Genomic DNA, 90676 nt, shown 5'->3' on the forward strand with positions numbered 1-90676 from the left:
GGCCAGCCTGCCGTGTCCGGGGCCGGATGCCTGTGCGTTCGGCAAAGACGTCTGCAAGGCCTATGCACGCCTCAACGTGGTGGTCGGCGAAGGCGAAGGTGACGCGTTGGGCAGCTTCGTGCTGCGCACCACGTCGTACAACACCATTCGCACGCTCACGGCTCGGCTGGAGTATTTCCACGCCGTATCCGGTGGACGGTTGGCCTGCCTGCCGTTGGAATTGAAGCTGCGCGGAAAGTCGACCACGATGAGCTACGGCACGCCGATCTACTACGTGGATCTCGTGGTGCGCTCCGGCCTCACGTTGGAGCAGGCTATCACGCAAGCACGGGAGCTGGACGAGCAGCGGCACGCCAGTGGCTTCGACCAGTCTGCTTTGGACGAGGCGGCGCGGAAGGGCTTCGCCAATGGGGCGTTCGAGGACCTGGCCGAGGACGTACCGGCGTTGGTTGAGGAGTCTTATCCGGAGGCAGAAGCGGAGCCGGCCCTGCGCGCCGATGGAGCCAAAGTAGGGGCCTCCAGCTTGCGGAGCCGGCTGGAGGCGCGCGTGGCGTCCGCTGGCGCAGGTTGAGACAAAAAAGTAAGGAGACGACGATGTTCAAGGTCATAGGTGGCACGGTGGTCTACGGCTTTGCGCTGTACGGACTGATGCGGTGGTTGTGCGACCGGGACAACGACCCCAGTGCATAGGCAAGTTGTCGGCATGCAAGGGAGGGGGCGAAAGCTCCCTCCCGCTGGGAATAGTCTTTTTTTGCCCACCTCGATGGTGTGCAACTTCAAGTAGGCCACGACTGCGTAGGCCAACCAAGGCGGTCCAAGTGCCCGCTGGAACTGTTCCTGCGCGTCATCACGGTGAGTCTTGAAACCATGAAGATCGTTCGCGCCTTACCGAAGCTGGATATCTGAGTCGTCTCGATGGCCGACACGTCAGACACGGGTCTAAGCACCTCTGAGTTGCTGCAGATCTGGATTCCCTATCGACTGGAGGCCTTGAAGACGATGCTCTGGGCCTATGACAGATCGCACGACTACGAGCAGCCCAGGGATTTGCAGGTGTTCGTAGAGGGGCACCTACTGTTCAACGGAAACACCGCTGCAATCTTGAATCCCATGATCGAAGTTGGATTCATCCATGCGCGGAGCCTGTTGGAGTTCATGGGGCAGCGTGTTGAGAAGGGCCATCTGGCGTCGATTGCGTCGCGCCGTCCAGATGCTATGGGTATCGAGCACCTCCGCGGGCATCCGCATGCTCATCCAGAACAACCTGTACACGCCACTTGGCATCCCCATGCCTGACGCGACTCGTCTCTGTTTGGCAGATGCTTCGTCCGCGCAGTAGGAATCACCGTTGTGCGGTTGCTTACCTTCGTTCCAATAGGAAGCTTTGATTGCCCTCACAAACTCCTTTGCCATTCTAGAGTTACTCGATCTGTAATTATTTACATATGACTACTAATATTCTGAAGAGGTATTTCAGTGTTGGTAGTTGTCAGTAGTGTTCTTCTCTGTCTATTATCTATCTCTTGTATAGAGGGGGATTGAGGATGCGCACTTACCGTTTCCCCGTCTGACAAGCAAAATAATGCTGAATACACCCTTCAAAGCGACCGACGAGCCATGACTCGTCGTTTTTTTGATCTGCTGAAAAAGGGTAGTGCGCAAATGGCCAGTTATCACTTTGAAATCAAGAGCGGGAAGAAAGGCGTGGCAGTAGAACATGCGAGGTACATTCTCCGTGAAGGGAAATACTCCACTAAAGAGGATCTACTCGCTACGGGTTACGGCAACATGCCAAGTTGGGCAGAGACTGATCCGATCGCGTTTTGGAGGGCGGCTGACAAGTTTGAACGCGCCAACGGAGCAGCCTATCGAGAAATGGTCATCGCGTTGCCAAACGAGCTCAACACAGAGCAAAACGTGGCGCTCACCAAAAAGTTGATAGAAGGCTTGGTCAGTAACAAACCGTATCAATTCGCACTGCACGCACCTGATGCCAAGTTGGGGGATGGCGCAAATACGCATCTGCACCTGATGACGTCGGATAGGTTACCCGATGAGATCGCGCGGCCACCTGAGCTGACCTTTAAGCGAAACAATTCCACGTATCCAGAACGTGGCGGCTGCAAAAAGGACAGTGGAGGAAAGACATCCATGCAACTTCGAGATGATGTCATCGCCAAGCGCAAAATGGTGGCAGACATCCAGAATGCGATGCTTGAAGAGATCGGGGCTGTAACGCGAGTCGATCACAGAAGTCACCGAGCGCGCGGCATTGCAGGCGAACCCGAACGTCACCTGGGGCAGGCGCGCATCAAGGGTATGTCAGCCGAAGATCGAACGAAGTACGTGGCGGGTCGCATAAAGGGCTGAGCGAGTGGCGTGCGACCTGCAGTTCGTACGGGGGCACATGCCGGCAGCATTACGAATTTGTGTTGACCACCGATAGTAAAAAGGCGCCGTTTCGTGACGGCTGATGCTTGAACAAAAGGCCTTTACTATCAATGGATATGAACTAACTTTTTGCCGTCATCTTTCGTTGCGAAGTCACTTTGCTTGACTGACTTGATCATGCGGATGCTTCGCGCCGATCCTGCCGCTCGACTGCCAGATAGCGCCCGTTGGCAAGAACGCGGCGAGGTGACCCCGCAAAGGACTGGCGTCGTTTGACGGCGCCGTGTCCTGTAGCGCCTAGGCATGCCGGAAACCGATGCGATCTGTCTTTTGTGGCGCAGTACGGCGTGCGGCTTCCCCCAGGGCTGACGCCGAACGTGGTCCGCGGCAGTGATCAATGGATGCGAACGGCAAAATTACTTTTGACCCCGGAAGGCGCGCTGTAGCGCGATTTTCGACCGGCATAGACGTGTTTTGACCAGAGGGGGTCGTAAAGTTTCGAGTGGTTTTGGACTGGGCGTCGACCGATTCCTGGGCTCAGGCTATCGGCTCTTGTTACGCAACTTTTGGGAGCCCCAGTGAAACCTTTCACGAAATTCTCGCAGGAACCGACCCCCCGGATCGCCCGGATGGCTGAGACTTGCCGGGTCGTCGGGCTTTCGCCTTCGTCGGTCCGCAACCGCCTGCAGCAAGACGGTCGCTGGCACGATCCGAAATTTCCGAAGCCGATTCGCCTTGGGTCGAGCCAACGCTGTGCTATCGGTTGGCGCGTCGACGAGCTGTTGGCGTATCTCGAAGGTCAGCGCCAGGCGTGAAGCACGACATCAAGAGATTCTGGTCGAGTTACGCGCTGGGCCACTGGGACGGGAGAGTCATGTGGGTCGACTATGCTAGTCAAATTCCCCACATTGTCGTGACAACGGAGCAGCTCGCAGTAGATATTGCTCGATCCACTGGTGACCAATTTCGCGCGCAAAAAGATCGCCATGGTCGCGAGATCGTGAAGGCTACTGTATTGGCTCAGCGAATCCTCGACTGGGCGCAGCGAGTCGACGTCGCGATGGTGAGCGGACACCTGAAGCGCAACTCCTTTTCACCACGTTTCGAGTTGTTGTTATCTTTTCGAGATGAATCCGGCCTGTTTTCGTTCGGCATGCCGCCGCCGTCATTAGTGCAGCCGGCCAACCAATGGGTGGACTCCGTTCGTGCACAGGCGCGTGATCCTTTGTTCAAGAAGGCCGTCGAATTCCGAGAGGCCGGCGCCAAGAAAAATGAAAAAAACGCGCGCCAGTATGTGGGCGCTTTGCTCCGGCGATTCTCGACGTTGCTGGTGCTCCAACTAAAACTGGGATACCACCATGAGCCCCAGTGCGCTGGTCCGAATTGGCCCCTTTTTTCTGATGCTGAGGTCTACGGTCACCTAAAACAGGTGCGCAATTTTGTTCGCGGAAAGCTGCCAGGTGTTGTCGGGTTGATCTGGCGATTGGAATACAGTGCTGTCAGGGGGCATTCCTGCCACCTCATGCTGTTTTTTGACGGCTGCCTAGCTTTCGACCGTACCGCGACTGGTCGTTTGGTGGCCGAGCGATGGTCAGCACTCACTCGCGCGTACGGCACGTGCTGGAACTGGGCCATCGAACCGTCACGCCAACGCCACGCCAGTGGAATTGTGAGCGTTTACGATGAAGATGCGTGTCGTCGTTTGATCAAAGAGGCCATGTTCCTCGCCCGCCTCGACTATTACGCGAGCTTCGAGTCGACCACCTTAAAACGCACTTTCGGAAAAGGTGAAATAACGGACAAATTGGTACTGCGAGCGCGTCCGCGTAATGCGACCAAGCTTCGCATCGCCCGTGCAATGGCCTCCGTATGAGTTTCACGTCAAGCCACGTGGTTGGCGGGCGCTCTCGGCTCGCCGGTGGCCCAGCGCAAGCGACCTCCGACAACGGGCAGGGAAGAGCATTTTGGGGCAGCGGAAAAAGCCCGACGATGTGAAGCTCGGTGCCCGCCGGAAATCGGGGCACGAATTGTTGACTGTGCTTAAGACTTTGGGGCCGACAGGAACGTGACGCCGTCAAATGTAATGACTGGGAAAAGGGTCGCACGTTCCTGCGCGCCAGTAAGGCCATGCTTAGCGAGCCAACCGTCCAGCGCAGACGGTTTGGTTTCGCCTTCTGGCGGTGACGCCTTCCACGCAAGCCATTTTTCGGCGGCATGGATCACCAGTTCCAACGTCGGGTACACGAACGACTGTCGCCGCTCGTCCGCCTGCAATAAGAGATTTTGGGCGGCTGCTGTTGGCCATTCGCGTGGCTGATCCGCCGGCAACCCGGCGTTCGGGTCGCGCTCTGGATCGATGAGTTTGGTTGCGTAGTTGCGCCGTACATCGCGGAACACATCCATGAGCTTGGGGTTTTCCTCAGCGATACCATTGAGCGTTTCGTTCGCTATCCGTTTGCGCTGAGATATCTTTTTTGGCCCCCGCAAGTAATCAGGGTTCTGGCTACACATTTCGGCGGCTCGATAGAGAGCGTAGACGGCCGGCGCACGGACTTTCAGGTCGTACGGATCGTACGGATCGTTTGTGACTATGGCGTCTGCCACCGGGCCCACGGGCGCTGTCGTCGATGGCGTGTCGTTGACGGTCGAAACGGCGGCGGATACCTCATGCCCTTCGTCGCGCGGCGAGGCCGAAGCCGGGCTGCATTGTTTTCCGTCTACGTCGATGGTGACGTTGGGCGCGTCTTTGAGCAGTGGCAGAATATGGTCATACACGCCGTCGCCGATGACCACTTGTGTGGGATCAATTTCCATGCTCTCCCATCTGTTCGCCGCCTCCAGGCTTGCTGATGCGATACGCAATTCGACAGAGACCGGTAGTTCTTCGTAGGAGCCAAGCGAATCGCTACCATGCTTCGGCATGGACAAGCCCCCCAGAAAGCGGTCATCTCGTATGGGCGACTGCTGGAACATGCTCTTGCTGGCTGCCTGCCGCGCGACTGTCTCGGCGATCCGTGGGGACAGGCGGACAAACTTGACCTCCAAAAGTGGCATCCCGAGCTCGGGTAACGGCGGTCTAGCTGCGTGACGAGTCGATGCGCCAAGGCCAGAGTAAAAGTAAAAGTGATGGTGGAAGCAGCGAACGAAATGCCCCTTTGGAACCGGCAGATACATCTGGTACTGCCCGCTGCCAGCGTGATTGAAGAACCATTCACACAGTTCATTCCAATCCTTCGCTCGGTTGAGCATGTCCCACCACCGCGTCACGCGGACGATAGGCCAGTGCATTGCGTCCGTGGCCTGCGCGCCGGTGTTCATGCTGTTTTCCTTGGGGGTGAAGGCATCACGAAGTCCGCCCAAGCCTGCATCAACGGTCGTCGTTGCTCAAGTAGGTCAGTGCGGTGGTAAGCCGCCTCCACCTTGTTCGCCACAGTGTGCGCTAGGGCTCGTTCCGCCAGGTCGCGGGGGAAGCCATTCTCGCTGCACCAGTCGCGAAAACTTGACCGGAAACCATGAGCGGTCGCCGTGCGCCCCGGAACGTCGCTGACAGCCTTCACGCGCCGCAGGAGGGCCGTAAGAGTCATGTCCGACAGCGAGGTGCGGTCACGAACGGACGGGAACACAAACGTGTCGTGCTGGCTCTGCTGGTGCTTCAGGATGGACACGGCCTGTTTCGACAATGGCACTCGGTGAATCATCTTGGCCTTCATGCGTTCCGCTGGCACCGTCCACAGCTTGGCGTGCAGATCCACCTCATCCCAGGTCATGAGCCGCACTTCGCCGGAGCGTGCGGCCGTGAGGATCAGGAAGGCCAGCACCGGACTGGTCACATCCAAAGTCTCGGATAGTCGCAGATGCTTACTGACAAAGTGAGGGAGTAGAGCCCACGGCATCGCTGGCTGGTGCTGTGTGCGAACGGTCTTGCCCGGCTGTATCGGAAGCAGATGCCCCACCACGTCGACAGGGTTGGACTGACAGTAGCCATGCGCCCAGCCCCACGCCATCACCGCGTGCAGTCGCTGCTTGACCCGTCCTGCGGTCTCCGGCTTCTCCAGCCAGATGGGGCGCAAAACGTCGGCGATGTGGCGTGGCTGGATCTGGTCGAGTGGCAAGCTGCCAATCAGGGGAAAGGCATACTCGGTCAGGGTGTTGATCCACTGCTGGGCATGCTTGACGTTCTTCCAGCCCGGCTTCAGCTCTTCGTGCAGAGTAGTGGCAGCCTCTCTCAACAGTGGCATGCGGGGTTTGGTCGCTTCGTTGGCTTTGACCTCCAACGGGTCTTGCCCGTGGGCGATCTGCTCACGCATGGAGCGAGCCTGGTTGGCGGCTTCAGCGACGCTGGTATCGGGGTAGCTGCCTAGCCCGGCGTTGCGACGTTTCTTGGTGACGGGGCTGACATAGCGGAGCACCCACTTGCCTTGGCCCTTGTGACTGGGAGAGGGATGAAGCGCCAACCCAGTGACTCCGCCGTGCGCAAGCGGGGTGCCTCCAGGTTTGACGCTACGTGCTTTGGTGTCGGTTAGGAGAGACATAGTCGGAGGCTCCGGATTGATCGACGGTATGCCAGCCAGTATGCCATCTCGACTTAAATATGGTTGCGCCTACTTGTTGCTAGTTGGGCGAATATGTCTAGAAAGTGGCTTTAGATAGCCATTTTGCTTAGTCTACGTTGGTGTGCCTTGACTCTCGTTGCTTACTTTGCAGGCGGTCTCTCTCTCCGCCAGATACGCAAAGCGCCCCGCAAGGGGCGTTTTGCGTATCTGGCGGAGAGAGGTGGTGGACCAACCTTTCTAGGTTCGACAATTTTGCCGGGAGCAAAATTGGACAGCCGCAGGCTGGCCCCGGAGCGCGTCAGCGCGCAGGGGTTTGGCCCCTGGATGGGCCAAACAATCCCCGCGACTCACAAGATGCGGCGTACCCCGCAAGGGGCGTTTTGCGTATCTGGCGGAGAGAGGTGGTGGACCAACCTTTCTAGGTTCGACAATTTTGCCGGGAGCAAAATTGTACAGCCGCAGGCTGGCCCCGGAGCGCGTCAGCGCGCAGGGGTTTGGCCCATGGATGGGCCAAACAATCCCCGCGACTCACAAGATGCGGCGTACCCCGCAAGGGGCGTTTTGCGTATCTGGCGGAGAGAGGTGGTGGACGAACCTTTCTAGGTTCGACAATTTTGCCGGGAGCAAAATTGGACAGCCACAGGCTGGCCCCGGAGCGCGTCAGCGCGCAGGGATTTGGCCCATGGATGGGCCAAACAATCCCCGCGACTCACAAGATGCGGCGTACCCCGCAAGGGGCGTTTTGCGTATCTGGCGGAGAGAGGTGGTGGACGAACCCTTCTAGGTTCGACAATTGCCGGGAGCAAAATTGGACAGCCGCAGGCTGGCCCCGGAGCGCGTCAGCGCGCAGGGGTTTGGCCCCTGGATGGGCCAAACAATCCCCGCGACTCACATCCCAAGATGCGGCGCCCTGCGCAAGGGGCGTTTTGCGTATCTGGCAGAAAGCAGGCAGGGACCGTCGCACACTGACCCATAGCACCAATGCGGAAGGGGGCTTCCGTAAGGTCGTGTGTCGCTCGCAGAGTTCAAGCTCATGCGCATTCGATGACGCGGCCACTCGGCACTCGATCTGAGCTCCGTGCACAAATGCGAAGCTTGTCTCCGCGGAACTTCAGGTCAAGAGCGCCCCCTCCCCAACCCTCCCCTGCAGCAGGGGCGGGAGTACTGCGTCGCGCTCTCAGCCCACTGCCAGCCCGCGAAGCTCCACCTCGGCCTGGTCATTCACTCGCAACACGGAGCCGTGTTCATACCAGTCGCCCAGCACGATGCGTTCGGCGGGTTCTCCATCCAGTTCCAGTGCATGCACCGTCGGGCGGTGCGTGTGGCCATGGATCAGCCGGGTCACGCCGGCCTTGCGCAATGCATCGGTCACGGCGTCCGCGTTGACGTCCATGATGCTTTCCATCGTGCTGCCGGTATGGGCCTTGCTGTCCGCGCGTGCCTTGGCGGCGAAGGCGCGGCGTGCTTCAAGCGGCATCGAGAGAATCTGTGCGCGCCATTCGGGCGTGCGTACCTGGCGGCGCACGGCCTGGTAGGCCGTGTCGTCGGTGCACAGCAGGTCGCCGTGCATCAGCAGGGTGGCGCGCCCCTGGATTTCGTGCACGACGCCGTCGTCGAGCAGGGTCAGGCCGGCGCGTTCGGCGAAGGCTTCGCCGAGCAGGAAGTCGCGGTTGCCGACCATGAAGTACACCGGTACGCCGGCATCGCGAACGGCACGCGTGGCAGCGGCGATGCGCGTGGGCAGTTCGGCGTCGTCGTCGTCGCCGATCCAGGCTTCCACCAGGTCACCCAGGATGTACAAGGCCTCGGCGCGGCGGACCTCGTCACTGGCCAGGTACTGCTCGAACAGTCGGGTGATCTGCGGCCGGCTGGCATCCAGGTGCAGGTCGGCGATGAACAGGGTGGTCATCGCGAGCCTCAACCCTTGCTGGCGGGCTTGGCGGCTTTCTTGCCCGGCCTGGTTGCCGCGGGTCGGGAAGGTGCCGGGGCGGCCTTGGCCGGGCTGGCGGCACTGGCCGCCGATGCGGGGGCCTGCTCGCCCAGCACGTGGGCGCTCTCAATCAGCACCAGCGGATTGGGCACGTCGCCGGCGAACGGTCCCAGCGCGCGGGTGGGCAGCGCGGCAATCTTGTCGACCACGTCCATGCCCTTGATGACCTTGCCGAATACGGTGTAGCCCCAGGTGAGCCCGCTCTGGTTGCCGGCGAAATCCAGTCGGCGGTTGTCGACCAGGTTGAAGAAGAACTGCGCGGTGCCGGAGTTCGGGTCCGCACCGCGGGCGACGGCGACGGTGCCGCGCAGGTTGGACAGGCCATTGTCGGCTTCGCTGGCGATCGCCGAGCGCGTGCGCTTGGGCTGCAGGTCGCGCGTATACAGGCCGCCCTGCACCAGGTAGCCGGGAATGGCACGGTGCAGCAGGGTGCCGTCGTAGAAACCGTCGCGAACGTATTGCAGGAAATTCGCCACGCTCTTCGGTGACTTGTCCGGATACAGCTCCAGCGTGATGTCACCTTGCGACGTGGTCAGCACCACTTGTGGTGGCGGCGGTGCCGTCGCCGCGGCCGGTGCCGGCTTGGCGGTCTGCGCGGGCAGGGTCAGCGGCAGGAAAAGAAGCAGCGTGGCGAACAGGGATTTCAACATGGGCATCAAAGGTGGTCAGGGCCTCGGGACATCATACGCGGCGACGTTGTGGCGTGGGTTCGGCTCAGTTGCCGTTGAGTTCCAGTCGCAGGCCCAGTTCAGCCATCGGTGCCTGTTCCTGCTCCAGGTCGGCTGCGCTGAGCGGGTGTTGTTCGAACCACGCCTGGGGCAGGCCAAGCCGCAGTGATCGGCTGCTGGCCTGCAGCCGCATCTGCGGCAGCGATTCGGCCCGGCGCGCGCGCCGGAACAGCACAGCCAGGCGCAGCAGGGCCGTGGTATAGCGAGCCAGCACGCGATAGCGCTGCGGCAGGGCGGAGATCACCGACTTGTCGGGCTTGCGTCGATGCATGTCGACCACCGCTGCCAGCAGTTGCTGTTCCTGCCGCGAGAAGCCGGCAAGGTCGGCATGCCGCAGGATGTAGGCGCCGTGATGGTGGTGCTGGCTGTGCGCGATGGCCAGGCCGATTTCATGCACGCGTGCGGCCCAGGAAAGCCATTCGCGGGCATCGGCGTCCAGTTTCCAGCTGCGTGCGACCTGATCGAACAGCATCAGCGCGGTCGACTCGACCCGGCGTGCCTGGGCGCGGTCCACGCCGTAGCGGCTGGCCAGCGCGTCGATGCTGCCGGTGCGCGGATCGCTGCCGCCGGCGCGGCCCAGCAGGTCCCACAGCAGGCCTTCACGCATCGAGCTTTCACACACGCGCAGACGCTCGATGCCCAGAGCGGCAAAGGCGGCTTCCATGATCACCACGCCACCGGCGAGCACCGGCGCGCGGTCCTCGACCAGGCCCGGCAGCTTGAGCGTGCCGATCTGGCCCTGCTCGATCAGGGCCTCGCGCAACGAGACCAGTGCGGCGGCCGTGATGCCGTCATCCGAGAAGCCCCTCGCCTGCACCACCGAGCCGATCGACTTGGCGGTGCCGGAAGAACCGAAGGCGTCCTGCCAGCCGGACTCCCGGTAGTCCTCGGCGAACTGCTGCAGCAACACGCCGATCTCGCTGCCGGCGCGCTGCCAGCGTTTGCGGTTGATCTTGCCGCCCGGAAAGAAGCGCAGCGTGGAGGCGATGCAGCCTGCTTGCACGCTTTCGGTGTGCAGCGGCGCCAGCCCACGGCCGATGATGAATTCCGTGCTGCCGCCGCCGATGTCGATCACCAGACGCGGCTCGCGCGAAGCGGGCAGGTCATGCGCCGCGCCGAGGAAGATCAGGCGGCCTTCCTCGCGACCGGAAACCACTTCGATGGGATGGCCGAGCGCGGCCTCGGCCGCGGTCAGGAAGGTCTGCGGCGAGGCCAGTCGGCGCACGGTATTGGTCGCCACGGCACGCACACGCATCGACGGCAGGCCGGCGAGGCGCTGGCCGAAGCGGGCCAGGCAGGCCATCGCGCGGGCGCGCCGTTCGGCGTCGAGGCTGCCGTCGGCGCGTAGGCCGGCGGCCATCCGCACGGTGTCGCGCAGGCGGTCGATCACGCGTGGCTCGCCGTGTTCCATGCGCGCGACCACCATGTGGAAGCTGTTGGAGCCCATGTCGATCGCGGCGATCAGTTCGCCGTCGCGGATCGGTGTCTGTTCGGCTGCACTCACGCCGGGGCTCCCGCGATGGCAAAGAACGGATTCTCGCATGCATGCGTGAATGGGATGAAACGATGCGTCATCGCGGAAAGCTCACCTGCAGTAGCGCTCAAGCAGACCTTGCTGGGCGCTGTAGGGTGGATGCCCGCCGGCCTCGGCACGCACGTAGCGGCCGTCGCTGCCCAGCAGCCAGGCGTGGGTGTTGTCGGCAAGGCTGTTGGCCAGGGTCTCCTCGAACACGCGCGCGGCGAGGTCCGGGTCGAGGATCGGGAAGGCCACCTCGATCCGTCGCATCAGGTTGCGCTCCATCCAGTCGGCACTGGCGCAATAGATTTCGGCGTCACCATCGTTGGCGAACCAGTACACCCGGCTGTGCTCGAGGAAGCGCCCCACGATCGATCGCACACGGATGTTGTCGGAGATGCCGGGCAGGCCGGGACGCAGGGTGCACGCGCCGCGCACGATCAGGTCGATCTCCACGCCTGCCTGCGAGGCACGATAGAGTGCCGAGATCACCCGGGCCTCATTGAGCGCATTGAGCTTGGCGACGATGCGGGCGGGGCGCCCGGCCAACGCGTGGGCGGTTTCCCGTTCGATCTTCTCCAGCACCTTCGGATACAGCGTGAAGGGTGAATGCAGCAGGTGTTTCAGGTCGATGATCGGACCCAGCCCCGAGAGCTGCTGGAAGACCTTGTGCATGTCTTCGCCGATTTCCGGATTGGCCGTCATCAGGCCGATGTCGGTGTACGTCCGGCTGTTGGCCTGGTGATAGTTGCCGGTGGAAAGGTGCGCGTAGCGGCGCAATACGTCGCCCTCGCGACGCACGATCAGCATCATCTTGGCATGTGTCTTGTAGCCGACCACGCCGTAGACCACCTGCACGCCGGCCTCCTGCAGGCGCGTGGCCAGGCGGATGTTGGCCTCCTCGTCGAAACGGGCGCGCAGCTCGATCACCACGGTGACGTCCTTGCCGTGGCGCGCCGCTTCCACCAGCAGGTCGACCAGCGGGGTGTCCTCGCCGGCGCGGTACAGGGTCTGCTTGATCGCCAGCACCTGGGGGTCGGCGATCGCCTGGCGCAGCAGGTCGATCACCGCCGCAAAGCTCTGATACGGATGGTGCAGCAGCACGTCGTGCTGGCCGATCAGGTCGAACTTGTTGCGACCGCTTTCCAGCGCCGGCGGAAGCTGCGGGTTGAAACGCGGGAATTTCAGTTCCGGTCGATCCAGCCAGTCGTAGATCAGTCCGGCGCGGATGATGTTGACCGGGCCGTCGCAGCGGTAGACATCGCTTTCCTCAAGCTGGAAATTCTGCACCAGCATCGCGGTGATGGCCTTCGGGCAATCGTTGGCGATCTCCAGCCGCACCGGTCGCGCATAGCCGCGGCCGACCAGTTCCTCGCTGAGCGCCAGCGCGAGGTTCTCCACCTCGGCCTCCTCGACGATCAGCTCGCTGTTGCGGGTCACCCGGAACTGGTACGAACCGACCACCTTGAGGCCGGGGAACATCAGGTCGACGAAGGCCTGCAGCAGCTCGGCCAGAAACACGAAATGCTCGCCCGGGCCGCTGACCTCGGCCGGCACGCGGATGATCCGCGGCAGCGAGCGCGGCGCGCGCACCAGCGCCATGTGGCCCTCGTGGCCGAAGGCGTCGCGCCCCTTCAGCACCACGGCGATGTTCAGCGTCTTGTTGAGGATGCGCGGAAACGGGTGCGCCGGATCCAGCCCCAGTGGCGACAGCACCGGCAACACCTCGTGCTCGAAATAGCCCTGCAGCCAGCGCTGCTGGCGCGGATTCCAGCGCTTGCGGGTGAGGATGTGGATCTGCTCGGCATCCAGTTGCGGGCGAACCTGTTCCTGCCAGGTGGCGTACTGCTCGGCGACGAGGTCGAGCACGCGGCTGCGGATCCGCGCCAGCAGCTCGCCGGAACCCACGCCATCGGGCCCCGGCGCGGCCGAGCCGTAGGCGTGATGGTGCTTGAGCATGGCTACCCGCACCTCGAAGAACTCGTCGAGGTTGCTGGCCACGATGCTCAGGTAGCGCAGCCGCTCCAGCAGCGGCACGCTGGCGTCGCGGGCCATCGCCAGCACACGGAAGTTGAATTCCAGCGCGGCAAGTTCGCGGCTGAGGTACAGCTCGGGTGCACCGAGATCGACGTCGGGCGATGGGCGGGAGGGCGGTGTGGGCATGGCTCATTCTGGCCCATGGCGCGCACCAAATACATGGCGTGCGGGGCAGCAGCTTCAGTCGCTGGTGTCGGGAGCCAGCAGCCGGGCGTCGCCGAAATGGCAGGAAAAGGTGGAGCCCACGCCTGCTTCGCTTTCGATCTGCAGTTGAGCCTGGTGCAGGTTCAGCACATGCTTGACGATCGAAAGGCCCAGCCCGGTGCCGCCGCTGTCGCGTGAACGGCTGGAAGAGATGCGGTAGAACCGTTCGGTGAGCCGGGCCAGGTGATTGGCGGGAATGCCGAAGCCGGTGTCGCTGACCGAGTACACCGCGCCGCCCGGTTCGCGCTGCCAGCGGATCGTGATGCTGCCGCCGCTCGGGGTGTAGCGCACCGCATTGCTGACCAGGTTGGACAGCGCGCTGTGCAGGTCCTTCGGCGAGCCGAGCAGGTCGGCTTCCGCGGTGGACTCCAGGCTGACCTGGTGGCGGCCCTGGCTGAGCGCCTCGGCTTCCTTGCGCACGGTGGCCAGCAGCGCCGCCATGGGCACGCGCTCTTCGATCACCTCGTGCTGGGTTTCCAGACGCGACAGGGTCAGCAGGTCTTCGACGATCTGCCCCATCCGTTTCGACTGCGCGCGCATCTCGCCCAGCACCGGCGCCAGTTCGGGCACGTCTTCGGGGTCCAGCAGTTCGAGGTAGCCGTGGATCACCGTCAGCGGCGTGCGCAACTCGTGGGAAACGTTGGAGACGAAATCCCGGCGCACCTGTTCCAGCCGTTTCATCGGCGTGATGTCATGCGCCAGCAGCAACTGCTGATGTTCGCCGAACGGCAGCAGGGTGACGTTGAGCTGGTTGTTCGTGTTGCCGGGGGCGGCGACATCGTCGAGCCGACCTTGTGCGCCATCGCGCAGCCAGCTGGCCAGTTCCGAGTCGGCCAGTCGCTGCGGCAGTGACGCGGCCTGGTCCTGCGTCGGGCTCAGCCCGAGCAGGTTGCCGGCGGCCTGGTTGAACCAGCGCACATGCTGCTGTCGATCGAGCAGCACCACGGCATCGGGCAAACGGTCGGCTGCCTCGCGCAGATGGCGCAGGTTCGAGGCGAGCAGGTGCGCGCGTGTCATGAAACGGTCATGGGTCACAGGGCCGGCAGGGGCGTGGGCGCTCATCATGGTCTGCGGCTGATGACGGACAAGTGTCAGTAGAAAGACGACTTCGGCGCAGGCGGCCAGCGCCAGGCCCGCCCAGGCATAGCTGCCGACCAGCCAGCCAACGCCGACGCCCGCGCCCAGGATCGCCACCAGGGTGACGGGGAGTTTCCAGTCGTGCATGCGGGGCAAGGTCATCCGGAAGCCGCCATGTGCAGGACCGTCAGCATCGGCAAAAGGCGCGGGTGACGCAAGCCGCGTTGATGCTGGTCAGATGCTGATGGAAAAGCGGTAGCCGGTGCCGCGCACGGTTTGCACCAGTTCGTCCAGCTTCCAGGGTTCGAGCGTCTTGCGCAGCCGGCGGATATGCACGTCGACAGTACGCTCTTCCACGTACACGCTGCCGCCCCAGACATGGTCGAGCAATTGCGCGCGCGAATAGACCCGCTCGGCATGGGTCATGAAGAAATACAGCAGGCGATACTCGGTGGGGCCGATCGGCACCGGCTCGTCGCCGGCGAATACCCGGTGCGCCGCGCCGTCGATGCGCAGCCCGCCGAGCTCGATCACGCCGGAGCCGTCATCGCCCTGGCTGCGTCGCAGTACGGCCTTGATGCGGGCGATCAGTTCACGCGTGGAAAATGGCTTCACCACGTAGTCGTCGACACCCGCCTCCAGCCCGTTGACGCGATCCATTTCTTCGCCGCGCGCGGTCAGCATGATGATCGGGATCTCGCGGCTGAGCTCTTCCTTGCGCAGGCGTCGGGCCAGTTCCAGCCCGCTCATGCCCGGCAGCATCCAGTCCAGCAGGATCAGGTCCGGCACCTGTTCGGAGAGGGCCAGCTGCGCGGCGCGCGCGTCGGCCGCCTGTATCGCTTCCATGCCGGCCTTGCGCAGCGCAAAGGCAATCATCTCGCGAATCGAGGTCTCGTCTTCAACGATGAGAATGCGTTTGTGCACGCGTTGGTCTGCCGTGGCGGATGACGGAAGTATTGCAGCGAATCGATGTTACGTGTGGATGACAGCGCGGCCGCTACTGCCGCGAACCATCGCCCGGGCTGTCTTCGGTCTTGATCCTGCGCTTGTGCAGTTCCATCACCAGTGGCGTCAGCTCGGCGATGCGCGCCTGGATGCGCACCCGCGCGTAGTAGTCCAGATCGTCACGCTTGAGCAATCGCTTGAGCTGCTCCATCGCATCGTATGGACGGCCGGAATAGTAGCTGGCGTCGGCGTAGGCCTCGCCGGCGCGCACACTGTCGCCCGCTTTGTCGCTGGCGCGGGCATAGCTGCTGTAGATCGCGGGCTCGCTGGCGTTGTCCAGCAGCGGGCGCAGCAGGTTGGCGCCAAGCCGGGCCTGCTCCTTGTCGCCGCCGGCGGCCAGTGCATTGGCGTAAGCCACCGCCACTGCGCGATTGCGTGGGGACTGGGCGTTGAGTTCGGCATAAAGTGCCAGTGCTGCTGCACGTTGGCCGGCTTGCAGGCGGGCGTCGGCCAGGGCCAGTTTCAGCACCAGACTTTCCGGGTGGCTTTTCAGCAACGGCTGCAATTGCTCGATGGCCGCCGCGCCGCGCCCGCTGCGGGTCAGTGCCAGGGCGAAACCGTAATGATTTGCCGGGGTGTCGAAGTCGCGCCGTGACTGCAGACTGGAGCCGTAGTAGGTGGCCAGCCGCGTGGCGTCGCCAGCCAGCACGTTGACGCGCTCGCGCATCAGCGCGTAGGTGTCCAGCTCGCCCTGATGACGCGGGGCCAGCAGCCTGGTGGGATCTTTGACGAAGGCGATCGGCGCGGTGCTTTTCTCCCACAGCTGCCGATCCATCTCGGTGGCGCTGACGCGCTGCTTCTGCGCGGCGATCAGCGCAGCAGCGCGCGCCTTGGCGTCGCTGATCCGGCTGGTGGTCACCGGGTGGGTCTGCAACAGCGCGGGCACATCCTCGCCGCCTGCGCCGGCGCTCATCGCATCCTGCATGCGCTGGAAGAAACCGGCCATCGCATTCGGATCGAAGCCGGCCCTGGCCAGGGTCTGGATGCCGACACGGTCGGCTTCGATCTCGTCCTTGCGGGTGAAGTTGATCGACTTCTGCGCGATCAGGCCCTGGCCGCCGGCGAGCACGGCGATCGGCGCGTCGCCGCTGTGGCTGCTGGCGCCGGCGGCGATCGCGCCGAGCAGCACCAGCGCCATCAGCGGGGCGTCCTTCTTCGAATCCTCGAACGCCCGCTGCAGGTGGTTCTGCGTGATGTGGCCGATTTCATGGGCGATCACGCCAGCCAGCTCGCTTTCGTCGCGGGTGATCGTCATCAGCCCCGAGTTCACCGCGATATAGCCGCCCGGTGCGGCAAAGGCGTTGATTTCCGGATCCTTGACGATGAGGAACGAGAAGTGTTCTTTCGGCTTGTCGCTGCTGGCGACCAGCCGGTAGCCAAGGTCGTTGATGTAATCGTCCAGCAGCGGGTCGTCGACCACCATGTCCAGCGCGCGCATCTGGCGCAGCATGGAAGCACCGTAGTCCTGCGCTTCGCCGGGCGAAATCAGCGCATTGGCCGAACTGCCGAGGTCCGGCAGGCGCACATCCTGCTGGGCACTGGCTGCGCTCGCCAGCGCGGCGCAGAGCAGGGAGGTCAGCAGGCGCGGGATGGGGCGTGGTGCCATGATCATAGGTTCGGCGACAATAGCACTGTGACCGTGCTTCGCCGCGTCGGTTCACCGCAGCTGGCTGGCTTGAGCTGGCGGCGCGCGGCCCCATCTGGTGGCGGTCTTTCTTTCAAACTGTGGAGTGTGGTGAATGTCCAAGATCGAGGTCTATTCGACGGCCGTGTGTCCGTACTGCGTGTCGGCCAAGAATCTGCTCAAGTCCAAGGGGCTGCACTGGACCGAGGTGCGCGTGGACACCGATCCGGTGCAGCGCGAGGCCATGCTGGCGCGCAGCGGCGGGCATCGCACGGTGCCGCAGATCTTCATCAACGATCAGTTCGTGGGTGGCTATGACGAACTGGTGGCGGCCGACCGCAGCGGCAAGCTGGCGCAACTGCTGGAGCAAGACGCATGAGCGACAAGCTTGCCGAATTCAGTGCATTCCGCCAGCGCATGAACGAGCGCATCCTGGCCGAGGACAACCAGGTCGTGCGGCGATTCTTCGCCCTGGATACGCAGACCTACAAGGCCGGTGCACTGGACGTGAAGACCAAGGAGATGCTGGGTCTGGTTGCCTCGATGGTGCTGCGCTGCGATGACTGCATCAGCTACCACGTGGCCCAGTGCAAGGAAGCGGGCGTGCAGCGCGACGAATTCTTCGAGGTGTTCAGCGTCGGCCTGGTGGTGGGCGGTTCGATCGTGATTCCGCACCTGCGTCGGGCGGTCGACCTGCTCGATCAGCTCGAATCCGGTGCCGCTGACGAAAGCGCAGCCTGCGCCGATCACGCGTAAACCGCAGATGCGGGTTTTTGCAACGCTGCGTGCGAGTATTTTCAACGTCTTGCGCGGCGTGGCCCTGTTCGCATGAGGCCGCATGGGCGATAATTGAACGGTTTCAGCGCGTGCTTCCCCCTCGGTGCGCGGGCTGCTCGATAGTTCCGTTTCAAGGAGTTTCCCCATGAGCAAGACGATTGCCGTGATCCCGGGCGATGGCATCGGCCCGGAGATCATGACCGCCACGCTGCGCGTGCTCGACGCGCTGGATTGCGGCCTGACCTACGACTTCATCGATGCCGGCATGATCGCGCTGGAAAAGCACGGCGAACTGCTGCCCAAGGCCACGCTGGACAAGATTGCCGAGCACAAGGTGGCGCTGAAGGGCCCGCTGACCACGCCGATCGGCGATGGCTTCACCTCGGTCAACGTGACCTTGCGCCGCCACTTCGACCTGTACGCGAACGTGCGCCCGGCGCTGAGCTTCCCCGGCACCAAGTCGCGCTACGAGAACATCGACATCATCACGGTGCGCGAGAACACTGAAGGGGCGTATCGCTCCGAAGGGCAGACGCTGTCCGCGGACGGCGAAATCGCCGAGTCGGTGGCGCGCAATACGCGCAAGGGCAGCACGCGGATCGTGCGCTACGCGTTCGAGCTGGCGGTGAAGAAAGGCCGCAAGAAAGTCACCGCGGTGCACAAGGCGAACATCCTGAAGACCAGCTCGGGCCTGTTCCTCAACGTGGCGCGCGAGATCGCCAAGGAATACCCGCAGATCGAGTTCAACGAGATGATCGTGGACAACACCTGCATGCAGTTGGTGATGCGTCCGGAACAGTTCGACGTGATCGTCACCACCAACCTGTTCGGCGACATCCTGTCCGACCTGTGCGCGGGTCTGGTCGGCGGTCTCGGCCTGGCGCCGGGCGACAATATCGGCGAGCACGCGGCGATCTTCGAGGCGGTGCACGGTTCGGCGCCGGACATCGCCGGCAAGGGCATCGCCAACCCCTGCGCGCTGCTGCTGGCGGCGGCCGACATGCTCGACTACCTGGACATGGTGGCCAAGGGCGACCAGCTGCGCCAGGCGATCCGCGATACCATGACCAACGACCGCGACAGCGTGACGCCGGATATCGGCGGCAAGGGCAGCACCAGCAGCTTCGCCGATGCATTGGTGAAGCGCATCAAGGGCTGAACATCCGGTCGTGAGGCGAGAAAGAAAGCCGCGGCAGGCAGCCGCGGCTTTCTTGTTGGATCGACCCTGGCCGAGCGGTTAGGCTGCCGGCCAGAATTGTGTGACCGCCGGAACCCAACGATGCCCTTGCATGCCGTCCCCAGCAGTGCCTATGCGCCATGGGAATTCGTCTACATCGCCGCGGCCGTGCAGGCGGCGCTGTTGGCGCTGGCGCTATGGCGGCGAGCGGTCAATCCCGAGGCGAACCGGGTGCTGGCAGTCTGGGTCGCGCTGACCGGCGCGGACTTGCTGGTCAAGGCGGTGTACTGGAATTCGCTGTCGCCGGAATGGTTCAGGGCGTACCGCTTCGTCGCCCTGCTTCCGTTTCTCTATGGCAGCCTGTTCTACCTGTACGTGCGCACGCTGATCCAGGCGCGCGGCTTGCGGCTGCGCGACGGCGTGCACCTGCTCGGTTTCGGCGTGATGCTGGCGCTGAATGCGCATGTGCTGCTGCTGAGCGACCCGCAGATGCAGGCACTGTCTGCGCGCTGGGTGTCCGGCGAAAAGACCATCGGCTCGTGGTTCGACATCGCCCTGTTTCTCTACAGCCTTTCGTACGTGGCGGCAGCCCTGATTCGCGTGCATCACTACCGCACCCGGCTGCGCCAGCAACGCGCGGACGCCGACCGGACCGCGCTGCGCTGGATCGACGTGATGGCGGTTTGCCAGATCATCATCTGGATCATCGCCACCACCCAGTGGGTGGCGACCGTACCGGGGATCGACTACCGCCTGCTGTTCGGCGCGATTGCCGCATGGGTTTGCGTGATGGGCTGGCTCAGCCTGAACCAGTCGCCGGTGACCAGCGAACCGGTGGCGATGGCGAGGGAGGATGCGATGCCCGGCGAGGGAGATGCCGACGATGCGCGCTTTCCCGCCGTGGAAGCGCGCCTGTCGCAACTGATGGAGGGCGACGATGCGCTTTATCGCGAGCCGGCGCTCACCATCGGGCAGGTGGCGAAACGCAGCGGCTACCCCGAATACCTGGTGTCGGCGGTGATCAACCGGCGCTTCGGCGGCACGTTCTGGGATTACATCAACCGCCTGCGGGTCGAGGCGGTGCGCACGCGTCTGGCCGATCGCGGCGACGCACGCACCATCCTCGACATCGCCTACGACTGCGGCTTCACCTCGAAGTCCACCTTCAACGCCGCGTTCAAGCGCCAGGTGGGCGAGACGCCTAGCAGTTACCGCAAGACGGCGGGAGCGGCGGGACATGATGCCGCAACTTGACGATGCAAGGCGGTGATGATCGCGGCAACCGTGTCGCCGATACCGGTGCCATAGTTGATCGAGATGCCCATGCGGACCACCACCAGGCGCTCCGACGGCACGATCACCACGTACTGGCCCAGCGCGCCGCGGGCGTAATACATGTCCTTGGGCAGCTGCGGCATGCCCCAGGAGGCGTGCCACACCGGGACTTCGCCATCCACCAGGTTGGTCCAGAAGCCGGCACCGTAGCCGGTCTTCAGCGTCTGCGAATGGCTGTAGGCGACCCAGCCCTCGGGCAGGATGCGCTTGCCGTCGATCACCCCGTCGTCGAGATAGAGCTGACCGAAGCGGGCGAAGTCGCGGGCCGACGCATATACATTGCTCGATCCTATCGGGGTGCCGGTGGCATCGGTTTCGATCAGCGCGTTGCGCATGCCCAGCGGTGCGAACAGCTCGCGCCTGGCGAAGTACTCGGTGTCGACTGCACTTCCGCCGGCCGCGTGGCGGATCGCCCGCGACAGCAGAACATAACTCAGGTTGCTGTAACCCCAGGCCGTGCCGGGGGCGTGGGTGAGTGGCATCTGCGTCGCGTAACCGGCCATGTCGCGCTCCAGGAACAGCATGCGCGTCATCGGGCTGATCGCACCATCGGTTTCATCGAACGGCAGGCCGCTGTCCATCCGCAGCAACTGGTCGACGGTAACGGTGTGGTGCAGGTCCGCCGGTGAACGCCAGGCGGTGATCGGCGCCGGTTGGTCCAACTGCAGCTTGCCTTGGCGAACCAGAATGCCGATCAGGGCGTTGATGATCGACTTCGTCAGCGAATGGCCCCAGATCGGCGTTTCCGGCCCGTAGCCCGGGGCATAGCGCTCGGCGATCAACTTGCCGTCGTGCAGCACCACCACCGCCTTGGTCAACCTGGGGTGGGTGGGGTCGGGTTCGGCGAAGGCGCGGTCGAGTGCATCGCGGATGGCCGGATCGGTCGCTTCGATGGTGGTTGCCGGCCAGCTGTTGGCGATCGGTGCCGGCTGGAAGCCGGCTGCCTCCGGCACCGGGCCGTTGCCATGCATCAGCAGACAGCCGAGCCCGTCGCGGTAGACCGCCCGCGCCGTGAAGTCGCCAAACACCGAGGTGCGCACTTCACGCCTCGAACGATCCACCTCGTAGTGAACCGCCCAGCCGATGCTTCGCATCAGCGGCAGCTGTTCCTGCCGGAACATTCGTTCCGGATTGACCCGCGAAACGAAGGCTGCCGCGCAGAGCGAGTGGCTGACCGAGCCCGTGGCGGTCCGGAACAGATCCTTGCCGAGGGTGCCGATCCAGATGGCGGCGGCGAGCAGGAGAATGAGCAGGGCGACGAGGGTGATCTTGAACAAGCGCAATGCCATGAGCTCCACCAGTTTCGACTGTCAGGGCGGCCAATTTGCATGGTGAAGGCCTCGCCGATCGTCCGATCCGGCGGAATCGTACGGTGGGCAGCGCCGCACGAGTACGACCCGCCCGGTCCGCACGTTGACGGTCTCAGTCGCGCGAGGTGCAGCTGGCATTGGTGACCCTCGTGCGAGAAAGCCGCAGTGATCAGCTGCGGCTTTCTGTTGGAGCGGAACTTCAGTGCGACGCGGGCTTGTAGCTGCCGGGCACGCTCTGGAACGGGATCGCGATACGGTTCCAGGCATTGATCAGGATCACCGCCATGTTGAGGTCGCCCAGTTCCTTCTCGCTGAATTGGGCGCGCGCTTGTGCGTAGACCTCGTCGGCCACGCCGTGGATCGGGTCCAGCCGGGTGACGGCCTCGCACCAGGCCAGCGCGGCGCGTTCGCGATCGCTGTAGAACGGCGCCTCGCGCCAAGCCGGCAACACGTACAGGCGCTGCTCGGTTTCGCCTGCGGCGCGGGCGTCCTTGCTGTGCATGTCCATGCAGTAGGCGCAGCCATTGAGCTGGGAAGCGCGCATCAGCACCAGCTCGATCAGGGCCGGTTCGAGCGTGCTGGAATGCACATATTTGTGCAGCGCGAAAAGGGGTTTGATGGCTTCGGAAGCCGGGGCCGATGATTGACGGGATGACATGGGAATCTCCTTGCATGGCTGCGGCCGGATTGGCCGTTCAATGCAAGGACGCAGAGCCTGCCGATTTCGTGACAGCCGCCAGCCGGGCCAGCTTCTCCGGGTGGCGCAGGGCGTGGATCGCACTGATGCCGGCACCGTCCTCGTCGATCCAGCTGGCCGAGATCAGGGTATCGCCCTGCCAGCTGAGCAGGGCCGGAGCGCCATTGAGCGAATGGATTTCGTGGCGTATCTCGCGCCCTTGCTGATGCAGGGCGATCTGCAGGTACAGTCGGGCAAGTCGTTCTGCTCCGTGCAGCGGATGCAGGGTGGCGGTGACCAGGCCGCCGCCGTCGGAGATGTGTACGGCGTCCTCGGCGAACAGCGCACGCAAGGTGTCCATGTCCGGTTGGCGCAAGGCGTCGGCGAAACGCTCCAGCAGGCGGTATTGCCGGCCGGCGTCGGGCGCGCGTTGGCGTGGCCGCTCCTCGCGCAGGCGCTGCTTGGCCCGGTGCACGCGCTGGCGACAGGCGTCCTCGCCGATCCCGAGCATGGCCGCCGTCTCGGCGTGGCTGTAGTCGAACACTTCGCGCAACAGGAAGGCCGCACGCTCCTCGGCACTGAGCCGTTCCAGCAGCAACAGGAAGCTGAGGGTCAGGCTTTCGGCGCGTTCCAGTTGCGCTTCGGGCTGCTCGGCTTCAGCCAGCAGCGGCTCGGGCAGCCACGGCCCCGGATACTGCGCGCGCTCGGTCCTGGCACGGCGCAGGCGGTCCAGCGCCAACCGGGTGGTGACGGTCACCAACCAGGCTTCGGGGTCATCCAGTGCGACGGTGTCCTGCGCATGCCAGCGCAGCCAGGCATCATGCAATATGTCCTCGGCATCCACGGGCGTGCCGAGCATGCGGTAGGCCAGCCCGAACAATCGCGAGCGATGCTGCTGGAACAGGGCGGTTTGCGGATCCATGCTGTTCTCCGTGGGAGCGTCCGGATCAAGGACGCGCGGCGCTCACCGGATGTGACAAGTCAGCGAAACAGCGGCCATGGCGCCAGGAAGATCAGCCACATCAGCAGCACGATGCCGGCGTACTTGACCGCCTTGTACAGCTTCCGGTGGCGGCGCTTGAACTCCGCCTTCCAGCGATGCGTGGCGCCCTTGCGCTGGCTCATTGCATACAGACGATTCACGAAGCCGGTTTTCTCCGCGCCGCCATCGTCGTTCGGCGAGGCGGTGATCCGGCCCATGAACGCGCCGACGCGATGGTTGATCGCACTCATCCAGCGCGTGCGCAGCGGCCGCTCGACGTCGGCGAACAGGATCACCCGGGTCTGGTCGGTCTTGTTTTCCACCCAGTGCACGAAGGTCTCGTCGAACACCACGTCCTTGCCGTCGCCCCAGGCATGTTCCTCGCCGTCGACGAAGATGCGGCAGTCGCGCGAGTTCGGCGTGATCAGGCCCAGGTGGTAGCGCAGCGAGCCGGCGAACGGGTCGCGGTGGGGATTGAGCTTGCTGTTCGGCGCCAGCGTGGCGAACATCGCCGCCTTGATGCCGGGAATCGCATTGAGCAGCTCGACGGTCTTCGGGCACAGCGCCTCGGCCGAGGCCAGCGGTTCGCCGTACCACTTCAGATAGAAACGCTTCCAGCCCTGCTTGAAGAAGCTGTTGAAACTGGCATCGTCATGCCTCGCCGCGGCACGGATGTAACCCTCGTCGAACAGGTGCATCGCCTCGTCGCGAATGGTCTGCCAGTTCGCCTGCAGCAGATCCAGCTGCGGGAAGCCGCGACGGTCCAGGATGGGTCGCGCCGGTACCGCCGAGAAGGCATACATCAGCAGGTTGTACGGCGCGAAGATCGCCGAGTGGTCGACCAGCTGGCGGTCGAAGCGCAGCCGCACGCGGCCGCGCAGGTGCACCAGCAGCACGCACAGCGCGAAGAAAACGAACACGGCGAGAAGTATGAGGCGTGGGGTGAGGATCATGTCGATCGGCACAACCATGGCAAAGCGGGGACTGCCGCCATTCTACGCGCTTGCCGCGGAGCTGCCCGGTCCGGTGGCGTGGCGCCCGGGCCGGCCCGCAAGGCCCTCCATCCATCGGGAGAGCCTTGCGGGTGGCTGTTTCTCAGAGCGACTCGGCGGCGAAGTCGGCCAGCCGCGACCGTTCGCCGCGGCGCAGGGTGATGTGTGCCGAGTGGTCCCAGTCCTTGAAGCGGTCCACCGCATAGGTGAGGCCGGAGGTGGTTTCGGTGAGGTAGGGCGTGTCGATTTGCTCGACGTTGCCAAGACACACGATCTTGGTACCGGGGCCGGCGCGGGTGATCAGGGTCTTCATCTGTTTCGGGGTGAGGTTCTGCGCCTCGTCGATGATCAGGTAGCGGCTCAGGAAAGTGCGGCCGCGCATGAAGTTCAGCGAGCGGATCTTGATCCGCGAGGCGAGCAGGTCATTGGTGGCCTGCCGCCCCCAGCTGCCGCCGTCCTCGGGGTTGGTCAGCACTTCGAGGTTGTCGGTGAGCGCGCCCATCCACGGCGTCATCTTTTCCTCTTCGGTGCCGGGCAGGAAGCCGATGTCCTCGCCCACCGAGACGGTGGCGCGGGTCATGATGATCTCGCGGTAGCGCTGCTGGTCCATCACCTGGGCCAGGCCGGCGGCCAGCGCCAGCAGGGTCTTGCCGGTGCCGGCATTGCCGAGCAGGGTGACGAAGTCGATATCCGGATCCATCAGCGCATTGAGTGCGAAGTTCTGCTCGCGGTTGCGCGCGCCAATGCCCCAGACGTGGTGGTTCGCATGCGAGTGGTCGTCCAGCAGGACCAGGGTGGCGCTGGCGTCGTCCAGATGCAGCACGCGCAGTTCGACCGCATTTTCGCCGGGGAGATACAGGCACTGGTTGGGGTGCCAGTCGTCTTCCTCGCGTCGGTTCACTTCATAGAAGGTGCGGCCGCGCTCGGTCCACGAGCGCACCTCCGGGTGCAGGTTCCAGAAGTCTTCGGTCAGTTCGGCCGAGCCGGTGTACAGCAGCGAGAAATCGTCCAACGCGCGGTCGTTCTCGTAGTCCTCGGCGACGACGCCGTTGATGCTGGCCTTGATCCGGAGGTTGATGTCCTTGGTGACCAGGATGACGTCCCGATCGGGATTCTGGTCGCGCAGTTCGAGCACCGCCGCCAGGATCTGGTTGTCCGCCTTGGCGTGCCCGTTGCTGCTGGTGCGATGCTGGAAGTACAGGCGCCCGACGGAGCCGCCGCGCTTGAGCTTGATGCCCTGCGGATTGCTCAGCTCCAGGCCGTCGCCCAGGTCATGCTGCTTGCCCAGTTCGATCAGTTCGTTGAGGAACCGGCTGACCTGACGTCCGTTGCGTGAGACCTCCGAGGAGCCCTTCTTTTTTTCGTCCAGTTCCTCCAGCACGGTCATCGGGATGAAGACATCGTGTTCCTCGAAGCGGAACAGCGAAGTGGGGTCATGCAGCAGGACGTTGGTGTCGAGAGCGTAAATGCGCTTGCTTCCGGTCATGCGGAAGTGTCCTCACTGGTGGGTTGAAGGAACTTGCTGACGAGGGCGTTCAAGGTCAGGCGGCGGGAATGGCGTCGAGCACGGCCTGCGCGTGGCCGGGGACTTTCACGCCGCGCCACTCGGCCGCCAGCTTGCCTTCGGGGTCGATCAGGAAGGTACTGCGGACGATCCCCATGAAGCGCTTGCCGTAGAGCACCTTCTCGTGAATCACGTCGAAGGCACGGCACCAGGTTTCATCCGGATCGGAGACCAAGGGGAACGGCAAGTCCTGTTTGGCGGCGAAATTGGCGTGCGATTTTTGCGAATCGCGCGAGACACCGACAACCTGTGCGTTGCGCTGGCGGAAAGCCGGGTACAGATCCCGGAAATCCTTCGCCTCGTTGGTGCAGCCGGGGGTCGAGTCCTTCGGATAGAAATACACCGCTACCCAGTGTCCCTTGAGGCTGGCCAGTTTCAGTTCGCTGCCATTGCCGGTGACGCCTTTCAGCGCCGGCAGTTTCTTTCCGATATCGGGCATGACGGATCCTGCGCGGCGATGCGACGCCGCGACATGTGGGAGAAGGAAGGGATGGAGTTTCGGAAGCCGTTGCCGGGTCCGCGGCGGGAACCATCCGGCGCGCCGGGAATGATCGTGGTGAATCGACACGCTGGCTGCAATGCAACGGTCCTCCGGGCAAGCTCACGGCCACAGACTAGCGCGGGTGGCTTGGCGCAGGACAGTCCTTGTCAGGACGACGCGATCGCGCGATGCTCGGCGGATGTCGCGGCGTCAGAATTTGACCGGATCCATGATCGCGTCGAGGTTCATTCCGTCGCACAACTCAAGGAAGTCATCGCGCAATGCGGCGATGTGGATCTCCGCCGGAATGCCGATGGTGAACTGGGCCTGGAACATCTCCGCGCCGGTCTGCATGGCCTGGTAGCGGGTGGAGTTGAGCTGTTCCACGCTGATCCCGTGCTGGCTGAAGAAGTCCACGATTCGCGCCACGATGCCCGCGCGGTCGGCCGCCACCACCTCGACCAGATACGGCAGCAGGTGCGAGCTGTTCTCGCGCGGGCCGGTGCGGTAGTACACCAGCCGGATGCTCGCGTCGCGGGTCAGCTTGGCCAGCGCCGTTTCCAGCTTGGCCAGGGCATCCCACGCGCCGCTGGCCAGCAGCATCAACGAGGTTTCCGTGCCGATGGTGGCCACACGCGATTCGGACAGGTTGCAGCCGGCATCGGCGATCCGCCTGGCCAGCGCCAGCAGCGGCGACTGGGTGGCGGTGGTGAGCGCGTGGATCAGCAACTGATTGTCGTTGCCCGAGCGTGCGGAGCCGGAAGATGATTTCAAGGAGGCCTGCCTGCGGAACGTCGAGCGCGTGATGCGGAACGGTGAGACTACTCCGGTCGAGCTTACTTGCCCGGCTCGCGAGGCGGCAAGTAACATGCAGGGCTTGCCTTGCAGTGGAATCGAGTCTTGAACATTCGCGGAAGCATCTGCGCGCTGGCCACCCCGTTCGCGGCTGACGGGGCGCTCGATCTGGCGGCGTTCGGTCGATTGCTCGACTACCAGATCGCCGGCGGTACCCAGGCACTGGTGGTCGCCGGTTCCACCGGCGAAGCCCACATGCTGGAACACGACGAGTTCGATCGCCTGCTGGCGTTCGCGCTTGAGCGGGTGCATGGCCGGGTGCCGGTGATCGCGGGTACCGGCGAGGCTGGCACCGCCAAGACGGTGGCGCTGACCCGGCGCGCGCGCGCGCTTGGCGCCGACGCCGCGCTGGTGGTGGCGCCGTATTACGTAAGGCCGACCCAGGAAGGCCTGCGTCGTCACTTCCTGGAAGTGGCCGAGCACGGCGAGCTGCCCGTGCTGCTCTACAACGTGCCGGTCCGCACCGGTTGCGACATCCTGCCGGAGACGGTGGCGACCCTGCGCGAGCATCCGGCGATCGTGGGCATCAAGGAAGCGCGCGCTGATCGCGAGCGGATTTCGGCGCTGGCGGAACTTGTGCGCCCGGATTTCGTCTATCTGTCCGGTGATGACGGTACGGCCGGGCAGGCCATGCTTGCAGGAGCTGCCGGAACCATCTCGGTGGTGGCCAATCTGGTGCCACGGGCGTTTCGCGACTTGTGCGACGCGGCCACGAGCGGGGATCAGGCGGCTACGGCGCGCTGTCATGCCGCGCTGGGCCCGCTGATCGAGGCGCTCAATTGCGCGCCGAACCCGATCGCGGTGAAGGCGGGTTTGCCCGTGCTGAGGCTTGGACTGGCCCTGCCGAGGTTGCCGCTGGTGGAACTGAACGACGGTCCGGATCGCGCCCGATTGCACCAAGCGCTGTCCAGTCTGGCATCCTTGGCGACTGCGGCCGGTTGACGGTTGCCTGACTTACTCACGGAATCCGATTACATGAAGAAAACTTCGCTCCTCGTGGCCTTGCCGGCCGTGGTTCTCAGTGGCCTGCTGCTCTCCGGCTGCGGCGCGTTCCGTTCGCACAAGGCCTGGGACACCGCGCTGCAGGAAGCCCCGCTGGAGATTCCGCCCACGCTCGACCGGCCCTCGACCACCGAAGCGCTGGTGATTCCGCCGCCGGGTGCCAACCAGCCGACCGCCAGTGGCGCAACGGCTCGGGTCGGTTCGGCGAATGGCCAGATCAGCGACGGCTTCGTGGTCGCCGACAATGCCGACAATGTCTATCGGCGTGTGGGACAGGCGCTGGAAGGCGGCAATCTGGGTGAGCTGGTTGCCCATGACGATGCGGCGCACAGCTATACGCTGAACGTTTCGGACGCCGTCGCGCAGCAGAAAAAGAAGGGTTTCTTCGGTCGCATGTTCGGCCGCGACAAGAGTGGCTCGGTGCGGGCGCCCGGCGCCGGTGCGCACCAGGTGCAGGTGAGCATCAACACCAGCGGGGCCACTGGCAGTGAAGTGCGTGCCACCGGAAACCCGGCCGCGGTGGGCAAGGTGGTGGATACTCTGAAGTCTCGCTTGGGCGGCTGAGTCTGCAGCCCGGCCTGCGACAGCAAAACGCCGCCTGAAAGGCGGCGTTTTCGCGTCGGGCATCAGCGTGGCGAGAGATCAGCGCTGCAGCAGTTCCAGCTTGCCAGGCTTGTCTTCCCAGTCCTTCGCGTCGGCCGGTGCATCCTTGCGCTCGGTGATCACCGGCCAGCCCTTGGCCAGTTCGGCATTCAGTGCCACCAGCGCTTCCTGGCCGGCCGGCACGTCGTCTTCGGGATAGATCGCGTTGATCGGACATTCCGGTTCGCACAAGGTGCAGTCGATGCACTCGTCCGGATCGATTACCAGGAAATTGGGGCCTTCGTGGAAGGCGTCGACCGGGCAGACCTCGACGCAATCGGTGTACTTGCACTTGATGCAGTTGTCGATGACGACGAAGGTCATGGGCGGCTTTGGCCTGCTTGTGAGAGGTGTGCCGGGCGGCCCGGTAAATCAGCGCGTCGGCTCTTGTGAAGAGTGCGGCCGTGGATGGCCGCTCCCGATCCAGCCAATGGTGCCGAGCTGCGCGTTGGCGCTGGCCGGCCCGATTGGAGCAATCACGGAAGATTGCACAAAAAAATGGTGCTCCCTACGAGACTCGAACTCGTGTTCCCGCCTTGAGAGGGCAGTGTCCTGGGCCACTAGACGAAGGGAGCGTTATACAGCGAGGCGCGCTAGTATAGCGGAATTGTTCCGCCCGGCAATGCTTGCCGTGCATCGGCCTGATACTGCCCGAAACGGGGTCCGTCGGTGCACATGCCCTGCGCCACGCGGGACGGTCCGCGGCGCGTCGCGTCGCGATATATTGCAACCGACGGGCAGCTTCGCCCCGCAAAGGATTCCGACCGCTTGAATCTCCAATCAAGGACCGACGCCACGCCGACGCTGCGGATCATTCCGCGCGACCAGCACATCATTTCGCGCAAGAACATCAGCAAGGCGGCCTTGCGCGTGCTGTATCGCCTGAACGAGGCCGGGCATACCGCCTACCTGGTCGGCGGCGCGGTACGCGACCTGCTGCTGGGGCTGCAGCCGAAGGATTTCGACGTGGCTACCGATGCCACGCCCGACGAAGTGAAGAGGCTGTTTCGCAACTGCCGCCTGATTGGTCGCCGCTTCCGCCTGGCGCACGTGGTTTTCGGTCCGGAGATCATCGAGGTCGCCACGTTCCGCGGCACCGGTGAGGAAGGTGGCGAGGGCGATCGTCATATCGTCGATGGCCGCATCGTGCGCGACAACATCTGGGGCACGATCGAGGAAGACGCGATCCGTCGCGACTTTCGCGTCAACGCGATGTACTACGACATCAGCGATTTCTCGGTGCGCGATTACGTCGGCGGCATGCAGGACCTGGACGACCGGATGTTGCGCCTGATCGGCGACCCGGACATCCGTTACCACGAAGATCCGGTGCGCATGCTGCGCGCAGCGCGCTTGGCGGCAAAACTGGACATGCAGATCGACGCCGCCGCCATGGCACCGTTCGAGACGCTGGGGCCGCTGCTGGCAGATGCCGCGCCGGCGCGCCTGTTCGACGAGTCGCTGAAGATGTTCCTGTCCGGCAACGGCCTGAAGAGCTTCCGCATGCTGGAACATAGCGGTCTGCTCAAGTTCCTTTTCCCGGCCACCGCCCGCGCGCTTCGTCGCGGCGATGAGGCGTTGCGCGCCCTGGTCGAGAATGGCCTGGCCAATACCGATGCGCGCATCGATGAGGGCAAGTCGGTGACCCCGGCGTTCCTGTTCGCGGTGCTGCTGTGGGGCGAAGTGCGCGATGTGGCGCAGCAGATGATCGGCCGCGGCGTCGAGGGCAACGAGGCGTGGGCGCAGGCCGCCGCGCGGGTGGTGGGCGAACAGTGCCAGCGGGTGGCGATCCCGCGCCGGTTCACCTTCACCATGGAAGAGATCTGGTCGCTGCAGCCGCGTTTCGAGCAGATCCAGCGCAAGCGCGTATTCCGCCTGATGGCCCATCCGCGCTTCCGTGCCGCGTTCGACTTCCTGCTGCTGCGGGCGGATGAATCGCCGGCCATGCGCGAGCTGGGCAAATGGTGGGCGCATGCCCAGCAATTGCCGCAGGATGTGCTGGCGGCGGCGTTGCCGGCCGGTGGCGGTGGCAACGATTACATTCCGGCGCCGGTCGCTGCCAAGCCGCCGCGCCCGCGCCGGCGTCGGCGCAAACCGGGCAACAAGTCGGGCTCTGCATGACCCTGGCTTATGTGGCGCTGGGCAGCAATCTCGGCGATCCGCGGCAGCAGGTGCTTGACGCGATGGAGGCGCTGGCGCAATTGCCGGCGACGCGCCTCGTGCAGCGTTCGCACTTGTACCGCACGCCACCATGGGGCGTGCTGGAGCAACCACCCTTCATCAATGCCGTGGTGGAACTCGACACCGAGCTTTCGCCGCGGCTCCTGCTTGACGCCCTGCTGGCGATCGAGCTGCGCGCGGGCCGGGTGCGCGCCGAACGCAACGGGCCGCGCACACTGGATCTGGACCTGCTACACGTCGATGGCGTGGTGCTGGACGACCCGCAGCTGAGCCTGCCGCATCCACGCCTGGCCGAGCGCGCTTTCGTGCTGTTGCCCTTGTGCGACATTGCGCCCACGCTGCGCCCGTCCGGACAGGATACCGTGGCCGGGCAGCTCGCCCGGCTTGACGCCTCAGGTTGTGAACGTGTGGCTTGAGCCATCAACGTGCCAGCCCGGATAATCGACAGCCAAGCATCTTTCAGGAATTGCCGTGTACGTGCAGAACGCCAGTGTCCCCGACCGCAAGCCGGTGACCGTGCCAGGCCTGCTTGCGATGAAGGCAGAAGGTCGGCGCATCGTGATGCTCACCGCCTACGACGCGAGCTTCGCCTGGCAACTGGAATCCGCGGGCGTGGACGTTGCGCTGGTCGGCGATTCGCTGGGCATGGTGGTGCAGGGGCATCGCAGTACCTTGCCGGTGACGCTTGAGCACATGATCTATCACACCGCCGCGGTGGCGCGCGGGTTGTCGGCCACAATGCTGGTGGCCGACCTTCCGTTCATGGCCGATCGCGACGTCTCCCACGTGCTCGACGCCGGCGCTCGGCTGGTCGGCGAAGCGGGCGCGGCGATGGTCAAGATCGAAGGCGCGGCGCCGCACGTGCTGGACGCCATCGCCGCGCTCAGTGCGCGCGCGATTCCGGTCTGTGCGCACCTGGGGCTCACCCCGCAGTCGGTGCACAAGTTCGGTGGCTTCCGCATCCAGGGCCGCGAGCAGGCGGCCGCCGATCGCGTGCTGGACGAGGCGCTGGCGGTGCAGGAGGCCGGTGCGAACCTTCTGGTGATGGAAGGCGTGCCGGTGGAGCTGGGTCGGCGGGTGACCGCGGCGGTATCCATTCCGGTGGTCGGCATCGGTGCCGGGCCGCATTGCGATGGCCAGGTGCTGGTGATCCACGACATGCTCGGCATCACGCCGGGCAAGCGGCCGAAGTTCAGCAAGGATTTCCTGGCCGGGCGCGACTCGGTGGCAGCGGCCATCGCCGCCTATGCCGCGGATGTGCGCAGCGGCGTGTTTCCGGCGCCCGAGCATTGTTTCAACTGATCCCGTTTCCCTTGAGCTGGCGAGTCGAACTCTGATGCAGACCGTACAAGACATCCCGGCACTGCGCGCCGCGATCCGCGGCTGGCGCACGCAGGGCCAGACGGTGGGTTTCGTGCCGACCATGGGCAACCTGCATGCAGGTCACCAGTCGCTGATCAAGCTGGCGCGCGCCCGCACCGAGCGGGTCATCGCCAGCGTGTTCGTCAACCCGACCCAGTTCGGTCCGAACGAGGACTACGACCGCTATCCGCGCACCCTGGTGCAGGACCAGGCCGCGCTGGCCGAGCATGATTGCGACCTGCTGTTCGCGCCGGAAGTGGCCACGATCTATCCGTTCGGCCCGGAGCAGAGTGTCAGCATACGGGTGCCGCGGATCACCGAGATGCTGGAGGGCGCCCATCGCCCGGGCCACTTCGACGGCATGGCGACCGTGGTGTGCAAACTGTTCAACCTGGTACAGCCGGATGTGGCGGTGTTCGGCCAGAAGGATTTCCAGCAGCTGAAGGTCGTCGAGCGGATGGTCCGCGACCTGGGCCTGCCGGTGAAGGTGATGGCGGCCCCGATCCTGCGTGCCGAGGATGGCCTGGCGCTCAGTTCGCGCAACCAGTACCTGAACGCCGAAGAACGCGTGCGCGCTCCGTTGATTCACGACACCTTGCGGAAAATGCGCGGGCTGCTGGCCCAGGGGCACCCGTGGCAGGCTATCGAGCAGACCGCGGCGGCGCGCTTGCAGCGTGCGGGTTTCGTTCCCGACTACGTGGCGATCCGTCGCGCCGAAGACCTGACCAAGCCGGCCAACGGCGAAACCGATGGACTGATTGCCTTGGTGGCTGCGCGACTGGGCAAGACCCGGCTGATCGACAACTTGCTGTTCGACTGAGGCGCCCGCATCTACGGGATTCCGGAGCTGATGTTGCGATGCAGCGTCAGCAGTTCGATAATGCCCGACTTTGCAGGCCGATCCTGCTGGAACAAAGATTCCCATGCACCTGAACATGCTCAAGGCCAAGATCCACCGTGCCACGGTGACCCACGCCGAGTTGCACTATGAAGGCTCGATCGCGATCGACGGGCTCCTGCTGGATGCCTCCGGCATCCGCGAGTACGAACAGATCCATGCCTGGAACGTGAACAGCGGCCAGCGCTTCGTGACCTATGCGCTGCGTGCCGAGGAAGGTTCCGGGATCATCTCGGTCAATGGCAGTGCCGCGCGCAGTGCCCAGGCCGGCGACATCATCATCATCGCCGCGTTCGTGCAGCTGAGCGAGGCGGAGCTGAAGGACTACCAGCCGACCTGCGTCTACGTCGCCGCCGGCCCGGGCAATCGCATCAGCCACACCAATCACTCGATCCCCAAGCAGATGGCCGACGCCTGAGCGTCAGCGGCGCTGCTTCGCCAGCGCCCATGCCACGTGTTCGCGCACCACTGCCGACGGATGGTCGGCGCGGGCGTTCAGTGATTCGATGGCCACCGCGGAGGGCGGCGCATTGCCCAGCGCCACCGCGATATTGCGCAGCCAGCCTTCGTAGCCGGTGCGCCGGATCGCCATGCCTTCGGTGCGTTTGAGAAATTCGTCTTCGCTCCATGCGAACAGTTCGACCAGTTTGGCGCCGTCCAGGCTGTGTCGCGGCGCGAAGTCCGCTTCCGTGGTGGTCTGCGCGAACTTGTTCCAGGGGCACACCAACTGGCAGTCGTCGCAGCCGAAGATGCGGTTGCCCATCGGTGCGCGCAGCTCTTCGGGAATGCTGCCTTTCAGCTCGATCGTCAGGTAGGAAATGCAGCGCCTGGCGTCCAGCCGGTACGGACCGAGGATCGCCTGGGTCGGGCACACCTCGATGCAACGCGCACACGTGCCGCAGTGCGCGCTGGCGGGTTGGTCCAGCGGCAAGGGCAGGTCGGTGTACAGCTCGCCGAGGAAGAAGTACGACCCGGCGCTGCGGTTGATCAGCACGGTATGCTTGCCGATCCAGCCCAGTCCCGCATTGCGCGCCAACGCTTTTTCCAGCACCGGTGCGGAATCCACGTAGGCGCGGTAACCGAAGTCGCCGACCGCGCCGTGGATGCGCTCGGCCAGCTTCTGCAGGCGGCTGCGCATCAGCTTGTGGTAATCGCGCCCCAGCGCGTAGCGCGACACATAGCCGGCCTCGGCGTCATTCAGCACCGCCCAGGCGTTGGCCGTGCCGGGGGGTATGTAATCCATGCGTACCGAGATGACCCGCTGGGTGCCCGGTTCCAGTTCGGCCGGCCGCGTGCGCTTGGTGCCATGGCGCGCCATGTATTCCATGTCGCCGTGGTGGCCGTGATCCAGCCAGCTCAGCAGATGCGGCTCGTCGTTGCCCAGTTCGGTGCCACTGATGCCGGTGTCGGCGAAGCCCAGTTCGTGCGCCCAGCGTTTGATGTCGCGGGCGAGGGCGGCGTAGTCGGGCGCAGTGGCAATGTCGGTGCTGGACATCTGCCTATTGTAGATGCCGCCCATGCCTATAATTCGCGCATGTCCGCCCATCCTTACAGCCGCAATCTGCATACCGTCGAACAGCTGCGCGCGATCGAGCGCACGGCGTTGTCGACGCTGGGCATTTCCGGGCCGGAGCTGATGCGTCGCGCTGCCAGCGCGGCACTCTGCAGCCTTCGGCGCCATTGGCCGCAAGTGCAGCGCGTATGCATTCATTGCGGCCCCGGCAACAACGGCGGCGACGGCTTCCTGCTCGGCGTGCTGGCGCGCGAGGCCGGTTTGCAGGTGGAGCTGGTGGCGCTGACCGCCACTTCGCATGGCGACGCCACCACCGCACGTGCGGCGTGGGAGTGCGCGGGCGGTCAGGTGCTGCAGTGGGATGCGCAAGCGACCTTGCCCGAGGCGGAGCTGCACGTGGACGCGCTCTACGGCATCGGCCTCAATCGTGCACCCGATGCGATCTCGGCGCGCTTGATCGAGGCGATCAACTGCAGCGGTTGCCCGGTCTTGGCACTGGATGTCCCCAGCGGCCTGGATACCGACACGGGAAGCTGCGCCGGTGCGGCGATCCGCGCCGATGTCACGATCACCTTCATCGCCGGCAAGCGCGGCCTGCATAGCGGACGTGCCGTCGACCAGGTCGGCATGCTCGAGCTGGCCACCTTGGGCGTGCCTGACAGCGTCTACGCCGCTGCAGCGCCAGACGCGCGGTTGCTGCTGGCCGAATCGCTGCCGCCCCGGCACCGCTACGCCAACAAGGGCAACTACGGCCACGTGCTGGTGATCGGCGGCGACCACGGCATGGCCGGAGCGGTACATCTGGCCGGCGAATCGGCGCTGCGCGCCGGTGCCGGCCTGGTCAGCGTGGCCACCCGCGCGGCCCATGTATTTGCGTTGAATGCGGCACGGCCGGAATTGATGGCGCACGGTGTCGACGGACCCCAGGCGCTGGACGCACAGCTTGAACATGCCAGCGTGCTGGCGCTCGGCCCGGGGCTGGGACAAGCCGCCTGGGGACACGCCTTGTGGCTGACCGCGCTGGATGCGAACAAGCCGCTGGTGCTCGATGCCGACGGCCTGAACCTGCTGGCGCGCGAACCGCGCCGGTTCAGTGCGCCGACCGTGCTGACGCCGCACCCGGGCGAGGCGGGGCGGTTGCTCGGCATAGCGACCGCGACGGTCGAGCAGGACCGTTTCGCGGCGGTACGCGAACTGGCGCGTCGTCATCACGCGGTCGTGGTCTTGAAGGGTGCTGGCAGCCTGATCGCCGATCCGGATGGACGTCTGGACGTCTGTCCGTGGGGCAACCCGGGCATGGCCAGCGGCGGCATGGGCGACTTGCTCACCGGCATCGTGGCGGCACTCCTGGCACAAGGTTGCTGTGCGTGGCAGGCCGCGCGCATCGGCGTGGGCCTGCATGCGCGGGCCGGTGATCGCGCAGCGCGGCAGGGCGAGCGTGGTTTGCTGGCCAGTGATCTGCTGGCTCCGCTGCGGGCGATCGGCAATGGCATGACGGACTACGAACGTGAGCATGATTGAGCAGGCGGAATGGGCAGTGGACTGGGCGCTTCCCGACGAGGCCGCCACCGCTGCGCTGGGCGCCAGGGTGGCGAGCGCTCTGGATGATGGTCTGGTCATCTACCTGCACGGCCCGCTCGGCGCTGGCAAGACCAGCTTTGCCCGCGCGCTGCTGACCACTCTTGGCGTGGGCGAGCGGGTCAAGAGCCCCACCTACAGCCTGGTCGAGGGCTATGCGGCGGGGGATCGTCCGGCCTGGCACCTGGACCTGTACCGGATCGCCGACCCGGGCGAACTGGAGTGGTTGGGTCTGGACGCGCTGGCCGACCCGGCTGCCGTGGTGCTGGTCGAATGGCCCGAGCGCGGCGTCGGCGCGCTGCCGCACGCGGACGTCGAATTGAGCCTGGATTACGCCGGGTCGGGGCGCCAGGCAGCCCTGAGCGCGCGCAGCGCACGGGGCGAGCGACTGCTGCGCAGAATCGCCAAGTAACTATTTCTGCTGGGGAAACTGTCTGGGTCAGCCGGTCAGGCAAGGACTCGTGCGGAAAGCGCAGGTTGCGCCCGATAACTTGAGGTCACCTGACGAATAGTCTGCAGGTTATGGATATTCAAAGGAAAAGAGCTTGCAATACGCGATTGGCTGCGTTTCAATGCGGGGCATGAAGGCGTACCTGAACAAGCGAGTGAGCTGGGTGGTCGTCGCGGTCGCGGCGATCTTCCCCGTGTGCGCGACCAGCGCCGCGCAGTTGAAGAACGCCCGGGTCTGGGCCGGCCCCCAGTACACCCGCGTGGTGCTCGATGCTTCCGGTCCGCTGCAGTACCAGATCAGCCAGAAGAACGGCCAGATCGTCGTGCAGCTGCCGGACAGCACTCCGGGTCACGATTTCTCCGATCCCTCCGCGGAAGGCCTGTTGCAAGGCATGAGCCACTCGCGCCTGGGCAGCGGCATGCAGGTGACCGCCAGGGTCGATCCGGCCAGCCGGCTGAAAAGCTTTCTTCTGAAGCCGACCGACGACGGCAACTATCGCCTGGTGCTCGACCTCTATCCGGGCAGCGGGCGCGCCGATGTGGCTGCAGCCCCGTCCGCCAACGCGACGATGGCGGCGCCGTCTGTCGCGCCGGCGGCGGCCAGGTCCATGCCCGTCGAGTCTTACAGCAACCCTACGCACAGCCGCCGCGTCGCCGCCGAGCAGGCCGCTGCCATGCTCGATGGCCAGCGTCAGGTGGTGGTGGCGATCGATGCCGGCCATGGCGGCAAGGACCCGGGTTCGCATGGTCCGGGCGGCACGCTGGAGAAGAACGTCACCCTGGCGGTGGCGCGCGAATTGGCGGCGCAGATCAATCGCCAGCCGGGCATGAAAGCGGTGCTGACGCGCGACAGCGACTATTTCATTCCGCTCACCCAGCGCTACAAGATTGCCCGCGAGAACAATGCCGACCTGTTCGTGTCGATTCACGCCGATGCCTTCACCAGCGGCGACGCCAGGGGCTCCTCGGTGTGGGTGCTGTCGCCGCGCGGCAAGACCAGCGAGGCAGCGCGCTGGCTGGCCGACCGCGAGAACCGCGCCGACCTGATCGGTGGCACCTCGCTGGACGACAAGGACGACAGCCTGGCCAAGGTCCTGCTGGATCTGCAGCAGGGTTGGGCGATGCAGGCCAGCGACGTGGTCGCCGGCAATGTACTCAAGGCGCTTGGCGGACTGGGTCCGACCCATCGTGGCTATGTCGAGCGCGCGAATTTCGTGGTGCTGCGTTCGCCCGACGTGCCGTCGATCCTGGTCGAGACTGCCTTCATCAGCAATCCCGCCGAAGAGCGTCGGTTGCGCGATCCGGCGCACCAGAAGAAGCTCGCCGAAGCCGTGATGGGCGGCGTGAAGAACTATTTTGAATCCACCCCGCCCCCGGGTACCTGGTTCGCTGCCGAGGCGGCGCGCCGCAATGGCGTCCAGGTGGCCTCCAGCAACGGTTCGAGCACCAGGAACAAGGCAAGCCGGGCGGCCGCGTCCACGCATGACGTGCACAAGGTCGGTCGCGGTGAAAGCCTCAGCAGCATCGCGCGGCAATATGGTGTCAGTGTCGGTGCGCTGAAGAACGCCAACCGGATCGACAGCAACACGGTCCGCGCCGGCACCACGCTGACCATTCCCGCAGGCTGACTTTCGCGGCGGCAGCAGCGGCGTTCGCTGCTAAAGTTGGCGGATGACCGTCATTCGCCTGCTGCCCCCCGAACTCATCAACCAGATCGCCGCCGGCGAGGTCATCGAGCGACCGTCTTCGGTAGTCAAGGAACTGGTCGAGAACAGCCTCGATGCCGGTGCCAGCCGCGTCGAAGTGGACATCGAGGCGGGCGGGGCGCGGCTGATCCGCGTGCGTGACGACGGCGGCGGCATCCATGTCGACGAACTGCCGCTGGCGGTGGCGTCGCATGCGACCAGCAAGATCGGCAGTTTCGACGATCTGGAACACGTTGCCAGCATGGGTTTTCGCGGCGAGGCGCTGGCTTCGGTGTCGTCGGTGTCGCGCTTCGCGCTGACCTCGCGCGTGCACGACCAGCACACCGCGTTCCGCATCGAGGTCGACGGCGGCAAACTGCAGGCGGCACGCCCCGCGCAGCATCCGCCCGGCACCAGCGTCGAAGTGCGCGACTTGTTCTACAACGTGCCGGCGCGACGAAAATTCATGCGTGCCGAGCGCACCGAGTTCGCCCACATCGACGACCTGCTGAAGTCGCTGGCGCTGGCTCGCGGCTCGGTGGAATTCCGGCTCAGCCACAACGGCAAGCCGGTGCGTATCTGGAAGGCCGCGCGCGATCAGCAGTCGCAACTGCAACGGGTGGCCGAAGTGCTCGGTGACGAGTTTCCCGCGCAGAGCCTGCGCATCGATCACGCCGCGGCGGGCCTGCATCTTTCCGGCTGGGTCGGCTTGCCGACCGCCTCGCGCGCGCAGGCGGATTCGCAATACTTCTATGTCAACGGCCGGCTGGTGCGCGATCGCATCGTTGCGCACGCGGTGCGCCAGGCCTATGCCGACGTGCTGTTCCACGGCCGTCATGCGGTGTTCGTGCTGTATCTGGAACTGGACCCCGCCGGTGTCGACGTGAACGTGCATCCGGCCAAGCACGAAGTGCGCTTTCGCGAGCAACGGCTGGTCCACGACTTCCTGTTTCGCACCCTGCACGAGGCGCTGGCGCAGACGCGCGCGGGACTGGGCACATTGCCCGCAACGGCGTCGATGCCGGCGTCGGCCTATGCTTATGCAGGGTCCCCGGCGGCTTCGCATGCTGCGGCGTGGCCCGTCGCGTCCAGCCAGAGTCGCCTCGGTCTGGGCACACGCGAAGAACCGCTGGCCGACTATGCGGCGCTGCTCGGCTCTGCGTCATTCGCGCCGGCTGCGCCCGCACCGCCACTGCCCGCGTCGGCCGATGGCGAAGCGCCACCGCTGGGGTTCGCCATCGCGCAACTGAAGAGCATCTTCGTACTGGCCGAGAATGCGCATGGCATGGTGCTGGTGGACATGCACGCGGCGCATGAACGGATCACCTACGAGAAGCTGAAATCCGGTCGCGTCGGCAGCAACCTGCGTTCGCAGATGTTGCTGGTGCCATTGAGTCTGGCGGTCAGCGCGAAGGAAGCCGCCGCCGCCGAGGAACATGCCGAGGCGCTGGCCGAATGGGGGCTGGAACTTTCCCGCAGCGGTCCGTCGACAATCGTGGTGCGGCGCATTCCGGCACTGCTCGAAGGTGCCGACGTGGCCCAGCTCAGTCGCGACGTGCTGTCCGAGTTGGCCCAGCACGGCAGTTCGCGGCGGCTGCAGGAATTCGAGAACGAGCTGCTTTCCACCATGGCCTGCCATGGCTCGGTGCGCGCCGGCCGGCGCCTGACCATTCCCGAGATGAACGCGTTGCTGCGGGAGATGGAGGCGACCGAGCGCTCCGGACAATGCAATCATGGGCGTCCGACCTGGGTCCAGCTGAGCCTGGCCGAGCTCGACAGGTTGTTCATGCGCGGTCGTTGAGGCGCCTTCAAGTGTTCTGTCGGAGATCGTGGATGATACGTATCAGTCTTTTCGTTGCCGCCGCCATTCTGGGAGTCGCTACCGTGCAAGCCACCGACATCGATAGTTACAAGCAGGGGGTCGAGCAGTGGCACGCCGGTCGGGTGGAGCGACTCACCGCGCCCGATGGCTGGCTCAGCCTGATCGGCCTGGAGTGGCTGAAGGAGGGGGCCAATCGCGTCGGCAGCGCCGCCGACAACGACATCGTGCTGAGCGCGGGGCCGGCGCATCTGGGTGTGGTCACGCTGGCGGCGGATGGCAAGATGCGGATCGCACTGGATCCGGCCAGCCACGCCACCATCGACGGCAAGATGGTCAGTGAGGCGGTGCTGGTGGACGATGCGCATGCCGCTGCGGAGGCGGCACCGACCAAGGTGGCGTTCGGCACGGCCAGCTTCTACGTGATTGATCGCGACGGCCGCAAGGGCCTGCGCGTGAAGGACAGCGAGGCGCCCACGCGCAAGCATTTCCTCGGCATCGACTCGTTCCCGATCGATCCGTCATGGCGGATCGAGGCGACCTGGGTGCCGGCACAGCCGGGCGAGACGCTGGAGATGGCTTCGGTGATCGGCACCATCGACAAGTCGCCAGTGCCGGGCAAGCTGGAGTTCACCCGCGACGGCAAGCACTTCGAGCTGCTGCCGATCATCGAGGAGCCGGGTGACACGCAGTACTTCATCGTGTTCGCCGACCGCACCAGCGGCAAGGAAACCTACGGCGCCGCGCGCTTCCTCTACATCGACCCGCCAAAGGACGGCAAGGTCGTGCTGGATTTCAACAAGGCCTACAACCCGCCGTGCGCCTTCACCGGTTTTGCCACCTGCCCGCTGGCGCCGCCGGAAAACCGACTAGACCTGCGCGTGACCGCTGGCGAGAAGAACTATCGTGGCTCGCATCACTGAGCAGGGTCGTGGTCGCACCGGGCTTGATCAATCCCGGGTGGCATCACCTGCGAATGGTGGCGATCAGCGTCCCTTGAACTCCGCCTTGCGCTTCTCCAGGAATGCCGTGGTGCCCTCGCGCATGTCCTCGGTGGAGAACGCCAGCGCGAAGCCCTGCGTCTCGAACTCGAGGCCTTGATCGATGCCGGTCTCGCCACCTTGCAGCACGGCATCGAGGATGCCGGCGGCGGCCAGGGGCGCGGCGGCGGCCAACTGGCCGGCCAGTGCGTTCACTGCCTCGTCCAGCGCCTCGGGCGCCACCACGCGGTTGACGATGCCCAGCTCGAAGGCACGCTGGGCATTGATCACTGCGCCAGTCAGGCAAAGTTCCAATGCGGCGCCGCGGCCGGCCAGGCGCAGCAGGCGCTGGGTGCCGCCGAAACCGGGGATCAGGCCGAGGTTGATTTCCGGCTGGCCGAACTTCGCCTTCTCGCTGGCCACGCGCAGGTGGCAAGCCATCGCCAGCTCCATGCCGCCGCCCAGCGCGAAACCCTGGATGCGGGCGACCACCGGCTTGCCGAGTCGTTCGATCGACGTCATCAGGCGCTGGCCGGTGCGCGAGAAGCCCTGCGCCTGGGTTGGCGTATAGCCGTTCATCTCGGCAATGTCGGCACCGGCGACGAAGGCCTTCTCGCCCGCACCCGTCAGCACCACCGCGCGCACGGCGTCGTCCTGCGCGGCCTGGGCGAAGGCGATGGTGAGTTCGTTGAGGGTGTCGCGGTTCAGCGCATTGAGCTTGTCGGGGCGGTTGACCACGATCGTGCGTACCGCGCCGCGATGGCTGATTTCCAAGTTGCGATAGGCCATGAATGACTCCCGATGGATGCAAAGGCACGATGGTAGCAGCGGGAACCTTTGCTGCCGCGAAGGTTCTCAAGCCACGAGCGCCGCCGCTGCAGGAAACCGGCGAACCGCTTAGGATGACCTCTCAGGATCGATCGCAAGCGACGGGAAGGCCCGGTGGAAAAAGGCATGACACATCTGTGTGGCTGGCTGCTCGGCGCGTTGCTGGTGCTGGGCGGCATGGCCCATGCGCAGAGCAGTGCCACAGCGGTGGCCAGGCCCGACAAGGCCAAGCTGTCGTATGCGATCGGCTACCAGATCGGCAGCCAGTTCGCCGACGGCAAGCCGGACGTGGAGATTCCGGTGCTGGTGAAGGCGATCGAGGATGCCTACGCCAAGCGGCGCCCGGGGGTGTCGATGCAGGACATGCACCAGCAACTGCAGCGCCTCGACGAGCAGATGCACGCCGATGCATTGGCCGAGTTCAAGCGCATCGCTGCGGCGAACGCGCGCAAGAGCGCCGCCTACCTGGCCAGCAACCGGCAGCAACCGGGCGTGGTGCAATTGCCCTCGGGAATCCAGTACCAGGTGTTGAGCAAGGGTGATGGCAAGGTCAGCCCGACGGTGACCAGCCTGGTCACGGTGAACTATCGCGGCATGCTGATCGACGGTACGGAATTCGACAGCACCTGGGCGCATGGTGCTCCGGTCAGCTTCCCGGTGGACAAGGTGATCCGCGGTTGGCAGGACGTGATCCCTCGCATGCATACCGGCGATCGCTGGAAGGTCGTGATTCCGCCGCAGCTGGCCTATGGCGAAGGCGGCGCGTTGCCGCGCATCGGTCCGAACGAGGCGCTGGTTTTCGAGATCGAGCTGCTCGCCATCAAGCCCGATCCGGCGCGGCCGTAAGCCTCGCAGTGGTAACATCCCGGGTCATGTCGAACGACCCCGCTCTCGCTCAAGACGCTTCCGCCGAGGTCGCCCTGACGCCCTGCGTCGGCACCTGCCGGCTGGACACGCGTGGCTACTGTATCGGCTGCCAGCGCAGTGGCGAGGAGATCGGGCGCTGGCGCACGATGAGCAACGCCGAGCGGCTGCACGTGATGCGGCAGGTTCTTCCGTCGCGCCGGCAAGCATGATCGACGAGTTGGTCGATGCCTTGCTGCCGCTGTCGGCGCCACCGACCGGGCCGGGCTGGAACCATGCGGACATGTCGCGGTTGCTGGGGACCAGCCAGCGCCGCCCGGCGGCCGTGCTGGTGGGCTTTCGCGAAGGCGTGCAGCCACGCCTGGTGCTTACCGTGCGCAACGACAGCCTGCAGGCACACGCCGGCCAGGTCGCCTTTCCCGGTGGCGGGACCGACCCTGCCGATGGCGACGCGCTGACCACCGCCTTGCGCGAGAGCGAGGAAGAGATCGGCCTGGACCGCAGGCTGGTGACGCCGCTGGGTTATCTGGATCGCTTCGAGACGATCAGCGGCTTCTGCATCACGCCGGTAGTGGCAAGGATCGACATCAGTGCGCGCCTGTATCCGTCACCCGATGAAGTCTCCGAGGTATTCGAAGTGCCGCTGTCGTTCCTGCTGGAACCGGCCAACCTGCGGCGCTACACGATGGAGTTCCGCGGTCAGCACCGACCGATGGTGGAGTTCATCCATGGTGGCCATCGCATCTGGGGCGCGACGGCGGCGATGCTCTACAACCTGCTTGAGAGGATGGGACGCACATGACGCTGAAGACAAGCTTGATCGAAGCTGCCGAACTGGCGGCGATGTCGCCCGATGCGGTGCTCATCGTTGATTGCCGTTTTGACATCGGCGATCCGGACAAGGGCGAGCACGATTATCGGGAAGGACATGTGCCTGGCGCCGTGCATGCCAGCCTGGATCGTGACCTGTCGGATTTGTCCCGTCAGGCCGAAGGCCTGGGGCGGCACCCGCTGCCGCTGGAGTCTGCCTTCAACGCGCTGCTGTCGCGCTGGGGCTGGCAGCCCGGCATGCAGGTGGTGAGTTACGACACTGCGGGTGGTGCGCTGGCTGCGGCCCGCCTGTGGTGGTTGCTGCGCCTGGCCGGCGCAGCCGATGCTGCGGTGTTGAATGGCGGCTACGCGGCGTGGTTGGCAGAAGGCTTGCCGATCGAGTCCGGCGCCGCTGCGCCGCGACCGGCAAGCAAGGTGTCGCTGTATTACGACACAAGTCAGGTGCTGCTCGATCATGCGGCTGTTGCCGACGGCGCGGCCGGTCAGTTGCTCGATGCCCGGGCGGCACCACGTTACCGCGGTGACGTCGAGCCGCTGGATCGCGTGGGCGGCCATGTGCCCGGTGCGTTGAATCGGCCGTTCGCGGACAACCTGGGCAGTGACGGCCGCTTCAAGCCGGCCGCTCGGCTGCGCGAGGAGTTCAACGCCGCGCTGCATGGTGCGGCGCCGGCGACCGTGATCCACAGCTGCGGCTCCGGCGTCACCGCCTGCCACAACCTGCTGGCGATGGAGTACGCCGGCTTGCACGGCTCGCGCCTGTACGCACCGTCGTGGAGCGGCTGGGTCAGCGACCCGTCGCGACCGGTGGCGAAAGGCGAGGAGTGAGTGTGAAGGAGTGAGAAGTGAGAGAAAGCATGGGCTCGTACACTCTTTTCTCACTCCTCTCCACTCACTTCTCGCTCTTGCTCTTCAGTCGTGCCACCAGTTCCTGCAGGACGGCTTGCGTCTGCGGATGGAAGAACGCGTCGACGAATTCATCCAGCGGCAACGCGTCGGGATCGGCATAGGCACCAGCCAGGTCGGCGCGGGCCAGGCGACGAGTGGTCAGCATCGCGTGCGAGGGCAGCGCCAGCAGTTCGCCCAGCCAGTGGAGGGCGCGCGTGGTGACCTGGTCGACACCAGTCAGTTCGTCGACAAAACCGCAGGCCAGCGCCTGGTCCGATTCGATCATGGCGCCGGCCACCAGCAAGCGCTCGGCACGGTAGGTGCCGACCACGCGGCGCAGTGCCAGCTGGATCGACTCCGGCACGATCAGGCCCACCTGCACTTCGTTCAGGCCGATCCGGAACGGACCCGAGGCCATCACGCGGTAATCGCAGAACAGCGCCAGCACGGCGCCGCCAGCGGGGCTGTGGCCGGTGATCGCGGCAACCAGCGGGATCGGCGCGCAGGCGAGCGTGGCGCACAGGGCGAAGAATTCGCGCCAGTACTCACGCACGCCGACACGATCGCAGGCGAGCAGGGCGGGGACATCGACACCGGCGGAGAACAAGCCTTGCGCGCCGGAAAGCACGATGCCGCGGGCGTCGTCGAGCACGGCAGCCTCGACGGCGCCGCGCAACCCGCGCACCAGTTCCAGGTCCAGTGCGTTGACCGGCGGCCGGGCGAGCTGGATTTCGCGGATCGCGTTGTCGTGATTGATCAGGTTCAGCATGGCGGACTCCGGTGCAGGGTTATTGCGGCTGTTCGTCGGCGGTCCAGCTGTAGCGCAGCGCGTAGTCGAGCACGACCTTGCCGTTGGCCGGCACCTCGACGCGGAACTCCAGCGTATCCGGATTCTGCTGGCTCGGTTTGCTGCTGGACGATATCAGCACCCACTGGCGCCAGCGGGCGGGGTGCTCGCGCACGGTGACGACGCGCGCGCTGTCGCCAGCGTTGCTGAGGTTGATGCGGAACGCTTCGTCCATCGTGCGACCGGCCTTGTCGATGCTGAAAGCGGTACGTTCGCGTTCGGCGCGCAGGTCGAACGCGGTGCCCAGGGTGATGGTGGCGTCGCTGCCCTTGGGCGTATCGTCGATGCGGCCTTCACCGATGAATTGCGGCGTGCCGTGGCGGTCGGCGGCGAGCACGCGCAGATAACCTGCCGGCAGGCTGTCGAAGGCTTTCAGCTTCAGCGTGCTGACGATCGCGTTGCCACCACCCTGGTTGAAATCGCGGCTGGTGACCGGTTGCGGCGGCTGGTAACCGCCGCCGTTCTCGTACAGCGCGGTTTGCGTGCAATCCAGCATGCGGCTGGTGTACAGCGGCACCTGGCTGACGCTGCCGTCAGGCAGCTCGACAGCGCCGGACAAGCTGTAGCTGCGGTAATCGCCGATGCTGTCCTGTTGCGGCATGGCCTCGGCCTTCGCGTTGAAGCCGCGCGCCATCGCCATCATCGGCTGGGGCGCCGACGGCTTGGCCATGTTCGGCTGGCCCGCGATCAGGGTGACCTGTGCATCGTGCCAGTCGCGTCCGCTGCGGTTGGCGATGCTGGCGCGTGATTCGAACTGCATGCGGCAGCTCGCGCCGGGCTGCAGCGTGGCCACGTAGGCCGCGCGCCAGCCAAGGCCGGAAGTGGGGTAGCTGAGCACGGCGCGTGCATCGCCAGCGCGTGCAGCGTCCACCCGCAGGCTCAGGCTGGAACCGAGCGGGAACTCACCGGCGGAGCTGCGCACGGCGGCATAGGTGCGCACCAGCGTCGTGCCCAGTGCCCCGCGTACCAGCAAGCCGTCGCCGGCGCGCAGCAGGCTGCCGTTGGCCAGTGTTTCGCCGTTGCTGCCCAGCACGGTGATCTCGCTGCCGACCAGTCCGGTCAGCGCCGCATTGGCGCCCTGCGCCAGCAGCAGGCGCTGCGAAACCACCCTGGCACTGCCATCGGGAAAGCCCAGCGCCAGCGCTTCGGCATCCAGCGCATTGGGCAGGTCGCCGAGCACCACATCATGGGTGCCGGCGGCCAGTTTCAGCGAGCGCTGTTCGCGCACCACGGCGTAACCGTCGTCGACGCTGCCACCGTTGTTGCCGGAGTAAAGCGCCGCATTGTCGCTGCGATAAAGGGTGAGTTCCGTGGCGTCTGCCGCATGAGCGGGCGCGGCGCCGGCCAGTGCGGCAAGGCATGCGACGGCGAGGGCGAGGGAAGGGCGGGGCATCGTCGCCATCGGCGAACTCCATCGTGGGGATCGGACCGACATCATAGCGATGGCTTCTGCATGCGGTGCGTCGATTGCATCACTTCGCGCCGAATGAATTTTCCGGGGGACTGGCACGGGGATCAAGACCGCTGCTTTGCCGGCGCGTCGTGACCGAAACGGAACGTTCCAGGCCCCGGCACACTGCCGGGCTTGATCGCCCGGACCACACGGCCTGCCGCTGAATTGCCGTGCCCGCCGGTCAGAACTGTCCAAGCGCGCACAGTGGCGATTCCGTATCGTGGCGCGACGATTCCCCGCAGATGGCCCGAGCATGTCCTCCTCTCCGACGATCGAAATCACAGCTGCCCGTCTGCCGGACGACATCGAGAGCGTGCGCGGGCTGTTCCACGAATACATCGACAGCCTCGGCATCGACCTTTCCTTTCAGGGCGTGGGCGCGGAGCTGGCACAACTGCCTGGCAAGTACGCGCCACCGCGGGGCGTGATCCTGATCGCGCGCGACGGCAAAGGATCCGCGTTGGGCTGCGTGGCGTTGCGGCCGCTGCCGCTGCCAGGCGTGTGCGAGATCAAGCGGCTGTACGTGCGCCCCGCCGCGCGTGGACAGGCGCTGGGGCGACGACTGGCCGAGGCGGTGATCGCGTGGGCAGCCGGTGCCGGCTACGCGCGCGTGCTGCTGGATACCCTGGCCTCGATGCGCAGCGCCCGGCAACTCTACGTTGCGCTGGGTTTTCAGCCGGTGGCGCCGTACTACGACAACCCGATGCCGGATACCTTGTACATGGCGCTGGAAATCGCCCCCAGCGCGGTCCAGGAGCCTGGACCATCCAGCCCGTGAGCCTTGCGGCCCCGCTTTCAGGCGGCAATCGCCCACCCGGCACGGAATGCGGCGGGAGTCATGCCGAAGGTCCTGACGAATTCGCGGTTGAGGTGGGCCTGATCGTAGAAGCCCGCGGCAAGCGCCGCTTCAATGATCGGCGTCTGCTCGCGCAACAGGGCCTTGGCCTTGTGCAGGGCGAGCAGCACGTGAAAATTGTGCAGGCTGGTGCCGGTCTCGCGATGGAATGCACGCGCCAGATGTCCGGCTGAAACCGCGCAGGCCTGTGCGAGTGACGTCACATCGGTGTGCAGCGAGGGCCGTTCCAGCAGCAGGGTTCTTGCCTGCGCGGCGAGCGCGTCACCGTGGGTATCGCGATTCGCCGCGAGCGGTTCGAATCGTGCGGTGAAGGCCCAGCCGCTGGCGTCGATCGGCTCGAAGCGGTGAATCACGCCGGCCGGCACCACCACGGTATCGCCGGCAACGACCTCCCGGCACGTGGTGGGCAGGCGCAGCCGTGCGCGGCCGGCCCGTATCCGCACGATTTCGTCGCCGGCATGGAAGTGCGGCCGGAAGCGCCATGCATGGCGCGCCCCGCTGATCGTCTCGATCCGGCCCGGTCCGTGCGGATCGAGCATGAACGAAGTGCGGGCGGCCGGGGCGTGCACGAGCTGACTACGCGGCGGCGGCGCGTATGGCTTCGGGCAACGGCACCGGCTTGCCGGTGGCGGGATTCATCCACACCATCACCACGTGGCCATCGCTGTAGAGGCGGTCGGGATTGTCGGCGTCCACGATGCGGTGTGCGATCGTGATCGAGCTGTTGCCAAGCCGCCCGCAGCGCAACTCGACATGCAGTGCTGCCGGCCACGGAATCGGACGACGGTATTGCAGCTCGCTGGCGGCCAGCACCGGCATCGCTTCCTCGCTGAACCAGTCGCGCAGGTGCTGCAGCCACTGCAGCCGCGCCTCTTCCAGGTAGGTGAGGAAGTTGGAATTGTTGACATGGTTGAAGGCGTCGAGATCGCGCCAGCGCACGCCAAGCGAGGCGACGAACAGCGGTCGGTCCGTTGCCGCTGCGGTTTCCGCCGATGCCGTGGCGACGTCGGCCGCGACAACGGTCTTGCTGGATTTGCGTGGGCTCATGCAGGTTTCTTCTTCTTTCCGCTGCCGCGCATCGGCTTGTATTTGTCGGCCGAGGCGATGTGCCTGGTAGCTGCCTTCACGCGCTTGGTGGCGCCAGGCTTCTTGGGTTTGGCCGGTTTCAGGTGCGGCGCAAGGAAGTGGCCGGTGTGCGAGCCTGCGGTTGCCGCCACCGTTTCCGGCGTGCCGGCAACCAGGATGCGGCCACCGCCGGCGCCGCCCTCGGGGCCGAGGTCGACGACCCAGTCGGCGGTCTTGATCACGTCGAGGTTGTGTTCGATCACCACCACCGTGTTGCCCTGGTCGACCAGTTGGTGCAGCACGTCGAGCAACTGCTCGATGTCGTGGAAATGCAGGCCGGTGGTCGGTTCGTCGAGGATGTACAAGGTGCGTCCGGTGTCGCGCTTGGACAGCTCCTTGGACAGCTTCACGCGTTGCGCCTCGCCGCCGGACAGCGTGGTCGCGCTCTGGCCGAGCTTGATGTAATCCAGGCCCACCGCGCGCAGCGTGTCGAGCTTGCGTGCGATGGTCGGCACGTGCTCGAACAGCTTCAGCGCATCCTCCACCGTCATGTCGAGCACGTCGGCAATGGTGTGGCCCTTGTACAGGATCTCCAGCGTCTCGCGGTTGTAGCGCTTGCCATGACAGACGTCGCACGGTACGTAGACGTCGGGCAGGAAGTGCATCTCCACCTTGATCATGCCATCGCCTTCGCAGGCCTCGCAGCGACCACCGCGCACGTTGAAGCTGAAGCGGCCTGGCGTGTAGCCACGCGAACGCGCCTCGGGCACCTGCGAAAACATGTCGCGCAGCGGGGTGAACAGGCCGGTGTAGGTGGCCGGGTTGGAGCGCGGCGTGCGGCCGATCGGCGACTGGTCGATGTCGACCACCTTGTCGAACAGATCCATGCCCTGTACCGACTTGTACGGTGCCGCCTGGGTGCCGGCGCCGTTGAGTTCGGCGGCAGCGAGCCGGAACAGGGTGTCGTTGACCAGGGTCGACTTGCCCGAGCCGGAGACGCCGGTGATGCAGGTGAACAGGCCGGCGGGAATCGCCAGGTCGACGTTTTTCAGGTTGTTGCCGCTGGCGCCCTTCAGATGCAGCCAGGAATCCGCATCGATCGGCTGGCGGCGTTCCTTCGGCACTTCGATCGCGCGCTCGCCGGACAGGAACTGGCCGGTGACCGAGCGCGGCGAATCGAGCATGTCCTGCACGCTGCCCTGCGCCACGATCTCGCCGCCGTGCACGCCGGCACCGGGGCCGATGTCGAGCACGTGGTCGGCCATGCGGATCGCGTCCTCGTCGTGCTCGACCACGATCACCGTGTTGCCGAGGTCGCGCAGGCGGGTCAGCGTGCCGAGCAGGCGCTCGTTGTCGCGCTGGTGCAGGCCGATCGACGGTTCGTCCAGCACGTACATCACGCCGACCAGGCCGGCGCCGATCTGCGAAGCGAGCCGGATGCGCTGCGCCTCGCCGCCAGACAACGAATCAGCCTGGCGATCCAGGGTGAGGTAGTTGAGGCCCACGTCGTTGAGGAAGGTCAGCCGTTCGTGGATTTCCTTGACGATCTTCACCGCGATCTCGCCGCGCCAGCCGGTGAGCTTGAGGTCGGCGAAGAACGCCAGCGTGTCGTCGATCGAGCGATGGGTCAGCGACGGCAGCGCGTGGTCGGCGACGAACACATTGCGCGCCGAACGGTTCAGGCGTTGGCCGTCGCAGGCCGGGCAGGGCTGGTCGCTGATGTATTTGGCCAGCTCTTCGCGCACGGCGGAGGATTCGGTTTCCTTGTAGCGGCGTTCGAGGTTGGGCAGGATGCCCTCGAAGGCGTGCTCGCGAGTGACCTTGCCGCCGCGTTCGGTGATGTACTTGAACGCGATCTTGTCCTTGCCGCTGCCGTACAGCACAGCTTTCTGGACCTCTGCCGGCAACTTCTGCCATGGCGTTTCCACGGCAAAGCCATAGTGCGCCGCCAGCGACAGGATCAGCTGGAAATAGTGCGCGTTGCGGCGGTCCCAGCCACGCACCGCACCGTTGGCCAGCGACAGTTCGGGATGACCCACCACGCGCGATGGATCGAACACCTGGGTCACGCCCAGGCCATCGCAGGACGGACAGGCGCCGACCGGCGAGTTGAACGAGAACAGCCGCGGTTCCAGCTCGGGCAGCGAGTAATCGCAGACCGGGCAGGAATAGCGCGAGGACAGCAGTTGCTCGGGTGCGTCGGCCGCGTCCATGTTGGCGACAATCACCAGGCCGTCGCCAAGCCGCAGCGCGGTCTCGAACGATTCGGCCAGGCGTTGCTTGATGTCCTCGCGCGGACGAAAGCGGTCGATCACCACCTCGATGGTGTGCTTCTGGCGCAGGGTCAGCGGCGGCACCGCATCCAGGTCGTAGACAGTTCCGTCGACGCGGGCGCGGACAAACCCCTGCGCGCGCATCTGTTCGAACACCTGCACGTGCTCACCCTTGCGCTCGCGGATCACCGGCGCCAGCAGCATGTAGCGTTGCTCCGGATCCAGCGCGAGCATCGTGTCGACCATCTGGCTGACGGTTTGCGCTTCCAGCGGAATGCCGTGATCCGGACAGCGCGGCGTACCCACGCGCGCATACAGCAGGCGCAGGTAGTCGTAGACCTCGGTGATCGTGCCGACCGTGGAGCGCGGATTGTGCGAGGTCGATTTCTGCTCGATCGAGATCGCCGGCGACAGGCCTTCGATGTGGTCGACGTCGGGCTTCTCCATCATCGACAGGAACTGCCGCGCGTACGCGGAAAGCGATTCCACGTAGCGACGCTGCCCCTCGGCGTAGATCGTGTCGAAAGCCAGCGACGACTTGCCGGAACCGGACAGGCCGGTGATCACGATCAGCTTGTCGCGTGGAAGGTCAAGATCGATGTTCTTGAGATTGTGCGTGCGTGCGCCGCGGATGCGTATGGTGTCCATGGACGCCGTATATGGGGGGGTTGATTACTATACCAAGGAGTTCTGATGGTTCAGTGCATAATCGACGATGAATCCATCGGCTTTCGTGGAGCATCCCGATTGTGGCTAAATGATGGTTCAAGTCGAACGGAGACAGCTCATGCGGAAATGGAAGGGAATGGCCGCCGTGGCCTTGTTGGCGCTGGCTGCCGCCGGGCAGGCCGCTGCCGCGCAGCCCAGCGAGAAGCAGGTGCGGGAATTGTTCCAGTTGATGCACATGGATCGCATGTTCGACCAGATGAACACCCAGATGGGCGGCGTGATGGCACAAGCGGTGCCGTGCGTGCCGACAACCTATTGGCAGGGCTTCATCGACGCCAACGGCGGTCAGCAGTTGCTCACCCGGATGGTGCCGATCTACCAGCGCCACTTCACCGCCGAGGATGTGTCCGGCTTGCTGAAGTTCTACCGCTCGCCGCTGGGCCAGAAGGTCATCACGCAGATGCCGGTGACCATGGCCGAGGGCATGAAGGTGGGCCAGGCCTGGGGCCGCGAGCGTGGTCAGGCGATGATCAAGAAGCTGCAGCAGGACGGCACGCTGGACGCCAATGGCCGCTGCCCGGCCAGTCCCGCCGCCACGCCAGCGGTTCCGGCGCCCAAATCCGGCCACTGAGACGCCACGCTTGGCATGGCCACAGGGCCGTTCCAGCCGTTTTCGGGGCGGTCGTGGTCAGTAATTGACCAGCGCGGGGCCACATCGCTATAATCCGCGGTTCGCCAGACCTGAAATGGTCATGGCGATACCCAAGAGAATAACGACAGAAGGGCATTCCCATGAGTTACGCAGTCATCAAGACCGGTGGCAAGCAGTACCGTGTCATGCAGGGCGACGTCCTGCGCGTGGAGCTGTTGACCGCCGAAGAAGGCGCCAGCATCAGCTTCGACCAGGTTCTGCTGGTCGGTACCGGTGAGTCGATCACGGTCGGTGCGCCGATCGTCGAAGGCGCCACCGTCAGCGCCACTGTTCGCAAGCACGGCCGTGCCGACAAGATCCGCATCATCAAATTCCGCCGCCGCAAGCACTACAAGCGTCAGCAGGGTCACCGTCAGCATTTCACCGAAATCGAGATCACGGGCATCAACGCCTGAGCAACTGGAGCATTGAGTCATGGCACATAAAAAAGGCGTAGGTTCCAGCCGCAACGGTCGCGATTCGAACCCGAAATACCTTGGCGTCAAGATCTACGGTGGCCAGGCCATCGAAGCGGGCAACATCATCATCCGTCAGCGCGGCACCCAGTTCCATCCGGGTGTGGGCGTGGGTCTGGGGCGTGATCACACCTTGTTCGCGCTGGTCGACGGCACCGTCAAGTTCGCCGTCCGCGGCGACAAGAACCGCCGTTTCGTCGACGTCGTCCAGGCGTAAGCCGCTCGCGACACGATAGCGAAGGCCCCGCTTCGGCGGGGCTTTTCGTTTGTAGCGGGGGTTCGGGAAGGGATTCGTAGAAGCCGAGTCGCTCCACGTCCCGTACCATGTCCACGATTACCCGCTTTTCCCAATCCCGAATCACCCATCCCGAATCCCGGCTCCCCCATGAAATTCGTCGACGAAGCAAACATCAAGGTTATGGCCGGTGACGGCGGCAATGGCTGCATCAGCTTTCGCCGCGAGAAGTTCATCCCGTTCGGCGGCCCCGATGGCGGCGACGGCGGCTTCGGCGGCTCGGTCTGGCTGGTTGCCGACGAGGGGCTGAACACGCTGATCGATTTCCGCCACCAGCGCAGCTTCAAGGCGAAGCGTGGCGAGAATGGCATGGGCAGCCAGATGTACGGCAAAGGCGGCGAAGACACCGCGATCCGCGTGCCGGTAGGCACCATGATCACCAACGTCGACACCGACGAGGTGATCGGCGACCTCACCAGCCATGGCCAGCGCATGCTGGTGGCGCAGGGCGGCAAGGGCGGCCTGGGCAATATCCATTTCAAGACCTCGGTGAACCGCGCGCCGCGCAAGGCCACGCCGGGCACCCCGGGCGAAGTGCGCGAGCTGAAGCTGGAACTGCGTCTGTTGGCCGACGTGGGCCTGCTCGGTTTTCCGAATGCCGGCAAGTCCACCTTCATCCGCGCCGTGTCGGCGGCGACCCCGCGGGTAGCGGATTATCCGTTCACCACGCTGGTTCCGAACCTGGGTGTGGTCAGCCTGGGCACCGATTCGAGCTTCGTGATCGCCGACATCCCCGGCCTCATCGAAGGTGCCTCCGAAGGCGCCGGTCTGGGCATCCAGTTCCTGCGCCACGTGTCGCGCACCAGCCTGCTGCTGCATATCGTCGACATGGCGCCCATCGATGGTGCCGACGTGGCGGGGCAGGTGCGGGCAATCGAGCAGGAGCTGGAGAAATTCAATCCCGAATTGCTGGAACGTCCGCGCTGGCTGGTGCTGAACAAGGCCGACATGCTGGCCGAGGACGAGCGGCAGGCGGTGGCGGAGCAGATCGTTGCCGAACTGGGCTGGAAGGAGCCCTGGTTCATGGTCTCGGCGATCGCCCGTGAAAACACCATGGCGGTGTGCCAGCAGGTGCAGCGCTTCTTCGAATCGCAGCGCGAGGAAAGCGTGGAGCGCACCGACATGCTGCCCAACGACGTGCGCCTGCGCGGCGAAGACCCGCGGGCCTGAGCTGGTCCGGGCCAGCTCAGGCCCGGCTCCCACCGATCGAGCTGATCCAGATCAAGGCCTTGATGCCATCCATTGTCGATAATGATTATCAATCAATCGTATTTGCGGGATCACGCCATGAAATACCTGTTGCCCATGCTGCTCGCGCTGCTGTTGCCGCTGCTGGCCAGCGCGGCGGATGTGCCGAGTTTCACCCTGACCCTGAAGAATCACCGCTACCAGCCCAGTGAGCTGCACATTCCCGCCAATACGCGGATCAAGCTGGAACTGATCAATCAGGACCCGTCGCCGGAGGAATTCGAGAGCGACGACTTTCCGGCCGAAAAGATCGTGATGCCGAACAGCCGCATCAGCATCTTCATTGGCCCGTTCAAGTCGGGCCACTACCGTTTCTATGGCGATTTCCACCAGCCCACTGCCCAGGGCACGCTGGTGGTGGAGTAGCGCCATGTGGGCCATCGCCTTGCTGGTATTCAGGGAAGTGCTGGAAGCGGCACTGATCGTCAGCGTGGTCGCCGCCGCCACCCGCGGCGTGGCACGGCGCGGCTGGTTCGTCGGCGGTGGCATCGCGCTCGGCGTGTCGGGGGCCGTGCTGGTGGCACTGTCCGCCAAGCTGCTCGCCGACGCCTTCAGCGGAGTCGGCCAGGAACTCTTCAATGCCGGCATCCTGCTAGCTGCAGTGTTGATGATCGGCTGGCACGTGCTGTGGATGTCCAGTCACGGTCGCGAACTGGGCCGGCAGATGCAGGCGCTTGGCAATGCGGTGCACAGCGGGGCCAGTTCGCTGGGCCTGCTGCTGGCGGTGGTGGCGCTGGCGGTGCTGCGCGAAGGCTCGGAAGTGGTGCTGTTCCTGTATGGCATGCGTGCCGGTGGCGCGGATCATCTCTGGGCAGGGCTGTCGCTCGGCGTGCTGGCCGGGGCGAGCGTGGGCTTCGGCTTGTATGCGGGCCTGCTGCGCATCCCCCTGCGGCACTTCTTCGGCGCCACCAATGCGATGCTGGTACTGCTGGCCGCCGGGCTGGCCTCGACCGCCGCGCGTTACCTGATCCAGGCGAACCTGCTGCCGGCCTGGGGACATCAGTGGTGGGACAGTTCGTGGCTGCTGGCCAACGGTTCGGTGCTCGGTCAGACCGCGCACATCCTGGTTGGCTACGACGCCCAGCCGGCGGGCATGCAACTGGTGTTTTACGCGCTGACCTTGTGCGCGCTGTGGCTTGGTGCGCGACTCATCCAGCGTCAACACACGCGGCAGGCTCCGCTGATGACGCCTGCGGTACGCCGCGCCTGCTGATGCGGTGGCATGGCATGCGGGTTACCCGGCGACCTTTCGCTGGCGCTGCCTCCGCAGATCGGCCGCCCAGGCCAGCATGGCCACCGCGGCGAGGATTTCACCGAAGGACACCAGGTCGGGACCCAGTTCGGCGTTCACGATGGCGTGCAGCACGGGAATGGCCAGCAACGACATCAGCCGCACGTGGCCCGAGCGAAACAGCGCATGGCGGCTGGCGTGGCGATACCAGTAACGACGCAGCGCCAGCCACAGGGCCGGGGCGATCAGGGCCAGTCCGACATCATCCTGCCCAGCGGCACCCAGTACCACGCCGATCACGCACATCGTCGGCACCAGATACGTGTGCAGGGATCGGCGCGCGATGATCGGGTCTGGCTGCAGATACCAGGAAACCAGCAGCGACCAGGCCATCCACATCGCCCACAACGCGCTGGGCAGCATCAGGATGCCGATCGCGATCAGCATCGGTTGTACTGAAACGCTGTCGGTGCACAGCAGGCTCAGCAGCGGCGCCAGCAACACGCCAAGCAGCAGCATCGCCGCGCTGCGTGCACCACCCAGTACCAGACGGGGCTGACTGACGCGTTGACGATCCGCGGCGGCCAGCCAGAACGCAAGCTGGGCGCGGTCGATCGTGGCGGGGAGGTCCTGCGGACGGTGCTCGCTGACATTTTCAATGAAGTCGGCGATCAGCCCCGGCTTGACGGGGTTCAGGCCCAGCCACAGGACGCGCAACCAGCGAAACGGACGCTGCAGCTGGCGCAGGATCCAGTATGCCCGCCGGCGCTCCAGTGGCGTGCGGATCGCCAGCCGCGCAGCCAGGGTTGCCTCGTCATCGTGCTGCAGTTGCCAGGCCAGCCGGGTGCGCCGTTCCAACTGCAGCCTGGCCAGCGGGTCATGGCCTGCGAGCGCATGGTCCAGGTCGAAGAAGCGCAGCAGGGTTTCCATGCATTCGCCGGGCATCGGCGGCTGCTGCCGATAGAGCTGCCGCACCAGGTAGTTGCCGAGCTGTGCCTTGCGCTGCAACGACCACAACTCGGGCCGACTGGCCAGCCATGCCCCCAGCGCCGCCGCATCGCCGGCTTCGCTCAGCGCGAATGCGCTGCGGCAGAAATCGTCGGGATCAAGCCGGGGTAGCGGGGGTGGATCGAGCGGTGCGACATCGCGGGTATCCGCGGATGCGGGCACCACGGAAAGCCTCGGCTCAGGTCCCTCGGGCGAGGTAACCGCGACCACGCCCTGCAGCATCCGCCCGGGACCGCTTTCCGCGTCAAGGACATGTTCCAGCGCCGCCTGATAGGCAGCGTGCAGTTGCTGGAATCCTTGCGGATCGTCCTCGGGGCCGGTGATGCGCAGCCGCTGGGCATAGGCGCGCTTGATCGCGCGCTCGTCGGCATCGGGCGCCAGTCCGAGCAGCTCGAACGGCGACATCAGGCGGACTCCAGCGTATCCAGCGCGCGGCCGAACTCGAGGCGATGCACACGGATGATCGACTCGTCCTGGCTTTCCAGCACTGCGCGGAAACGTGCAATCCATTCCTGCACCTGATCGCGGGCAAGCAGGTGTTCTTCGTACAGGCGCTCGGCGCGCGCCAGCATGGCGAGGTTCTCCTGCTTGCTGCGCGGGTGGATCTTGATCTCGTTCAGCGCGGCCAGGCGTTCGCGGATCTGCTGTGCATCGAGCAGGCCGGGGTTCTGTTCCAGCAGCAGCTCGTAGCGGCGCTGGTCGGCGTGCACGCGTGCCTCGACCTGCAGCACGCCGTTGATGTCGTAGGTGAAACGCACGGTCACCGCGTTTTCCGCGATCGGCAGCGTCGGGTCGATGTCCACCGTCAGTTCGCCCAGCTTGATGTTCTTTTCCACCAGCGGGCTTTCACCCTGATAGACGTCCAGTTGCAGTTGCAGCTGCCGCTCACTGACTGGCCAGAACGTCTCCTCGCGACTGATCGGCACGGTGCTGTTGCGCTGGATGATCGGTTCGAAGAAGCCGGTTATCGCACGCCCCTGTTCGTCGCGGCGCGCCACCTCGGTGCCCAGCGAGTACGGACACACATCGGTGAGGATCACTTCATCCAGCTGCTGGTCGCGCGACTTCAGCCCGGCCGCGATGCAGGCACCGAGCGCAATGGCCTGGTCCGGGTTCACGTGGCGCAGCGGCAGGCGGCCGAACATCCGCGAAACCGTCCTGGCCACCAGCGGCATGCGGCTGGCGCCACCGACCAGCACGATCTCGTCCAGTTGCTCCGGCTGCAGGCGGGCGTCGCGCATCGCCCGCTCCAGCGGCGCACGCATGCGCTGCACCAGCGGTTCGGCCAGCCGGTTGAAGCGCTCCTCGTCGATCTGCCAGGTCAGTTGTCGTGCACCGAGCGTCATCTCGACGCCGGCGTGGCCCTGACTTCCCAGCGCGCGCTTGGCCACTTCCAGCCGCCGCCGCAGCTGGCCACGCTGGCTGGCATCCAGTGACGCATCGTCGAGTTCGAGATCGGCGCGGCAGGCGTGTTCGAGCAGGTCGAGGAAGTCTTCGCCGCCGAGGAAGTTGTCGCCGGCGCTGGCATGCACCTCGACCACGCCGTCGAACATCTCCAGCACCGAAACATCGAAGGTGCCGCCGCCCAGGTCGAACACCAGGAAGCGCGCACCATCGGGTTTGTCGCGCAGGCCGTAGGCCAGCGCGGCGGCAGTCGGTTCGTTGATCAGCCGTTCGACGCGAATGCCGGCCAGCTCGCCCGCAGCGCGGGTGGCCTTGCGTTGCGCGTCCGAGAAATACGCCGGTACGCTGATCACCGCCTCGCCGATCTTTTGCCCCAGTGCCGCTTCGGCGTCGGCGACCAGCGAGCGCAGGATCAGCGCCGACAGTTCTTCCGGGCGGAAGCTGTGCGCACCCAGCCGGGTCTCGCGCGATGTCCCCATCCAGCGCTTGAAGCTGGCCACGCTGGCGTCGGGATGGCTGACCATCCGGTCGCGCGCGGCCTGGCCGACAAGCACCTGGCCGGCCTGGTCGACACTCACCACCGAAGGGGTGAGGAACTCACCCAGCGCATTGGCAAACAACCGTGGTCCCGCTTCGCTGTAACAGCCGATCAACGAATGCGTGGTGCCCAGATCAATACCGACGATCATCCCTGACTTCCCCTGTGAAGTCGTCTTGCGTGGAAGAAAAATCTACATGCGGAACACGCCGTAGCGCTGCGGTTCGATCGGCGCGTTCATCGAGGCGGAGATCGCCAGGCCCAGCACGCGACGGGTGTCGACCGGATCGATGATGCCGTCGTCCCACAGGCGGGCGCTGGCGTAATAGGGATGACCCTGGCGTTCGTACTGCTCGCGCAACGGCGCCTTGAACGATTCTTCCTCCGCGGCCGTCCATTCGCCGCCGCGGGACTCGATGCCGTCGCGCTTCACCGTGGCCAGCACCGACGCGGCCTGTTCGCCGCCCATCACGCTGATGCGCGCGTTGGGCCACATCCACAGGAAGCGCGCGCCATAGGCGCGGCCGCACATCGCGTAGTTGCCGGCGCCGAAGCTGCCGCCGATCACCACGGTGAACTTCGGCACGTGCGAGCAGGCCACCGCAGTGACCATCTTGGCGCCATCCTTGGCGATGCCGGCCTGCTCGTACTTCTTGCCGACCATGAAGCCGGTGATGTTCTGCAGGAAGACCAGCGGCACGTTGCGCTGGTTGCACAGCTCGATGAAGTGCGCTCCCTTGAGCGCGCTTTCGGCGAACAGGATGCCGTTGTTGGCGACGATGCCCACCGGGTAGCCGTGGATGTGCGCGAAACCGCACACCAGGGTCTTGCCGTAGCGCGCCTTGAACTCGTGGAACTCCGAGCCGTCGACGATGCGCGCGATCACCTCGCGGATGTCGAACGGGCGACGGGTGTCGGCGGGAATCACGCCGTAGAGCTCCTCGGCGGGATACTTCGGTTCGACCGGCGTGCGCAAGGCCAGCGGCATCTGCTTGCTGCGGTTGAGGTGACCGACGATGTCGCGTGCAATTGCCAGCGCGTGCGCGTCGTTCTCGGCAAAGTGATCGGCCACGCCGGAAATCGAAGTGTGCACGTCGGCGCCCCCGAGTGTCTCGGCATCGACCACCTCGCCGGTGGCGGCCTTCACCAGTGGCGGGCCGCCGAGGAAGATCGTGCCCTGTTCGCGCACGATGATGGTCTCGTCGCTCATCGCCGGCACGTAGGCGCCGCCGGCGGTGCACGAGCCCATTACCACGGCGATCTGCGGAATGTTCAGCGCGGACATCCGCGCCTGGTTGTAGAAGATCCGGCCGAAGTGTTCCTTGTCGGGAAATACCTCGTCCTGCAGCGGCAGGAAGGCGCCACCGGAGTCGACCAGGTAGACGCAGGGCAGGCGGTTTTCCAGCGCGACTTCCTGCGCACGCAGGTGTTTCTTCACCGTCATCGGGAAATAGGTGCCGCCCTTGACGGTGGCATCGTTGGCCACGACCACCACCTCGATGCCGTTGATCCGGCCGATGCCGGTGATCAGGCCCGCTGCCGGTGCCGCATCGTCGTACATGCCGTGGGCGGCAAGTGCGGACAGTTCGAGAAACGGCGAGCCCGGGTCGAGCAGGGCGCGGATGCGCTCGCGTGGCAGCAGCTTGCCGCGCGCCACGTGTTTCTCGCGGGCCTTCGCACCGCCACCCTCGGCGCTGCGGATCAGCTCGCGCTGCAGGTCATCGACCACGGCGCGCAACTGCGCGCTGCCAGCCTGGAACTCGGGTGAACGCGGATCGATCTGCGATGCAATGACGCTCATGGATGGAGGCTCACGGTGTGGCTGCGCTCAGGCACAAACCATGGATGATAGCGAAGCCTCGCGCTGCGACCCAAACAAGCCGCGAAACGGCTTGAAGGGCAGGCAAAAAAAACGGTCGCACGAGGCGACCGTTTTTCCAACGCAGAACTGGAGAAAGGGATCAGTGACCCTTCATCGCGTCCTTGGCCTTGTCGGCAGCATCCTTGGCATTGCCAGCGGCGTCCTTCGCAGCGTCGGCAGCCTTGCCGGCGGCGTCAGCAGCGTTGCCGGCGGCGTCCTTCGCAGCCGACATGGCGTCCTTCGAGGTATCGGTGTTCGCCGGCGCGGCGGCGGAAGCTGCAACGGCAGCCTGCGCAGCCTGATCGGCGGCCTGGCCAGCTGCGTTAGCAGCGGTCTTGGCCTGGTCTGCAGCCTGCTCAGTGCCCTGGGTCGGAGCTGCCGCGGCGGCCTGCTGCGCCGTATCGGCAGCCTGCTGTGCAGTATCAGCCGACTTCTGGGCGTCCTGCGCGGAATCCTGCGCGCCGTTGCTGCATGCCGCCAACAGCGCGACGAGCGCGGCGGCGAGTAGGGTACGCGTAAACTTCATGGTGAATCTCCTTTGCCGTGGAATGCCGTTTGGCCGTGTATTAATAACGCTTTCGGGAACATTGCGCCAGATCTTTATAACTGCCCTTCAGTGCTTATTAAAAACCGATTTAACCGGCCGTCATGTGAATATAGCGCGACAGCCGCCGGCCGCCGCTGGAATCAATCAAGGGATTCGATCGCGATCGCGGTGGCCTCACCACCGCCAATGCACAGCGAAGCCACGCCGCGCTTCAGGCCGCGTACCTTCAAGGCGTTCAACAAGGTCACCACCAGGCGGGCGCCGCTGGCACCGATAGGGTGACCCAGTGCACAGGCGCCGCCGTTGACGTTGAGCTTGTCGTGCGGAATGCCGAGTTCCTTCATCGGCGTCATTGCGACCACGGCAAACGCTTCGTTGATCTCGAACAGGTCCACGTCCTCGACCTTCCAGCCGGCCTTGTCCAGCACCTTCTGGATCGCGGCCACCGGAGCGGTGGTGAACCACTGCGGCTCCTGCGCATGGGTGGCATGCGCCACGATCCGGGCCAGCGGCTTCAGCCCTCGCTTGTCGGCGTCGTCGGCGGACAGCAGCACCACGGCCGCGGCGCCATCGGAAATGCTGGAGGAGCTGGCCGCGGTGATCGTGCCGTTCTCCTTGCGGAACGCCGGCTTCAGCGTGGGGATCTTGGCGACGTCGGAGCGGCCCGGCTGCTCGTCGATGTCCACCACCACGTCACCCTTGCGGCCACTCACCGTGACCGGCGCGATCTCGCCGGCGAACGCGCCATTCTGCTGGGCCGCCTTGGCCCGGTTGACCGACTCGATCGCGAACGCATCCTGCTCTTCGCGGGTGAAATGGTACTTGTCGGCGCACAACTCGCCGAACACGCCCATTGCCTTGCCGTCGTAGGGATTGGTCAGCCCGTCCCAGGCCATGTGGTCGACCAGCTGGCCGTCGCCATAGCGGATGCCCGTGCGGGCCTGCACCATGTGCGGCGCATTGGTCATCGACTCCATGCCGCCAGCCACCACCACGTTGGCCGAGCCGGCCTTGATCAGGTCATGGCCCAGCATGATCGCCTTCATGCCCGAGCCGCAGACCTTGTTGATGGTGGTGCAGCCGGTGCCAAACGGCAGGTCGGCGCCGAGTGCCGCCTGCCGCGCGGGCGCCTGACCAAGGTTGGCAGGCAGCACGCAGCCCATGATCACTTCGCTGATGTCGGCCGGGGCCACGCCGGATTGTTCCAGCGCCGCGCGAATCGCGACGGAACCCAGCTTGGGGGTGGGAACGCCGGTGAACTGGCCCAGGAACGAACCGATCGCTGTGCGCTTCGAACCGACGATGACGACGCTGATATCCGACATGGACAACTCCGCTTGCAAGACTTTGGTGGGGCGCGAACGCCTGTATGGAAACCCGCTGATTATCGCAGTCAGCCGCGAAACCCGGCAAACCTCGGCGAATCCTTTGTACGCAAGGACTTGCGTTGCGTTTCATTGGATTTTCGTTGTGCGAAGATGGCCGCGGGGACCGTGCCGTGCGCCTGGGGTACATCGGCAGTGGTCAGATCGAAGCGTGCAGGTGGGGGGCGTAATGAACAGATTCGATGCAGTATTCCGGCGGCGTGAATTGGCGCTGCTGGTGGCGATGGCGTTGGGCTTGAGCGCTTGCGGCGGGGGCGGCAACGTCAAGCCGACGCCACCGCCGGCCGCACCCAGTTCGCCGCCGCCCACCACGCCGAGCAGCCAGCCGCCGATCGATGCCCAGCTGTCGCTTACCAACGCGTATGGTGCACAAAGCCTCGGCTTCACCGGCGCCGGGGTGACCATCGGCGTGGTGGACAGCGGCATCATGCGCAACCACCCGGCGCTGGTCGGGCGGGTCAGGCAGGAACTGATCTATGTCGACCCGGCGAGCAACAACACTGCCATCGACGATGTCGTTGGCCATGGCACCTGGGTCTCGCAGATCGCGGCCGGCCAGGCATTCGACCAGTTTCCCGGCGGCATCGCACCCGGCGCCAGCCTCGTCTCGGCGCGGATCATCAGCGACGTGGCACCGAAGGACGATGGCTCCGGCCAGGGCAACGCGGTCACCGCCGCCGATGCGCAGTTCTTCGCGCAGACGCTGAACCCGGCGCTGATCAATGCCGGCGTGCAGGTGATGAACAACTCCTGGGGTGGCATCTACTGGGACACCACCAACGCCTCGATCAACCAGGCATTCGCCCAGGCCTACGAGCCGTTCGTGCTGCAGCATGGTGGCTTGGTGGTGTTCGCCGCCGGCAACGATTCGCGCAGCGATCCCAGCGACATCGCCGCCTTGCCCAGCCTGGCACCGCAACTGGAGGCCGGCTGGCTGGTTGCGGTAGCCGTCGACAGCAATCACCCGACCGAGCTGGCCAGCTACTCGAATGCCTGCGGCAAGGCGATGAGTTACTGCCTGGCCGCGCCGGGCGACGTGATCGTCAGCGACAAGGATGCGGTCGCCGGCAGCAAGCCGACCTATTGGGTGGTGAGCGGCACCTCGTTCGCGGCGCCCGAGGTTTCCGGTGCGGCTGCCCTGGTGTGGCAGGCGTTTCCCTATTTCAGCAATGATCTGGTGCGGCAGACCCTGCTGGGCACGGCACGCGACCTCGGTACGCCCGGTCCCGACGCCACGTTCGGCTACGGCATGCTGGATGCATTCAAGGCGGTCAACGGGCCGGCGAAATTCGACTGGGGTGACGTCACGGTCAACTTCAGCGGCACCTCGACCTGGGGCAATCCGATTTCCGGGGCTGGCGGATTGATCAAGCAGGGGCCGGGCAGGCTCAACCTCTGGGGCGGCAGCAGCAGCTATACCGGTCTCACCCAGGTGCAGGGGGGCACGCTCGCCGTGGCCGGGTTGAGCAGCCCCGTCGAGATTGGCGCGCAGGGCACACTGATGTCTGCCGCCACGCCGCAGAATCCCACCGGATTCTCGATCTCCAACAACGTGACCAACGCCGGCGTGATGGTGGTGAGCCAGGGCGATGTCTATGTCAGCGGCAACTACCTGCAGCAAGGCAACGGGCGCATGGCGGTATCGCTGGGCTCGCAACTCCACGTCAACGGCATGGCCACCCTGTCCGGCGGCGACCTCTACGTGTACGGTGCGAATACCGACTACGTGGTCAGCTCGCACACGAATGTCTTGTCGGCCTATGGCGGCCTCACCGGCACGTTCTCAGCGTTGGACACCGCGCCCAGCGTGGTGCTGACTGCGACGCTGAACTACGACGCCAACAATGCCTGGCTCGATGTGCAACAGGTGAACCTGAGCCAGATCCAGGGCCTGGCTTACACCGCGGCCAGCTACGGCGCCGCGCTGCGCACGCAGAGTGCGTTCGCGCAAATCAACAGCCAGTTGCAGGGCGTCGCCAGCGGTTCACCCGCCGGCGCAAGCTTCATCGCCGGTGCCGCCAGCCTGCAACATGCCGTTTCCACCGAGGTCATGCAGCAGTCGCTGGCCAGCCTCTCCGGTCAGCTGCATGCGGCCAGCGCGGCGATGACGTTTGAGGCGATCGACGCGGGCACGCGTGCGTTGTCCGACCGCTTCGACAGCTTGCTCGATGCACCAACGGCCGGCGGCTGGACGCAGAATCTGGGCTATCACGGTGGCATGTCCCGCAGCGGTTACGACAACGTCGGCTACGACCTCAGCGGCGCACTGGTCGGGCAGGACTATCGTGTCGACAACAACGGCATCGTCGGTTATGCGCTGAGTCAGAGCCAGGGCCTGGGACGACTGGTCGAGAGTGCGGACCAGGGTTACAGCCATGCGCTGGAAGCGATGCTCTATGGCGGCGTGATTCGCGGTTCCTGGTACACCATGGGCCGTTTCGGCATCGGCAGCTATCGCGAAACCATGCGCCGCCAGCTGCAACTCGGCGATCAGTTCGCCGGCGTGGCCAGTGACGGCAATGGTCGCTACGGCGTGGCCTATGGCGAAAGCGGCTATCGCCTGGCCTTCGGCCGCACGCAGATAACCCCGTACATGAATCTGCAATACGCGCAGGTCGAGCGCGATGGTTTCAACGAACGGGGCGCCTATGGCTTCGGCCTGAAATCGGCGACGCAAAGCACCGCGCGCTGGCAAGTCGGCGCGGGCCTGCGTGCCACGCATGACTGGACGCTGGCCGGTGGTGGCGACATCAGCCTGCAGGCGCACATGCTGTGGCAGCAATCGTTCGGCCTGCGCGGCGAGGTGTTCGATGCCAGCTTCAGCGGGATCAATCAGTTTGCACCGGTCGGTGGCATCGGCGTGTCGCGCTACGGCGGTGTGTTCGGTACCACGCTGGACTGGAAGATGACGCCACGCGCCAGCCTTCAGTTCGGCTACGACCAGGATATGGGTCAGCGGCAGCAGGCGAAGATGGCAACGGCAAGTTTCCGTCTGGACTTCTGACGACTGCCGAGCTGCGCCGTCAGACCAGCACGACCTGCACGCCGGCAGCGCGCAGCGCCTCGACGGTTTCGGCCGGGGCGCTGCTGTCGCTGATCACCATGTCGAGGTTCTTCACCGGGGTGATCACCGACAGGCTGCGCTGCCCCATCTTGCTGGCATCGAGCACGGCGATGCTCTGCCGCGAGACACGGATCATCAGCGCATTCAGTGCCGCCTCCAGCGGGTCGGGCGTGGTCACGCCGACTTCGGGATCGAGTCCGTCGACGCCGAGGAACAGCCGGTCGGCGGAGAGTTTCGCCAGCGCCTGTTCCGCATCCGGGCCGACCAGCGAATACGAGGTTTGCCGCAGCAGACCACCCAGCATCATCACGCGGATCTGCGGCAGGCCGGTCAATTCCATCGCGATATTCAGCGCGTTGGTGATCACCGTCAGCGATTCGAATTTCATCTGGCGGATCTGCCGGGCGATCTCCACCGTGGTCGAGCCGGAATCGAGAATGATCGTCTCGCCATCCCGGATCATCTTCGCCGCGGCCTGGCCAATGCGCAGCTTCTGCGCGTGCCAGCGGGTTTCCTTGATGTTGAGCGGCGTGTCGTGCGTTGCCGCGGCGACCGGCAACGCGCCGCCATGCGAGCGGGCGATCGCCGAGCTGCGCGCCAGCGCGTCCAGGTCGGCACGGATGGTGACGGTGGAGGTGCCGAAGCGGGTCGCCAGTTCCTCCACCGTGGCGCGGCCCTGTTTCTCGACCAGTTCGACGATCAAGCGGCGGCGTTCTTCGACCAGCAGGCGGCGGGAGGCGAGCGGAGCTTCAATCACGGGTCGTTTCATTCACGGGTCGATGTTCAGAAGGCGGGCGGCGTTGTCATGGTAAACCTTGCGCAGCACTTCGTCCGACAGGCCCAGTCCGTAGATCGACCAGCGGCCCTGTGGCGGCGTGGGGGCAGGCGCGTAGTCGAAGTATTCGTCTTCGGTTTCCAGAAAGCGATAGTAGATCTCGTAGAGCTCGTCGCCGAACAGCTGCTGCGGTACATCGTCGCCGTACGGTGACGGCACCGCGTCGGTGCCGAACAGGATGCGGTCCTGGTAACGGTCGAAGAAGCGTTGCGCGATGCGTGGCTGGCGGCCCAGTTCGCCGATGCGGGCGCTGATGTCGATCACCGTGTTCGGGTAGCGATCCAGGCAGGCGGCGACCGCGGCCAGGTTCTCCGCGTTGTTGCCCACATGCAGCAAGGCGAAGGTGGTTTTCGGGTGGCGCGCGATCAGCCGGTCGCGCGCGGCGAGCAGCTCCGCATTGCTGGGGAACTGCGGACCGTAGAACGACCAGTCCGGATGGTTGGCCAGTTCCTCGTAGCGCTCGTTGCTCGCGTCGGTGGGCAGGAAGAACGCCTCCGGGTCGGAGACATGCAGGAACACCGGCATGTCGTACGCCGCACAGGCCTCCCACATCGGATCGAAACGGCGGTCATCCACGGCCACCAGCGGACCTTCGTCGATCCGTTCGCGCAGGTAGAGGCCCAGCGTCTTCAGCAGTTTCAGTCCACGCGCGCCAACCCGTTTGGCATGCGCGATCGCGTCGCCCTGCAACTGCGCGTAGTTCGGTTCCGGGAAGTGTTCGTACGATGGCTCGGTAAGCGTGAGGAAGCGTCCCGGTGCGACCTGGTCGAAGCTGCGGATGCTCTTTTCCAGCCCGGCTCCGACACCGCCGGTGAGGTTCACCAGTGTGCGCACGCCCTTGCGGTCCATCACCGGCAGCAGATCCTCGGGCCGGGCGAACAGGGTGACCTCTTCGCCCACCGAAATGCCGCTGCGCACGTTGCTGGACCAGGTCAGGTGCGTATGTACGTCGATCACCGGAAAGCGCGGCCGTTCGACATGCGTCCGCGGCACCTGCAGCATGCTGCGCGGACGGAAGTCCTTCAGTCGCAGCTCGTTCTTGCCCGTATCCGGCTGGGTCTGCAGCGGATTCTTGCTGCCTTCGATGCGAACCGTGCCGGCGCCGGTCGGCGGCGCGCAGCAGAGGCAGCCGGCCTGCATCAGCTGCTGCGGTGACTTGGAGGAGCTGTGACTCATCGAGCGGTCTGCCTCACCTGTTCAGCGCGGATATTTCGCCATGATGTCGTGGACGGAGCGAACCAGCGACACCGCCTGATCGAACGGGCGCAGCCACATGTTGCGGCCGAACATCACGCCGTTGGCGCCGGACTGCATGTAGAACTCGACCTTGCGCAACACCGCCGCGTCATCGTCGTTCTTCTCGCCGCCGGAGAACAGCACCATCGTGCGGCCAGCCGAACGCACCACGCGCGCGCAGCGGGCAGCGGCGTCCTCCTGCAGCTTGTCATACGGCGCCGGCACATTGGCCACGCTGTCGTTCGGCTCGTGCAGCTTGACGATGTCGGCACCCATTTCCAGCGCCACGCGGGCCGCGTAATCCTGCGCGTAAAGCGTGTTGGTGCCGCCCCTTGCGTTGACGGCGCTGCCGCGCGGGTACGCCCACATCACCAGCGGCATGCCGTAGCGCTCGCAGTCCTGGCGCACCTTCTCGAACTGGCGGATCTCGTCGTGCTGGCGCGGCGAACCCACGTACATGGTGTAACCGACCGCCTCGGCGCCCAGGCGCACCGCATCCTCGACCGAGGCGAACAGCGGTGAGGTGGCTTCGGCGTCGCTGGCGATATTGGTCTTGCCGTTGAGCTTGAGGATCAGCGGCACCTTGCCGCAGTACTCGCCCATGTACTTCTCGGCCAGGCCAATGCCCAGCGCGATGGCAGAAAAACCCCCGGCCGCGGCGAGCTCGAACTGGTAGCCCGGGTCGACGGCCGGTGGGTGGGGAAAGAAATCGGTGGGACCATGTTCCAGTCCCTGGTCCAGCGGCAGCACCAGCAGGCTGCCGTTGCGCGGTCCGTGGCCGTACAGCAGCCGCCACAGGCGGGTGCGCTTGCCATGGGACAGGGCGAGCCGGGAAAGTTGGCTGCCGGTGTTCGAAACCTCTTGCAAGCTTTGTTTCATTTCGAATACTCTCGGTTCAGAAGCTACATGCTTTCATATTCAATCGAATTTGGCAAAATGTCAAAATTAAGCAAGCAAACGAAAGTGTCGGCTGAACTGGACGCCTTGTGCGCGCCCCCGCTGGCGGCGCAGCAGGCACGGGGTTATGTCGATACCCTGCGTGAGATCCTGCAGCAGCCGGCGACCTGGCTGGCTACCGCCGAGCTGCTGCGCCAGCTGCGGCTGCGCGAGCAACTTCAGGCAGCCTTGTCACCGCGACCGGACCACATCGTGCTGACCGGTTCGGGCAGCTCGATGTATATCGGCGAATGCCTGGCGCCCAGCCTGCAGCTCGGCCTGGGCATCCCGACCCAGGCGATCGCCGCGGGCAGCCTGCTTACGCACTGGCGCAGTGTGCTACCAGCCGGAGCCGGTTTGCTGATTTCGCTGGCGCGTTCGGGCGACAGCCCGGAAAGCACCGGCGTGGTGGACCGCCTGCTGGCGGATGCGCCGGACTATCGCCACCTGGTCATCACCTGCAATGCCGATGGCATGCTCGCCACCCGCTACCGCGACGATCCGCGCGTGACCGTGCTGGTGCTGGACGAACGCACCAATGATCGCAGCCTGGTGATGACCAGCAGCTTCACCAACCTGCTGCTGGCCGGCTTCGGTCTTGTCCGTCGCGAAGGTGACGACGCCAGCGCCGCGGTGAGTCGGCTGGCACGCAGCGTCGAGCATGTTTTCGAGCAACAGGCTGACGCGCTGGCGGCGATCGCTCGCAGCGAGTTCGGCAATGTCGTCTATCTGGGCAGTGGCGGCGCGCTGGGCGCCGCCCACGAGTGCGCGCTGAAGATGCTGGAAATGACCGGCGGCGCGGTGGTGACGATGGCCGAGACCTATCTCGGCCTGCGGCACGGGCCGATGTCGAGTCTGGACCAGCAGACCCTGGTGGTCGGCTTCCTGTCGCCGGACCCGGCGGTGCGCGCGTACGAACTCGACCTGCTGCGCGAACTGTCGCGCAAGCAGCTGGGCATGACCCGGGTGCTGGTCGGCGAAGGCATCCCGGTCGACGTGCTGGGCCCGCACGACGTGGCGGTGGAGCTGGCCGGCCTCGATGCGGCAGACGATGCTTTGCCGCTGCTGGCGGATGTGGCGGTGGGGCAGTTGCTGGCGTTCTTCCGTTGCCTGGCGCTGGGTGGCAAGCCCGACACGCCGTCGCAGGGCGTGCTCACGCGCGTGGTCGAGCACTTTCCGATGCACGGCGAGCGCCGCTCGAAAACCGGGCAGGGAGAGGACGCATGAAGCGCATCCTGGTCGTCGGCGAGATCAACGTCGATCTGGTCTTCAAGCATTGTCATGCGTTGCCCGCGCCGGGCCGCGAAGTGCTGGCCGACGACTTCTGCATGACGCCAGGCAGCTCTTCGATGATCTGTGCGATGGGGCTGGCGCGGCTGGGCAATCCGGTGGCCTTCCGCGGCAAGCTCGGTGCCGACAGCTGGGGCGCCCATTGTCTCGATGCGCTGCGTGCCGCCGGCATCGACATCGCCGCCGTGCAGCCGGACGCGAACTTGCGCACCGGCGTCACCGTCTCGCTGTCGACGCCGCAGGATCGCGCCCTGGTGACCTTCCCCGGCGCGATCGCCACGCTGCGTGCGGACGAGGTGGACGACGCGCTGCTGGCTGGCGCCGATCACCTGCATGTTTCCTCGTACTACCTGCAGCGCGCGCTGCGGCCCGATTGCCGCGCGCTGTTCGCGCGTGCGCATGCTGCCGGTCTGAGCACCTCGCTCGATCCCGGCTTCGATCCGCAGCAGGCGTGGGCGGCCGACCTGCTGGGCACGCTGGAGGAAGTCGACCTGTTCCTGCCCAACGAGCTGGAGCTGGCGGCCATCACCGGTCGCGAGCGGATGCTGGATGGCCTGCATGCGCTGCACAACGGGCGCACGCATACCGTGGTGAAGCGCGGACAACGCGGCTGCGCCAGCCTGGATCAGGGCCACCTGCTCGAAGTGCCGGCGTTTGCGGTCAGCCCGGTCGACAGCACCGGCGCCGGCGATTCGTTCGATGCCGGTTTCCTGCATGCGTGGCTGCGCGGCCAGGCGCTGCGTGACTGCATGCGCTGGGGCAGCGCCTGCGGCAGCCTGTCCACGCGACGCACCGGCGGTACGGTCGGCCAGGCCAGCGCGGCGGAAGTGGAAGCTTTGCTGGCGAGCGTGTCGTGATCACGGTCATCGGCTTCAACACCGCGATCGACCGGCTCATCCGGCTGGATGCACTGCGTCCCGGCGAAGTCAGTCGCGCACTCGACGAACAGGTTTACCCCGGCGGCAAGGGCCTGCATGTGGCGCAGACCATCGCCGCGCTGGGCGAGCGCGTGCAGTTGGTCGGCCTGATCGACCCGGCCCATCGCAACATGATCGGTCGCTTGATGTGCGAGCGCGGCGTGCTGTTCCATGGCATCGAGGTCACCGACAACCTGCGCACCTGCATCGCGCTGCAGGATGCGAACGGCCAGATCACCGAAATCCTCGGCCAGGGGCCGCTGCTGGACGGCGCGCAGCAGGAAGCCCTGCTGCGCGCATTTCGTCGTGGCGTCGATGACAGCGAGCTGATCGTGCTGTCCGGCAGCCTGCCGCGTGGTTTTCCGTCGACCACCTATGCCGAGCTGGCGACGTATGTGCGCGATGCCGGCAAACGCTGCCTGCTCGACGCCGGCGGCGAACTGCTGCAGCACGCCGTGCCGGCACAACCCTTTCTGCTCAAGCCCAATCGCGACGAAATCACCGAATTGTTTGGCCGTCCGGTCAGCGATCTCGCCGCGGCGGTGGAGGCGGTTCGCGAACTGCAGGCGCGCGGCATCGCGATGCCGGTGGTGACCATGGGTGCACTGGGCGCGGTGGCGGCCGATGCCAGTGGCATCTGGCACGCCGCGATCGAGTTGGCGCAGGTACGCAACACGGTGGGCTCGGGCGACTGCTTGCTGGCCGGCATGGCGGTGGGCCTGGCGCGGAGCATGAATCTGGAAGAAACCTTGCGCCTGGGCGTCGCCTGCGGCGCCGCCAATGCGCAAGGTGAGGAGACCGGTTTCGTCGAACGGCGGGCGGTGGAGGCGTTGCTGTCTCGGGTTCGAGTGCACCGCCTGGCTTGATGGAAAGACAGGGAATCAAACCGGGCCGGAAATCGGTCCGGCGGGGAGGCTTGTGTCGAAATTTTGACGAGGGCGCCAACAAGTTCGTGGGCAGGAGGCGATGCCACGAATAACCACAACCGCTGGCAGCAGAGGGGAGAGGTCACCCTGCGCCGGGCGATAACGAAAACGTGAGGGGCAATCAATGCACGCTGAAATGAAGGATGGTCGTACGGTCAATGGCAAGGGCACGAGGCGGCTGGCTGCTGTCGTGCACGAACAAGCCGGCAGCAACGCCGGCGCAGGCGGCTCGCCACGCAGGTTCCGGCGAACCATGCTGGCCATGGGCTTGCTGGTTGCGCTGGGTGCGAACGTCGCCCAGGCGCAATCGATCACCGGTGGCCTGTATGGCAGGGAGCCGGGCGGCAGCCATGTCACGCTCGAGGTAACCAACCCGGCCACCGGTTACCACCGCCAGCTGCATCCGGACAGCGACGGGCGCTACAACGTGGGCGGCCTCAGTCCCGGCAAGTACACCGTCACCGTGTCGCAGGATGGCAACGCGATCGGCACCCGCACCGTCACGGTAAGTGCAAACGTGCAGACTGTCGTGCCAGCGCTCTCCAGTGTTGCCGCTTCCACGGCGGGGTCGGTGAACGCCACCAATCTCGATGCGATCCGGGTGACCGGACATGCCACCGAGACGCAGGTGATACCGATCGACGTGAGCACGCCGGAGTTCTCCAACAACTACAGCATGAGCGTGGTCAACCAGCTGCCGACCGGGCGCGGTCCCGAAAGCGTTGCGCTGCTGAGCTCCAAGGTGAAATACGACAACCAGACCACCGGCCTGGTCCAGATGGGCGGCGCCAGTCCGGCTGAGAACCGCTACTACTACAACGAATTCGACAGCACCTACGACTATCAGGGACTGGGCGCCACCTACCTGCCGGCCGAGGCGATCAGCTCGACCCAGGTGCTGAGCGCCAACGCAGGCGTGAGCTGGACCAGCACCACTGGCGGCACCATCGCCTCCACCGTGCGCCAGGGCACCAACCGCTTCCAGGCCGGCTACTCGCTGTATTTCACCCCGGCCACCTCGTGGTTCAACCCGCGCGCGCGCGATTCGCGGACATCGCAAGGCGACTACTACCACTTCAGTTCCAGCAACACGCACAGCGCCAACGTGGCCAACCAGTACCTATGGGCATCGGGCGCACTGCTGAAGGACAAGCTGTTCTTCTTCGCCATGCTGGGCAATTCGCCGGACAACACCAGCGTCAGCAACTCGCAGACCCGACATACCGACACCGCCAACCGCGACAAGAACGGCCTGCTCAATCTCACCTGGAACATCAACGCCGACCAGTCGCTCAACGTGGTCGGCAACCGCGACTGGAAGAGCACCTTCAACAACCAGTACAAGCTGACGCGCGACTACGATCCGTCCTCGCAAGGTGCGTACGCCGGCTGGACCTCGAGCCAGGTGAAGAACCAGTTCCTGATCGGCAACTACCACTGGCAGATCAACGACGACATGAGTCTGCGGCTGATGGGCGGCTACCTCAGCCAGTCGTCGCTGAGCCCCACCTCGACCTCGGGCACCAACCTGCCGTATGTGGTGGAGGTCGACCCGGTGACCCAGGTGCACAAGAACATCGGCGTCACCACCACCAGCAGCAAGCTCTATCCGTTTGCCTACTGGCGTCGTGGTTTCAAGGGCGACTTCACCTGGAACCTGGGCGACCACAAGATCACCATCGGCGGCGAGCACTACAAGCACTTCATCAACAATGTCAGCACCACCACCGACGGTGGTGACTGGACCTATTACACCCAGCCCGGCAGCGTATTGCCGAACGGCTCGCCCGCGCCGGCGGACGGACGCTACGTGGCGCAGTACTACATCAGCACCGGCGGCCCGTTCTACACGGTCAACAAGGCGTTCTACATCGACGACTACTGGCAGGCAGCCGATCGCTGGATTGTCTACGCCGGCCTGCGCGACGACACCTTCGTCAACAAGAACATCAACGGCCAGAACTTCTGGCGCCTGCCGCTGTTGTCGCCACGGCTTGGTGTGTCATGGGATGTGTACGGCGACAGCACGATGAAGGTCGGCGCCAATGCCGGCAAGTACACCATTCCGATTCCGTCCAGCGTCAACAATGGCGCTGCGGGCGCGGTCACCCAGTGGTACCGCTACTACACCTATGCCGGCAGGGACCCGAACACCCAGGCACCGACCGGGCTGGCCCAGATCGGTCCGCAGGAGACGCTGATCAACGGCCAGGCGCCCAGTGCGGCGAACGTGGCCAGCTCCAACATCAAGGCGCCGTACCAGTACGAGTTCGAGGTGTACGTGCAGAAGACGCTGGGCAACAGCTGGTCGTCGCTGGCCGAGCTGGGCTATTCCTCGCTCAAGCGCGCCATCGAGGACACCTGCTACACCCAGGGCATCACCGATTACGCGCAGGCGCACGGCTATCCGGGCTACGAGGATTCCAGCGGTTGCCCGATGATCAACCCGGGCATCGCGCAGGTGGTCATGCGCGATTACAACGGCGACGGCAAGCTGGAGGCGCTGACCTTGCCGGGCAGCGTGTTCGGCCCCGCGCCCACGCGCAAATATGTCCACCTCACCCTGGAGCTGAGTCACACGCAGAACAGCGAAGAGCCGTACTTCCTCGATCTCAGCTACACCTGGGCGCACCTGTACGGCAACTACGATGGCCTGCTCAATCTCGGCACGCGTACCAACGGCGGACCGTCCGAGCAGATCCTGTGGGACTTCCCCGGCCTGATGGAACACAGCTCCGGCAACCTGGCGGGCGACGTGCGCCACAGCCTCAAGCTCAATGGCATCTACTACTTTCCGAAGGGATTGCGCATTGGCAGCACGTTCGATCTGTCCACCGGCACGCCGCAGAACTGCCTGGGTACCTACCCCGATATCAACAACCCGGCCGAGCAATACGGTGCAGCCAGCCATTACTGCAACAACGTGCCCGCACCGCTGGGGTCGGCCGGAAGGGTGCCGTTGTTCTGGCAGTGGAACCTGGGCGTGGGCTATGACTGGGCGATCAATCAGTCGAACCACCTGAGCCTGGATCTGCAGGTGCAGAACGTCACCAATCGTCAGGGCCGCATCGACGCGGAGCAGCGCTACGACACCGGCAGTTTCCAGACCGATGGATCGCCGATCCTCAACCCGAGCTATGGCGCACCCAGCTGGCAGGCGCCGCGAACCACGATGTTGATCGCTCGCTACACCTTCCAGTGAGGACACGGGGCGCCGCGCCGAGCAGGCGTGGCGCCCCTGCTGATGGTTCGTGAACCACGTTGTCGCGCCGCCCGGTCGATCGGCATCACTTGCTCATTCACCCGAGGTATCTGATGAAAAACTATCTGTTGCATCTCGCTTGTGGGCTTGCAGGCATGGGAGCCATCGTGGCCAGCCCGGCCCATGCCGTGATTGCAGGTGGCATGACGGCCAATCACTACTATTACCCCGCCGCGACCGTCGCCAACGCCGATGGCTTGCATGGTTACAACGGCATCGATGCCTCCATCCGGGTGACCCACGAACCGGGCCACAACGGCAATACGTACTACGCCAGTCAGTTCTTCTGGACGATCAACGTCAACCAGGGCGGCTATACCGGCATCCAGCAAAACGCCAAGAAGACCAAGACCGTGCTCTTCTCGATCTTCGGCCAGACCTACGACCCCGCTGTCGACAAGCCGGGTCCCGCCTCGGGTGCGGTATGCCAGGGATTCGGCGGCGAGGGCACCGGCACGCAATGCCTGTTCAGCACGACCGGCAGCCAGGCCGCAGCGTGGAAGGAGGGGGTCATGTACACCTTCCACCTGAATTACGCCGGGAAGACCACGATTCCCGCGGGAGCGGCCGACGCTGGCGAGAACTACCTGTGGCAGGCCTCCATCACCGATACCAGCACGGGCACCACCACGGTGATCGGAACCATCCATTCGCCGGCGGCCAACGGCATCCTGCAAGCGGTGGTGCCGCAGTTCGTCGAAAATTTCACCCAGGGATCGCAGCAGTATGCGTCCTGCTCTGAAGTGCCCGCCACGACGGCGGTGTTCTACGCTCCGATCATGTACGACCCGGCGAACAACGCCGCGCAAACCAGCAACGCCTCGACCGAGGTCTATGGGGATTGCGCGTCCATCGCCAGCTCGATGATGGACCCGGACCACACGGCGATCGCCACCATCAACCAGTCGGTTGGCGCGCCGTTCCTGGCCAGCAACCGCGTCCAGCACTATTGCGCCGATACGCTGGGCGGCAATCACCTGGGCCTCAATATCTGTGCGGGCAAGCGCAGCTCGTCCTGGGCGATTGCCAACCAGTTGCTGGCGAACGATGCCGGCAACCGGCTGAATCTGATCGATCGCAGCGTTTGCCTGCAGGCCAATGGCAGCAACGCGGTACTTGCCGCCAATTGCGTTGCCGACAGCCGTCAGGAGTGGCTGTACATGCCCGGCGCGCAGGCCTGGTTCAACGTGGGCTCCGGTCAATGCCTGAACGCTGCCGGCGATGCCGGGCAGAACAGCACGGTGAATCTGGCCGATTGCGATTCGTCCGGTTATCAGCAGTGGCTGCCAAGGCAGCCGTAAGCGTGCTGCTGCAGGGCGAGTCGTCGTTCATGGCCGCAGCGGAGCCTTGGCATTCACCGCTGCGGCGGCAACAGGCTGGTCGATATGATTGAACCAACACGAGAGGCAACCATGGCAGCATCGCATTCGCATCCCCTTCGGCCGTCGCGCATGAGCGTGGCGGCTTCCTGCCTGCTGGTCGCGCTGGCGGGTTTCAGCGCGGCCCGCGCCGAGGACGGCATCGCCAAGGACAGCATCGCCACGGATGGGGCGGTACTTGAACCTGGCGTCGCCACCTTCGCCGATCAGCAAGGCATGGAAAGCTTCGGCAACGCCGCGATCGAGGCGCGCTGGAAACTGGATGGCAAGCATCTTGTCGACATGACGCTGACCGACCGCGCGCACCAGCGCAGCTTCGCCGTGCGCGCGCCGTTCGCGCTGTTGCTGGCCGACGGCAGCACGATCAATGCCTCAGACATGACCTTGCTGTCGCTGCCGCGCGTGCACACGCTGCCGGTGGACGCGAAGGCCTCACGGCTCGTCTTGCAGCTGCCGGGCAAGGCGGTCGAGGCCAGCTTCGGTGACCCGAATGGTCGCTTCCGGGTGGACTGGAGGCTGGTGCAGCGCGACGGCTCGCCCTACCTGCGGGAACTGATCTCGATCACCGCGCTGAAACAGGACGAGAAGATCGCCAAGGTGTCGCTGCTGCAGACGCAGGCGGCCGGCGCGGAGGTCAGCGGCGAGGCCAAGGGCTCGCCGGTGGTCGCCGGCGACCTCTATCTCGGCTTCGAACATCCGCAGTCCGACAGCACGGTGCGCGGCAGCGACGTCAGGCTCATGCTGGACCGGCAACTGCCGCTGGAGCAGGGCAAGACGATCGCCTATTCGGCGGTGGCCGGCGTGGTGCGCGACGGCCAGCTGCGGCGCGATTTCGCCAGCTACGTCGAGCGCGAGCGGGCGCATCCGTACCGGCCCTTCCTGCACTACAACTCGTGGTACGACATCGGCTACTTCACGCCCTACACCGAGGTGCAGGCGCTGGACCGCATCAACACGGTGGGCACCGAGCTGCATGTGAAGCGTGGCGTGAAACTGGATTCGTTCCTGTTCGACGATGGCTGGGACGACCGCAGCGGCAGCTGGCATTTCAGCAAGGATTTCCCGCATGGCTTCGTGCCGCTGCGCGAAGCCGCCGCGAAATACGGCGCGGCGCCGGGTGTGTGGCTGTCGCCGTGGGGTGGTTACGGGCCGCCGGCCAGGGAGCGCGCCGAACGCGGCGCCAAGGCGGGCTACGAGATCATCGACGGCGGTCTGGCGCTGTCCGGACCGAAGTATTACCAGCGCTTCCACGATGCGGTGATGGCGCTGCTCGACAAGGACGGCATCAACCAGTTCAAGTTCGACGGCACCGGCAATGCCGACAAGGTGTTCCCGGGCAGCCGCTTCGACAGCGACTTCGCCGCGGCGATCCAGCTGATCGACGACATCCGCGCGGCCAGGCCGGACACCTTCATCAACCTCACCACCGGCACCTGGGCCTCGCCGTTCTGGCTGCGCTACGCCGACACCATCTGGCGCGATGGCGAGGACGACAGCGAAACCGGCGTCGGCAGCACGCGCGAGCAGTGGATCACTTATCGCGATGCGCAAACCTACCGCAACATCGTGCTGAAGGGGCCGCTGTTCCCGCTCAACTCGCTGATGCTCCACGGCATCATCTACGCGAAGGAAAACCGCAAGCTCAACACCGACCCGGGCCATGACTTCGGCAACGAAGTGCACTCCTACTTCGCCACCGGCACCGAGCTGCAGGAGCTGTACATCACCCCGTCGCTGTTGAGCGAGCACGACTGGGACGTGCTGGCCGAAGCGGCGAACTGGTCGCGGAAGAACGCCGGGGTGCTGCGCGACACGCACTGGATCGGCGGCGATCCGGATCGGCTCGATGTCTATGGCTGGGCGTCGTGGTCGCCGACGAAGTCGATCATCACCCTGCGCAACCCGAGTGATCACACCCAGCTGGCGGTGATCGACCTGCAGCGCCAGCTGGAACTGCCCGTCGGCGCCGCCCGTCGTTTCACCGCACACAGCCCGTGGCGCAGCGACGCGGCCAAACCGGGGCTGACCCTGGACGCGGACAAGCCGGGCACGATCACGCTGGCCCCATTCGAGGTGCTGACGCTGGAGCTGACGCCGGTGGCGTCGGGTTCCTGAGGGAGCGGGTCGGCACGAATGGGCGGACGGCAACGCCGCTCATTCGTGCCGCGGCAGCGTCACGCCTTGCCGTGAAACAGCTCGCGGCCGATCAGCATGCGGCGGATTTCGTTCGTGCCGGCGCCGATCTCGTACAGCTTCGCGTCGCGCAGCAGGCGGCCGGCGGGGAACTCGTTGATGTAGCCGTTGCCGCCGAGCGTCTGGATCGCCTCCAGCGCCACCTGCACCGCGTTGACCGAGGCGTTGAGCAGGCAGGCGGCGGGGTCGATGCGCGACTTCACTTTCGCGTCGAACTGCTGCGCCACCATGTAGGCAAAGCCGCGTGAACTCTGCAGCGCGGTGTACATGTCGGCGATCTTGGCCTGCATCACGCCGAAGGTACCGATCGGCGCGTTGAACTGCTTGCGCTCGCGCACATAGGGCAGGGCCAGGTCCAGCGCCGCCTGCATCAGGCCGATCGGGCCGCCGGACAGCACCAGCCGCTCGGTGTCCAGACCGTTCATCAGCACGCGCACGCCTTCGTTGACTTCGCCGACGATGTTCTCGGCGGGGATCTCGCAATCCTCGAACACCAGCTCGCAGGTGTTCGAGCCGCGCATGCCCAGCTTGTCCAGCTTCTGCGCGGTGCTGAAACCCTTCATGCCTTTCTCGACGATGAAGGCGGTCATGCAGCGGCTGCCGGCGGTACGCGGCGCGGTACGCATGTAGACCAGCAGCACGTCGGCGTCCGGGCCGTTGGTGATCCACATCTTGTTGCCGTTGGCCACCCACACGTCGCCGCGCAGCTCGGCCTTGCAGCTCATCGAGCCGACCACGTCGGAACCGGCGCCCGGTTCGCTCATCGCCAGCGCGCCGACATATTCGCCACTGCACAGCTTCGGCAGGTATTTCTGCTTCTGTGCCTCGTTGCCGTTGTGATAGATGTTGTTGACGCACAGGTTGGAATGCGCGCCGTAGGACAGGCCGACCGAACCGGACGCGCGCGAGATCTCCTCCATCGCCACCATGTGTGCCAGGAAACCCATGCCGCTGCCGCCGTATGCCTCGGCCACGGTCACCCCGAGCAGGCCCATCTCGCCGAACTTGCGCCACAGGTCGGCCGGAAACAGGTTGTCGCGGTCGATCCTGTCCGCGCGAGGGGCGATCTCCTTTTCCGCAAACGCATGCACGGATTCGCGCAGCAGGTCGATCTCTTCACCGAGCGGAAACGGGCGCATCGCGAACTCCAGAGTGTGCAGAACGGCGATTTTAGCCTACGGACGCGGGCAATGCCGGTAGCTGGGGCCAAGCCAACAAAAAAGCCGCCAGTCAACCGGCGGCTTCTTCTGTTCCGTGGCAGGGTGGTCGCTTACTGACCGCGCATGCGGCCCTGGAAGCGGGTGCTGCCATTGCCCATGTGCGCCAGCTTGATCTTGCCGATCGCGCTGATGCGCTCTTCGGCCAGGCGGTCGGCCGCCTTGTAGGTCGGGATGCCTTCGTTCTTGGAGATCTCGAAGATGCGGCCCAGGTTGTAATAGATCGTGCGCATCATGCGCATCGCGCGCTCGCGGTTGTAGCCGTCGATCTCCAGCGACACATTCATCACGCCGCCGGCGTTGACCGCGTAGTCCGGCGCATACAGCACGCCGCGGCGCTGCAGCTCGTCGCCGATTTCGTCGGTGGCCAGCTGGTTGTTGGCCGGGCCGCAGATGATCTTCGCCTTGATCCGGTCGATGGTCTGCTCGTTGACGGTGCCGCCCAGTGCGCACGGGCTGTACACGTCGGCGTCGACGTCGTAGATCTCGTCCAGGCCGACCGCCTCGCAACCCAGCTCGTCCACGCAGCGCTGCACCGCTTCCTTGTTGATGTCGGTGACGAACACCTTGGCGCCCTGTTCGCGCAGCAGCTTGATGTACTCGCCGCCAACGTGACCGCAGCCCTGCACGGCGTAGCTGTACTTGCCCACGTCTTCGTTGCCGTGCTTGAACTGCAGCGCGGCCATCAGGCCCTGCAGGGTGCCGTAGGCGGTGAACGGCGACGGATCGCCCGAACCGCCATGCACCTGGTGCACGCCGGTCACGTATTCGGTTTCGCGGAACACGTATTCCATGTCGTTGACATCGATGCCGACGTCCTCGGCGGTGATGTAGCGGCCGTTCAACGAGTTGACGAAGCGGCCGAACGCGCGGAACAGCGCCTCGGACTTGTCCTTGCTCGGATCGCCGATGATCACCGCCTTGCCGCCGCCCAGGTTCAGGCCGGCCACGGCGTTCTTGAAGGTCATGCCGCGCGACAGCCGCAGCACGTCGTTCACCGCTTCCTGCTCGGTCTTGTACGGCCACATGCGCAGGCCACCGAGCGCAGGGCCCAGCACCGTGTTGTGGATCGCGATGATGGCCTTCAGGCCGGCGTCCTTGTTGTGGCAGAAGACGACTTCTTCGTGACCCGTCTTTTCGATGGTTTCAAAGATCATTGGAACGGTGACTCCATGATTTACGGTGCCGATGGGCATCTACAGAGGGTGGCGAGGAGCATGAGGGACCCCGCCGGGGGTGTGGAAACGCCGGAAACTCATCGCCCCGACCGAAGCCGGGGCGAGGAATCAAAGCGACAAGTTTAGTACGTCACCCCCGCAGGTGGTGCCGCGGCGCAGCAAGCCGCCTGCGTATGGAGTCCGCGCGGGCGGTTCAGCGGCCCCAGTAGCCGGGGCGGAAGCGCCAGTCGTCACCGTGGCGCACCCAATGTGCCGGCCGATAATGATGGCCCCGGCGCACCACCACCCAGGAGCCGCCCACCCATACATGGCGGTGGGCATGGGCGTTCCAGCGCCAGTAACCCGGCGCCCAGACATAGCCGCGCCGCGGCGGCGGCACCCGCTCGAAGCGCGGTGGCGGTGGCGCGATACCGATGTGCACGCCAACCGCCACCTGCGCGCGTGCGGCCGCCGGTGGCGCGTAGATGGCGCCGGCGAAAGTCAGGCCCAGTCCGGCCAGCAAGGCCAGTTTCAGTGGGGTACGAGTCATGGCGATCTCCTCAGGCTGGGCCGATTCGTCGGCCGGCAGTTCGGAAAACGGTGGGCGGCACGGGCAGTTGACCTGCGCCCGTCGTCCCATTCAGGCAACGATTAGGCTGGCCGTCGCTACAGCTGGCAGTTCGGTGCACGACCTGCGGCGCGGGCCTGCTGGTACACCGGCAACCATTGCTGCGCCTGCCGCTCCAGCGCCTGCGCGCGGTTGCCGGAAGAAGGATGCGTGGACAGGAAGGCCGGCGGCTTGCTGCCGCCTTGCGCGCCCATCTTCTGCCATAGCGTCACCGCCGCGCGCGGATCGAAACCGGCCTGCGCCATGTAACGCTGGCCCAGCGTGTCGGCCTCGCTCTCCTGGGTGCGCGAGAACGGCAGCAGGATGCCCACCTCGGCGCCCAGTCCCAGCGCCGCCGCGGCGTAGCCGGTGTTGCTGCCGCGGGTGCCGGCGTAGATCGTGCCGGCGGCCACCGCACCCTGCACCAGGTAGTTGTCCGACACCCGCTCCGCGCCATGGCGCGCCACCACGTGCGACAACTCATGCCCCAGCACCACCGCCAGCTGGTCCTGGTTGCTGGCGACCTTGAACATGCCCTTGTTCACGCCGATCCGGCCGCCGGGCAGGGCGAATGCGTTGGCGCTGTCGTCGCCGATGATCTGCACTTCCCACTGCTGGGTGTTCCACGGCGGCGGCAGCACGGCGATCAGCGCATTCGCCACGCAGCTGGCATAGGCGCGTTCGCGCGGCGCATCGACGAACTTGCCCTGCTTGCGCATGTCGTTGAACGCGGTCAGCCCCATCTGGCTCATCTGGCTGTCCGACACCACCATCAGCTGCGAGCGACCGGTCGGCGAGGTGACGCAGCCGGCCAGCAACGCGGCGGCCAGTGAGGCGAGCAGATGGCGATATTTCATGCGTGGTCCCTTGATGACGGTCATGATTCGAGCATACCTGCAGCAAATCACTATCGTGATCAACACCGTGTCGAGGAAATGAAGGCCGTGGCGCTCCTTCGACGCTGCGCCGACACCTCGATCGTCATGCCCGCCGTGGCCCGGCGCGCAACCGTTGCCGCGTCAACCGTGCTTGAGCGGAGCGAGCAGGGTGGGGCCGGCACCCTCGGTCCGCATGCTGCCGTCGGCGAGGGCATCGGCCGCACTCGTGTCTGGCCGATCGACCCAGGGCGCCGGTACATACGGTCCGGGGACGTAGGTTTCCCATACGGACCTGGTGCGGCTCAGCCTGTCCATGTTCAGGCTGAACTTGACCGGAATGTGGACGGTCCAGCTGTTCTGCGTGACCAGCGGGCCGGTCGTGGGCGCCACGTAGCTCCATTGGCGGGCAGCCTTGAGCGCCGCGTCGGCCAGGAGCTTGCGGTATTGCCGAAGCTCGCCGTCCGGACCCAGGTTGCCGAGATTGACCTGCTCGGCGACCGCTTCCAACACGTGACCGTCGTGGTCCACGTGCAGCGACAGATACACCGTGCCTTGCACCCGATCATGGACGGCGCGTTCGGGGTAGCGCGGCATGATCTTCTTGTTGCCTTCGGCCGCTTGCAGCGTGTCGGTGGAGTTTCCGTTGTCGTCCCCGAACGTGGCGCCCTTGATGCGCGCGCTGTAGTTGCCGTCCGGCATTCTGTCGAGCACCACCCGGACATGCATGCTGGACTTGGCGACCACCGGTGCGCCATCGCGCAGCACCGGGTGGAAGCGCCACTGCAACGCGGCCTTGCGTACCAGGTCCGCGATGGCTTTCCCGTAACTGGCCTCATCGTCGACGACCGCGGTCTGCACGGTGCCGTCTGTGGCCAGCACGATGGTTCCCTTGACCACGGTGGAGGATTCCACGTTCTCGCGGGAGCTGGCCTGGGCGACCATCGTCACCATGGCGAGGAGTGCAGCGAACAAGGCCTTCTTCATGTGTGCTGTCCTTGAAGTTGCGTTGAATTCGGTACGCCCGGCGCGGCTCGCATGGGTTGCCCCCATCCGCTTCCACCGGTCATGCGCCAGCCTTTGCTGCGTTCGACAGCGTCATGCCGGGCACGAAAGCCATTCATTTCCGCTTGTGATTGGTCCCCTGGCTGGCGCCCAGTATGCGATCAAACAAACATCCGTGGAAGGCGATCCGGCGCAGCCGGCCTTGCCCGCAGCGTCGGGTCCACGCCTGTCGGCAAGCGCGCTGCGGCAAGCTCTTGCCACCGATTCCCACTAGAATCGAACGGATCAAGCATCGATGTCCGGAGTTGCCATGAGTTCCCCCGCCAAGCACGTCCCCGCCGCCACCGCGCCCGCCGAAACCACCCCGCTGCGCTTCGTCACCGCGGCCAGCCTGTTCGATGGCCACGACGCGGCGATCAACATCATGCGGCGGATCATCCAGTCGCAGGGCGCGGAGGTGATCCACCTCGGCCACAACCGCTCGGTCGAGGACGTGGTGCGCGCCGCGCTGCAGGAAGACGCCGACGCCATCGCGCTGTCGTCCTACCAGGGCGGCCACGTCGAGTACTTCAAGTACATGGTCGACATGCTGCGCGAGCGCGGCGCCGGCCACATCCGCGTGTTCGGCGGCGGTGGCGGCACCATCACCCCGGAAGAGATCCGCGAGCTGCAGGCCTACGGCGTCGAGCGCATCTACCACCCCAACGACGGCATGAAGCTGGGCCTGGTCGAGATGATCGAGGACGTGATGGAGCGCACCCGTGCCGCCGTTGCCAAACGCGTGGAAACCGCCGCCAGCCACGTCGACATCGACGACGAGATCTCCATCGGCCACATGCTTTCCACCATCGAGGAAAGCCGCTTCGCCGACGGCGAACTGGAGCGCCTGCGCAAGGAGTGGAAACTCGCCGGCAAGCAGACCCCGGTACTCGGCCTCACCGGCACCGGCGGCGCCGGCAAGTCGTCCGTGGTCGACGAGCTGCTGCTGCGCTTCCTGCACGCGTTCCCGCACATGCGCATCGCCGTGCTCGCCGTCGATCCGACCCGTCGTCGTTCCGGCGGCGCCTTGCTGGGCGACCGCATCCGCATGAACTCCCTGCGCAGCCATCGCGTCTACATGCGCTCGATGGCCACCCGCCGCCAGCACGCCGCCACCAGCATCGTGCTGCACGACTGCATCGACTTCCTGAAAAGCCAGCCGTACGACCTGGTCATCGTCGAGACCGCCGGCATCGGCCAGAGCGATTCGGAAATCGTCGACCTGGTCGATTTCCCCGCCTACGTGATGACCAGCGACTACGGCGCCGCCAGCCAGCTGGAGAAGATCGACATGATCGACTTCGCCGAGCTCATCGTGCTGAACAAGTTCGACAAGCGCGGCGCCGAAGACGCGCTGCGCGACATCCGCAAGCAGTGGAAGCGCAATCGCACCGCGTTCAACGTCAAGGACGAGGACGTGCCGGTGTATCCGACCATCGCCAGCCAGTTCAACGACCCGGGCGTCACCTGGATGTTCACCAACCTGTGCCGGTTGATGCGCGAGAAGGCAAAAAGGGGTCAGAGTCACTTTTCGGGCGAGCACGCAGCAGGTCATGGCGGTACGGAGTCGAAAAATGACTCTGACCCCTTTTTGCTTTCCTCCCCCGGCTGCGACTGGCAGCCCCAGCTCGACACCACGCTCAAGTCTCCGCGCGCCACCGTGCTGATCCCCGGCGCCCGCGTGCGCTACCTCGCCGAAATCGCCGAGCAGGGCCGCGCGATCAACCAGGCCATCGAGACCCAGGCCGAGTTCGCCAGCAAGGCGCAGCACTACTACGAGTCGCTGAAGGAACTGGGCGACGCGGCGCTGCCGCGGCCGCTGGACATGTACGCCAGCGATGCGCTGCACGCCGACGGTGATCGCTCGCTGACCACCTTGCGCCAGCGCTACAACGCCGCGCTGAAGGAACTCAGCCACGAAGCGATCGAACAACTGCGCCACTGGCCGGCGCTGTTCGAATCGGTCACCGCCGACGTCAACGAATACAAGGTGCGCGACAAGGTCATCCGCGTCGACAACTACCGCGACTCGCTCAGCCACCAGAAGATCCCGAAAGTGGCGCCGCCCAAGTCGAAGGACTGGGGCGAACTGCTGACCTTCCTCGGCAAGGAGCACCTGCCCGGCCACTACCCGTACACCGGCGGCGTGTATCCATACCGCCGCAGCGGCGAAGACCCCACCCGCATGTTCGCCGGCGAAGGCACGCCCGAGCGCACCAACCGCCGCTTCCATTACCTCAGCCAGGGCGGCGCCGCCACGCGCCTGTCCACCGCGTTCGACTCGGTCACCCTGTACGGCGAAGACCCGGCGCCACGCCCCGACATCTACGGCAAGATCGGCAACTCCGGCGTCAACATCGCCACGCTCGACGACATGAAGAAGCTGTACTCCGGCTTCGACCTCAGCGCGCCCAGCACCTCGGTCTCCATGACCATCAACGGCCCCGCGCCGATGATCCTGGCGATGTTCATGAACACCGCCATCGACCAGAACGTGGAGAAGTACCTGCGCGAAGACGACGCCCGCTGGGCGGCGGCGCAGAAGAAGATCGACAAGCTCTACGAAGGCAAGGCACGCCCGACGTATCTGGGTGAACTGCCCAAGGGCAACGAAGGCCTCGGCCTGGGGTTGCTCGGCGTCTCCGGCGATGACCTGATCGACGCCGAAACCTACGCGAAGATCAAGACCGAGACCCTGACCAAGGTGCGCGGTACCGTGCAGGCCGACATCTTCAAGGAGGACCAGGCGCAGAACACCTGCATCTTCTCCACCGAATTCGCGCTGCGCATGATGGGCGACATCCAGCAGTACTTCGTCGACCACAAGGTGCGCAACTTCTATTCGGTCAGCATCAGCGGGTATCACATCGCCGAAGCCGGGGCCAACCCGATCAGCCAGCTCGCCTTCACCCTCAGCAACGGCTTCACCATCGTCGAGTACTACCTCGCCCGCGGCATGAGCGTGGACGACTTCGCGCCCAACCTCAGCTTCTTCTTCTCCAACGGCATGGACCCGGAGTACACCGTCATCGGCCGCGTCGCCCGCCGCATCTGGGCCCGCGCCATGCGCGAGCGCTACGGTGCCAGCGCGCGCAGCCAGATGATGAAGTACCACATCCAGACCTCCGGCCGTTCACTGCACGCGCAGGAGATCCAGTTCAACGACATCCGCACCACGCTGCAGGCGATGTACGCGCTGTTCGACAACTGCAACTCGCTGCACACCAATGCCTACGACGAGGCGATCACCACGCCCACCGAAGAAAGCGTGCGCCGCGCGGTGGCGATCCAGATGATCATCAACAAGGAGCTGGGCCTCAACTTCAACGAGAACCCGTGGCAGGGCAGCTACGTCGTCGACACGCTGACCGACCTGGTCGAGGAGGCGGTGTACAAGGAGTTCGAGGCGATCAGCGAGCGGGGCGGGGTGCTTGGCGCGATGGACACCATGTACCAGCGCGGCAAGATCCAGGACGAGTCGATGTATTACGAGCACAAGAAGCACGATGGGTCGTTGCCGTTGATTGGGGTCAACACCTTTTTGCCGAAGGATCATGCGGGGGAGATCGCGACCGAGATCGAGTTGATTCGGTCGACGGAGGAGGAGAAGGGGGCGCAGATTGCCAATGTGAAGCGGTTTGGGGAGGCGCGGAATGCGTTGGCGTCTGACAGCCTCAAGGTGCTACAAACGACGGCGAGGGAGCGTCGGAATGTGTTTGAGCAGTTGATTGAGGCGGTTAAGTACAACTCGTTGGGGCAGATCAGCCATGCGTTGTATGAGGTGGGGGGGGAGTATCGGAGGAATATGTGAGTGTGTCGTGTTTAATTAGGAACGTACAGCTACCGAGCAATAGCCAGTAATCCATTGAATGGCTGGTCTATCAATTAAGGGTTGCGAATGGATAACGATGATCAAGTCATACGGTGGCTGCATTTGTCCGATTTCCACGTTGGCAAAGACGATTACGCCACACGCAAAATGTTCGATTATATAATAAGGCACGTGCGAGATAAGAAAAATCAAGGATTTATCCCCGATCTGTTGTTCATCACTGGCGATTTGGCCGATGGGGGGCTGGACATCCAGTACGAGACCTTTTGGTTAGATTTTATATGCCCGTTGCAGCAGGAAATCGGCGGTGGCGTTGAGCAGAGAACCTTTGTCGTGCCGGGCAATCACGATGTAGATCGCACCAAGCATCCCGCGTTCAGTCGAGAAGAGATCGCTAAAGCAGAAAGTCATTATCTTGACCCTACCGATGAAGGGTCCAGGCTTCGCGATGAAATGCTTATATCTCGCTTCCGTTCTTATATTAAAAGCGATATTACGTCCGTCAATGGCGCATTTGCCGGGCCAGAAGGTGCCTACGCCACGTGTTTGACTATAAATGATCTTGAAGTCGGCATAGTCGGCATCAACACCGCTTGGCTCAGCAAAGACAATAAGGACGAACGCCGCCTTACTCCAGGAAAGCCGCTTCTAGAAAAGGCCTTGAATGCCATCAAGCCGGCGCGGTTGCGCATCGTTCTCGGCCACCACCCTATAGAATGGATCATCCCGGAGCAACAGAAGCCCATTAAAAGTCTGCTGGGCCAGCATCATGTGCTTTACCTGCATGGGCACCTACACGATGCTTGGGCAGAGCCTACTTACGGCGGGGGTCAAGCTTATCTTGCCATCCAGGCCGGAGCGGGGTTTCAATCGCGGGAAGGCGAGCTTTGGCGAAATGGATTGGTTTGGGGGGAGGCTGACCTGAAAGCAGGTGAGGTTCGGCTACAAGCTTGGCGTTGGATCCACGATCAACAGGCTTGGACACTTGCGACGGATGCCTTGCACGAAAGTCATCACCAAGGTGATTGGTGGCGTTACCCGCTTCCCGGTGACCAACCAAACAAGGTCGACTACACTCCCTCTGTGCGGATTGTTCGGCCTCCCAAAGGCTGGTCGGTCTTCAAACCTAACGATCTTGTCGTTCATTTCCAGCCTCTCGATGAAGGTTCTGCGTTGCGCTACTTCGATGGTGCCGTGCCCGACTGGCACACGGCGCTGTCCACCTCTATCCCTCGCCGGCGAATTGTCGGCAATTTAGTGGGACGCTTCCAGCAAGCAGAGACCGCTGGTAGGCCTATCGTCTCGCTGCTGTTGGCCGCCGGCTGCGAGGGCAAGACCACCGCCTTGCTGCAAGCGGCTAGCGCTATCGTCGAAGGGAAGGATGACTGGCGCATCTTGCAACGCCGAGACGAATCACAACCACTCGTGCCAGACGACATCCTCAAAATTTTGGACGGTGACTTCACTTGGTTATTGATTCTGGACGAAGCCGACAGCGCGGCGAGCGAATTACTAGATCTACTCAAGCTGCTGCCCAAGGGATTAAATGGCCGTGTGCATGCACTGCTCGCGTGCCGAGACACGGATTGGCTCGTCTCAAACGCGAAAAAATTAGACTGGTCTACTGTCACCGATTTCAGTTCTGAACGATTAGTCGGCCTCGATTCCATTGACGCCCTAGCGATCGTTCAAGCTTGGGAGGCATATGGTCGGAGTGGGCTTGGCAACCTGGCCGATGAGCCCGAGTTCGAGCGTGCCGAAATACTTGAAAGACAGGCCAAACATGAAGCTGCCAGCGAGTCAGGGGCGTTCTTTGGGGCCCTGCTGGCGGTGCGTAGTGGTTCCGATTTAGATGAACACGCTCGTTTACTGTTGGAACGCCTCGGACAACGCAAAATTTCGAGCGGCGGCAATTTAGGTACCGCTATGGCCCATATTGCCGCCATGCATGCTGAAGGTCTGGAATATCTTTCTCGTCCTGTTCTTGCACAAGTCTTGGGGTGTCCGGAACACAGACTACACCGCGAAATACTTGTGCCTCTTGGCGAGGAGGCGGCGGCTACCACCACATCATCCTTCATCTTAACGCGCCATCGACGCATCGCTGAGACACTGATATCAGTGCTCCGAAGGGAATTTGGTGAGGACATTGATGCGCTCTACATTGCAATGGCTGGGGCAGCAATTTCAGCCTACGCTGCCGATAGCTTTGTTCCGAAACTGCATAATTGGCGTTTCGATATTTCCAATCATTTCCTTGAACGAGGCAGAGAGGAATTAGCGCTCAACATTGCAATAGCGGTACTTGATCGGGAACCGCAGCACCCCCCGACACGAATTCATCTTGCGAATTTATACCGGAGGGCACAGCTGCCTGAACAAGCTCTGAGGGTGTTCCGGTCGATCACTACTTTGGTGGAGGATTTTCGAGGGTACTATGGTGAGTGGGGCGTATGCGAAGGCGAGTGCGGTCATCCAGCGAACGGAACTTTGCTGCAAGCCTTTGCCCTTGCTGACCAATATCCAGCATCCAAAGTCGACAACGACAGCGCCAAGAAAATTTTGGCCGGCGTGGGAGTTTCGTTTGGCAGCCTCTATGACTCCTATCGCGACCCTGCCTTCCGCGACGCCCGCATGGCGGTGGCAAGTTTGGGACTTACATTGAGTCTCGATGCTACGGCCAAGAGCTATTTCTCCACCCACATGCGCGAAGCCACGGAGCAGGGCGCCCATCCCATCGAGCAAGACCAAGCTATCCCAGTGCTTCAAGTTGGCATTGCCGCTGCGGAGCTAATTGGTATTGATGCGCAGATCATCGCTCTGCTGCCCAAAGTCGGGCAGATGACTTTCGCTGGGCTGAAAATACTGACTTCACATTTTGGAAAAACGGGAAAACAAAGGGGACGTGGCTAATTGCCCAAAAGGGGACGGAGGCTGAGGTTTCCCCACGTTTTCATGCTGGCACAGCCATCTGATCGAGCAGTGCCGGAGATGGCTTTCGTATCTGCTCCATGAGCTCTTCGAGCCTGGCGTTTGACCATCGTCGCAGCAGCGCCTCACGGCCCAGCCGCATGATCGAGTACAGCCGTCGCTTGCATCGAAACGGCGCCAGCCATTGATCTATCCCTGCGTTTTCGCAGGCCATGCCGACCAGCCAGCTGGCGAAGGCTGCCATCGTGTGGAGCAACAGCAACACTTCGATGCGCTTGTCCTTGCGGGTCAGGCTGTCTTCAAAGGCATGACCGTAGCGGTGGGATTTGAGATCCC

75 protein-coding genes, 1 tRNA gene and 2 pseudogenes (1 of these 78 only partly in view) are annotated in these 90676 nt (G+C 64.8%); 39 read left to right on the plus strand and 39 right to left on the minus strand.

Translation table 11 applies throughout. The features are described 5' to 3' along the window. The 4 genes from ACQGNJ_RS06610 to ACQGNJ_RS06625 all read left to right on the plus strand — a co-directional run. Positions 1-571 carry the 3' portion of a recombination directionality factor gene (locus tag ACQGNJ_RS06610; protein WP_426688440.1) on the plus strand. It extends 335 nt beyond the left edge of the window, so the window shows 571 of its 906 coding nt (coding positions 336-906); the start codon falls outside the window, past its left edge; its stop codon occupies positions 569-571. A gap of 344 nt (positions 572-915) precedes the next feature. Then, a complete protein-coding gene (locus ACQGNJ_RS06615; protein ID WP_426688441.1) occupies positions 916-1296 on the plus strand; it encodes a hypothetical protein in 381 nt (126 codons plus the stop codon). A 321-nt stretch (positions 1297-1617) separates the two neighbouring features. Then, positions 1618-2370 carry a MobA/MobL family protein gene (locus tag ACQGNJ_RS06620; protein WP_426688442.1) on the plus strand — a complete coding sequence of 251 codons (753 nt, stop codon included), beginning with the start codon at positions 1618-1620 and terminating at the stop codon, positions 2368-2370. Positions 2371-3265: 895 nt separating this feature from the next. Beyond that, on the plus strand, positions 3266-4264 hold the full coding sequence (locus ACQGNJ_RS06625; protein ID WP_426688443.1) for a hypothetical protein: 999 nt from the start codon (positions 3266-3268) through the stop codon (positions 4262-4264). A gap of 167 nt (positions 4265-4431) precedes the next feature. On the opposite strand, the gene ACQGNJ_RS06630 is transcribed toward ACQGNJ_RS06625, so the two are convergent. From ACQGNJ_RS06630 to ACQGNJ_RS06670, 9 genes are all read right to left on the minus strand, one after another. Then, positions 4432-5709 carry a hypothetical protein gene (locus ACQGNJ_RS06630; protein WP_426688444.1) on the minus strand — a complete coding sequence of 426 codons (1278 nt, stop codon included), beginning with the start codon at positions 5707-5709 and terminating at the stop codon, positions 4432-4434. Beyond that, on the minus strand, positions 5706-6923 hold the full coding sequence (locus tag ACQGNJ_RS06635) for a tyrosine-type recombinase/integrase (RefSeq protein ID WP_426688445.1): 1218 nt from the start codon (positions 6921-6923) through the stop codon (positions 5706-5708). Before ACQGNJ_RS06635 ends, ACQGNJ_RS06630 begins: the two co-directional genes overlap by 4 nt. 1198 nt (positions 6924-8121) lie before the next feature. Continuing rightward, positions 8122-8853, minus strand: coding sequence for a UDP-2,3-diacylglucosamine diphosphatase (locus tag ACQGNJ_RS06640; RefSeq protein ID WP_426688446.1), 732 nt, complete (start codon positions 8851-8853; stop codon positions 8122-8124). A gap of 8 nt (positions 8854-8861) precedes the next feature. Then, positions 8862-9584 (minus strand): peptidylprolyl isomerase, encoded by a 723-nt coding sequence (locus ACQGNJ_RS06645; RefSeq protein WP_426688447.1) that lies wholly within the window; start codon positions 9582-9584, stop codon positions 8862-8864. 64 nt (positions 9585-9648) lie between these two features. Beyond that, the gene (locus ACQGNJ_RS06650) at positions 9649-11166 is read right to left on the minus strand and encodes a Ppx/GppA phosphatase family protein (protein WP_426688448.1); all 1518 of its coding nucleotides are present in this window, start codon (positions 11164-11166) and stop codon (positions 9649-9651) included. Positions 11167-11247: 81 nt separating this feature from the next. Beyond that, the gene (ppk1, locus tag ACQGNJ_RS06655) at positions 11248-13341 is read right to left on the minus strand and encodes a polyphosphate kinase 1 (RefSeq protein WP_426688449.1); all 2094 of its coding nucleotides are present in this window, start codon (positions 13339-13341) and stop codon (positions 11248-11250) included. A gap of 54 nt (positions 13342-13395) precedes the next feature. Further along, positions 13396-14658 (minus strand): phosphate regulon sensor histidine kinase PhoR, encoded by a 1263-nt coding sequence (gene phoR, locus ACQGNJ_RS06660; RefSeq protein ID WP_426688450.1) that lies wholly within the window; start codon positions 14656-14658, stop codon positions 13396-13398. A gap of 72 nt (positions 14659-14730) precedes the next feature. Beyond that, a complete protein-coding gene (phoB, locus tag ACQGNJ_RS06665) occupies positions 14731-15420 on the minus strand; it encodes a phosphate regulon transcriptional regulator PhoB (RefSeq protein ID WP_426688451.1) in 690 nt (229 codons plus the stop codon). 73 nt (positions 15421-15493) lie between these two features. Further along, positions 15494-17113, minus strand: coding sequence for a M48 family metalloprotease (locus ACQGNJ_RS06670; protein ID WP_426688452.1), 1620 nt, complete (start codon positions 17111-17113; stop codon positions 15494-15496). A 127-nt stretch (positions 17114-17240) separates the two neighbouring features. On the opposite strand from ACQGNJ_RS06670, the gene grxC reads away from it, so the two are divergent. From grxC to ACQGNJ_RS06690, 4 genes are all read left to right on the plus strand, one after another. After that, positions 17241-17504 (plus strand): glutaredoxin 3, encoded by a 264-nt coding sequence (gene grxC, locus ACQGNJ_RS06675; RefSeq protein ID WP_426688453.1) that lies wholly within the window; start codon positions 17241-17243, stop codon positions 17502-17504. Further along, positions 17501-17881, plus strand: coding sequence for a carboxymuconolactone decarboxylase family protein (locus ACQGNJ_RS06680; RefSeq protein WP_426688454.1), 381 nt, complete (start codon positions 17501-17503; stop codon positions 17879-17881). Before grxC ends, ACQGNJ_RS06680 begins: the two co-directional genes overlap by 4 nt. Positions 17882-18047: 166 nt before the next feature. Continuing rightward, positions 18048-19061, plus strand: a complete 1014-nt coding sequence (locus tag ACQGNJ_RS06685; protein WP_426688455.1) for an isocitrate dehydrogenase — start codon at positions 18048-18050, stop codon at positions 19059-19061. Between the two features lie 120 nt (positions 19062-19181). Further along, a complete protein-coding gene (locus ACQGNJ_RS06690; protein WP_426688456.1) occupies positions 19182-20333 on the plus strand; it encodes a helix-turn-helix domain-containing protein in 1152 nt (383 codons plus the stop codon). Here ACQGNJ_RS06690 and ACQGNJ_RS06695 read toward each other — a convergent pair. From ACQGNJ_RS06695 to ACQGNJ_RS06725, 7 genes are all read right to left on the minus strand, one after another. Further along, complete coding sequence (locus ACQGNJ_RS06695) at positions 20288-21703, minus strand: serine hydrolase domain-containing protein (RefSeq protein ID WP_426688457.1); 1416 nt, start codon at positions 21701-21703, stop codon at positions 20288-20290. The two genes, ACQGNJ_RS06690 and ACQGNJ_RS06695, sit on opposite strands and share 46 nt — an antisense overlap. Before the next feature lie 220 nt (positions 21704-21923). Next, a complete protein-coding gene (locus tag ACQGNJ_RS06700) occupies positions 21924-22382 on the minus strand; it encodes a carboxymuconolactone decarboxylase family protein (protein WP_426688458.1) in 459 nt (152 codons plus the stop codon). 37 nt (positions 22383-22419) lie between these two features. Beyond that, the gene (sigJ, locus tag ACQGNJ_RS06705) at positions 22420-23322 is read right to left on the minus strand and encodes an RNA polymerase sigma factor SigJ (RefSeq protein WP_426688459.1); all 903 of its coding nucleotides are present in this window, start codon (positions 23320-23322) and stop codon (positions 22420-22422) included. A gap of 59 nt (positions 23323-23381) precedes the next feature. Continuing rightward, positions 23382-24335: an aspartyl/asparaginyl beta-hydroxylase domain-containing protein gene (locus ACQGNJ_RS06710; protein WP_426688460.1), complete on the minus strand. Its 954-nt coding sequence runs from the start codon at positions 24333-24335 to the stop codon at positions 23382-23384. Positions 24336-24477: 142 nt separating this feature from the next. After that, on the minus strand, positions 24478-25860 hold the full coding sequence (locus tag ACQGNJ_RS06715; RefSeq protein WP_426688461.1) for a PhoH family protein: 1383 nt from the start codon (positions 25858-25860) through the stop codon (positions 24478-24480). 55 nt (positions 25861-25915) lie between these two features. Beyond that, positions 25916-26377 carry a peroxiredoxin gene (locus ACQGNJ_RS06720; RefSeq protein WP_426688462.1) on the minus strand — a complete coding sequence of 154 codons (462 nt, stop codon included), beginning with the start codon at positions 26375-26377 and terminating at the stop codon, positions 25916-25918. A gap of 252 nt (positions 26378-26629) precedes the next feature. Next, positions 26630-27148, minus strand: a complete 519-nt coding sequence (locus ACQGNJ_RS06725) for a glycine cleavage system transcriptional repressor (protein WP_426688514.1) — start codon at positions 27146-27148, stop codon at positions 26630-26632. Positions 27149-27319: 171 nt separating this feature from the next. On the opposite strand from ACQGNJ_RS06725, the gene dapA reads away from it, so the two are divergent. Both dapA and ACQGNJ_RS06735 read left to right on the plus strand, forming a co-directional pair. Beyond that, positions 27320-28216 (plus strand): 4-hydroxy-tetrahydrodipicolinate synthase, encoded by an 897-nt coding sequence (dapA, locus tag ACQGNJ_RS06730; protein WP_426688463.1) that lies wholly within the window; start codon positions 27320-27322, stop codon positions 28214-28216. A 33-nt stretch (positions 28217-28249) separates the two neighbouring features. Continuing rightward, entirely contained in the window at positions 28250-28840 is a 591-nt protein-coding gene (locus ACQGNJ_RS06735; RefSeq protein WP_426688464.1) for a hypothetical protein, read from the plus strand. A 78-nt stretch (positions 28841-28918) separates the two neighbouring features. Here ACQGNJ_RS06735 and fdxA read toward each other — a convergent pair whose 3' ends face one another. Together fdxA and ACQGNJ_RS06745 are read right to left on the minus strand one after the other, a co-directional pair. Beyond that, entirely contained in the window at positions 28919-29242 is a 324-nt protein-coding gene (fdxA, locus tag ACQGNJ_RS06740) for a ferredoxin FdxA (protein ID WP_426688465.1), read from the minus strand. Between the two features lie 175 nt (positions 29243-29417). Continuing rightward, positions 29418-29493 (minus strand) — tRNA-Glu (locus ACQGNJ_RS06745). A 193-nt stretch (positions 29494-29686) separates the two neighbouring features. Between ACQGNJ_RS06745 and pcnB the strand changes: the two genes are divergently transcribed. From pcnB to panD, 5 genes are all read left to right on the plus strand, one after another. Further along, positions 29687-31039 (plus strand): polynucleotide adenylyltransferase PcnB, encoded by a 1353-nt coding sequence (pcnB, locus tag ACQGNJ_RS06750; RefSeq protein WP_426688466.1) that lies wholly within the window; start codon positions 29687-29689, stop codon positions 31037-31039. Then, positions 31036-31515 (plus strand): 2-amino-4-hydroxy-6-hydroxymethyldihydropteridine diphosphokinase, encoded by a 480-nt coding sequence (folK, locus tag ACQGNJ_RS06755; RefSeq protein WP_426688467.1) that lies wholly within the window; start codon positions 31036-31038, stop codon positions 31513-31515. Before pcnB ends, folK begins: the two co-directional genes overlap by 4 nt. A gap of 55 nt (positions 31516-31570) precedes the next feature. Further along, on the plus strand, positions 31571-32401 hold the full coding sequence (gene panB, locus ACQGNJ_RS06760) for a 3-methyl-2-oxobutanoate hydroxymethyltransferase (RefSeq protein ID WP_426688468.1): 831 nt from the start codon (positions 31571-31573) through the stop codon (positions 32399-32401). A 34-nt stretch (positions 32402-32435) separates the two neighbouring features. Next, entirely contained in the window at positions 32436-33281 is an 846-nt protein-coding gene (gene panC, locus ACQGNJ_RS06765; RefSeq protein WP_426688469.1) for a pantoate--beta-alanine ligase, read from the plus strand. 103 nt (positions 33282-33384) lie between these two features. Further along, positions 33385-33777 (plus strand): aspartate 1-decarboxylase, encoded by a 393-nt coding sequence (gene panD, locus ACQGNJ_RS06770; RefSeq protein WP_426688470.1) that lies wholly within the window; start codon positions 33385-33387, stop codon positions 33775-33777. 3 nt (positions 33778-33780) lie between these two features. Here panD and queG read toward each other — a convergent pair whose 3' ends face one another. After that, on the minus strand, positions 33781-34878 hold the full coding sequence (gene queG / locus ACQGNJ_RS06775) for a tRNA epoxyqueuosine(34) reductase QueG (RefSeq protein ID WP_426688471.1): 1098 nt from the start codon (positions 34876-34878) through the stop codon (positions 33781-33783). Between the two features lie 15 nt (positions 34879-34893). Here queG and ACQGNJ_RS06780 point away from each other — a divergent pair, with 15 nt between their 5' ends. From ACQGNJ_RS06780 to ACQGNJ_RS06800, 5 genes are all read left to right on the plus strand, one after another. After that, a complete protein-coding gene (locus ACQGNJ_RS06780) occupies positions 34894-36393 on the plus strand; it encodes an NAD(P)H-hydrate dehydratase (RefSeq protein WP_426688472.1) in 1500 nt (499 codons plus the stop codon). Beyond that, complete coding sequence (gene tsaE / locus ACQGNJ_RS06785; protein WP_426688515.1) at positions 36386-36862, plus strand: tRNA (adenosine(37)-N6)-threonylcarbamoyltransferase complex ATPase subunit type 1 TsaE; 477 nt, start codon at positions 36386-36388, stop codon at positions 36860-36862. The genes ACQGNJ_RS06780 and tsaE overlap by 8 nt, the downstream gene beginning before the upstream one ends. 169 nt (positions 36863-37031) lie before the next feature. Continuing rightward, positions 37032-38528: an N-acetylmuramoyl-L-alanine amidase gene (locus ACQGNJ_RS06790; RefSeq protein ID WP_426688473.1), complete on the plus strand. Its 1497-nt coding sequence runs from the start codon at positions 37032-37034 to the stop codon at positions 38526-38528. A 43-nt stretch (positions 38529-38571) separates the two neighbouring features. Further along, positions 38572-40386 carry a DNA mismatch repair endonuclease MutL gene (mutL, locus tag ACQGNJ_RS06795; protein WP_426688474.1) on the plus strand — a complete coding sequence of 605 codons (1815 nt, stop codon included), beginning with the start codon at positions 38572-38574 and terminating at the stop codon, positions 40384-40386. Positions 40387-40418: 32 nt separating this feature from the next. Beyond that, on the plus strand, positions 40419-41327 hold the full coding sequence (locus ACQGNJ_RS06800; protein WP_426688475.1) for a DUF1684 domain-containing protein: 909 nt from the start codon (positions 40419-40421) through the stop codon (positions 41325-41327). A 63-nt stretch (positions 41328-41390) separates the two neighbouring features. Here ACQGNJ_RS06800 and ACQGNJ_RS06805 read toward each other — a convergent pair whose 3' ends face one another. After that, the gene (locus tag ACQGNJ_RS06805; protein WP_426688476.1) at positions 41391-42173 is read right to left on the minus strand and encodes an enoyl-CoA hydratase-related protein; all 783 of its coding nucleotides are present in this window, start codon (positions 42171-42173) and stop codon (positions 41391-41393) included. Between the two features lie 165 nt (positions 42174-42338). Between ACQGNJ_RS06805 and bamJ the strand changes: the two genes are divergently transcribed. The 3 genes and pseudogenes from bamJ to ACQGNJ_RS06820 all read left to right on the plus strand — a co-directional run bounded on the left by bamJ (position 42339) and on the right by ACQGNJ_RS06820 (position 44732). Beyond that, a complete protein-coding gene (bamJ, locus tag ACQGNJ_RS06810) occupies positions 42339-43058 on the plus strand; it encodes a BamJ family beta-barrel-assembly machinery protein (RefSeq protein WP_426688477.1) in 720 nt (239 codons plus the stop codon). 26 nt (positions 43059-43084) lie between these two features. Next, a pseudogene (locus tag ACQGNJ_RS06815) lies at positions 43085-43878 on the plus strand (NUDIX hydrolase). Continuing rightward, entirely contained in the window at positions 43875-44732 is an 858-nt protein-coding gene (locus tag ACQGNJ_RS06820; RefSeq protein ID WP_426688478.1) for a sulfurtransferase, read from the plus strand. The pseudogene ACQGNJ_RS06815 and the gene ACQGNJ_RS06820 overlap by 4 nt, the downstream one beginning before the upstream one ends. Positions 44733-44796: 64 nt before the next feature. On the opposite strand, the gene ACQGNJ_RS06825 is transcribed toward ACQGNJ_RS06820, so the two are convergent. Then, a complete protein-coding gene (locus ACQGNJ_RS06825; protein WP_426688479.1) occupies positions 44797-45561 on the minus strand; it encodes an enoyl-CoA hydratase/isomerase family protein in 765 nt (254 codons plus the stop codon). A 19-nt stretch (positions 45562-45580) separates the two neighbouring features. Continuing rightward, on the minus strand, positions 45581-47041 hold the full coding sequence (locus ACQGNJ_RS06830; protein WP_426688480.1) for a DUF4139 domain-containing protein: 1461 nt from the start codon (positions 47039-47041) through the stop codon (positions 45581-45583). Between the two features lie 304 nt (positions 47042-47345). On the opposite strand from ACQGNJ_RS06830, the gene ACQGNJ_RS06835 reads away from it, so the two are divergent. Beyond that, entirely contained in the window at positions 47346-47870 is a 525-nt protein-coding gene (locus tag ACQGNJ_RS06835; protein ID WP_426688481.1) for a GNAT family N-acetyltransferase, read from the plus strand. A gap of 17 nt (positions 47871-47887) precedes the next feature. On the opposite strand, the gene ACQGNJ_RS06840 is transcribed toward ACQGNJ_RS06835, so the two are convergent. The 3 genes from ACQGNJ_RS06840 to uvrA are packed head-to-tail and all read right to left on the minus strand — an operon-like array spanning position 47888 to position 51934. Then, positions 47888-48487 carry a helix-turn-helix transcriptional regulator gene (locus ACQGNJ_RS06840; RefSeq protein WP_426688482.1) on the minus strand — a complete coding sequence of 200 codons (600 nt, stop codon included), beginning with the start codon at positions 48485-48487 and terminating at the stop codon, positions 47888-47890. Positions 48488-48524: 37 nt separating this feature from the next. Continuing rightward, the gene (locus ACQGNJ_RS06845; protein ID WP_426688483.1) at positions 48525-48995 is read right to left on the minus strand and encodes an acyl-CoA thioesterase; all 471 of its coding nucleotides are present in this window, start codon (positions 48993-48995) and stop codon (positions 48525-48527) included. After that, on the minus strand, positions 48992-51934 hold the full coding sequence (uvrA, locus tag ACQGNJ_RS06850; RefSeq protein ID WP_426688484.1) for an excinuclease ABC subunit UvrA: 2943 nt from the start codon (positions 51932-51934) through the stop codon (positions 48992-48994). The genes ACQGNJ_RS06845 and uvrA overlap by 4 nt, the downstream gene beginning before the upstream one ends. Before the next feature lie 139 nt (positions 51935-52073). On the opposite strand from uvrA, the gene ACQGNJ_RS06855 reads away from it, so the two are divergent. From ACQGNJ_RS06855 to ACQGNJ_RS06880, 6 genes are all read left to right on the plus strand, one after another. After that, entirely contained in the window at positions 52074-52586 is a 513-nt protein-coding gene (locus ACQGNJ_RS06855) for a DUF2059 domain-containing protein (protein WP_426688485.1), read from the plus strand. A 161-nt stretch (positions 52587-52747) separates the two neighbouring features. Further along, positions 52748-53062: a 50S ribosomal protein L21 gene (gene rplU, locus ACQGNJ_RS06860; protein WP_426688486.1), complete on the plus strand. Its 315-nt coding sequence runs from the start codon at positions 52748-52750 to the stop codon at positions 53060-53062. Positions 53063-53081: 19 nt separating this feature from the next. Further along, a complete protein-coding gene (gene rpmA / locus ACQGNJ_RS06865) occupies positions 53082-53339 on the plus strand; it encodes a 50S ribosomal protein L27 (protein ID WP_426688487.1) in 258 nt (85 codons plus the stop codon). 168 nt (positions 53340-53507) lie between these two features. Next, on the plus strand, positions 53508-54587 hold the full coding sequence (gene cgtA, locus ACQGNJ_RS06870) for an Obg family GTPase CgtA (RefSeq protein ID WP_426688488.1): 1080 nt from the start codon (positions 53508-53510) through the stop codon (positions 54585-54587). A gap of 117 nt (positions 54588-54704) precedes the next feature. Next, positions 54705-55031 carry a cupredoxin domain-containing protein gene (locus ACQGNJ_RS06875; RefSeq protein WP_426688489.1) on the plus strand — a complete coding sequence of 109 codons (327 nt, stop codon included), beginning with the start codon at positions 54705-54707 and terminating at the stop codon, positions 55029-55031. Positions 55032-55035: 4 nt separating this feature from the next. Continuing rightward, positions 55036-55878 (plus strand): FTR1 family iron permease, encoded by an 843-nt coding sequence (locus ACQGNJ_RS06880; RefSeq protein WP_426688490.1) that lies wholly within the window; start codon positions 55036-55038, stop codon positions 55876-55878. Between the two features lie 21 nt (positions 55879-55899). Here ACQGNJ_RS06880 and ACQGNJ_RS06885 read toward each other — a convergent pair whose 3' ends face one another. From ACQGNJ_RS06885 to ACQGNJ_RS06905, 5 genes are all read right to left on the minus strand, one after another. Continuing rightward, positions 55900-57309 (minus strand): J domain-containing protein, encoded by a 1410-nt coding sequence (locus ACQGNJ_RS06885; RefSeq protein WP_426688491.1) that lies wholly within the window; start codon positions 57307-57309, stop codon positions 55900-55902. After that, on the minus strand, positions 57309-58997 hold the full coding sequence (locus ACQGNJ_RS06890) for an Hsp70 family protein (RefSeq protein ID WP_426688492.1): 1689 nt from the start codon (positions 58995-58997) through the stop codon (positions 57309-57311). The genes ACQGNJ_RS06885 and ACQGNJ_RS06890 overlap by 1 nt, the downstream gene beginning before the upstream one ends. Positions 58998-59039: 42 nt before the next feature. Beyond that, on the minus strand, positions 59040-60647 hold the full coding sequence (locus ACQGNJ_RS06895; RefSeq protein WP_426688493.1) for a carboxyl transferase domain-containing protein: 1608 nt from the start codon (positions 60645-60647) through the stop codon (positions 59040-59042). 160 nt (positions 60648-60807) lie between these two features. Further along, positions 60808-61233 (minus strand): hypothetical protein, encoded by a 426-nt coding sequence (locus ACQGNJ_RS06900; RefSeq protein WP_426688494.1) that lies wholly within the window; start codon positions 61231-61233, stop codon positions 60808-60810. Between the two features lie 161 nt (positions 61234-61394). After that, entirely contained in the window at positions 61395-62579 is a 1185-nt protein-coding gene (locus ACQGNJ_RS06905; protein WP_426688495.1) for an acetyl-CoA C-acyltransferase, read from the minus strand. A 229-nt stretch (positions 62580-62808) separates the two neighbouring features. Here ACQGNJ_RS06905 and ACQGNJ_RS06910 point away from each other — a divergent pair, with 229 nt between their 5' ends. Then, on the plus strand, positions 62809-65643 hold the full coding sequence (locus tag ACQGNJ_RS06910; protein WP_426688496.1) for a S8 family serine peptidase: 2835 nt from the start codon (positions 62809-62811) through the stop codon (positions 65641-65643). A gap of 19 nt (positions 65644-65662) precedes the next feature. On the opposite strand, the gene agaR is transcribed toward ACQGNJ_RS06910, so the two are convergent. From agaR to ACQGNJ_RS06925, 3 genes are read right to left on the minus strand one after another with little or no spacing between them, the layout of a single operon-like run. Then, complete coding sequence (agaR, locus tag ACQGNJ_RS06915; RefSeq protein WP_426688497.1) at positions 65663-66460, minus strand: transcriptional repressor AgaR; 798 nt, start codon at positions 66458-66460, stop codon at positions 65663-65665. A gap of 12 nt (positions 66461-66472) precedes the next feature. Beyond that, positions 66473-67714, minus strand: coding sequence for an amidohydrolase family protein (locus ACQGNJ_RS06920; protein WP_426688498.1), 1242 nt, complete (start codon positions 67712-67714; stop codon positions 66473-66475). Between the two features lie 21 nt (positions 67715-67735). Beyond that, positions 67736-68641 carry a class I fructose-bisphosphate aldolase gene (locus ACQGNJ_RS06925; protein WP_426688499.1) on the minus strand — a complete coding sequence of 302 codons (906 nt, stop codon included), beginning with the start codon at positions 68639-68641 and terminating at the stop codon, positions 67736-67738. A 96-nt stretch (positions 68642-68737) separates the two neighbouring features. On the opposite strand from ACQGNJ_RS06925, the gene ACQGNJ_RS06930 reads away from it, so the two are divergent. The 6 genes from ACQGNJ_RS06930 (at position 68738) to ACQGNJ_RS06955 (ending at position 78599) form a co-directional block, all read left to right on the plus strand. After that, positions 68738-69937 carry an SIS domain-containing protein gene (locus tag ACQGNJ_RS06930; protein ID WP_426688500.1) on the plus strand — a complete coding sequence of 400 codons (1200 nt, stop codon included), beginning with the start codon at positions 68738-68740 and terminating at the stop codon, positions 69935-69937. After that, positions 69934-70857 carry a carbohydrate kinase family protein gene (locus ACQGNJ_RS06935; protein WP_426688501.1) on the plus strand — a complete coding sequence of 308 codons (924 nt, stop codon included), beginning with the start codon at positions 69934-69936 and terminating at the stop codon, positions 70855-70857. The genes ACQGNJ_RS06930 and ACQGNJ_RS06935 overlap by 4 nt, the downstream gene beginning before the upstream one ends. Beyond that, a complete protein-coding gene (locus ACQGNJ_RS06940) occupies positions 70854-71783 on the plus strand; it encodes a 1-phosphofructokinase family hexose kinase (protein WP_426688502.1) in 930 nt (309 codons plus the stop codon). The genes ACQGNJ_RS06935 and ACQGNJ_RS06940 overlap by 4 nt, the downstream gene beginning before the upstream one ends. Positions 71784-71967: 184 nt before the next feature. Further along, positions 71968-75045 carry a TonB-dependent receptor gene (locus tag ACQGNJ_RS06945; RefSeq protein WP_426688503.1) on the plus strand — a complete coding sequence of 1026 codons (3078 nt, stop codon included), beginning with the start codon at positions 71968-71970 and terminating at the stop codon, positions 75043-75045. Positions 75046-75158: 113 nt separating this feature from the next. Then, positions 75159-76406, plus strand: a complete 1248-nt coding sequence (locus ACQGNJ_RS06950; RefSeq protein WP_426688504.1) for a DUF3472 domain-containing protein — start codon at positions 75159-75161, stop codon at positions 76404-76406. 111 nt (positions 76407-76517) lie between these two features. Next, entirely contained in the window at positions 76518-78599 is a 2082-nt protein-coding gene (locus tag ACQGNJ_RS06955) for an alpha-galactosidase (RefSeq protein ID WP_426688505.1), read from the plus strand. A gap of 59 nt (positions 78600-78658) precedes the next feature. Here the strand turns inward: ACQGNJ_RS06955 and ACQGNJ_RS06960 are convergent, their stop codons facing one another. The 5 genes from ACQGNJ_RS06960 to ACQGNJ_RS06980 all read right to left on the minus strand — a co-directional run bounded on the left by ACQGNJ_RS06960 (position 78659) and on the right by ACQGNJ_RS06980 (position 83520). Further along, entirely contained in the window at positions 78659-79816 is a 1158-nt protein-coding gene (locus tag ACQGNJ_RS06960; RefSeq protein ID WP_426688506.1) for an isovaleryl-CoA dehydrogenase, read from the minus strand. A 131-nt stretch (positions 79817-79947) separates the two neighbouring features. Continuing rightward, on the minus strand, positions 79948-81051 hold the full coding sequence (locus ACQGNJ_RS06965; RefSeq protein WP_426688507.1) for a Glu/Leu/Phe/Val dehydrogenase dimerization domain-containing protein: 1104 nt from the start codon (positions 81049-81051) through the stop codon (positions 79948-79950). Between the two features lie 214 nt (positions 81052-81265). Beyond that, positions 81266-81601: a YXWGXW repeat-containing protein gene (locus ACQGNJ_RS06970; protein ID WP_426688508.1), complete on the minus strand. Its 336-nt coding sequence runs from the start codon at positions 81599-81601 to the stop codon at positions 81266-81268. Positions 81602-81717: 116 nt separating this feature from the next. After that, positions 81718-82515: a M48 family metallopeptidase gene (locus tag ACQGNJ_RS06975; protein ID WP_426688509.1), complete on the minus strand. Its 798-nt coding sequence runs from the start codon at positions 82513-82515 to the stop codon at positions 81718-81720. 162 nt (positions 82516-82677) lie between these two features. Further along, on the minus strand, positions 82678-83520 hold the full coding sequence (locus ACQGNJ_RS06980) for an energy transducer TonB (protein ID WP_426688510.1): 843 nt from the start codon (positions 83518-83520) through the stop codon (positions 82678-82680). Between the two features lie 328 nt (positions 83521-83848). Between ACQGNJ_RS06980 and ACQGNJ_RS06985 the strand changes: the two genes are divergently transcribed. Beyond that, entirely contained in the window at positions 83849-87388 is a 3540-nt protein-coding gene (locus ACQGNJ_RS06985; RefSeq protein ID WP_426688511.1) for a methylmalonyl-CoA mutase family protein, read from the plus strand. Between the two features lie 87 nt (positions 87389-87475). Then, positions 87476-90322, plus strand: a complete 2847-nt coding sequence (locus tag ACQGNJ_RS06990) for a metallophosphoesterase family protein (RefSeq protein ID WP_426688512.1) — start codon at positions 87476-87478, stop codon at positions 90320-90322. 40 nt (positions 90323-90362) lie between these two features. Here ACQGNJ_RS06990 and ACQGNJ_RS06995 read toward each other — a convergent pair. Beyond that, positions 90363-90676: pseudogene (locus ACQGNJ_RS06995) on the minus strand (IS4 family transposase); the annotation flags it as partial.

This window comes from Rhodanobacter ginsengiterrae (assembly GCF_050026815.1).
Lineage (GTDB): Bacteria > Pseudomonadota > Gammaproteobacteria > Xanthomonadales > Rhodanobacteraceae > Rhodanobacter > Rhodanobacter ginsengiterrae.

Excerpts from the sequence above, each read along its gene's own strand:
- ACQGNJ_RS06615 (WP_426688441.1), top strand. The coding sequence starts at position 916 with ATGGCCGACACGTCAGACACGGGTCTAAGCACCTCTGAGTTGCTGCAG.
- ACQGNJ_RS06620 (WP_426688442.1), top strand. The coding sequence starts at position 1,618 with ATGACTCGTCGTTTTTTTGATCTGCTGAAAAAGGGTAGTGCGCAAATG.
- ACQGNJ_RS06625 (WP_426688443.1), top strand. The coding sequence starts at position 3,266 with ATGTGGGTCGACTATGCTAGTCAAATTCCCCACATTGTCGTGACAACG.
- ACQGNJ_RS06630 (WP_426688444.1), bottom strand. The coding sequence starts at position 5,709 with ATGAACACCGGCGCGCAGGCCACGGACGCAATGCACTGGCCTATCGTC.
- ACQGNJ_RS06635 (WP_426688445.1), bottom strand. The coding sequence starts at position 6,923 with ATGTCTCTCCTAACCGACACCAAAGCACGTAGCGTCAAACCTGGAGGC.
- ACQGNJ_RS06640 (WP_426688446.1), bottom strand. The coding sequence starts at position 8,853 with ATGACCACCCTGTTCATCGCCGACCTGCACCTGGATGCCAGCCGGCCG.
- ACQGNJ_RS06645 (WP_426688447.1), bottom strand. The coding sequence starts at position 9,584 with ATGTTGAAATCCCTGTTCGCCACGCTGCTTCTTTTCCTGCCGCTGACC.
- ppk1 (WP_426688449.1), bottom strand. The coding sequence starts at position 13,341 with ATGCCCACACCGCCCTCCCGCCCATCGCCCGACGTCGATCTCGGTGCA.
- phoR (WP_426688450.1), bottom strand. The coding sequence starts at position 14,658 with ATGACCTTGCCCCGCATGCACGACTGGAAACTCCCCGTCACCCTGGTG.
- ACQGNJ_RS06670 (WP_426688452.1), bottom strand. The coding sequence starts at position 17,113 with ATGATCATGGCACCACGCCCCATCCCGCGCCTGCTGACCTCCCTGCTC.
- grxC (WP_426688453.1), top strand. The coding sequence starts at position 17,241 with ATGTCCAAGATCGAGGTCTATTCGACGGCCGTGTGTCCGTACTGCGTG.
- ACQGNJ_RS06680 (WP_426688454.1), top strand. The coding sequence starts at position 17,501 with ATGAGCGACAAGCTTGCCGAATTCAGTGCATTCCGCCAGCGCATGAAC.
- ACQGNJ_RS06685 (WP_426688455.1), top strand. The coding sequence starts at position 18,048 with ATGAGCAAGACGATTGCCGTGATCCCGGGCGATGGCATCGGCCCGGAG.
- ACQGNJ_RS06690 (WP_426688456.1), top strand. The coding sequence starts at position 19,182 with ATGCCCTTGCATGCCGTCCCCAGCAGTGCCTATGCGCCATGGGAATTC.
- ACQGNJ_RS06695 (WP_426688457.1), bottom strand. The coding sequence starts at position 21,703 with ATGGCATTGCGCTTGTTCAAGATCACCCTCGTCGCCCTGCTCATTCTC.
- ACQGNJ_RS06700 (WP_426688458.1), bottom strand. The coding sequence starts at position 22,382 with ATGTCATCCCGTCAATCATCGGCCCCGGCTTCCGAAGCCATCAAACCC.
- sigJ (WP_426688459.1), bottom strand. The coding sequence starts at position 23,322 with ATGGATCCGCAAACCGCCCTGTTCCAGCAGCATCGCTCGCGATTGTTC.
- ACQGNJ_RS06710 (WP_426688460.1), bottom strand. The coding sequence starts at position 24,335 with ATGATCCTCACCCCACGCCTCATACTTCTCGCCGTGTTCGTTTTCTTC.
- ACQGNJ_RS06715 (WP_426688461.1), bottom strand. The coding sequence starts at position 25,860 with ATGACCGGAAGCAAGCGCATTTACGCTCTCGACACCAACGTCCTGCTG.
- ACQGNJ_RS06720 (WP_426688462.1), bottom strand. The coding sequence starts at position 26,377 with ATGCCCGATATCGGAAAGAAACTGCCGGCGCTGAAAGGCGTCACCGGC.
- ACQGNJ_RS06735 (WP_426688464.1), top strand. The coding sequence starts at position 28,250 with ATGAAGAAAACTTCGCTCCTCGTGGCCTTGCCGGCCGTGGTTCTCAGT.
- fdxA (WP_426688465.1), bottom strand. The coding sequence starts at position 29,242 with ATGACCTTCGTCGTCATCGACAACTGCATCAAGTGCAAGTACACCGAT.
- folK (WP_426688467.1), top strand. The coding sequence starts at position 31,036 with ATGACCCTGGCTTATGTGGCGCTGGGCAGCAATCTCGGCGATCCGCGG.
- panC (WP_426688469.1), top strand. The coding sequence starts at position 32,436 with ATGCAGACCGTACAAGACATCCCGGCACTGCGCGCCGCGATCCGCGGC.
- panD (WP_426688470.1), top strand. The coding sequence starts at position 33,385 with ATGCACCTGAACATGCTCAAGGCCAAGATCCACCGTGCCACGGTGACC.
- queG (WP_426688471.1), bottom strand. The coding sequence starts at position 34,878 with ATGGGCGGCATCTACAATAGGCAGATGTCCAGCACCGACATTGCCACT.
- ACQGNJ_RS06780 (WP_426688472.1), top strand. The coding sequence starts at position 34,894 with ATGTCCGCCCATCCTTACAGCCGCAATCTGCATACCGTCGAACAGCTG.
- tsaE (WP_426688515.1), top strand. The coding sequence starts at position 36,386 with ATGATTGAGCAGGCGGAATGGGCAGTGGACTGGGCGCTTCCCGACGAG.
- ACQGNJ_RS06790 (WP_426688473.1), top strand. The coding sequence starts at position 37,032 with ATGAAGGCGTACCTGAACAAGCGAGTGAGCTGGGTGGTCGTCGCGGTC.
- mutL (WP_426688474.1), top strand. The coding sequence starts at position 38,572 with ATGACCGTCATTCGCCTGCTGCCCCCCGAACTCATCAACCAGATCGCC.
- ACQGNJ_RS06800 (WP_426688475.1), top strand. The coding sequence starts at position 40,419 with ATGATACGTATCAGTCTTTTCGTTGCCGCCGCCATTCTGGGAGTCGCT.
- ACQGNJ_RS06805 (WP_426688476.1), bottom strand. The coding sequence starts at position 42,173 with ATGGCCTATCGCAACTTGGAAATCAGCCATCGCGGCGCGGTACGCACG.
- bamJ (WP_426688477.1), top strand. The coding sequence starts at position 42,339 with ATGACACATCTGTGTGGCTGGCTGCTCGGCGCGTTGCTGGTGCTGGGC.
- ACQGNJ_RS06820 (WP_426688478.1), top strand. The coding sequence starts at position 43,875 with ATGACGCTGAAGACAAGCTTGATCGAAGCTGCCGAACTGGCGGCGATG.
- ACQGNJ_RS06825 (WP_426688479.1), bottom strand. The coding sequence starts at position 45,561 with ATGCTGAACCTGATCAATCACGACAACGCGATCCGCGAAATCCAGCTC.
- ACQGNJ_RS06830 (WP_426688480.1), bottom strand. The coding sequence starts at position 47,041 with ATGGCGACGATGCCCCGCCCTTCCCTCGCCCTCGCCGTCGCATGCCTT.
- ACQGNJ_RS06835 (WP_426688481.1), top strand. The coding sequence starts at position 47,346 with ATGTCCTCCTCTCCGACGATCGAAATCACAGCTGCCCGTCTGCCGGAC.
- ACQGNJ_RS06840 (WP_426688482.1), bottom strand. The coding sequence starts at position 48,487 with ATGCTCGATCCGCACGGACCGGGCCGGATCGAGACGATCAGCGGGGCG.
- ACQGNJ_RS06845 (WP_426688483.1), bottom strand. The coding sequence starts at position 48,995 with ATGAGCCCACGCAAATCCAGCAAGACCGTTGTCGCGGCCGACGTCGCC.
- uvrA (WP_426688484.1), bottom strand. The coding sequence starts at position 51,934 with ATGGACACCATACGCATCCGCGGCGCACGCACGCACAATCTCAAGAAC.
- ACQGNJ_RS06855 (WP_426688485.1), top strand. The coding sequence starts at position 52,074 with ATGCGGAAATGGAAGGGAATGGCCGCCGTGGCCTTGTTGGCGCTGGCT.
- rplU (WP_426688486.1), top strand. The coding sequence starts at position 52,748 with ATGAGTTACGCAGTCATCAAGACCGGTGGCAAGCAGTACCGTGTCATG.
- rpmA (WP_426688487.1), top strand. The coding sequence starts at position 53,082 with ATGGCACATAAAAAAGGCGTAGGTTCCAGCCGCAACGGTCGCGATTCG.
- cgtA (WP_426688488.1), top strand. The coding sequence starts at position 53,508 with ATGAAATTCGTCGACGAAGCAAACATCAAGGTTATGGCCGGTGACGGC.
- ACQGNJ_RS06875 (WP_426688489.1), top strand. The coding sequence starts at position 54,705 with ATGAAATACCTGTTGCCCATGCTGCTCGCGCTGCTGTTGCCGCTGCTG.
- ACQGNJ_RS06880 (WP_426688490.1), top strand. The coding sequence starts at position 55,036 with ATGTGGGCCATCGCCTTGCTGGTATTCAGGGAAGTGCTGGAAGCGGCA.
- ACQGNJ_RS06885 (WP_426688491.1), bottom strand. The coding sequence starts at position 57,309 with ATGTCGCCGTTCGAGCTGCTCGGACTGGCGCCCGATGCCGACGAGCGC.
- ACQGNJ_RS06890 (WP_426688492.1), bottom strand. The coding sequence starts at position 58,997 with ATGATCGTCGGTATTGATCTGGGCACCACGCATTCGTTGATCGGCTGT.
- ACQGNJ_RS06895 (WP_426688493.1), bottom strand. The coding sequence starts at position 60,647 with ATGAGCGTCATTGCATCGCAGATCGATCCGCGTTCACCCGAGTTCCAG.
- ACQGNJ_RS06900 (WP_426688494.1), bottom strand. The coding sequence starts at position 61,233 with ATGAAGTTTACGCGTACCCTACTCGCCGCCGCGCTCGTCGCGCTGTTG.
- ACQGNJ_RS06905 (WP_426688495.1), bottom strand. The coding sequence starts at position 62,579 with ATGTCGGATATCAGCGTCGTCATCGTCGGTTCGAAGCGCACAGCGATC.
- ACQGNJ_RS06910 (WP_426688496.1), top strand. The coding sequence starts at position 62,809 with ATGAACAGATTCGATGCAGTATTCCGGCGGCGTGAATTGGCGCTGCTG.
- ACQGNJ_RS06920 (WP_426688498.1), bottom strand. The coding sequence starts at position 67,714 with ATGAGTCACAGCTCCTCCAAGTCACCGCAGCAGCTGATGCAGGCCGGC.
- ACQGNJ_RS06935 (WP_426688501.1), top strand. The coding sequence starts at position 69,934 with ATGAAGCGCATCCTGGTCGTCGGCGAGATCAACGTCGATCTGGTCTTC.
- ACQGNJ_RS06945 (WP_426688503.1), top strand. The coding sequence starts at position 71,968 with ATGCACGCTGAAATGAAGGATGGTCGTACGGTCAATGGCAAGGGCACG.
- ACQGNJ_RS06950 (WP_426688504.1), top strand. The coding sequence starts at position 75,159 with ATGAAAAACTATCTGTTGCATCTCGCTTGTGGGCTTGCAGGCATGGGA.
- ACQGNJ_RS06955 (WP_426688505.1), top strand. The coding sequence starts at position 76,518 with ATGGCAGCATCGCATTCGCATCCCCTTCGGCCGTCGCGCATGAGCGTG.
- ACQGNJ_RS06960 (WP_426688506.1), bottom strand. The coding sequence starts at position 79,816 with ATGCGCCCGTTTCCGCTCGGTGAAGAGATCGACCTGCTGCGCGAATCC.
- ACQGNJ_RS06965 (WP_426688507.1), bottom strand. The coding sequence starts at position 81,051 with ATGATCTTTGAAACCATCGAAAAGACGGGTCACGAAGAAGTCGTCTTC.
- ACQGNJ_RS06970 (WP_426688508.1), bottom strand. The coding sequence starts at position 81,601 with ATGACTCGTACCCCACTGAAACTGGCCTTGCTGGCCGGACTGGGCCTG.
- ACQGNJ_RS06975 (WP_426688509.1), bottom strand. The coding sequence starts at position 82,515 with ATGAAATATCGCCATCTGCTCGCCTCACTGGCCGCCGCGTTGCTGGCC.
- ACQGNJ_RS06980 (WP_426688510.1), bottom strand. The coding sequence starts at position 83,520 with ATGAAGAAGGCCTTGTTCGCTGCACTCCTCGCCATGGTGACGATGGTC.
- ACQGNJ_RS06985 (WP_426688511.1), top strand. The coding sequence starts at position 83,849 with ATGAGTTCCCCCGCCAAGCACGTCCCCGCCGCCACCGCGCCCGCCGAA.
- ACQGNJ_RS06990 (WP_426688512.1), top strand. The coding sequence starts at position 87,476 with ATGGATAACGATGATCAAGTCATACGGTGGCTGCATTTGTCCGATTTC.